Below are 92,952 nucleotides of genomic sequence, written 5' to 3' on the forward strand. Positions count from 1 at the left end.
AAACGGGTTCTTATGCCTCAGTTGTAAGTGTCTACCATGTCCCCGAACAAGTGTTCACTATGTCCCCGGACCGTACAGGGGGAGAGGGTCAGGATGAGGGGTTCAACCAAAAATCTCTTCCACCATTGCATCCACCAGCCGTTTTGCCGAACACAGCCTCGGCATACCCAGCGCGACAGTCTGCCAGTTTTGCGTCACCGACCAACTCACCGGGTGTATATCCGCCTGACACCAGTCGCCCAGCCAGCCCAGCATGTCTTTGTGATCGATTAAACCCGCCGAAGCGGGTGTGGTCAGCCATTGATGATAGAAATGGCGCGTTGTGGGAGACGCATTGATGCCCTGCGCGAGGTAGTTGGCGGCCATGCTGCGTAAATTATCCTTGAGCATTGCCGACACATCGTTGTTCGCCAGACGGCAGGCATCGCCAAATGCTCCCCAGCGCAGCTCTTCCAGAACAATGAAGCAGCGCCCGGCCAAAGACCAGCCATCATAGTGACCGGCTCGCCAGCGGGTGAAAATTTGTTCACTGTGCTCGCCCGCCTGTACCGTCAGTCCACGCTGGGTCAGCGCCTTTTCTTTATAGGCGGCACGTTGGGTAAAATGAGAGGAGAGCTCCGCATACTGTTCAAGCAGGCCGGGAGATGGCTGAGCGCGCAGGTGAGCCTGCTGGCACAGTGCAGTCAGTTTATCGGCCATCAGCGTCAGCGCAAGATGGCCCGGATCCAACATGCCGGCGAGTTTTTCCGCCAGCCCCAGGCGCAGGGCCGCGTTCTCGTTAAGCATTCCCGCCATCGCCCAAGGCCGTAGCCGGGTATGCGTCATGATCTCCTGAGTCAAACGTTCACGAAACTGCAGCTGCTGCGGCCCCAGATGGGGATGGCGCGCCGCGTCCACGCCCTGCACAAGATCGACCATAAACCTGGGATGAATACACTCCAGCGTCCGCCCGGGACCGTCCAGTAGCTGTGTTGTCATGGTTGCTCTGCTGCGAATAAAGTTTGAATGTCATCGCGTAACAGTCGGGTATCTTCCTGAATCCACGTCGCAGTCGTAATGCTTTGCTTCAACAGCTGGCTGAGCGCTCGGGTTGAATGCTCATTTTGTTGACGCACTGCGAGGCTATCACGCAAGCTTTCCTGTAACCCGGTCAGGCATAACGAAAATTCTGCAAAGAACGTCGCCATTCCGGCCGTAACAGAGACATCGACCTGCGCGGACAAAGCTTTACGTATTTGTTCACAAAACTGATCAATATGTTGCTTAAATTTGTCATGCAGTTGCGCAATGTCGATAACATAGTGCGTGCGCGTGACCACATACTCATCCCAGCCCCAGCCCGGATTATTGAGCCAACGCGAAACGGTTTCACGCATACTGCTCCCGGCGGAAAGTTGACCTGCCGGGCGGTTATCCTGTGCAATGGCATCGTTAAACAGTGCCCGCGTATTGAAGTCAAGCTGGTTTGCCTGAAAGGCCGGGAAGCTGATCCGCGCCCGGAAGCCGGCATGGCTCAGATGCTCTTTTATACGCGTTTCAATGGGGCGGATAGCGTCATTCAGCGAGCGCGCCAGCGTAGATTCCAGCTGATCGAAGCGTAACGCCAGCTCCCGGGCGATTTTTGCCTGCGCATCCAGCATGATGAGTTCACAGGAGGAGCGAATTTTACTCAGGACGATCTGCGCCTGACCTTCATCATCCAGAACCAGCGGTTCCCGCTCTTGCTGTTTGTCACTGCGGCGATTCAGCCGCTCAATACCTGCCAAATCAAGAATATTTTGAGGGCTGAACACATGGCCCACGGCCTGGTGAAGCGCCGATTTTTCGGCCTCCATAAAGTCCGCGGTCGCGTTCAGCGCCTGGTCAACTTCATGTTTCACCTCATCGCTCACCGCGCTCTGGCGCGTCTGCAGCAGCGCCATATCCTCTTCAAGACGCGCGATGTTCAGTTCCAGCCCCTCAAAGGCCACTGTCAGCCCCTGATAGCGGAAGTCGAGATACTCCCGGGCATTTTGCGCGTAGTTGAGCAGCTTATGCGAGGCCGAGCGCAGCGCGAATAGCGAGGCATTGGCATAGGCGGCGTAAATCAGTTTGCGTATCGGCTGTTCAAACAGCGAATCTTCCCAGAGCAAATCGGCTGCGTGACGGATATGGTTTATATCGTCCAGGTCCGCCGAACGCCAGCGGCGTCCGAGTGCGGCTTCGGCAAAATCCTGCACCCAGGGCTGCTCCTGATGCTCCGGCAGGCGTCCACGGGCATTCATCTCGTTGCGGGCGCGGTTTGCCAGATACGCCCACATAGAGGAAACAGGGTAGATCTGGCCAGGCGAAATAGTGCCTTTCATTAAGGTACCGGAGATCATCGCCCTGACCTGCTCTTCATCGTCGCTATTGCGATCCTTCTGGTCGAATTTATTCACCAGCGCATACAGAGGCACTGATTTCCCCGCAACCGAAATAGCCTGACGGACCTCTTCATCAGAAATAGATTTAAGCTGGGTATAATCCATCACCGCCAGCACCGCCGACGCGCGGGCTAGCTGTTCGCTAAGCATTTTTTGCAGATGCGGTTGTCCGGCCTCATTGGGGCCGGGAGTATCGAGCAGCGTCAGTTGCCCGAGGTGGGCATCAAGACCCGCAAGATGCACGAACTCCACTTCAATCACCGGAATATGTTCGATGGCCGCGTATTCAGAGAACGGAAACGCCACGCCCAGCGCCTGGGAGAGCCTTACCAGATCATTAAGACTTTTCAAGCAATGAAATATTGGCTGCGCCCCGAGATGATGCTTTTCAAAGGCCTCGCCTTTCTCAATACGCTCCAGCAGCGTATTCATGTCCTTATCAATTTCCAGTTGCAGAGCCAGCTTGCCGCGATCGTAATCGCCAAGCTTTTTCTGCAGCAGGTGAATCAAATCATCAATAGGAGAGACATGTGAGAAGTGGAGCACCGGCTCTTTCTGGCCTGGCGTATGACGTATCAGCGTAGGCAGCGCCGTCATTGGGCGGTTGCGGTTCGGCAACACTTCGGTACCCACAATGGCATTAATGGTGGTCGATTTCCCCGCTTTCATCGTGCCAACGATAGCCAGAACCATTTCCAGACGTGTTATTTTGCGTAATTCATTATTCAGCGTTGCCTGCTGCGCTTCGACGCCGCGCGCACTAAAATGCAAAGGCAGCACGTTGTTCTTTTCACCTGTAATAGCAGCCGTCGTGCTCTCCAGCTTCGCTGTCGGCATTGATTTCAGGGTATCGAGATTTTGCAGGGCAAGCTGTAACAAACGCTCAGCTTCCTGACTTAATTCAAAAATGGTCTGTGTGTGCATGATAAAAGCCTTTCCTTAACGCAAATTTATTACTTTTATTAAGCCACTTGTATTAATTATGATGTTCAGGCTTATATGATCACGTGTGGAAAACATGTTCACCAAAATATAACTAATTGAAGATAATCAGAAATAAATGGCTATCCCTGCATGGCGTGTAAAGCTCTCCTCAAGGCCTGAAAGCCAAAAGATAAAAAGCCTGGCCCATTTTAAGAAGCTTCAGGATATATCATCATTATTTACCCACCTAAAAAGAGAGGGATAGGCCGCCAACATAAGAAATGCATGGCAGTAAAGTTCGAAGATAAATAACAATGCGTTGCTTCACCTTATCCGAAATGAAGGTGCGTAGCAATTTGCCGCAATAAAATATTCGATATATTTAGCGACTTCTCTTTCCACCGTGTTAATGACGTTAGCATCGCTTAGCTGACTGACAGTAAGTGTCACTCGCAACACATTTTCTGCGTTTTTTAAATTCACAATAGCACCGACAAAAGTGTGGATTTGCGTTATACTTGCCGCCTTTTTCGGCACTCTGCCGTCATTTAGCTGGCACTTTCCAGCGCGTTAACACTTTTGAGGATACCGACATGCAACTCCCACACTGCCCAAAATGCAATTCTGAATACACATACGAAGATAATGGCATGTTCATCTGCCCGGAATGTGCACACGAATGGAATGATGCCGAGCCAGCGCAGGACGCTGATGCACTGATCGTCAAAGATGCCAACGGTAATCTGCTGGCGGATGGCGACAGCGTCACCGTGGTGAAAGATCTTAAGGTGAAAGGCAGCTCTTCCATGCTGAAGATCGGCACCAAAGTGAAGAATATCCGTCTGGTGGAAGGCGATCATAATATCGATTGCAAAATTGACGGCTTCGGTCCGATGAAACTGAAATCTGAGTTCGTGAAAAAGAACTGATTTAACCCGCCCGGTAGCGCTTCGCTTACTGGGCTTTCGGGAACTACACTTAACGGGCTTTTCTTACGTGAGGTAAAGATTATGCCGTTAAGTCCCTACATCTCTTTTGCCGGCAACTGTGCAGAGGCTACCGCCTTCTATCAGCAAGCCGTCGGCGCAGAACTCCTCTATAAAATCACCTTCGGCGAAATGCCAAAAAGCGATAACAGCGAAGAAGGCTGTCCGTCCGGCATGCAGTTTCCGGATTCGGCTATCGCTCACTCCAACGTTCGCATTGCGGGCAGCGATATCATGATGAGCGACGGGCTGCCGCCGGGCAGCAGCGCACAGTACGCGGGCTTCACGCTGGTGCTCGACACGCAGGATGTGTCAGAAGGCAAGCGCTGGTTCGACAACCTTGCCGATGGCGGGAATATCGACATGGCCTGGCAGGAAACCTTCTGGGCGCACGGCTTTGGTAAGGTCACCGACAAGTACGGCGTGCCGTGGATGATTAACGTCGTTAAGCAGCAGCACTAATTTTCGGGCGGTAGGCGGTCTGCCTCCGCCTGTCATCAAACTCCCCTCAACTCTTCAAACTCCCGCAACCTGCACTTAACCCAAATGTCATATTGATGCGCCAGCATGAGGCCACATTTATCGTGAGGCCCAGCACATGCACACTGTCATCCGCGTCGAGAAACTGAGCAAGACCTTCAATCACAACAAGGCGCTGCATGCCGTTGATCTGACCGTCCAGCAGGGCGAAATGGTGGCGCTGCTGGGGCCGTCCGGTTCAGGAAAATCCACCCTTCTGCGTCACTTAAGTGGCCTTATTACCTGCGATAAAGCGCCGGAAAGCCGCGTCGAGCTGCTGGGTAACACCGTGCAGCATGCGGGCCGTCTGGCGAGCGATATTCGCAAAAGCCGCGCCCGGACGGGCTACATCTTTCAGCAGTTCAACCTGGTGAACCGCCTGACGGTGCTGGAGAACGTGCTGATTGGCGCGCTCGGCAGCACCCCGTTCTGGCGCACCTGCCTGCGCTGGTTCTCCCCATCACAGAAGCAGGAAGCCTTACAGGCGCTGACCCGCGTCGGCATGGCGCACTTCGCCCACCAGCGCGTGTCCACGCTGTCCGGCGGGCAGCAGCAGCGCGTCGCTATCGCCCGCGCCCTGATGCAGAAAGCCAAAATCATTCTGGCCGATGAGCCCATCGCCTCGTTGGATCCGGAGTCGGCCCGCATCGTGATGGAAACCCTGCGCGACATCAACCAGAACGACGGCATCACCGTGGTGGTGACGCTGCATCAGGTGGATTACGCCTTGCGCTACTGCGAGCGCATCGTCGCCCTGCGTCAGGGCCACGTGTTCTTCGATGGCGCCAGCCACCAGTTTGATAACGAACGTTTTGACCATCTCTACCGCAGCGTAAACCGCGTCGAAGAACGCGCGCAGGCTGCTTAACGCCCCGATAACGAGGAATGGAAATGAACTACAAAGCCGTTGCCGCGCTGGCCTTCACCAGCATGTTCAGCATCAGCACCCTGTTAAGCCCGGCGTACGCCGAAGAGCAGGAAAAAGCGTTGAACTTTGGCATCATTTCAACGGAATCACAGCAAAACCTGAAGCCGCAGTGGGAACCGTTCCTGAAAGATATGGAAACCAAACTGGGGATCAAAGTGAACGCCTTCTTCGCCCCGGACTACGCGGGCATCATCCAGGGGATGCGCTTTAACAAAGTGGACATCGCCTGGTACGGCAACCTTTCAGCCATGGAAGCGGTGGACCGCGCCAACGGTCAGGTCTTTGCCCAGACCGTTGCGGCAGATGGTTCTCCAGGATACTGGAGCGTGCTGATCGTCAACAAAGACAGCCCGATCAACAACCTCAACGACATGATCGCCAAACGCAAAGATCTGACCTTTGGCAACGGCGATCCGAACTCCACCTCCGGCTTCCTCGTCCCTGGCTACTACGTCTTCGCGAAAAACAACATCTCCGCCAGCGACTTTAAGCGCACCGTAAACGCCAGCCACGAAACCAACGCGCTGGCCGTGGCGAACAAGCAGGTGGACGTTGCCACCAACAACACCGAAAACCTCGACAAGCTGAAAACCTCCGCGCCTGACAAGCTGAAAGCGCTGAAGGTCATCTGGAAATCCCCGCTGATCCCCGGCGATCCGATCGTCTGGCGCAAAAATCTCTCCGAAAGCACCAAGGACAAGGTCTACGACTTCTTTATGAACTACGGCAAAACGCCGGAAGAGAAAGCGGTTCTGGAACGTCTGGGCTGGGCACCGTTCCGCGCGTCCAGCGATCTGCAGCTGGTCCCGATTCGCCAGCTGGCGCTGTTTAAGCAGATGCAGGTCGTGAAGGACAACAAAGGGCTGAAGGAAGAGGAGAAGACCAGCAAAGTCTCTGAAATCCAGGCCCAGCTGGAAGACCTCGACCGCCTGACCGCCGCGCTGGGTGCGATGACGAGCGTGAATAAAGCGGTGCAGTAACACAAGTCCCCTCTCCCTTAGGGGAGAGGGAGAACAGATTAAGGAGCCAACATGCAAACCATTACTCTCCCGCCGCCGAAGCGCAGCTGGTTCTCGCTCATAAGCTGGGCCATCCTGCTGGCGGTACTCGTTATCTCCTGGAAGGGCGCGGAGATGGATCCGCTGCTGCTCTTCAAAGATTCCGGCAACATGGCGACCTTCGCCGCCGACTTCTTCCCGCCGGATTTCAGCCAGTGGCAGGACTACCTCAGCGAAATGGCGATCACCCTGCAAATCGCCGTCTGGGGCACCGCCCTCGCCGTCGTTCTCTCCATTCCGTTCGGCCTGATGAGCGCCGAGAACATCGTACCGTGGTGGGTTTACCAGCCGATGCGTCGCCTGATGGACGCCTGTCGTGCCATCAACGAAATGGTCTTTGCGATGCTGTTCGTGGTCGCCGTTGGCCTGGGTCCGTTCGCCGGCGTGATGGCACTGTTCATCCACACCACCGGCGTGCTCTCCAAGCTGCTCTCGGAAGCGGTTGAAGCCATCGAGCCCGGCCCGGTGGAAGGTATTCGCGCAACCGGCGCCAACAAAATCGAAGAGATCCTCTACGGCGTCCTGCCGCAGGTGATGCCGCTGCTGATCTCCTACTCGCTGTACCGCTTCGAGTCCAACGTTCGCTCCGCCACCGTGGTCGGTATGGTGGGCGCAGGCGGGATTGGCGTCACCCTGTGGGAAGCGATTCGCGGTTTCCAGTTCCAGCAAACCTGCGCCCTGATGGTGCTCATCATCGTCACCGTCAGCCTGCTGGATTTCCTCTCTCAACGCTTGCGTAAGCACTTCATCTGATTAGCGAGGCTTTGATTGGTATGCACTTATCCAGACATCCGACCAGTTACCCTACCCGCTGGCAAGAAATTGCGGCCAGGCTCGAAGTGGAGCTGCGCACGCATTACCGCTGCGGTGACTACCTGCCCGCCGAGCAGCAGCTTGCCGACCGCTACGAAGTGAACCGCCACACCCTGCGCCGCGCCATTGACCAGCTGGTGGAGCGCGGCTGGGTGCAGCGCCGTCAGGGCGTCGGCGTGCTGGTGCTGATGCGCCCGTTTGACTACCCGCTCAACGCCCAGGCGCGTTTTAGCCAGAATCTGCTGGATCAGGGTAGCCATCCAACCAGCGAAAAGCTGCTCTCGGTTCTGCGCCCGGCCTCCCATCACGTGGCGGATGCGCTCGGGATTCAGGAGGGTGACAACGTCGTACACCTGCGTACGTTGCGCCGGGTCAACGGCGTGGCGGTCTGCCAGATCGACCACTACTTCGCGGACCTCACCCTCTGGCCCGTGCTGCAACATTTCGCCAGCGGTTCCCTGCATGATTTCCTTCAGGACGCGACGGGTATCGCGCTCAAACGCACCCAGACGCGCATCAGCGCCCGCCGCGCGCAGGCGAAAGAGAGCAAGGTGCTGGAGATCCCCAATATGGCCCCGCTGCTCTGCGTGCGCACCCTCAACCACCGTGACGGCGAGATCAACGCGACGGAATACTCCGTCAGCCTGACCCGCGCCGACATGATTGAATTCACCATGGAGCACTGAATGCACTTCGACACCTCCACCCGACAGCGCTGGATGCGCGTGCTGGCCCATAGCCAGCCTGCTGCGCTGGCCGCCCGCATGAACGCACTCGGCCTGACGCCGGACTACGACACGATCCGCGCGCCGGAGATCGGCCTGGTGCAGATCCAGGCACGCATGGGCGGCACCGGCGAGCGCTTCTTCGCCGGCGATGCCACCCTCACCCGCGCGGCTATCCGCCTTAACAGCGGCACGCTGGGTTATAGCTACGTACTTGGGCGAGACAAAACGCACGCCGAGCGCTGCGCGGTGATCGACGCGCTTTTACAGGAACACCCGCATTTCCAGACGTTAATGGAAACCCTTATTGCCCCGCTGGAAGCCGACCGCGCCGCACGCCTTGCCGCGCGTCAGGCCGAAGTGAACACCAGCCGGGTCGACTTCTTTACGCTCGTTCGCGGAGACAACGCATGACGCTTCAACCTGCTTTTACCCTGGCCGTCCAGGATGCCCAACAGAGTTTCCGTCGCCTGCTGAAAGCCATGAGCGAGCCCGGCGTGATCGTCTCGCTGCACCAGCTCTCGCAGGGCTGGCTGCCGCTGAACCTCGCCTCCACCAGCGTGCTGCTGACGCTGGCGGACAACGACACCCCGGTATGGCTGTCAGGCGCATTGCTGAACGATATCGCCAGCCAGAACCTGCGCTTTCACACCAGCGCGCCGCTGGTCGAGCAGCCCCAGCAGGCGGTCTTTGCCGTGGCCGACGAACAGATCAGCCATGAACAGCTTAACGCCCTGAGCGAAGGCAGCGCCGTCGCACCGGAAACCAGCGCCACGCTGATTTTGCAGGTCTCCAGCCTGAGCGGTGGCCGCATGCTTCGCCTGACGGGCGCAGGCATCGCCGACGAGCGGATGGTCGCGCCCCAGCTACCGGAGTGCATCATCCATGAGCTGACCGAGCGCCCGCACCCGTTCCCGCTCGGCATTGACCTGATCCTGACCTGCGGGGAGCGCCTGCTGGCAATCCCGCGGACTACCCACGTGGAGGTGTGCTGATGTACGTAGCCGTCAAAGGAGGCGAAAAGGCGATCGCCGCCGCTCATGCCTTACAGGAGCACAGACGCCGGGGCGATGAACAGCTTCCCGAGCTGAGCGTCGCCCAAATTGAGCAACAGCTTAACCTCACGGTTGACCGCGTGATGACCGAGGGCGGCGTTGCTGACCGCGAGCTTGCAGCGCTGGCGCTCAAGCAGGCCAGCGGCGATAACGTGGAAGCCATCTTCCTGCTGCGCGCCTGGCGCACCACCGTTCCCCGTCTGGCAGTCAGCGAGCCGGTGAACACGGCGGAAATGCGCCTGGAGCGCCGAATCTCTGCCGTTTATAAAGACATTCCCGGCGGCCAGCTGCTTGGCCCGACTTACGACTACACCCATCGTCTACTGGACTTCACGCTGCTGGCGAACGGCGAAGCCCCAACGCTCAGCACTTCAGACGTCGAACAGGAACCGTCTCCGCACGTCTTCAGCCTGCTGGCAAACCAGGGGCTGGCGAAAGCGGAAGAAGACACTGGCGCCACGCCGGACGACGTCACCCGCACGCCGCCGGTCTACCCGTGCTCACGCTCGTCCCGCCTGCAACAGCTGATGCGCGGCGACGAAGGGTATCTGCTGGCGCTGGCCTACTCCACACAGCGCGGCTACGGGCGCAACCACCCGTTCGCGGCAGAGATCCGCAGCGGCTATCTCGACGTCGAAATCGTGCCGGAAGAGCTGGGTTTTGCGGTGAACGTCGGCGAACTGCTGATGACCGAGTGCGAAATGGTCAACGGTTTCGTCGCGCCAGAGAATGAAGACCCGCATTTTACCCGCGGCTACGGGCTGGTGTTTGGCCTCGGCGAGCGCAAGGCGATGGCGATGGCGCTGGTTGACCGCGCCCTGCAGGCGCCGGACTACGGCGAGCACATTGCCGGCCCGGCGCAGGACGAAGAGTTCGTGCTGGCCCACGCGGACAACGTCGAGGCCGCAGGCTTTGTCTCGCACCTCAAGCTGCCGCACTACGTCGATTTCCAGGCCGAACTGGAACTGCTGAAACGCCTGCAACGGGAGCGCGCCAATGGCTAACTTAAGCGGCTACAACTTTGCCTATCTGGATGAGCAAACTAAACGCATGATCCGCCGCGCCATTTTAAAAGCGGTGGCTATTCCGGGCTATCAGGTGCCGTTTGGTGGCCGTGAAATGCCGATGCCGTACGGCTGGGGCACAGGCGGCATTCAGATCACCGCCAGCGTGATTGGCGAAGCGGACGTGCTGAAGGTTATCGACCAGGGCGCGGACGATACCACCAACGCCGTGTCGATCCGCAACTTCTTTAAGCGCGTGACGGGCGTCAATACCACCGAAAAAACCGAAGACGCGACGCTGATCCAGACCCGCCACCGAATTCCGGAGACTCCGCTGACGGAAGATCAGATTCTGATTTTCCAGGTGCCGATCCCGGAGCCGCTGCGCTTTATCGAGCCGCGCGAAACCGAGACCCGCACCATGCACGCGCTGGAAGAGTACGGGATCATGCAGGTCAAACTGTATGAAGACATCGCCCGCTTCGGCCATATCGCCACCACCTACGCCTACCCGGTGAAGGTCAACGGGCGCTACGTCATGGACCCGTCGCCGATCCCAAAATTCGATAACCCGAAGATGGACATGATGCCTGCCCTGCAGCTCTTTGGTGCCGGACGTGAAAAACGCATCTACGCCGTACCGCCGTATACGCGTGTCGAAAGCCTGGATTTCGACGATCACCCGTTTACGGTGCAGGAGTGGGACGAGCCGTGCGCCATCTGCGGTTCAAAGCACAGTTATCTGGATGAAGTGGTGCTGGACGACACGGGCAAACGAATGTTTGTCTGCTCCGACACCGATTACTGCCGCCAACAGAGCGAGGCGAACGGCCAATGAAACCGCTGCTTTCGGTTAATAACCTGACCCACCTTTATGCGCCGGGAAAAGGCTTCAGCGACGTGTCGTTCGAGCTGTGGCCGGGCGAAGTGCTGGGCATTGTCGGCGAGTCCGGCTCCGGCAAAACCACCCTGCTGAAGTCCATCTCCGCGCGCCTGACGCCGCAACACGGCGAGATCCTGTATCAGGGACGCTCCCTCTACGACATAAGCGAGGCCGAGCGCCGTCGCCTGCTGCGCACCGAGTGGGGCGTGGTGCATCAGCACCCGATGGACGGCCTGCGCCGTCAGGTGTCGGCGGGAGGCAATATCGGCGAACGGCTGATGGCCACCGGCGCGCGCCACTACGGCAACATCCGCGCCACCGCACAGCACTGGCTGGAGGAGGTGGAGATCCCCGCCTCGCGCATTGACGACCTGCCAACCACCTTTTCCGGCGGTATGCAGCAGCGTTTGCAAATTGCCCGCAATCTGGTCACCCATCCAAAGCTGGTGTTTATGGATGAACCCACCGGCGGGCTGGACGTCTCCGTGCAGGCCCGCCTGCTCGACCTGCTGCGCGGCCTGGTGGTGGAACTGAACCTGGCGGTGGTGATTGTCACCCACGATCTGGGCGTTGCGCGCCTGCTGGCGGACCGCCTGCTGGTGATGAAGCAGGGTCAGGTGGTGGAAAGTGGGCTGACCGACCGCGTGCTCGACGACCCGCATCATCCGTACACCCAGCTGCTGGTGTCGTCGGTATTACAGAATTGAGAGGCCAACATGATCCACGTTGAAAATGTCAGTAAGACCTTTGTGCTCCACCAGCAAAATGGCGTGCGCCTGCCGGTGCTGCAAAACGCCTCGTTAGAGGTGAGTCAGGGTGAATGCGTGGTGCTGCACGGCCACTCCGGCAGCGGTAAATCGACCCTGCTGCGCTCCCTGTACGCCAACTATTTACCGGACGAAGGCCACATCCATATTCGCCATAACGAAGAGTGGGTAGATCTGGTTCAGGCCCCGGCGCGCAAGGTGCTGGAAGTGCGCCGCTCAACGATCGGCTGGGTCAGCCAGTTCCTGCGGGTGATCCCGCGGATCTCCGCCCTGGACGTGGTGATGCAGCCTCTGCTGGATCTCGGCGTGCCGCGCGAAACCTGCGCCGCCAGGGCCGCCAGCCTGCTGACGCGCCTCAACGTGCCGGAGCGCCTGTGGCACCTCGCCCCGTCGACCTTTTCCGGCGGCGAGCAGCAGCGCGTGAATATCGCGCGCGGGTTTATCGTCGACTATCCGATTTTACTGCTGGATGAACCCACCGCCTCGCTCGACGCTAAAAACAGCGCGGCGGTGATGGATCTGATCGAACAGGCCAAAGCGCGCGGCGCGGCGATCGTCGGGATCTTCCACGACGACGCCGTCCGCACCCGCGTGGCGGACAGGCTGCACCCGATGGGGACAAACGCATGATTATCAATAATGTCAGGCTGGTGCTGGAAAATGAGGTCGTGAAGGGTTCGGTTGAAATCCAGGACGGCGTCATCCGCGCCTTTGCCGAAACCCAAAGCCGTTCTCCTGAAGCGATGGACGGCGACGGCGGCTGGCTGCTGCCGGGGCTGATTGAGCTGCATACCGATAATCTGGATAAATTCTTCACCCCACGCCCGAAGGTGGACTGGCCCGCCCATTCGGCAATGAGCAGCCACGACGCGCTGATGGTCGCCAGCGGCATCACCACGGTGCTGGACGCGGTGGCGATCGGCGACGTGCGCGACGGCGGCGATCGTCTGGAAAATCTGGAAAAGATGATCAACGCCGTGGAGGAGACGCAAAAGCGCGGCCTCAACCGCGCCGAGCACCGCCTGCACCTGCGCTGCGAGCTGCCGCATCACACCACCCTGCCGCTGTTTGAAAAGCTGATCGGGCGCGAGCCGGTCTCGCTGGTCTCCCTGATGGATCACTCCCCGGGGCAGCGCCAGTTCGCCAACATTGAAAAGTACCGTGAATACTATCAGGGCAAATACTCGCTCAACGACGCGGAGATGGCGCGCTACGAAGAAGAGCAGCTGGCGCTTGCGGCACAATGGTCGCAGCCGAACCGTCTCTCCATTGCCGCGATGTGTCGGGACCGGAATATCGCGCTGGCCAGCCATGACGACGCCACGCACGATCACGTGCGCGAATCCCACCAGCTTGGCAGCGTGATCGCCGAATTTCCCACCACGTTCGAGGCGGCAGAGGCATCGCGCAAACACGGCATGAACGTGCTGATGGGCGCGCCGAACATCGTGCGCGGCGGATCGCACTCCGGCAACGTGGCGGCAAGCAAACTCGCTTCCCTCGGCCTGCTGGATATCCTCTCGTCTGACTACTACCCCGCCAGCCTGCTGGACGCGGCCTTCCGCGTCGCGGACGACGAGGACAACCGCTTTACGCTGCCGCAGGCGATTCGACTGGTGACGAAAAACCCGGCCAGCGCGCTCAACCTTCACGACCGCGGTGAGATTGCCGAAGGCAAACGGGCAGACCTGGTGCTGGCGCACCGCAAGGGCGAGCACGTTCATATCGACCACGTCTGGCGTCAGGGAAAAAGGGTGTTCTGATGGGAAGACTCATCTGGTTAATGGGCCCGTCCGGCTCGGGAAAAGACAGCCTGCTGTCGGCGTTACGGCAGCGGGAACATTCACAGCTGCTGGTGGCGCACCGCTACATTACCCGCGCGGCGAACGCTGGCAGTGAAAACCATATCGCCCTGAGCGAGCAGGAGTTTTTTACCCGCGCCGGGCAAAATCTGCTGGCGCTGAGCTGGCACGCGAACGGCTTTTATTACGGCGTCGGCATCGAGATCGACCTCTGGCTGCACGCGGGCTTCGACGTGCTGGTTAACGGCTCGCGCGCGCATCTGCCGCAGGCAAAAGCCCGGTACGAAGCGGCGCTGCTGCCGGTCTGCCTGCAGGTTTCTCCGGATATTCTGCGTAGCCGCCTGCAAAGCCGGGGGCGCGAAAATGCGCGTGAGATCGACCAGCGGCTGGAACGTGCGGCGCGCTACACCCCGTCGGGCTGTCACGTCCTCAATAACGACGGAAGTTTGCTACAGTCAGTCGAGACCTTTTTATCGCTTATTCGCCAGAAGGAGAGACAGCATGCCTGACTGCCAGCTTCGCCCCGCCACCGCCGACGACGCGCAAATTGTTTACGCCCTGATCTGTGAACTGAAGCAGGCAGAGTTCGATCACCAGGCGTTTCACGCCGGATTTCTGGCCAACCTTCAGGATCACAACATGCGCTACCAGCTTGCCGAGCTGGACGGACATGTCGTCGGCATGATCGGCCTGCACATGCAGTTTCACCTGCACCATGCCCGCTGGATCGGCGAGATCCAGGAGCTGGTGGTGATGCCGCAGGCGCGCGGGTTAAAGATTGGCAGCCAGTTGCTGGCATGGGCAGAAGACGTTGCGAGGCAGGCCGGCGCTGAACTGACCGAGCTCTCCACCAGCGTGAAGCGCACGGACGCACACCGTTTTTACGTTCGTGAGGGATATACGCAGAGCCATTTTCGATTCACCAAACCGCTGTAGAGGTGCGTTATGAGTCTGACCATCACGTTAACGGGAACCGGAAGCGCACAGCTGGTGCCGGTCTTTGGCTGCGACTGCGCGGCGTGTCGCAGGGCGCGTTTGCAGGACAACTATCGCCGTCGCCCCTGTAGCGCGGTGGTCAAATTCAACGATGCAGTCACCCTGCTGGATGCGGGCATTCCGCACCTGATGGACGACTGGCCGGCGGGGAGCTTCCAGCAGTTTTTGCTCACGCACTATCATATGGATCACGTCCAGGGGCTATTCCCCCTGCGCTGGGGCGTGGGCGCAACCATCCCGGTCTACGGCCCGCCGGATGACGCAGGCTGTGACGACCTGTTTAAACACCCCGGCATTCTGGATTTCAGCCACACGGTCGAGCCGTTCGTGATGTTTGAGCTGCAGGGGCTGCGGGTCACGCCGCTGCCGCTCAACCATTCAAAACTGACCTTCGGGTATCTGCTGGAATCGGCCCATAGCCGCGTGGCGTGGCTTTCTGATACCGCCGGACTGCCGGATAAAACGGTGACGTTTCTGCTCAACAATCAGCCACAGGCGATAATCATCGACTGCAGCCATGAACCGCGTCCGGAGACGCCGCGCAACCACAGTGATTTAAATACGGTGATTTCCCTGAACGAGGTGATTGGCTGTCCGCAGGTGATCCTGACGCACATTAGCCATCAGTTTGACGCATGGATGATGGATAACCCGCTGCCGGACGGCATTGAAGCGGGATATGACGGGATGGTACTTGTGCTGGATTAGGTTTTCTCCCTCTCCCGTGGGAGAGGGTTGGGGTGAGGGCAACAGGCCGCACTTAGCCGCGATCGTAATCGTCTTCCAACCTGCGCTCGTCCTCTTCTAACCGACGCCTGTCGTCGTCCAGCTGGCGCTGACGCTCGTCTAAGCGGCGGCGTCTGTCTTCGAGCTGCCGACGACGATCGTCGTACTGTCGGCTGTCGATTTGACGGCTGCGGTCGTAACGATCGTCGTCATCGTCATTACGGCTGCTGCTGGGGTTGTAGGCATCGTTGATCGCCTGCTGAATGTTGCCAATGGCGTCATCAATCACATCGGCATGCGCCAGTTGGCTGGTTAAAGTCAGCAGACCAAATAACAGGACGGTAGAGTAACGTTTCATAAGGCCAGTCTCGCAGGTTGACTGGCTTTACGGTAATGAACGGCTGGGAACCGGGGTAGCGGAGGAATCTCAAATTACCATCACCTTCCGCAGCGCCTGCGCCAGCTGCTGGCGGGTAAACGGCTTACGCAGTAACGGAACGTCCGGCAGTTGCGGGTTATGCGCCGGGCGCAAATCCTGCCCGCTGATCAGCAGCACCGGAAGCTGCGGATAATGGCTGCGCACATGGTTAATCACCTCGGCCCCGCTCAGGCTTCCGGGCAACATCAGATCGCTGATAAACATACCAATATCCGGCGACGCCGCCAGCATGTTCAGGGCCTGTTCGCCGCTGTCCGCTTCGAGCGTCAGGTAGCCAAGCTGATGCAGCTGTTCGCACAGGGTCTGGCGAACGTCCGCCTCATCTTCCAGCACCAGTACAAGCCGCTCGTGATCCACGGACGTTGTGGCAGCCAGCGCTTCATCCTCCGAGACGGCGGGCAGCGTCGAGCGCGGGAGGTGGAGCCGCACGGTCGTTCCTTGTCCCGGCGCGCTTTCGATCTCTACCCGCCCCCCGGACTGACGCACAAAACCGTACACCATCGACAGGCCCAGCCCGCTTCCGCTTCCGGTCTGCTTGGTGGTGAAGAACGGTTCAAAAACCCGGGATTTCACCTCCTGCGACATCCCGCTGCCGCGATCGATGACCTCCAGCGCTACCATATCCTGCCTGCGTCCGTCGCTGCGGGTCACGCGCTGGTTCCAGGTGCGAATTTTGATCGCCCCGCTCTGGCCTTCCATCGCATCCCGGGCGTTCATCACCAGGTTGATAATGGCGTTTTCCAGCTGGCTGACGTCAATCCACGCGGGCCATGCCGGGGTTTGCGCTTCAATCTCCAGGGTAAGCGTGGCGGGCAGCGAGTGGCGCATCAGTTCCCGAAGGTTTTCCAGCAGGGGCAGCATCTCTACTGCATGCGGCGTCAGGGACTGTTTGCGGGAAAACGCCAGCAGCCGCTGGGTCAGCAGCGCGCCGCGTTCGGCAGCCTTCAGCGCACGGGTAATGCGCGGCGCGTCGTTTGATTCGGGGTCTGTCAGCTCAAGGCTGCCGATAATTACCGCCAGCAGGTTGTTAAAATCATGCGCCAGCCCGCCGGTCAGCTGTCCGACGGCCTTCATCTTCTGGCTGTGCAGCAGCGCCTCTTCCAGCCCCTGACGCTCGATGCGGTCGATCTCCATCTGCGTGGTTTTCTCTTTCAGCAGACGCGTGGTGTGCTCAAGCGAGGCGGTGTTGCGGGCAAAAACGTTAAACGCGCGCGCCAGCTCGCCCAGCTCGTCGCGCCGCTGCAGCGCAGGAACAGAAACATCCTGTTCACCGTGGGCAAGTCGCGACATCGCCCGGGAGATGGCCGTCAGGTTGGAGCCCAGATTGCGGTAGATATACCAGCAGGCGCAGCCGGTGATGATCAGCGCCAGCACGGCGAAGATGCTGATAAACACGCTGATGGATTGCAACTCGTGATGGCTCTGGGCCGTGCGAAGCCGGGAAGCCTGCGCCACCTGCTCAACGTACTGATTAATATCGCTATTAAGGATCGCCACCAGCGCCTTAATGTGGAACATATACCAGCTGATGGACAGATCGCTCTCCTCCAGTTGCTTCGAGAGCGGGGCAAGCTTGCGCAGCTCGGCGTTAAAATCGGGCAGAACGCCCTCCACGACCGGCTGTATGGCGCTTAGGGGCAGCGTGGCGGTCACGGCGTCCAGCTGCTGAACGGTAGCACGCGGCGAAGGTGTATCAATCGCGGCCGCGATCAGCCGATCCATCTCCATCAGCTGCCGCGCGTCCGGCACGTTGCTGCCGAAGCGGCGGTTGATGTCCTGAAGATGGCGTAAATAGCTCTGGCTTTGATAGAGCGAGCTCAGCAGCGCGTTACGCTCAAGATGCCGCTTTTGCCCACGCTCCAGCATCCCCGTTACGCTTTGCTGTAATTCATTGCTTCTGCGAATAATCCGCGCCACCAGCGCCGGCTCCTGCTGCGCCAGCGGGGCATCCGCCAGCTGTTCCAGCGAGCGGCGCAGCGCCGTTTGCATCTGCTTCAACCGCTCGGCCTCGCCTTTGTACTCCAGCGCCCCCACTACCTGCGAAAGCCGCACCGCCGCCGTTGCCACGTTGGCCGTGTCGCGCGCGAGGTTCATGCTCCCGGTCATGTCGTCCAGGGTTTGCTGTTGGACCTGCTCCTGGATCTGGCTGGCATGACGAAAGCCGAGCACCGCCACGCCGCTCACCATCAGCGTGACGGCGACCACCAGCAGGTTAAATATCAGCAGGCGACCGCGGGCGCTGGAGAAGAACGGGGGGCGTGAAGACATGTTGACTCCGTAACTGTGATCCACATTCGCTATTCATAACTATGACAAATATGAACAGCTTCTGACATTTTGCATTTACGCACCTGTGATGAAGTGCAGATATCGACATTCACAGGAGATCCGCCATGAGCAGAACCCCGGTTTTAGAGATGCGCCACATTGCCAAAACCTTTGGCAATTTCCACGCGCTCAAGGGCGTGGATTTGACGGTCTTCCCCGGTGAGATCCACGCGCTGATGGGGGAAAACGGCGCGGGAAAAAGCACGCTGATGAAGATCCTCGCGGGGGCCTATACCGCCACCGGCGGCGAGATCCTGATCGACGGCCAGCCGTTTCACATCAAAGGGCCGAAGGACGCGCTGGCCGCAGGCATTACCCTGATTTACCAGGAGATGCAGCTCGCCCCCAATCTGACCGTCGCTGAAAATATCTTCCTCGGCAGCGAGCTGTCGCGCGGCGGGCTGGTGCAGCGCAAGGAGATGGCCGCCCAGGCGCAGGCGGTGATTGACCGTCTCGGCGCGCAGTTCAGCGCCACCGACCTGGTGATGAAGCTGACCATCGCTGAGCAGCAGCAGGTGGAAATCGCCCGCGCGCTGCACCGCAACAGCCGCATCCTGGTGATGGACGAACCCACCGCCGCCCTCTCCTCCCGCGAAACCCACCGCCTGTTTGAACTGATTTTGCGCCTGCGTGATGAAGGCATGGCGATTATCTATATCAGCCACCGCATGGCGGAGGTCTATGAACTCTCTGACCGCGTGAGCGTTCTGCGCGACGGGCAGTACGTCGGCAGCCTGACGCGCGACAAGCTGAACGCGTCTGAACTGGTGAAGATGATGGTGGGCCGCCCGCTCAGCGATCTGTTCAACAAAGAGCGCGATATCCCTCTCGGCAGCCCGCGTCTCAACGTGCACCACCTCACCGACGGTAAAAAAGTGCAGCCGTGCAGCCTGCAGGTGCGCTCCGGTGAAATCGTCGGGCTGGCGGGGCTGGTCGGGGCCGGACGCTCCGAGCTGGCGCAGTTGATTTTCGGCGTGCGCAAGGCCACCGGCGGGATGATTGAGGTGGACGGCGAGCCGGTGGTGATCCACTCCCCGCGCGCGGCCATTGAAAACGGGATTGGTTTTCTCACCGAGAACCGCAAGGAGCAGGGGCTGTTTCTGGAGCTGGCGGCGCAGGAGAACATCACCATGGCGACGCTGGAGCGCGACGCCACCTTCGGCATGCTTAACCGCAAAAAAGCCCAGTCCATTTCCGATGACGCTATCGCCCTGCTTAACATCCGCGTGCCCCATTCTCAGGTGCGCGCGGGCGGGCTTTCCGGCGGCAACCAGCAAAAGCTGCTGATCTCGCGCTGGGTGGCGATTGGCCCGCGCATTCTGATTCTCGACGAACCCACGCGCGGGGTGGACGTCGGTGCCAAAAGCGAGATCTACCGCATCATGAACCAGATGGCGCGCAAGGGCGTGGCGATTTTGATGATCTCCAGCGAGCTGCCGGAAGTGGTGGGGATGAGCGACCGGGTGTACGTAATGCGGGAAGGCAGCATTGCGGGTGAACTGCACGGGCGCGACATCTCTCAGGAAAATATTATGACGCTGGCAACCGGCGTGAACGACACACATCATCAGGCGGTGCAATCATGACAACTCCAACCCATCCGCAGCAGGTGGCGAAATCCGCCTCCGCCAAAAAAATGCTGATGAGCGATCTGATGCAAACGGTCGGCATTTTGCCGATTTTAATCCTGATTGTGGCGGTGTTTGGCTTTATCGCCCCGAACTTCTTTACCGAAAGTAACCTGCTCAACATTACCCGTCAGGCGTCGATCAACATCGTTCTGGCGGCGGGAATGACCTTCATCATCCTGACCGGCGGGATTGACCTCTCCGTGGGCTCGATTCTCGGCACCACGGCGGTGGCGGCGATGGTGGTCTCGCTTATTCCTGAATTCGCGATGCTCTCCATACCGGCGGCGCTGATGCTCGGCATGGTGCTGGGGCTGTTCAACGGCGCGCTGGTGGCCTTCGCCGGGCTGCCGCCGTTTATCGTCACGCTCGGCACCTATACGGCGCTGCGAGGCGCGGCGTATCTGCTGGCGGACGGCACCACGGTGATTAACTCCAGCATCAGCTTCGAGTGGATCGGCAATAACTATCTCGGCCCGATTCCGTGGCTCGTCGTCATTGCCCTGGCAGTCATCGCTATCTGCTGGTTCATCCTGCGCCGCACCACGCTCGGCGTTCATATCTACGCGGTCGGCGGCAACATGCAGGCGGCGCGCTTAACCGGCATCAAGGTCTGGCTGGTGCTGCTGTTTGTCTACGGCATGAGCGGCCTGCTCTCCGGCCTCGGCGGGGTGATGAGCGCCTCGCGCCTCTACAGCGCCAACGGCAACCTCGGCACGGGTTACGAGTTGGATGCGATTGCGGCGGTGATCCTCGGCGGCACCAGCTTCGTCGGCGGGATCGGCACGATCACCGGCACGCTGGTGGGGGCGCTGATCATCGCCACCCTCAACAACGGCATGACGCTGATGGGCGTCTCCTACTTCTGGCAGCTGGTGATCAAAGGGGCGGTGATCATCATAGCGGTGCTGATCGACAAATACCGTACCCGACATCATCAAAGTGCATAACAACAATACCCTACAAGCGAGGAAGACAAGATGCGTTTGAAACCCTTAGTGACCGCGCTCTGTGCTGGCGCGCTGCTGGCCGCAACGCCGTTTGCGCAGGCAAAAGATCTGAAGTCCATCGGCGTGACGGTGGGCGACCTGGCTAACCCGTTCTTCGTGCAGATCACCAAAGGTGCCGAGCTGGAAGCGCGCAAGCTGGCTGGCGATAACGTCAAGGTGACGCTGGTTTCCAGCGGGTACGATCTGGGCCAGCAGGTGTCGCAGATCGATAACTTCATCGCCGCGAAGGTGGACATGATCATCCTCAACGCTGCGGATTCCAAAGGGATCGGCCCGGCGGTGAAGCGAGCCAAAGAAGCGGGGATCGTGGTCGTGGCGGTGGACGTGGCGGCGGAAGGGGCCGATGCGACCATCACCTCCGATAATACCCAGGCGGGGGAAATGGCCTGTAAGTACATTACCGACCGCCTGAAAGGCAAAGGCAACGTGGTGATCATCAACGGACCGCCGGTCTCCGCGGTGCAGAACCGCGTGGAAGGCTGCCAGACGGAATTCAAAAAACATCCGGAGATCAAGGTGCTATCGGACAACCAGAATGCCAAAGGCAGTCGTGAAGGCGGGCTGGAAGTGATGACCTCCCTGCTGGCGGCCAATCCGAAGATCGACGGCGTATTCGCGATTAACGATCCGACCGCGATCGGCGCCGATCTGGCGGCGAAACAGGCCCAGCGCAATGAGTTCTTTATCGTCGGCGTGGACGGTTCCCCGGACGGTGAAGAGGCGCTGAAGCGCGAAAACTCCCTGTTTGTGGCGACCCCGGCGCAGGATCCGCAGGTGATGGCGGCGAAGGCGGTGGAGATCGGCTATGACATTCTGCAGGGCAAACCTGCGCCGAAAGAGCCTGTGCTGATCCCGGTGACGATGATCGATAAAAAGAACGTCGGCACGTATAAGGGGTGGACGGTTAAATGATCCTTTTCCCTCTCCCACAGGGAGAGGGAACTGTTTTCAAGGAGTCCCCATGAAACGCTCCGACATTAATGAAATCCTCGGCCACACGCGGCAGTTCTTTTCCATGCACGACGTGCATCTCCCGCCGTTTGCCAGCTTTCCACCCACAAAATGGCAGCAGCTTGATCGGGCCGAGTGGCAGGAAGTGTTTGACCTCAAGCTCGGCTGGGACGTGACCGCTTTCGGCGGCAACAGCTTTTCCGCACAGGGTCTGACGCTGTTTACCCTGCGCAACGGCTCCCCCAACGGCGTGCCGTATGAGAAATGCTACGCCGAAAAAATCATGCACGTGCGCGACGGCCAGGTGACGCCGATGCATTTTCACTGGCGCAAGCGGGAGGACATCATTAACCGGGGCGGCGGGAACCTGATTATTGAGTTATGGAATGCGGGAGCGCATGAAGAGACCGAAAACACCGACGTGACCGTCACGATTGACGGCTGTCGGCAAACCCACGCTCCCGGCAGCCAGCTGCGCCTCACACCAGGGGAAAGCATCTGTCTCACGCCCGGTCTGTATCACAGCTTCTGGGGCGAACGCGGCTTTGGGGACGTGCTGGTGGGCGAAGTGTCGTCGGTGAATGACGACGAGCACGACAACCACTTTTTGCAGCCCGTTGCCCGCTATAACAACATCGAAGAAGACGAACCGGCGGTGCTGGTGTTGTGCAACGAGTACAACCTGTTTCGGAGATAAGGAGTGAATGATGCCACTGATTTCTCTTGCCGACGGTCTTGAGCACGCCAGGAAACATCGCTACGCGCTGGGCGCGTTCAACGTGCTCGACTCCCATTTCCTGCGCGCGCTGTTTGCCGCCGCAAAGCAGGAACGCTCGCCGTTTATCATCAACATCGCCGAAGTGCACTTTAAGTATGTTTCCCTGGATTCGCTGGTCGAAGCGGTCAAGTTCGAAGCCGCCCGTCACGATATTCCCGTGGTGCTGAATCTCGACCACGGTCTGCATTTCGAGGCCGTCGTGCGCGCCCTGCGCCTGGGGTTTAGCTCGGTGATGTTCGACGGCTCGACGCTGAGCTACGAGGAGAACATTCGCCAGACCCGGGAAGTGGTGAAGATGTGCCACGCGGTGGGCGTCTCGGTGGAGGCGGAGCTGGGCGCGGTCGGCGGGGATGAAGGCGGCGCGCTGTACGGACATGCGGATGAAGCGTTCTTTACCGACCCGCAGCTGGCGCGGGAGTTTGTCGATAAGACCGGCATCGACGCGCTGGCGGTCGCCATCGGCAACGCGCACGGCAAATACAAAGGCGAACCGAAGCTCGATTTCCCGCGCCTGGACGCCATTCGTCAGCAGACGGGGCTGCCGCTGGTGCTGCACGGCGGCTCCGGGATTAGCGATGCCGACTTCCGCCGCGCCATCGAGCTGGGCATTCATAAAATCAACTTCTACACCGGCATGTCGCAGGCCGCGCTCGCCGCCGTTGAGCAGCGTATGGCGAACCGCCAGCCGCTGTACGATGAGTTTGCCGAACTGCTGCTGGGGATAGAAGAGGCGATAACCGATACGGTCGCCGAGCAGATGCGCATCTTCGGCAGCGCGGGGCAGGCATAATGGAACGCAAAGGCATCATCGCCGCAGGCAATATGCTGGTGGATCACGTTCACCAGATCGTGCAGTGGCCGGAGCGCGGCTGGCTGGCGGAAATCACCCACAGCGAACGCTCAACCGGCGGCGCGCCGCTCAACGTGCTGCTGACGCTGGCGAAAATGCACGCCGGCCTGCCGCTGCAGGCGGTGGGGCTGATCGGGGAAGACGGCGACGGGGATTACATTCTGGCGATGCTCGACCAGTACCACGTCAACCGCCAGCGCGTACAGCGCACCACCTTTGCGCCAACCTCCATGTCGCAGGTGATGACCGATCCCAGCGGGCAGCGCACCTTTTTCCACTCGCCGGGCGCCAACCGTCTGCTGGATCTTCCCGCCTTCGATCGTCTCGATGGATCGATGAAGATCTTCCATCTCGGCTACCTGCTGCTGCTCGACAGCCTGGATATGCCGGATGACGAGTTTGGCACCCGCAGCGCGCGGCTGCTGGCGCAGATGCGCGAGCAGGGGTATGAAACCTCCCTTGACCTGGTGTCCCGCAAGGGCGACCCGCGCTATCAGCCACTGGTACTCCCTGCCCTGCGCCATCTGGATTATCTGGTGATTAACGAGCTCGAGGCCGGTGAGTTTAGCGGGCTGACAATGCGTGACGAAAACGACGCCCCGCACATTGTCCATATCGCCGACGCCGCGGCGCAGCTGCTGGCGGCCGGGGTACGCCAGCGGGTGGTGATCCACTGTCCGGAAGGCGCATGGGGAGAAGCTCGCGGTGAAGCGGGTTGCTGGATCCCGTCATGGATGCTGGAGCAGGACGAGATTATCGGCAGCGTTGGCGCGGGCGATGCCTTTTGCGCCGGCTTTTTATACGGCTGCCATGAATCGCTGCCGCTGACAGAAAGTATTTATCTGGCGCACGCCTGCGCGCGAGCAAGCCTGCTGGCCGCCAATGCGATTGACGGCGCAAAAACGCTGGCCGAGCTGCAGGCGTTTATTCGCGAGAGCGCTTAGTTTAACAATAATTGCGATTTTTCATTACAGTTCTATGAATTTTATATTCCCGAACTACACTCTCTCCATCTGGCATATTCGGCGTGGGCAGCACTCTGTCCGCACGCTTTTCCGAAATGAGATAGAAAGAGGACAAGGGAAAAATGTTCGCAGCAATCATCATCGGTATTTTCATTATCAGCGTTATTTATGCGCATTCACGCGGCAAAGAAAAACAGACGCTTTCTCGTCAGCTCTTCGACCATTCGACGTTCATGGCCCCCATCAATATGTTTATGACGGCGTTTTCTTCCCTGCCCGCCAGGCAGCCTTTCTTTGAAACAGAGCGCTTCCCGGAATTAAATAAGCTGACGGAAAACTGGCTGGTTATTCGCGAAGAGGCGCTGCGTTTGCAGCATCATATTAAGGCGGCGGAAAATAATAACGACGCTGGCTTTAACACCTTTTTTAAACGCGGCTGGAAACGTTTTTACCTGAAATGGTATGCCGATGCCCATCCCTCCGCGCAGTCTTTATGCCCGGTGACGACCCGGCTGGTGAGTGAAATCCCCTCGGTGAAGGCGGCCATGTTTGCCGAGCTGCCGGCGGGTGCGAAGCTGGGTAAGCACCGGGATCCGTACGCGGGATCGGTTCGTTACCATCTGGGCTTATTCACACCGAATGACGATCGCTGCTTTATTGAAGTCGACAGGCAGCGCCACAGCTGGCGGGATGGCGAAGCCGTTATTTTTGATGAGACCTACGTCCACTGGGCAGAAAATAAATCGGATCAAACGCGCATTATTCTCTTCTGCGATATTGAACGTCCGATGAAGTGGCGCTGGGCGCAGGCGGTTAACCATTGGGTGGGGACCACGCTGATGTCTGCAGCCCGCTCACCGAATGACGAGAATGACAGCACCGGCGGCATTAACCGCATTTTTAAATACGTTCATGCGGGCCGCGAGCGGGGACAGCGTCTGAAAAAAAGAAACCGTAAGGCCTATTACGCCATCAAGTATCTGTGCATCGCTGCAATCTTTGCCGCCATCATTGTTCCGGCGATAACGTAAGCCTTATGCCGCCTGTTCGGGTCGGCTCACATCGGAGGCAAACACGTAACCCAGCCCGCGGATCGTTTTGATAAGCGCAGGCTGATGCGGGTTAGCCTCTATTTTCCGGCGCAGGCGCATGATCAGCACGTCAATCGTGCGATCGAACACGTCGGCGCTTTCGCTGTGGGTCAGCTCGAGCAGGCGATCGCGGCTCAGCACCCGGCGGGCATTCTGCGTGAGCGCCAGCAGCAGGCCGTACTCGCCCTGGGTTAAGGGCACGGTATTACGCTGCGGATCGCTCAGCTCGCAGCGGGAGGTATCCAGCGTCCATCCGTTAAACACAATGCCCGCGGCGGGAGCTTCCGCCGCCAGCACGCCCGTACGCCTCAGCACCGCCTTCACGCGGGCGACCACCACGCGCGGGTTGAACGGTTTGCCAATATAATCGTCGGCCCCCATCTCCAGCCCCACCACCACGTCTGACTCGCTGCCCAACCCGGTTAACATCACCACCGGTAGCGCCGGACGCTGCTTTTGCAGCTGCAGCAGAACCTGCAGGCCGTTAATATCCGGCAGCATCATATCCAGCAGCACAAGCGCGATACTCGGCTCCTGTTGTACCTGGCGCAGTGCGTCCTGACCGTTATGGCAGACAAGCACGCTAAAGACGTGCTCGCTCAGCACATCCTGCAGCAGTTCACACACTGCCATATCGTCATCAACCACCAGAATCGCCGGTTTCATCATATGCTTCCGTCAGGGGATTATGTTAAGTCTGAACCATTCTGCCGTCGGCTCCAGTGAAATGAATTTTTCCGTGACGGAAATTCAACCCATGTCACATCCGCCGCTCATTCGACACGTCAATTTTGACGATTGTCTGCTTTTCGTCAGGGATTTCGCCGGGAATGCAGCGTAAAGCCGGTGAGTAACCCCACTAAAAACATGGCATAGAAGCTGCATTAGTCGGTGCGAAAGATTTGATTAACTGGAGCAGACTGATGAAAAAAGTCGTCACGGTTTGCCCTTATTGTGCCTCAGGTTGCAAGATCCACCTGGTGGTCGATAACGGCAAAATCGTCCGGGCGGAGGCCGCGCAGGGGAAAACCAACCAGGGCACGCTGTGCCTGAAGGGGTATTACGGCTGGGATTTTATTAACGATACACAAATCCTCACCCCGCGCCTGAAAAACCCTATGATCCGCCGCGAGCGCGGCGGCAAGCTGGAAGCCGTCTCCTGGAACGAGGCGCTGGATTACGTCGCCACGCGCCTGAGTGCCATTAAGGCCAAGTATGGCCCGGATGCCATTCAGACCACCGGCTCCTCACGCGGGACCGGGAATGAAACCAACTACGTGATGCAAAAATTCGCGCGCGCCGTTATTGGTACCAATAACGTCGACTGCTGCGCTCGCGTCTGACACGGCCCATCGGTTGCAGGTCTGCACCAGTCGGTCGGTAACGGCGCAATGAGTAATGCTATCAACGAGATAGATAACACCGATCTGGTGTTTATCTTCGGTTATAATCCAGCGGATTCTCACCCTATCGTCGCGAACCACGTGATTCGCGCTAAACAGAACGGGGCGAAAATCATCGTCTGCGATCCGCGCAAAATCGAAACCGCGCGCATTGCGGATATGCACATTGCGCTGAAAAACGGCTCGAATATCGCGCTGTTGAATGCGATGGGGCACGTCATTATTGAGGAGAACCTGTACGACCAGGCGTTTGTCGCCACGCGTACGGAAGGGTTTGAAGAGTACCGGAAAATTGTCGAAGGCTACACGCCGGAGTCGGTAGAGGCGATAACCGGCGTGAGCGCGCAGGAGATCCGCCAGGCGGCACGGATGTATGCCGGAGCGAAAACCGCCGCCATCCTGTGGGGCATGGGCGTGACCCAGTTCTACCAGGGCGTGGAAACCGTGCGCTCCCTGACCAGCCTCGCGATGCTGACCGGGAATCTGGGCAAAGCGCACGTCGGCGTTAACCCGGTTCGCGGCCAGAATAACGTCCAGGGTGCCTGCGACATGGGCGCGCTGCCGGACACGTATCCGGGCTACCAGTACGTGAAGTACCCGGAAAACCGCGAGAAGTTCGCGAAGGCCTGGGGCGTGGAGAGCCTGCCGGCACACACCGGTTATCGCATCAGCGAGCTGCCGCACCGCGCGGCGCACGGTGAAGTGCGGGCGGCCTACATCATGGGTGAAGATCCGCTCCAGACCGACGCCGAGCTGTCTGCGGTGCGCAAAGGCTTTGAGGATCTGGAGCTGGTGATTGTCCAGGATATCTTCATGACCAAAACCGCGGCGGCGGCGGATGTGATTCTCCCGTCGACCTCCTGGGGCGAGCATGAAGGCGTCTATACGGCGGCGGACCGCGGCTTCCAGCGCTTCTTTAAGGCGGTCGAGCCGAAGTGGGATTTGAAAACGGACTGGCAGATCATCAGCGAAATCGCCACCCGCATGGGCTACCCGATGCACTACAACAACACCCAGGAGATCTGGGACGAGCTGCGGCATCTGTGCCCGGACTTTTATGGGGCAACCTATGAAAAAATGGGTGAGCTGGGCTACATCCAGTGGCCGTGCCGGGACGAGTCTGAGGCCGACCAGGGGACGTCGTATCTCTTTAAAGAGAAATTTGACACCCCGAACGGGCTGGCGCAGTTCTTCACCTGCGACTGGGTTGCGCCGATCGATAAACTCACCGACGAATACCCGATGGTGCTCTCTACCGTGCGTGAAGTAGGCCACTACTCCTGCCGTTCGATGACCGGCAACTGCGCCGCGCTGGCGGCGCTGGCGGACGAACCGGGCTACGCGCAGATCAACACCGCCGATGCGGAGCGCCTCGGCATTGAGGATGAAGCGCTGGTGTGGGTGAATTCGCGCAAAGGCCGCATCATTACCCGCGCGCAGGTCAGCGACCGTCCAAACAAAGGGGCGGTCTATATGACCTACCAGTGGTGGATTGGTGCCTGTAACGAGCTGGTGACGGAGAACCTCAGCCCGATAACCAAAACGCCGGAGTATAAATACTGCGCCGTCAACGTGGAGCCGATTGCGGATCAGCACGCGGCGGAACAGTATGTGATCGACGAATATAACAAGCTGAAAGCACGGCTGCGTGAAAGCGCAATGGGTTGAAGCCGTTAATTAATCGTTGAATAAAGGGAGTGAGTTATTCACTCCCTTTTTATTTCCGCTTAAAACATTAAAAATATCAATTATTATTCTGGAAAGCGGCTCGCAAAATAATGTAATTTGCTCAGAACAGAATTACATCTTTGCATTTTAATTCAGAAGGATAAGATGTGCGGCGGGTGCTTAAGACTTTCTGTCTTGAGCATTGTTGAGGGACAGAAAGTGGAAAGCCCCGGGAAATTTTCATTCACCCGAGGCTACCCCTCAACTACCAACAGGTTGAGAGTAGCCTCTTATTCTTTTTTTGACAAGGAGTAAAAGGCATGACGCCATTAAAAACTGCGTTAGGCATCGTCTTTATTACTCGCGGTAGACTGTGCGAGTTTTCAATAAAGAGTGAACATCAGGAGGTGGCGGCGAAATTAGCCTCCGTGGCAGGCTAACCTCTACGGGCGAAACCACGGTTTCGCCCGGCTTGTAGGATGTTGAGGTCTTAATGCACCCATTTTTTTCTTTTGCTACCGCGATTATACTGCGCGGCGTGTACCCAGATGATAAGAATCCATGAAAGCCATTTTTCTGTTGTTGTTATTTTTTACGTCGTTCGCCCGCGCGGATGAGATAGGCAGCCAGTATCAGAAGCAGGCGGAAGCCGGCGATGCCCGCGCCCAGTATTATCTCGCCGATACCTACTTCAGCTCCGGTGACAGAAAGCAGGCAGCGCTGTGGGCCGAGAAAGCCGCGAAAGGCGGTGATGTCGACGCCATGGGGTTACTCTCGCAGATCCTCTTTACGCAGGGGGATTACGCTCAGGCTAAAGCGCTGGCGCAGCAGGCCACCATCGCCGGCAGCAAGCGCGGCACGATTATGCTGGCGCGTATTATGGTGAACACGCAGGCGGGTAAAACCGACTATCCTCAGGCCATCAAGCTCCTGCAAACGGCGGCCGAAGATATCGACAACGACTCGGCGGTCGATGCGCAGCTGCTGCTGGGGCTGATTTATGCCAACGGCGTAGAGGTGCCGCAGGATGACGTACAGGCGGCGTCATGGTTTAAGCGCAGCTCGTCACTGTCACGTACGGGCTATGCGGAATACTGGGCAGGAATGCTGTTCCAGCAGGGTGAGAAAGGCTTTATCACGCCGAATAAGCAGAAAGCGCTCTACTGGCTAAACCTGAGCTGTACCGAAGGGTTTGATACGGGGTGTGAGGAGTTTGATGCGTTGAGCGGAGAATAACATGCCGGGTGGCGGCTTCGCCTTACCCGGCCTACAAAACCCGTAGGCCCGGTAAGCGCAGCGCCACCGGGCTTAGGATGTTACTGGTCAGCCGTCTTATCAAAACGACCCAGCACTTCGCGTTCATACGCCAGCGCTTTTTTACGGTCGAATTTGTGTTCCCACTTGGCGATAACCAGCACCGCCAGCGCGTTACCCACCACGTTAAGCGCCGTACGCGCCATATCGAGAATACGGTCCACACCGGCGATAAACGCCAGGCCTTCCAGCGGAATACCGACGCTGCCCAGCGTCGCCAGCAGCACCACGAAGGAGACGCCCGGCACGCCTGCGATGCCCTTTGAGGTCACCATCAGCGTCAGAACCAGTACGATCTCCTGCCACAGCGACAGGTCAATGCCGTACAGCTGCGCGATAAAGATCGCCGCAATACTCTGGTACAACGTCGAGCCATCCAGGTTAAAGGAGTAGCCGGTCGGCACCACGAAGCTCGTTATCGACGCTGGCGCACCGTACGCCTCCATCTTCTCGATAATGCGCGGCAGCACGCTCTCGGAGCTTGCGGTGGAGTACGCCAGAATCAGTTCATCCTTCAGGATACGGATCAGGATCCAGATGCTCAGCCCGCACAGGCGCGCCACAATCCCCAGCACCACCAGCGCGAAGAACAGAATGGCGAAGTGCACCAGGATCACCAGCTTCGCCAGCGGCCACAGGGAGGCAAAACCAAAGTTCGCCACGGTCACGGCGATAAGCGCGAACACCCCAACCGGCGCGTAGCGCATCACCATGTGGGTCACTTTGAACATGGTTTCGGAGATAGAGCGGAACACGGTCACCAGCGGCTCGCGGTGCGTCGCTGGCAACGAGGAGAGCCCCAGACCAAACAGCACCGAGAAGAAGATGATCGGCAGCATCTCGCCTTTCGCCATGGAAGCAATGATGTTGGTCGGCACCAGCGACAGGATAGTCCCCATCAGACCGTGGGAATGGCTCTGCACGTCAGCGGTGGTGCTTTGGTATTTCGAAATATCCACCGTCGCCAGCTGCGACATATCGATCCCGGAGCCTGGCTGGAATACGTTCGCCAGCGTTATGCCGAGGATAATCGCAACCGTGGTGATCACTTCGAAATAGAGAATAGTTTTCGCGCCAATGCGGCCTAACTGCTTCGCATCGCCGACGCCCGCGATACCGACCACCAGCGTCGAGATCACAATGGGCACCACAATCATCTTAATCAGATGAATAAAAATATCGCCTGCCGGAGAGAGCAGGTTCGCAATCAGCCACTCGCGGCTGTCGCTATGATAATGAAGATAACTGCCCAGCAAGATGCCCAGCACAAGGGCCAGCAGGATCTGCCAGGCCAGGCTGACTTTCAAATTTTTCATAGAAACTGACTTCCTCAATGAAATCTCCGCACCAGCAAAACTGCATGAATATGGAGACATACTGAAAGGGTATGAATTGTGTTGCGTTGGTTTATGGGATTTTTTAACGCGGCGTATGAGTATCATTTGCACGACCTGTTGCGCAAGCCTTAAAGAACGACGCATTTCACTATCAAAAGCGGTTATGACGCAAGTTTGTCATAATTCTGATAAATAACCTTTTGTTATAAAAACGCTTTTTTATAAAGAATTGTGAATAATCGGCATCGTGAATTATTTCCCTTCAAAGTTTCATTCGCTCAATTTTCAACCTGTTCAAACAATGCGTGATCTGTCGCCCAAATACTAAACAAAGCTTGTAAAGCCCCTACTATTAACGTTTTTGCGACATATTATTAACATCTTACAAGGAGAAAAAAAGCCATGAGCCAAATACACAAACACGACATTCCCGCAAACATTGCGGACCGTTGCCTGATCACCCCGGAGCAGTACCACGAGAAATATCAGCAATCTGTTACCAACCCGGACGCCTTCTGGGCCGAGCAGGGTCACATCCTTGACTGGATCAAACCTTATCAGAAGGTGAAGAATACCTCTTTCGCGCCAGGCAACGTCTCCATTAAATGGTATGAAGACGGCACGCTGAACCTGGCGGCGAACTGCCTGGACCGCCATCTTGCCGAACGCGGCAACGAAACGGCCATTATCTGGGAAGGCGACGATGCCTCTCAGAGCAAACACATCTCTTATAAAGAGCTGCACCGCGACGTCTGCCGCTTCGCTAACGTGCTGCTGGACCAGGGGATTAAAAAAGGCGACGTGGTGGCGATCTACATGCCGATGGTGCCGGAAGCGGCGGTAGCTATGCTCGCCTGCGCGCGTATTGGCGCGATCCACTCCGTCATCTTCGGCGGCTTCTCCCCTGAAGCGGTTGCCGGGCGCATCGTTGACTCGAACTCGAAGCTGGTGATCACCGCCGACGAGGGCGTACGCGCCGGGCGCGGTATTCCGCTGAAGAAAAACGTCGATGAAGCGCTGAAAAACCCGAACGTCAAATCCATCAATAACGTCATTGTCCTCAAGCGTACCGGCGGCAAGATCGACTGGCACGAGGGGCGTGACCTGTGGTGGAGCGACCTGATTGAAAAAGCGAGCGACCAGCATCAGCCGGAAGAGATGAACGCGGAAGATCCGCTGTTTATTCTTTACACCTCCGGCTCAACCGGTAAACCGAAAGGCGTACTGCACACCACCGGCGGCTATCTGGTCTATGCGGCCACCACCTTTAAATACGTCTTCGACTACCATCCGGGCGACATCTACTGGTGTACCGCCGACGTGGGTTGGGTCACCGGACACAGCTACCTGCTGTACGGCCCGCTGGCCTGCGGCGCAACGACGCTGATGTTTGAGGGCGTACCGAACTGGCCGACCCCGGCGCGCATGTGTCAGGTGGTCGATAAGCACCAGGTCAACATTCTTTACACCGCGCCAACGGCGATCCGCGCGTTAATGGCGGAAGGCGATAAGGCCATCGAGGGCACTGACCGCTCCTCATTGCGCATCCTCGGCTCCGTGGGCGAGCCCATCAACCCGGAAGCCTGGGAGTGGTACTGGAAGAAAATCGGTAACGAGAAGTGCCCGGTGATGGACACCTGGTGGCAGACCGAAACCGGCGGCTTCATGATCACCCCAATGCCGGGTGCCACGCAGCTGAAGGCCGGCTCGGCAACCCGTCCGTTCTTCGGCGTGCAGCCTGCGCTGGTGGATAACGAAGGCAATCCGCAGGAAGGCGCCACCGAGGGTAACCTGGTGATCACAGACTCCTGGCCGGGCCAGGCGCGCACGCTGTTTGGCGATCACGAGCGCTTCGAGCAGACCTACTTCTCGACCTTTAAAAACATGTACTTCAGCGGCGACGGCGCGCGCCGGGATGAAGACGGTTATTACTGGATCACCGGACGCGTGGACGACGTGCTGAACGTTTCCGGCCACCGTCTGGGTACGGCAGAAATTGAGTCCGCGCTGGTGTCGCATCCGAAGATTGCCGAAGCGGCGGTGGTCGGCATTCCTCACAACATCAAGGGCCAGGCGATCTACGCCTACGTCACCCTGAACCACGGTGAAGAGCCGTCGCCGGAGCTGTATACCGAGGTGCGCAACTGGGTACGTAAAGAGATTGGCCCGCTTGCCACGCCGGACGTACTGCACTGGACAGACTCGCTGCCGAAAACCCGTTCCGGCAAGATTATGCGCCGTATCCTGCGCAAAATCGCGGCAGGCGATACCAGCAACCTCGGCGATACCTCAACGCTTGCCGATCCTGGCGTGGTGGACAAACTGCTCGAAGAGAAGCAGGCCATCGCAATGCCTTCATAATTTTTTCCCCCTCTCCCCGTGGGAGAGGGCCGGGGTGAGGGCATCAGACCGCACCTTCCTCCCCTCACCCTCTCCCCATAGGGGAGAGGGGATAAAACAAACCAACCTTACCTCTGGAGATTTCTGTGATGAATAACGATATTTGTCAGCAGATAGAGAATAGTGCGCACTACAGGGAGCTCGTCGATAAGCGGCAACGGTTTGCCTTCACCCTTTCCATCATCATGCTGATTATCTATGTCGGCTTTATTCTGCTGATCGCCTTTGCGCCGCACTGGCTGGGCACCCCGTTACATGAGGGCACCAGCGTGACGCGCGGTATCCCCATTGGCATTGGCGTGATCGTGATTTCATTTGTGCTGACCGGCGTCTACGTCTGGCGTGCGAACGGTGAGTTCGATCGTCTTAATAAAGCGGTACTGCAAGAGGTAAAAGCATCATGAAGCGAGTCCTGACGGCGCTTGCGGCCACACTTCCCTTTGCCGCCCACGCGGCGGATGCCATTACCGGCGAGGTACAGCGCCAGCCAACCAACTGGCAGGCTATCGTCATGTTCCTGATTTTCGTGGTGCTGACGCTGTACATTACGTACTGGGCGTCGAAACGCGTTCGCTCCCGTAACGATTACTACACTGCGGGCGGCAACATTACCGGCTTCCAGAACGGCCTGGCGATTGCGGGTGACTTTATGTCCGCCGCCTCGTTCCTCGGGATCTCCGCGCTGGTGTACACCTCCGGCTATGACGGCCTGATCTACTCCCTCGGCTTCCTCGTCGGCTGGCCGATCATTCTGTTCCTGATTGCCGAACGCTTGCGCAACCTGGGACGTTACACCTTCGCTGACGTGGCATCCTATCGCCTGAAGCAGGGGCCGATTCGTACCCTCTCCGCCTGCGGCTCGCTGGTGGTGGTGGCGCTGTATCTGATCGCCCAGATGGTGGGCGCGGGCAAGCTTATCGAACTGCTGTTTGGCCTGAACTACCACGTCGCGGTGGTGCTGGTGGGCGTGCTGATGGTGATGTACGTTCTGTTCGGCGGCATGCTGGCCACCACCTGGGTGCAGATCATCAAAGCCGTACTGCTGCTGTTCGGCGCGAGCTTTATGGCCTTTATGGTGATGAAGCACGTCGGCTTCAGCTTCAATAACCTGTTCACCGAAGCGATGGCTGTCCACCCGAAAGGAGAAGCGATCATGAGCCCGGGCGGGCTGGTGAAAGATCCGATCTCCGCGCTCTCTCTTGGTCTCGGCCTGATGTTTGGTACCGCTGGCCTGCCGCACATTCTGATGCGTTTCTTCACGGTGTCAGACGCGCGTGAAGCGCGTAAGAGCGTCTTCTACGCCACCGGCTTTATGGGTTACTTCTACATCCTGACCTTTATCATCGGCTTCGGCGCGATCATGCTGGTGGGCGCGAACCCGGCGTTTAAAGACGCGGCGGGCGCGCTGATTGGCGGTAACAACATGGCGGCGGTGCACCTGGCCGACGCGGTGGGCGGCAACCTGTTCCTCGGCTTTATCTCCGCCGTGGCCTTCGCCACCATCCTTGCGGTGGTCGCCGGGCTGACGCTGGCGGGCGCGTCTGCGGTATCGCACGACCTCTACGCCAACGTCTTCCGTAAAGGCGCGAGCGAGCGCGACGAGCTGAAGGTTTCCAAAATCACCGTGCTGGTGCTGGGCGTGGTCGCTATTCTGCTGGGGATCCTGTTTGAGAAGCAGAACATCGCCTTTATGGTGGGACTGGCCTTCTCAATTGCGGCAAGCTGTAACTTCCCAATCATTCTGCTCTCCATGTACTGGTCCAAACTGACCACCCGTGGGGCGATGATAGGCGGCTGGCTCGGCCTGCTGACAGCGGTAATTCTGATGATCCTCGGCCCGACCATCTGGGTGCAGATCCTCGGTCACGAAAGCGCTATCTTCCCGTACGAGTACCCGGCGCTGTTCTCCATTGCCGTGGCGTTTATCGGTATCTGGGTCTTCTCGGCTACCGACAACTCGCCGGAGGGTAACCTGGAGCGTGAGAAATTCCGCGCCCAGTTTATCCGCTCACAAACCGGCCTCGGCGTTGAGCAGGGCCGCGCACACTAAGCCTTTCTCCCCGGTCATGCTGGCCGGGGAACTTAAAACATCACCCACGCCACCAGCGGCGCAATCAGCACCATCGTTACGCCCGAGAGCATCATCACCAGGCTTGCCACCACGCCCTCCTGCTGACCGAGTTCATACGAACGCGCCGTCCCCGCTCCGTGCGACGCCGCGCCAAAGCCCGCCCCTTTCGCCATCCCTTCCCGAATGGACAGCCGCAGGAACAGTACATCTCCCACCGCCATGCCAAAGACGCCCGTCACCACCACAAACAGCGCCACCAGATCCGGCTGCCCGCCGAGCGGTTTGGCGGCCGCCAGCGCAAACGGCGTGGTCACCGAGCGCACGGCCAGGCTGCGCTGAATTTCATCGGAGAGGGTAAACAGCCGCGCCAGCCAGACGGAGCTACAGACCGCCACCACCGTCGCGGTGACGACGCCCGCGCTGAGCGACATCCAGTGGCGTTTGATAATCGCCAGGTTGTCATACACCGGCACCGCAAAGGCGATAGTCGCCGGGCCGAGCAGCCACAGCAGCCAGTGGGATTCACCAATGTAGTTCTGCCAGGAGATATGGCCGAAGACCAGCATCAGCACCAGCAGGATCGGCGTGAAGACCAGCGGCATCAGCGGCAGCGTGCGAAAGCGGCGATACAGGCGCTTGTTGGCAAAGTAGATGGCGACCGTCACGATCAGGCACAACACGCTTATCTGAAAGTTAGTCATGCTTTTGCCTGCTGATTTCGAACCGGTACACCTTATCCACCACCCAGGCGGTGGCACCCAGCACCATCAGCGTGCTCAGGGCAATAACCGTGAAGATGCGCCAGCCGTCGACCATCAGCAGCTGCGCATAGTTCACCACCGCCACCACGGCCGGAACGAAGAACAGCAGCATCTCCGCCAGCAGCCAGCGCGCGCCGGCGCGCACCCAGCTGAGGGGCAACGCGCGGCAGAGGATCAGCACCAGCATCAGCACCATTCCCACCAGGTTGGCGGGTAAAGGCAGATGCAGCCAGTCGACAAGGTATTCCGCAAAAATAAACAGTCCCGCGTAGAGCAGTACCTGAACCGGGACCTGGAGTCGTTGCACAACGGCAGGCGTAACACGGCTTAACGCCACGGCCATGGGGGTTTTCCTCAGAAATGAGACGAGGCGCCAGTATAGTGAGCGTACGTCATCGACTGAAATGAATTAAAATCATCGAAGGTATAGTTTCGAGGAATAATCATGGACATAAGAACGCTGCGCTATTTTGTCGAGGTGGTTCGCCAGCAAAGTTTTACCCGCGCAGCGGAGAAGTTGTTCGTTACCCAGCCAACCATCAGCAAGATGCTGAAAAACCTCGAAGACGAGCTGAACTGTACCCTGCTGATCCGCGACGGACGCAAGCTGCTGCTGACCGATACCGGACGCGTGGTGTTCGAGCGCGGGCTGGCGATCCTGGCGGAGTTTCGCCAGCTTGAGGCCGAGCTTGCGGACATCAACCACCTGACGAAAGGTCTGCTGCGGCTCGGCATTCCGCCGATGGTCGGCATGATGATGGCCGGGCCGATAAGCCTGTTTCGCCAGCGTTACCCTGGCGTTGAGCTCAAAATTTCTGAATTTGGCGGCCTGACCGTGCAGCAGGCGGTGATCAACGGCGAGCTGGACGTGGCGATGACGGCCCTTCCCGTGGAGGAAGAGAGCGGGCTGGCAACGCTGCCGCTGTTCAGCCATCCGCTGTGCGTGCTGGTGCCCCGCTCCGGCGACTGGCTGAAGATAGACTCAGTGAAGCCCGATCTCCTCGGTGAACACCCGCTGCTGATCTACAACGAAGACTTCGCCTTAAGCCGCCAGCTGATGACCCTGTTTAACCACCATAACGTGAAGCCCCGCATTGCGGTGCGCAGCGGCCAGTGGGATTTCCTGGCGGCGATGGTGCAGGCGGGCGTGGGAATTGCCATTCTGCCGCAGCCGATCTGCGAGCGGCTGGATAAAAACACGCTGCGCTGGATCCCGCTGGAGAGTGACCTGCACTGGCAGTTGGGGATGATTTGGCGTGAAGGGGTGTATCTTTCGCACAGCGCACAGGCGTGGCTGCAATGTTGTGAGGGGTTTTGGGTGCGGTCTGAATAGTGCCGGGTGGCGGCTTCGCCTTACCCGGCCTACGGTTCAAACGTAGGCCCGGTAAGCGCAGCGCCACCGGGCAACAACGCGCTACTGATTCTCTATTAACAGCGCTTCTAACAGGTCCAGATCGTGCAGCAGCTTTTGCAGCGTCTCGTTGCTGATCTGACGCGTCGCGCGCAGGTGATACAGCTCGGCACGCTCGGAGCGCAGCGCCGCCAGGCGGAAACGACGCTCGAGGTTCTCTTCCTGCAGCGAGCTTTCCACGTCGTTACGTCCGTCAGCACGACGGCGCAAATTACCAATTACGCGTGAACTGACTTCCTTCAGCAGCTGGTTATCAATGTTCTCTTCGGCATCGGCAGCCAGACGCTCCTCCATCTTCTCAATGGCCACTATCGCCACTTCCGCCGTCGCCGCGCGGGCTATCCGCTCCTCTTTGTGCTGTTGGGTCGAGTCACCGGCATCAATGTGCTGGAGTAAAATCGGCAGCATAATCACGCCGACAAACAGCGAGAAGAGGATCACGCCCGCCGCCAGGAACACCAGCTCGTAGCGCGCCGGGAAGACGTCGCCCGTCGGCAGCAGCAGCGGAATAGAGAGCACACCGGCGAGGGTTATCGCCCCGCGTACGCCCGCGAAGGAGGCAATCAGCAGCTCGCGCGTGGTCCAGGAGCCGAACTCCATCGGCTTTTTGGTCAGGAAGCGGACGCTGAACTTTTTCATCGTCCACAGCCAGCCGAAACGCACCAGCATTAATGCCATGTAGATCAGCACTATATCGGTAAACAGCATCCAGACTTCAACGTTTGGATCCGCCTCCGCCGCGATCAGCGAGGATTCCATAATGCCCGGCAGCTGCAGGCCCAGCAGCAGGAAGACCATGCCGTTAAAGACAAATTCCAGCATCGCCCAGGTGCTGTTGGCGCGCAGGCGCATCGCCAGCGGCGCGCGGCGCATCACGCCGGAGCGGGTGATGGTCATCCCCGCCGCTACCGCCGCCAGAATGCCCGAGACGCCGATATGTTCAGCGATAAGGTAAGAGGCAAACGGCAGCAGGAACAGCAGAACGATTTGCGTCGCCGGTTCATCGCCGCCCCAGCGGCTGAGGAAGCGCAGCGAACGACCATACAGCCAGCTCACCACGAAACCCGCGAGAATACCGCCAATCGCCACCTTGAAGAATTCCAGGGTCGCGCCACCAATGGTAAAGACCATGGTGCCCATGGCTACCGCCACGGCAAACTTCAGGGCCACCAGGCCGGAAGCGTCGTTCATTAACGCCTCGCCCTGCAAAATGCCCATTATTTTCTTCGGAATGCGCCCTTCACCCACAATGCCGGAAAGGGCCACGGCGTCGGTCGGCGACAGCACGGCGGCCAGCGCAAAGGCGGGTATTAACGGGATACCCGGTACGGCCCAGTAGATCAGGAAACCAATCCCGACCACGGTAACGACCACCAGCGCCAGCGCCAGGCCGAAGATCTCTCGCCCATGCTCAAGAAATTCGCGCGTCGGCGTTTTCCACCCATCGGCAAACAGCAGCGGCGGGATAAACAGCACGAGGAACAGTTCCGGATCGAACTCCACGTGCAGACCGAACGTCGGCCACGCCAGCAGCGCACCGATGGCTATTTGCATTAAAGGCAGGGGGACCTGGAAGGGCAGTACGCGTGTAACCACCCCGGATAATGAGACCACAAGGGTCATGATGAGTATTGTGAAGAAAATTTCCATGCGTTCCCTGTTTGCTGTGTTTCTTTTTAAGCCAAACCTGAGGCGTCGTGCCTCTTATTCTATCCTCTCCAGAGTAACGCAAAAGGCAACGGGATGAGTCCTGAAAATAAAAACGGGCGGCCTGAGCCACCCGTTTTCGCATCAATGGATAACTCAGATTGCCCAGCCGCCCGCGTAGAAGGCGACCAACGCAACGGCGATCACCACGGTGCCGATGTTCAGCTTGCGCCACTCACCGGAGACCAGGCGGCCAATCACCAGCGAGGCAAAGCCGATCATAATGCCGGTCACGATGTTACAGGTCAGGACGATAAACACTGCGGTAATCAGGCCGGACATCGCATCCACGAAGTCCGCAAAATCGATTTTCGCCACGTTGCTCAGCATCAGCAGGCCGACGTACATCAGCGCTGGCGCGGTCGCATACGCAGGTACCAGGTAGGAGAGCGGAGAGAGGAACAGGATCAGCAGGAACAGCACGCCGACGGTGATGGCCGTCAGACCGGTTTTACCGCCTGCCGCCGTACCCGCTGCAGATTCGATATACACCGCCGCAGGCGCCGCACCCACCAGACCAGAGAAGACGCTGCTCAGGGAGTCGGTGGTCAGCGCTTTGCCGCCATCAATAATCTGACCGTCTTTATCCAGCAGGTTGGCCTGACCGGCCACCGCGCGAATGGTACCGGTGGCGTCAAATACCGCGGTCATCACCAGCGCCAGCACGCTTGGCAGGATCACCGGGTTCAGCGCGCCGACGATATCCAGGCTGCCGATCAGGGAGTTGCCTTTGTCATCGCTCAGCGACGGCATGGCGAAAATACCGGAGAAGTGAACGGTCGGATCGAAAATCAGGCCGACAATAGAAATGCCAATAATGGTCAGCAAAATGCCGCCCGGCACCTTCAGTTTTTCCAGGCCGATAATCACCGCCAGACCGATGAGCGACATAATGACCGGGAAGCTCGCGAAATGACCGAGCGCTACCGGCAGGCCGTCCAGCGGGTTCTTGATGACCAGACCCACGCCGTTGGCAGCGATCAGCAGCAGGAACAGGCCGATACCGATACCGGTGCCGTGCGCCACGCCCTGCGGCAGGTTGCGCAAAATCCAGCTACGGATGCCGGTGGCAGAAATAACGGTAAACAGTACGCCCATCAGGAACACGGCGCCGAGGGCAACCGGTACGCTGATCTGCTGGCCCAGCACCAGACTGAACGCGGTAAAGGCGGTCAAAGAGATGGCGCAACCAATCGCCAGCGGCAGGTTCGCCCACAGGCCCATTACGATGGAGCCCACGCCGGCCACCAGGCAGGTGGCGACAAAGACAGCCGCAGGCGGGAAGCCCGCCTTGCCCAGCATGCCCGGCACCACGATGACGGAGTAAACCATCGCCAGAAACGTGGTCAGACCGGCAACGACTTCCTGGCGCACGGTGCTGCCACGAGCCGAAATTTTAAACATGGCGTCAAGTGAACCGCCGGTACGCGCAGATGGCGTAGACATAGAAAACATCCCCTGAGAGTTTTTATAGAACGTCCATAAGCGTGGTGGAGACACCGCTGCCAGCTAAAACGTCAAATCCGTGTGTTGCGTTTGCGACGAAAGGGCGTCACAAAAAAAGCAAACGTTTAGCTCCGCGCTTATAAAACGGGTGGTCAAATTAAGGCAAACGATTATCCAGCCTAATACCCGCCCTTTTCAACTGAACTTTGTCGTTTTTCGCTAAAATTCACTTATGACGATGAAGAAATAAACAGAGGATGCGCAAACGTTATCGTCTATGCGCAATTTGTTTACATTTCAATCCTCGCCCGGGATCGTTAACGGGCCACCTTGTTGCAGGGTTCTTTGCCAGCCAGGACTAGTTTCCACTTTTTGCTTCCATGCCTGAATATGCGGAAGATTAGCAATGCCGCCGCGCGCCAGCAGGGCAAAGAGGGGGAAGCTCATCTGAATGTCGGCCATGCTTAACGTCTCTCCGGCAAACCAGCTGTTTTTAGCAAGATGTGAGTCAATAAAGCGCGCATGGGTCTCCAGCTGGGGGTTGAGATACGCTTTCTGTACCCCCTGCCCCAGCGCCTTGCCCAGCGTTCGGATGCCAAACGGCACGGGCGGTTTGCCCAGGCTGCTGAAGACCAGCTTCATGAGCAGCAGCGGCATCAGCGACCCTTCTGCGTAATGCAGCCAGAAGCGGTATTGCACCTTATGCGCGGGGTCTAAAGGCTTCAGCCGCGATTCGGCATCATAGGTTTCCTGCAGATATTCCAGAATGGCGCCTGACTCCGCAAGGATCAGCCCGTTATCTTCAATGACCGGCGATTTGCCCAACGGATGCACCTTTTTGAGGGACTCGGGTGCCAGCATGTTCTTTTCGCGCTGGTAGTGAACAATCTCATAAGGCAGGGCGAGCTCTTCCAGCGCCCAGATCACGCGGTGCGAGCGCGACTGGTTAAGGTGATGTACCGTGAGCATGATTTTCTCCTGTTATTCATACTTTTTAACTATAGAAAATCGAACAACACCGCGAAAAAATTTCGTCTAAAAAACGGCTAGCGCGGCTGGCGAAAAAACGGGTCTTGCATAGAATTAAAGTGTCAGCACAATCCGGAACCTCCCCAACCAGCTCGACACGAGGGGTGCTGATGTCGGGGGAAACCCTCCCGTGAACCAGCGGGATAGAGAGAAAGACAAAGACCGGGAAAAACTAAAGCGCCCTTAGTGGCGCTTTAGTTCTTTATTATGCTTTTTGCCGCAAGAACTTAATCCTCCTCCAGCAACCGCGCCCCGGTCCCCTGCTCGCCCAGCCTGTCGCCAGGGTTACGTAGCGGGCAGTCGCTACGGGACAGGCAGCCGCAGCCGATACAGCCGTCCAGCTCGTCACGCAGCGCCACCAGCGTGTGGATACGCCTGTCCAGCTCTTCACGCCACTGGGACGAAAGCTCTTTCCACTCTTTCGGGCTAAGCGTGTGCCCTTCCGGCAACACGCCGAATGCCTCACCGATCGTCGCCAGGGGAATGCCGATGCGTTGCGCAATTTTGATAATCGCCACGTAGCGGAGCACGTCACGGGTGTAGCGGCGCTGGTTTCCGCCGTTACGGATGCTTTTAATTAACCCTTTGCTTTCATAGAAGTGGAGCGCCGATACCGCAACACCGCTTCGCTTTGCCACTTCGCCGGGGGTTAAAAGCGCTTTAATGCGCGGCAATCTCTTTTCCATAAAACCTCTTTACCTCAAGTTAACTTGAGGAATTATACTCCCCCGCAGAGAAAACGACGAATCAACCGAGAAAGTTGTATCTACAGAGGGGCAACCTTATGTCGCATCAGCAAATTATTCAGACACTTATTGAATGGATTGACGATCATATCGACCAACCGTTGAACATTGATGTGGTCGCAAAAAAATCGGGCTATTCGAAATGGTATTTACAGAGAATGTTCCGTACGGTCATGCACCAGACGCTGGGGGAGTACATTCGCCAGCGCAGGCTCCTGCTGGCGGCGCAGGCGTTACGCTCAACGCAGCGGCCGATTTTTGATATCGCGATGGATCTTGGCTATGTTTCGCAACAAACCTTTTCCCGTGTGTTTCGCCGCGAGTTTGACCGTACGCCGAGCGATTATCGCCACCAGTTGAATTAATGCATATCAGTGCAAAGGTTGCTGCTGCCAGGTCATAAACTCCTGGGGCGGCATCGCTTTCGCGAAGTGCCATCCCTGACAGAACTCAACGCCGCGCTTCAACAGCCAGCTCACCTGCTCAGCCGTCTCAACCCCTTCCGCAATGGTTTTAAGCCGTAGGCTTTGCGCCATCTCGATAATATGCTCGGCGATCAGGTGGCTGGTACTGTTGGTGGTTAAGGTGTCGATAAACGATTTATCGATTTTCAGAATATCCACGTTCAACGAGTAGAGGTTGTGCAGGTTGGAATAACCGGTCCCGAAATCATCGATCGCCACTTCATAGCCCGCCTGACGGAAGGCCTGAATCACCGGCGTGGTTTTTGGCACATCGATAAAGCCGCGTTCCGTCACTTCGATTTTAATTTGCTGGGCGCGTACGGCGTAGTGCCGGGCCTTGTCAGAAATCATGGCGATCAGCCGCGAGGAGTGGAAGTCCGTGGCCGACAGGTTGATCGAAATATAGAGATGCGGATGCGCCGCCAGGAAATGGCCCAGATCGCTGAACACCTCCTCAACGACATAATCCGTAATCCGCTCGCTCATTCCCTCTTTTTCCGCAAGCGGAATAAACTCAGCCGGGCTCATTACCTGCCCATTGAAACCAGGCCAGCGCAACAGCGCCTCTGCCCCCACACACTGGTTGTTCTTGATATCAATAATCGGCTGATAGTGCACACAAAGCTGGCGCTTGTTTAGCGCCCGGTGCAGTAAGCGCCCCGGCGAATTAAGCTCACGATGGGTGCGGGACCACACCAGCAAAATAATAATGCTGCAGATCATTCCCAGCGGTAGCGTCAACGTCGCCTGGTGATAGAGCGTTTCATAAAAACGTTTATCTGACGTCGACACGATGGCGGCAATAGGCCGATTTGTCGATTTCACGACGGTATAGAAACGGTTATCTTTTTGAAATACCGATTCCTTATCCTGAATCATCGAATTTAATAAAGTCGCATTGGCTTTCTGGCTGACGGAAAAGAAGGCATTAGTTACCGTGTCGTATACCCCCCATGCGAGGGAATGATCGGTAGACATCACTTCACTGTAAGAAAGCGGATTGACCACCACGACATAATTTCCGCGCTGCATATATGTCATTTTATAGCCAGTATAAAATGGCGTATCGCGAAAATAATAGATAGCAACGTCAGGTTTACGCGTGTAATTAGCGACCGGAATGACGTAGGGTTGATCCGGTGTAAAAACGGTCGAACAAAGAAAATTCTGACCTTCTGCATAAATTAAATCGGCGACAAACAGGCGGCCACGAACAACGTTCAACATATATTGACGATGTTCCGGCGTACAACGTTCACCCTGATATTTTTCTGCCTCGCCCCTGGCCAGTTCAACTTGTTGAATTACCAGTTCTGTTTTGTCTAAAGCCAGTTCAGCAAATGTCCGTAGCTGAGCGCTCGTTTCCGACTCGGCTCGTAGCTGGGCAAACCATAGAGCAAGCATCACCGGCAGCATAACTACCATGATGATCCCTACCACTCTGAGCATTTTGCGCCGCGCGCTACGATTCATTTCCCGCCCTATATCCCTGCATGTTGTACGCCTGTAGTAATGAAGGCCGGATGCTTTGTTAAACAGGTGATTACGTTGCATGAATCATGCGAAGTTAGCAACTGACTTTTAGTATTAAAAATCTTAAATTTCGTTATGACGATAATATTTTCCCGTAAGCTAAACTGTAAGTATTCGTTCCGTTTTAATTAAGGAAAATAATTATCCATCGCGTACGGGAGGTTTGAAGAGAACACAACAGAGGATCGCTGATTAAGCAAAACTTCTGGCGGCATGAAAAAAGTACAACACCAACGTGACGTTTTATCCTATTTCTGCGGGTATATTTTGTTCGTTGTTTTATAAATAATCAGACATCACCACAATATTATCAGAAAATAATGCGCCCCCTAAAAACGGCACGGCTGGCCGTCTCTCTGCCTTCAGATGCTCTTCCCCACTTACCCGACGGGATTACCTCAGCGCGTTGTGGATCCGCCTCCCCCCCTGTCCGAAGGCGGTCCCGAACCGCATGCTCTTTTTTCGGGTAATAAAATCCCCTTTTTTGGCTACGCAGGCACTGGCGAATAAATCAACAAATGTGATATAGTTCACACATATTGTGTAACGAGAAACACTGTTTCATTCAGTTCGTCTGTTTTGTAGAGGATGGGTTTTATGGCAACCATTACTACCAGCATGGTTCTCCTGCGCTGGCCCTTGTTGAGCGCGGTTTTGATGTTTTTAGCCAGCACGCTGAACATTCAGTTTCGTAAATCCGACTACGCGGGTCTTGCCGTCATAAGTACCCTGTTAGGGCTTGGCGCGGCCTGCTGGTTCGCAACGGGCCTGCTGGGCATTACCCTGCTGGATATGGCCGCGGTCTGGGAAAATATAAAAGTGGTGATGGTTGAGGCGATGAACCACACCCCACCAGACTGGCCGATGGTGATTACCTGATCTCTTCAGCAATAAAAAAACCCAGACGATGTCTGGGTTTTTTTTAGCATCCGTTGATCAGAACGGGATATCGTCGTCGAAGTCCATTGGCGGTTCGTTAGACGGAGCAGGAGCAGACTGCTGCTGCGGACGAGACTGCGCGCCGCCGCTGAACTGGTTGCCGCCCTGCGGCTGCTGAGGCTGACCCCAACCACCCTGCTGCTGGTTCTGACCGCCACCTGCCGGTGCGCCACCGCCCTGACGGCCACCCAGCATTTGCATGGTGCCGCCCACGTTCACCACCACTTCCGTGGTGTATTTTTCCTGACCGGATTGGTCGGTCCATTTGCGGGTACGCAGCTGGCCTTCGATATAGACCTGAGAACCTTTACGCAGATACTCACCGGCTACTTCTGCCAGTTTGCCAAACAGCACAACGCGGTGCCATTCGGTCTGCTCTTTCATTTCACCGGTCGCTTTATCACGCCAGGATTCGGAAGTAGCCAGCGTAATGTTGGCAACTGCGCCACCACTCGGCATGTAGCGTACTTCCGGGTCCTGGCCCAGATTACCGACGAGAATCACCTTGTTTACGCCTCTGCTGGCCATGTTCGTGTCTCCTGAATACGTTTCTTAATAGTGTAAACGCGCGAGTGTACCATTTCCATGCTGCACTTTGATAGTTGCGTAGCACGTTCCAGAGTTCTCCCGTGAACTCAACATTGTTACACAGTGAATCAGAAAATGCATTCCAATACTGTATATTCAAACAGGTCATTTTGTGTCATAATTAGCCGTTTCTGACAGCCGTTTGTCCTTCAAACAAACCAGGCAATCCGTGTTCCAACCGGGAAAGGTGAATGGATAAGATCGAAGTTCGGGGCGCCCGCACCCATAATCTCAAGAATATCAACCTCATAATCCCTCGCGACAAACTCATCGTCGTGACCGGGCTTTCGGGGTCTGGCAAATCCTCACTGGCTTTCGACACTTTGTATGCCGAAGGACAGCGTCGTTACGTCGAATCTCTCTCGGCGTACGCGCGTCAGTTCCTGTCGCTGATGGAAAAACCGGATGTCGATCATATTGAAGGGTTATCGCCTGCTATCTCTATTGAGCAGAAGTCTACCTCGCATAACCCGCGTTCAACGGTCGGTACCATTACCGAAATTCACGACTACCTGCGTCTGCTGTATGCCCGCGTGGGTGAGCCGCGCTGCCCGGACCACGATGTCCCGCTGGCGGCACAGACCGTGAGCCAGATGGTGGATAACGTGCTGTCGCAGCCGGAAGGCAAACGCCTGATGCTGCTGGCACCGATCATCAAAGAGCGTAAAGGCGAGCACACCAAAACGCTGGAGAACCTGGCAAGCCAGGGCTATATCCGCGCCCGTATCGACGGCGAAGTGTGTGACCTGTCCGATCCGCCAAAGCTTGAGCTGCAAAAGAAACACACCATCGAAGTGGTGATTGACCGCTTTAAGGTGCGTGACGATCTCGCCACGCGTCTGGCTGAATCCTTTGAAACCGCGCTGGAACTCTCTGGCGGCACGGCCGTGGTCTCCGACATGGACGACCCGAAAGCGGAAGAGCTGCTCTTCTCCGCCAACTTCGCCTGCCCGATTTGCGGCTACAGCATGCGCGAGCTGGAGCCGCGCCTGTTCTCGTTCAACAACCCGGCGGGCGCGTGCCCGACCTGTGACGGTCTGGGCGTGCAGCAGTATTTCGATCCGGATCGCGTGATCCAGAACCCCGAGCTGTCGCTCGCGGGCGGTGCGATTCGCGGCTGGGATAAGCGTAACTTCTACTACTTCCAGATGCTGAAGTCGCTGGCGGAGCACTACAAATTCGACGTTGAAGCGCCGTGGGCGACCCTGAGCCCGAACGTGCACAAAGTGATCCTGTTCGGTTCCGGCAAAGAGAACATCGAGTTCAAATACATGAACGATCGCGGCGATACCTCCGTGCGTCGCCACCCGTTCGAAGGGGTGCTGCACAATATGGAGCGCCGCTACAAAGAGACCGAATCCAGCGCGGTGCGCGAGGAGCTGGCGAAGTTCATCAGCAACCGCTCCTGCGCCACCTGCGAGGGCACGCGTCTGCGTCGCGAAGCGCGCCACGTGTTTGTGGAAAACACGGCGCTGCCGACCATCTCAGACATGAGCATCGGCCACGCAATGGACTTCTTCAACAACCTGAAGCTTTCCGGCCAGCGTGCGAAAATCGCCGAAAAAGTGCTGAAAGAGATCGGCGATCGCCTCAAGTTCCTCGTGAACGTTGGCCTGAACTACCTGACGCTTTCCCGCTCGGCGGAAACGCTCTCCGGCGGTGAAGCCCAGCGTATCCGTCTGGCGAGCCAGATTGGCGCGGGCTTAGTCGGCGTGATGTACGTGCTGGATGAACCGTCCATCGGCCTGCACCAGCGCGACAACGAGCGTCTGCTCGGCACGCTGATCCACCTGCGCAATCTCGGCAACACGGTAATCGTGGTGGAGCACGACGAAGACGCAATTCGCGCCGCAGACCACGTGATCGACATCGGCCCGGGCGCGGGCGTGCACGGCGGCCAGGTGGTGGCGGAAGGTACGCTGAAGGACATTATGGCGGTGCCCGAGTCGCTGACCGGCCAGTACATGAGCGGCAAGCGCAAAATTGAAGTGCCAAAACAGCGCGTCGCGGCGAACCCGGAAAAAGTGCTGAAGCTCACAGGGGCGCGCGGCAACAATCTGAAGGACGTCACCCTGACGCTGCCGGTTGGCCTGTTTACCTGCATTACCGGCGTGTCCGGTTCCGGTAAATCGACGCTGATCAACGATACGCTGTTCCCGATTGCGCAGAGGGCGCTGAACGGCGCGACGCTGGCCGAGCCTGCACCGTACCGCGATATTCAGGGGCTGGAGCATTTCGACAAGGTTATCGACATCGACCAGAGCCCGATTGGCCGTACGCCGCGTTCCAACCCGGCGACCTATACCGGCGTCTTCACGCCCGTACGTGAACTCTTCGCTGGCGTACCGGAAGCGCGTTCGCGCGGGTATACGCCAGGACGTTTCAGCTTTAACGTGCGCGGCGGCCGCTGTGAAGCGTGCCAAGGCGACGGCGTGATCAAGGTTGAGATGCACTTCCTGCCGGATATCTACGTGCCGTGCGACCAGTGCAAAGGCAAGCGCTATAACCGCGAAACGCTGGAGATTAAGTACAAAGGCAAGACCATCCACGAAGTGCTGGACATGACCATCGAAGAGGCGCGCGAGTTCTTTGACGCCGTCCCTGCGCTGGCGCGTAAGCTGCAGACGCTGATGGACGTAGGCCTGACCTACATTCGCCTGGGGCAGTCAGCAACAACCCTGTCCGGCGGTGAGGCGCAGCGCGTGAAGCTGGCGCGCGAGCTGTCCAAGCGTGGTACCGGCCAGACGCTCTACATTCTGGATGAGCCGACCACCGGCCTGCACTTTGCGGATATCCAGCAGTTGCTTGAGGTGCTGCACCAGCTGCGCGATCAGGGCAACACGATTGTGGTCATCGAACATAATCTGGACGTGATTAAAACCGCGGACTGGATTGTCGATCTCGGCCCGGAAGGCGGCAGCGGCGGGGGTGAAATCCTCGTCTCCGGTACGCCAGAGACCGTTGCAGAGTGCGAAGCCTCGCACACCGCGCGCTTCCTTAAACCGTTGCTGTAATTGTTACACGGAGAGCTGCTGTCGGGTCGCTTCCGGCAGCAGCTCAACCGCCTGCTTGTAGGACGCATCCACCAGATAGTAAATTTGTGAGCCGGGCAGCGAGCCGTCCAGATAAACGGTACTCCAGTGCGCCTTATTGAGGTGCTGGCTCGGCCTCACATCATCATGCTGCTGACGTAATAGATCCGCCAGTTCCGGGCTGGTTTTCAGCGACGCCGCCGGGCGCCCTTCAACCTCTTTCACCATCGCAAACAGCACGTCTCCCACTTTGATCTGCGTGGCTTTCCAGTCGCTGTGAACGCTTTGTTCCGCGCCAGGCTTGCTCATGCAGTACTGAAGTATCTCCGAAATTGTCATCTTTATTCCCCTTGTAGCGTTGCGATAATTTTACGCGAACCACCGTGAATGCGATGTTCTCCCAGCCAGATCCCTTGCCACGTGCCCAGCATTAGCCGACCGTTATGAACCGGCAGCATCAGCGATACGCCCAGCAGAGAAGATTTGATATGCGAAGGCATGTCATCTGCGCCTTCATAATCGTGCTCGTAGGGGGCGTTGTCCGGAACCGTCTTCAGGAAATGGTGTTCCATATCAGACCGGACGGTAGGGTCGCAATTTTCATTAAGCGTGAGGGAGGCTGACGTGTGCTGAAGCAGCAGATGCAGTAAACCCGTTTTGACGCGCGACAGGTCGCGGAGTTGCCCGATGACTTCGTCCGTCACAAGGTGAAACCCGCGGGGTTTAGCGCTTAAGGTCAGGGTCTGTTGATACCACATGAGCTGCTCCGTTTTGAAAGATGAATCTTTCTAAGTGTGCAGCAAGAAGGCGAAAGGTAAAACCCGCAGCGGCGGATTTATTCAAAAAAGAATCAAACCCGCCGCTCAAGAACTAATACTCGGAGTTAACAATCACCTCCTCGCCAAACTTGCCTGCCATCGGCAGCGGTCGATAGGTCGAGTTAGAGGCACGCAGCACCCGGATCGCTCTGGCCCCCACATCCTGCGCCGCGGTAATGTCGTTATCCGAATCACCGTAGAACACTTTGATGTTTTTCTGCTCCAGCCACTGGGTTTTGGTGTTTTGTCCCTCTTTATCACCGGCAAAAATGACCGGATTCATGCTGGCCGCCGGGATCTGAAAATCGTCCTGCAGGGTTTTGGAGACGGTCTCCGTTTTGGTCTGGCTACGGCCGGTGACAAAGTAAATGCTGTCGCCGCGCTTAACGTGCATGGCGATCAGCGCGCGGGCCACCTCTTTCGGAATGCTGAACTCATCCCAGCCGTTATTCATTTTTTCCCAGAACTCCGGGTTCTTCAGATACGCTTCGCTGTCCGGAGAATACGTTTTCTTGCCACGCCAGAAGCCAGGGCTTGAGAACAGCACGGTATCGTCAATGTCGAAGCCCACGGCCATTGGCGGGCGGCCCATCAGGCCGTTTTCGATTTGGGCCACGGAAACCCAGTGAATGGGTGCCTGCTCGGCAAGGATGGCGGCGGTGGTGCCGGTGTAAAGCGGCGTCGGTGCTGAAGCTCGCGCGACGACGGCGCTATTAAGCGAGAACAATAAGCAGGCGGCGCTGAGCGCCAGTGTGATCTTGCGCATATTTTCCCCTGAATATTCAGTTTGTTATCTTTATATTTTGAGTGGATGGTCAAAAATCTATCCGACCATAACCCCGGCGGGAGGGGAAGGAAAGGAGTTTTTACTTATAAAGATGAATAAAAAGAAGACGATCACAAAGTACCGGGGGACGTGCTTATGCGGTCTGACGCCCTCACCCCAGCCCTCTCCCACGGGGAGAGGGCTGGGTTAGTGAGCATTTACATTACAGCAGCAAACGCCTGCGCCACGCGCTGGACGTTGCCGGCATTCAGGCCCGCCACGCACATACGGCCGCTGGCGATCAGGTAGACACCGAACTCGTCACGCAGGCGATCGACCTGTGCCGCGCTCAGTCCGGTATAGCTGAACATCCCGCGCTGCTTGAGCAGATAGTCGAAGTTATGCCCCGGCACCGCCTCTTTCAGCACGTTAACAAGTTCCTGACGCATCGACAGAATGCGCTTGCGCATCGCTTCCACTTCCGCAAGCCAGGTGGCTTTCAGCTGTTCGTCGCCCAGAACGGTCGCCACCACCTGCGCACCAAAGTTCGGCGGGCTGGAGTAAATACGGCGGACCGTCGCTTTCAGTTGGCCGAGAACGCGCCCCGCGGCTTCGGCGTCTTCACACACCACGGACAGACCGCCAACGCGCTCGCCGTAGAGAGAGAAGATTTTTGAGAAGGAGTTGCTGACCAGCGCTGGCAGCCCGGCGCTGGCAACGGCGCGGATGGCGTAAGCATCTTCTTCCATGCCCGCGCCAAAGCCCTGATAGGCGATGTCGAGGAACGGGATCAGGTTACGTGCCTTCAGCACCTCGATCACCGCATCCCACTGGGCATTGGTGAGGTCCGCCCCGGTCGGGTTATGGCAGCATGGGTGCAGCAGCACGATGCTGCGCGCCGGCAGGGTGTTCAGTTTTTCCAGCAGCGCTTCGACGCGCACGCCGTTGGTTTCGCTGTCGAACCACGGATAGGTCTCGACCTTAAAGCCCGCACCTTCAAAGATGGCCACGTGGTTTTCCCACGTCGGGTCGCTGACCCACACGCCGGAATCCGGGAAATATTTTTTCAGGAAATCTGCGCCTACCTTCAGCGCACCCGAGCCGCCCAGCGTCTGGATAGTCGCCACGCGCTTTTGCGCGAGCACCGCGTGGTCCGCACCAAACAGCAGCGGCGCAATCGTATTACGGTAGGTGTTTAACCCTTCCATCGGCAAATAAAGCGAAGCACCGTGCGGGGTTGCGTTAAGACGTGCTTCGGCTTCGGCAACGGCTTTCAGTTGAGGAATGATGCCGTCCTCGTTGTAATAAAGACCAATGCTGAGGTTCACTTTATCGCTGCGAGGATCTTCTTTGAAACGCTCCATCAAGGAGAGAATAGGGTCGCCGGCGTAGGCGTCTACTTTCTGAAACACGCGATGTTCTCCGGATTATTATGAGGCAGGGTTTTCAACAATAAACCGGAAGCGGAATAAGATCGAGGGGATGTTAACAGAAGCGGGATGCATCGCATCCCGTTAAAGCTCAGTCGATGTATTTCATCGCCACCCGCGACGTCAGACGCGTAATAAGTTCGTAAGCACTTACTTTTGTAATCTCAGCAATGCGTTCAACGGGCAGACCTTCACCCCACATCACCGCATCGTCGCCCGCTTTATCCTGCGCGCCGGGCCCAAGATCCACGCAAATCATGTCCATCGCCACGCGGCCGACAATTTTCACTTCACGATCATTGACCAGCACCGGCGTGCCCGTTGGTGCCGCGCGCGGATAGCCGTCGCCGTAGCCCATCGCCACCACGCCAAGCCGCGTGTCGCGCTCGCTGGTCCAGGTACCGCCGTAACCCACCGGCTCGCCCGCTTTGTGCTCCCGCACGGCAATCAGCTTTGATACCAGCGACATCACCGGCTTAAAGCCTAAGTCCGGCCCCCAGGGTTTATTCTCAAGCGGGGAAACGCCATACAGAATAATCCCCGGACGCGCCCAGTCGAAGTGGGATTGCGGCCACAGCAGAATGCCGCCGGATGCCGCAATGGAGCGCATTCCCGGCTTGCCTTCGCAGAAGGTGTTGAAGATATCAAGCTGCTGCTCGGTTGCGCCGCATTCGGGCTCATCGGCACGGGCAAAGTGGCTGACGATATTGACCGGCTGACGCACATTTTTGCACTGGCACAAACGCTGATAAAACGCCTCCGCGTTTTCCGGGCGCACGCCCAGCCTGTGCATGCCCGTATCGAGCTTCATCCAGACGGTGACCGGCTCGCTCAGTTCAGCCGTTTCCAGCGCGGCCAGTTGTTCTTCGTTGTGTACCGCCGTGTGCAGCTGCTGGTCTGCAATGGTCGGCAGATCCGAGGCTTCAAAAAAGCCTTCGAGGAGCAGAATCGGTTGCGTAATGCCGCCTGCGCGCAGGCGGAGAGCTTCTTCGAGACGGGCGACGCCAAAGGCGTCGGCATCGGGGAGCGTTCGCGCGGTCTCAAGAAGACCGTGTCCGTAAGCGTTCGCTTTCACGACTGCAACGAGCCTGCTGGCGGGCGCCAGTTCACGCAGACGTTGCAGGTTGTGTCGCAGAGCGCGGCGGTTAATCACAACAGTTGCCGCTTGCATTTGAATTCCTTAGAAATTACTCATCATCATATTGAGGACCGGCATAGTTGTCGAAACGCGACCACTGGCCGTTAAAGGTCAGACGTACCGTACCGATGGGGCCGTTACGTTGCTTACCAATAATAATTTCGGCGATCCCTTTCAGGTCGCTGTTCTCGTGATAGACCTCATCACGGTAGATGAACATGATTAAGTCGGCATCCTGCTCAATGGAGCCGGATTCACGCAGGTCGGAGTTGACCGGGCGTTTGTCTGCACGCTGTTCCAGGGAGCGGTTAAGCTGCGACAGCGCCACTACCGGCACGTGCAGCTCTTTAGCTAACGCCTTGAGCGAGCGGGAAATCTCTGCAATTTCCAGCGTACGGTTGTCTGAGAGCGACGGGACGCGCATCAGCTGAAGGTAGTCGATCATGATAAGGCCGATGCCGCCGTGTTCACGGGCGATGCGGCGCGCGCGGGAGCGCACTTCCGTCGGCGTCAGGCCGGAGGAGTCATCGATATAGATGTTCCGTTTTTCCAGCAGAATGCCCATGGTGCCGGAGATGCGCGCCCAGTCCTCGTCGTCGAGCTGGCCGGTACGGATGCGGGTCTGATCCACGCGCGACAGGGATGCCAGAGAACGCATCATAATCTGCTCCGAGGGCATTTCAAGGCTGAAAATAAGCACCGGCTTATCCTGCAACATCGCCGCATTTTCGACGAGGTTCATCGCAAATGTTGTTTTACCCATCGACGGACGCGCCGCGACGATAATTAAATCCGACGGCTGTAAACCGGCAGTTTTTTTGTTCAGATCGTCATAGCCTGTGTTCACCCCGGTCACGCCGTCGTGCGGCTGCTGGAAAAGCTGCTCTATACGCGCAACGGTGGCGTCGAGCACGTCGGCGATGTTTTTCGGGCCTTCATCTTTGTTGGCACGGCTTTCGGCGATTTTAAAGACGCGGGACTCGGCAAGGTCGAGCAGGTCTTCGCTGGTGCGGCCCTGCGGGTCGAATCCGGCTTCGGCGATTTCGTTCGCTACCGAGATCATCTCGCGGACGACGGCACGTTCGCGCACGATGTCGGCGTAAGCGCTGATGTTAGCCGCACTTGGCGTGTTTTTTGACAGTTCTGCCAGGTAGGCAAAGCCGCCGACGCTGTCCAGCTGCCCCTGACGCTCCAGCGATTCCGCGAGCGTGATCAGGTCAATCGGGCTGCCGGACTCCTGCAGGCGCGCCATTTCGGTAAAAATATGGCGGTGCGGACGGGTGTAGAAATCTTCAGACACTACGCGCTCGGCGACGTCGTCCCAGCGTTCGTTATCCAGCATTAAACCGCCCAACACCGACTGTTCCGCTTCAATCGAGTGCGGCGGGACTTTTAACCCTGCGACCTGGAAATCACGCTCGCGAGGTTCAGTCTGTTTGTTGAAGGGTTTGTTTCCTGCCATAGTGAATGGAGTTACCGAGATAAAGAGTGGGTCGAAAGATTACCATATTTTTCTTACGGAGGGAGCATGGCAACGCGCATTGAGTTCCAGAAACACGGCGGTCCTGAAGTGCTGAAAGCGGTGGAGTTTACCCCCGCTGCGCCTGGCGAGAACGAAATTCAGGTGGAAAACAGAGCTATCGGCATTAACTACATTGATACCTATATTCGCGGCGGTCTCTACCCGCCTCCGTCAATGCCGAGCGGCCTGGGCACTGAGGCGGCCGGCATCGTCAGCAAAGTGGGCAGTGCGGTTAAGCACATTAAAGAAGGCGATCGTGTGGTGTATGCACAGTCTGCCCTGGGCGCTTACAGCTCCGTCCACAACGTCCCGGCGGACAAAGCCGCCCTGCTGCCGAATGCCATCACCTTTGAGCAGGCGGCCGCCTCATTCCTGAAAGGGCTGACGGTCTATTACCTGCTGCGCAAAACCTACGAAATTAAGCCCGATGAGCAGTTCCTGTTCCATGCTGCCGCCGGTGGCGTGGGGCTGATTGCCTGCCAGTGGGCGAAAGCCTTAGGCGCGAAGCTGATCGGCACCACAGGCAGTGCGCAAAAAGCCCAGCGTGCGCTGGACGCGGGTGCATGGCAGGTGATCAACTACCGGGAAGAGAGCATCGTCGAGCGGCTAAAAGAGATCACCGGCGGCAAAAAAGTACGCGTCGTGTATGACTCGGTGGGGAAAGACACCTGGGAAGCGTCGCTGGACTGCCTGCAGCGTCGCGGGCTGATGGTGAGCTTTGGTAACGCCTCAGGCGCTGTCACCGGCGTCAATCTCGGCATTCTGAATCAGAAAGGGTCGCTGTACGTGACGCGCCCTTCTTTGCAGGGTTACATCACCAACCGGGAAGAACTGGAGGAAGCCAGCAACGAGCTGTTCTCGCTAATAGCCAGCGGCGTGATTAAGGTGGATGTGGCGGATGCGCAGAAATACCCGCTAACCGATGCGCAGCGCGCGCATGAGGTGCTGGAAAGCCGGGCGACGCAGGGTTCCAGTTTGCTAATTCCCTGACCCCCAAAAAGAAATTGGGCTTCCCGTGGGAAGCCCTTTCTTTTTTTAGTTCGGCTGTATGTAGGGTACAGCTCGATGAATTCTGTAGCGGCAGCCATAGTGACAGATTCGATAAGTAAATCCTATTCTGTTCTAAGCCATGCTGCCGGAAAAGTTACAAGTATGTGACGAACCCCTCAATACCTTAGTAACGGAAGCGGTTATTGCGCTGATAAGTCGGCAGTTTTGGCGCTTTAATCGCCCGTATTACCCACACCACGGCGATAGCCAGCAGCAGCCACGGCAGCAGTTTGATCGTCAGGGCAAATAATCCACCGATAAACATAACTACCGTAGCCACAACGAGCGCGGCCAGAATGCCGAGCAGCGACACGCCCGTGACCATCAGCATGACAAAAAAGCCAATCACAAAAAGTAGTTCAAGCATGGTGCTCTCCCACGAGTTCCCGAATGATGCTACAATCATTACAAGAATCATGCCAAAGCTAACATATTGTTCTTAAAGAAAAACGCCCCGCTAGGATCCGCAGGGCGTGGTGAATTTGACGATCTTTTAGCGAAATTATCGCTTATCCGCCACCAGCCGCAGCGCATGTTCCAGCACCTCAATATCGGCACCGGCTTTATGCGCGTTCTCACTGAGGTAGCGACGCCACTGGCGCGCGCCCGGAATACCCTGGAACAGGCCAAGCATATGGCGGGTGATGTGGCCAAGATAGGTGCCATTGCTCAACTCGCGCTCAATGTAAGGGTACATGGCACGCACGACGGCAACAGGATCGGTGTCTGCGCCTGCAACGCCAAAGATTTCGCGGTCGACGGTCGCCAGAATGCCCGGATTTTGATACGCCTCGCGCCCGACCATCACGCCATCCATATGCTCAAGGTGCGCTTTCGCCTCTTCCAGCGACGTAATACCGCCGTTGATTGACATCGTCAGGTGCGGGAAATCACGTTTCAGCTGGTACACGCGCGGGTAGTCCAGCGGCGGGATCTCACGGTTCTCTTTCGGGCTAAGGCCTGAAAGCCAGGCTTTGCGGGCGTGGATGATAAACATCTCACACTCGCCTTTCCCTGACACCGTATTGATGAAATCGCACAGGAATTCGTAGCTGTCCTGGTCGTCGATGCCGATACGGGTTTTGACCGTCACCGGAATGGAGACTACATCGCGCATCGCCTTGATACAGTCCGCCACCAGCTGTGCGTTGCCCATCAGACAGGCGCCGAACATGCCGTTTTGCACGCGGTCGGAAGGGCAGCCGACGTTCAGGTTGATCTCGTCGTAGCCGCGTTCTTCCGCCAGCTTTGCGCACTGGGCCAGCGCGACCGGATCGCTGCCCCCCAGCTGCAGCGCAACCGGATGCTCTTCTTCACTGTATGCCAGGTAGTCGCCCTTCCCGTGGATGATTGCGCCCGTGGTCACCATTTCGGTGTACAGCAGCGTATGGCGGGAGAGCTGGCGCAGGAAGTAGCGGCAGTGTCTGTCCGTCCAGTCGAGCATCGGCGCAATGGAGAAACGGTGTGCAGGAAAAGCGGTCTGGTGTTCTGACGACATGGCGAAGTTTTAAGCATCTGGTGGAAAAGGGGCGCTACTATAGCACAAAGAAAAGCCGGAGGCGCAGCGCCTCCGGTGTACTTTAGAACGTCATGCTCAGCTGAGCCCCTGCGCCCCAGGTTTCGTCCTCGCCATACAGACCCATCAGGTCAACATGAACGGTATTAAACGGCGCGAAACCGACACCGCCGGTAAAGACGTTGCTGTCGTTCCCTTTCATATCCGCACGATAACCGGCACGCACCGCCAGCCAGCTCAGCGGAGTCACTTCAGCACCGACCCCAACATACTGCGACGTATCTTCGCTCTTAAATCCTTTGGTTTCGGTCAGATCGCCATCGGCGGTCAGGGTCACCAGATCGTTGTGCCAGGCAGCGCCCGCGGTCACCAGCGGACGGATCTGGTAGGTGTCTTTATAGCTCACCACTTCCCCCGTACGCCCGTTGCGGATGCGGATATCTTTGGTGTCGATATCGCGCGACATCAGGTTTTGCCCGCTCACGCCGACCGTCCAGTTTTCGCCAAAATCAGCGGCAATACCGGCATCGACGTTAAAGCCGGTATCGTCTGTACGGTAGCGGCTATCGTTCCACTTATTACTGTCGTAATCGTAGATCGAGGTGGTGTAGTTATAGATCCAGCTTTTTTGCAGTTTTGGCGTCACGCCCACGGAAACCGGAACGCCGCCAAGGTCAAACTGGCGGGCAACGGCAATACCGTAGTCGGAGATAATCGCCGCCCGACCGGACGCCGTTGAGTTGAGGTTTTTAGTGATCTGGTCCGTGCCGTTCAGCGCAGCGTCCAGGGCAACGCCGGCAGCCACCAGATTGCTTCTTTGAATACCGCGCAGATAATCAATATCCTGCTGGTCGATAGACGAACTTACCCGGCCATGGGCGTACCCTTTCGCCATAAAGGCCACGGAAAGCACATCGTTAGGGATACTCACGGCAAGGCCTGCTCCTGCCGTCGCGCGAGCGGTTTTGCCCTTGAGATAGTCCAGCTCATCGGCCAGATCTTTGGCCGCGCCCTGGAACTGGTTGATGGAGCCTAACGGATTAGTAATAACCTCGATTGGCGTAAGGTTATCAACCACATCCTTATAGTGATTGATTTTGTCGTTGATGGTATCAATCTCATCCTGAAGATTATCCTCATCCGTTACCTGCACCCCAACGGACGGCAAAATGACCGTCACGTCATCGTCCGGTTTTGCCTTTGCCAGCAGCGCGGGGTTAATTAACGCCCCGCTACCATAATTGCCCGAAGCAACGCCGGTGCCCCCCATCGCGTCGCTACGTGATTCTGTCCAGGTATTGGCTGCTCCCGCCTGATTTGCCATAAACAAGGAGACAGCGATGCTAACCACCGAAAATTTAAAATGTTTTTTCACAGTATGCCCGTCTTATAGTCTGTTATGAAATAACCCCTGTCTGTTATCCCCCAAACAGGCGCGAACTATTGCTGTGAATAAAGATAAAAAGACCCGCTAATTCATTCCCTAAGTAAAACTTCCTTACGGCCTGTTGTAATTTGTGACGGCCCTCAATATTTATAGAAGAGGAAATTATTTTTTCCCAGGTTTTCCATCGTGCGGCCCAAAAAACTGTGGCGGATGGTCTACCCAGCGATCTTCCCGCGTGGCGGCATAAACCGGGTTAAGCGGATAGTAGATGCGGTTGTGCTTCTTGTTGGCCTCCCCCACCACCAGTAGCCGAACCTCTTCCTCTGTGTTGTTGATAAAGGTGTGGCACACCCCCGTTCCGGCGGGAAAGCCCACGCTGTCTCCGGGTTCGAGTTTCCACAAATAGCCATTAATCCAGGCTTCAGGATAGCCCTCAAGCACGTAGATAAACTCTTCTTCGTCACTTTCCGCATGGGGATAGGACGTCCGACGCCCCGGCGGTAAACGTTCATGATGAATGCCTATACGCCTGAGGCCCAGGCTGCGCGCCAGCGGCGATCCGATGGAAAAAAGCTCGTTACTGTCGGGGTAGGTGGCGTCATCTGGCCCTTCTACGTCGCGCCAGTGCTTGATACAGTCTGGTTTTTTCATTGTTACATTCCCGGTTTGCGATGCGTCAGGTATAGCACAGCCTGGCGGATATCGGTGTTTTTGCCAGAACATGATAAAGTGAGGGTTTTATCTCCCAGAACATCCGAGGTGCTAAATGGATAAGTCCACAAAAGAGCTGTTAGCGCAGGCCGAAAAGCTGTGCGCGCAACGCAATGTGCGCCTGACCCCGCAGCGCCTTGAAGTCTTGCGCCTGATGAGCCTGCAACAGGGGGCGATCAGCGCCTACGATCTACTCGACCTGCTCCGCGAAAGCGAGCCGCAGGCTAAACCGCCCACGGTATATCGCGCGCTGGATTTCCTGCTGGAACAAGGGTTTGTGCATAAAGTCGAATCCACAAACAGCTATGTCCTGTGCCATCTTTTCGATCAGCCAACGCATACATCGGCCATGTTTATCTGCGATCGTTGCGGCGTAGTGAAAGAAGAGGGAGCGGAAGGCGTAGAGGACATTATGCACACGCTGGCGGCAAAAATGGGTTTTGCCCTGCGTCATAACGTGATTGAAGCGCACGGGCTGTGTTCTGCATGCGTTGAGGTGGAAGCCTGTCGACATCAGGATGCGTGTCAGCACGACCACTCAATTCTGATAAAGAAAAAGCCGCGTTAGCAGCAAAATAAAGGCGGCTCTTAAGCCGCCTCTGTGGGTTATTCAGCGCTACCAGCGGTAGTCGTTACGCGTTTCCCAGTCTTTGACTTCGTTTTCCGCCTGATCTTTCGCGTAGCCGTAACGTTCCTGAATTTTACCGACAAGCTGATCGCGCTTGCCTTCAATGACGGTCATATCGTCATCAGTCAGCTTACCCCACTGTTCTTTCGCTTTACCTTTGAACTGCTTCCAGTTGCCGCCGATTTCGTCTTTATTCATCATCGTGTCCTCTTAGTTAAGCGTCGGGTCGTAACGTCCGTTACGTTCTTTTCTGCTGGACGTGATAATAATTGTAGTTGAGGATTCGGCAGTTGATTTCATATTCGGAATCTTTAACCGTCACGATATATCGTGACGGGAAGGAAGCCAGGTATTATTTTGCCAGTGGTGATGCCAGATAAAGGCAAGCGAGAGGCCGCGCAGGGAGAGAAAGACCGCAAGCGCCAGCCACAAACCGTGATTACCCAGCCACGGAAGCGTCAGCAGCGTCAAACCAAACCCCGCCGCCGCAACCGCCATACTGTTGCGCATTTCCGCTCCGCGCGTCGCACCGATAAACATGCCGTCCAGCAGATAACACCACACCCCCACCACCGGCAAGATCACCTGCCAGACGATGTAGTGGTCCGCCAGTTCACGTAAAGCCGGGATCGAAGTGAGTAATGCAATAATGTCACGGCCAAAACAGGCATAAATGAGTGCAAACGCCAGTGCCACCAGTCCCGCTTGTCGACAGGCTGCCCGCCAGACATCCCTAAGCTGGCCACTTTCCCGCGCGCCGTACGCCTGCCCGGAATGCGCCTCAACGGCGTAGGCGAAGCCGTCCAGCGCGTAGGCGGTAAACGTCAGCAATGTCATCAGGACCGCATTCACCGCGACGATCTCAGGCCCAAGACGGGCACCAAAAACCGTCAATGCGCCAAAACAGAGTTGTAGCAGAAGCGAGCGCAGCATGATGTCACGGTTGAGCGCCAGCAGTTTACGGATATTGCCGCGCCATGCGGTTTTCAGCATTACGAGGGATATCCCGCGCAGGGCCAGCACGCGCCAGACCATCCACAGCCCAATGAGTAAGGTTCCGTATTCGGCAATCGCCGTTGCCAGTGCCGCCCCGCGCACGTCCATATGCAGGCCCATCACCAGCCAGAGATCGAGCACAATGTTGAGAAGGTTTCCCACGACCAGCAAAATCACTGGCGCACGGGCGTATTGCACACCCAGTAACCAACCCAGCAGAACCAGGTTTGCCAGCGAAGCGGGCGCGCTGAGCCAGCGGATTTCCAGGAAGCGACGCGCCTGCTCCAGTACCGCCTCGCTGCCACCAACAACATGGAGCGCAAGGTCTATCAGGTGCGTGCGCAGTAAAACAATGAGTACCCCCGCGCCAAGCGCCAGGATCAGCGGCTGCACCAGCGCACGCGCCAGACGTAACGGATCTTTCGCACCATACGCCTGTGCGGTGAGCCCGGTGGTGCTCATACGCAAAAAGAGCAGCAGCATAAACAGAAAGCTGGTTGCCGTCGCGCCAATCGCCACGCCGCCAAGATAAACAGGGGAATCGAGATGACCAATAACGGCCGTATCGACCAGACCCAGCAAGGGCACGGTGATATTGGAGAAAATCATCGGCAGGGCAAGACGCCACAATGCCTTATCAGATGCCGTCAGCAGTGACATGAGAGATACCGGGAAGGGTAAATGAAGCAGGCTACAGCGGAAGCGTAGCCTGTCAGGAAGAGATTACAGCCATTCGCCGTTACGAATCACGCCAACAGCCAGACCTTCAATAGAGAAGCTCTGTTCGCGGAGGTCGACCACAATCGGGGTGAACTCGTTGTTTTCGGGCAACAGCTGAACGGTGTTACCCTGTTTTTTCAGGCGCTTAACGGTCACTTCGTCATCAATGCGCGCAACCACCACCTGGCCGTTTCGCACATCCTGCGTTTTGTGAACGGCCAGAAGGTCGCCATCAAGAATGCCGATGTCTTTCATCGACATCCCGCTAACGCGCAGCAGAAAATCAGCGCTCGGCTTGAACATACCAGGATCGACCTGGTAGTGACCTTCAATATGCTGTTGTGCCAGCAGCGGTTCACCTGCAGCAACGCGGCCTATCAGCGGAATGCCCGTCTCTTCTTCCACCAGCAGGCGGATACCACGCGACGCGCCTGACACAATCTCAATCACACCCTTACGCGCCAGCGCTTTCAGGTGTTCCTCGGCAGCATTCGGAGAACGGAAACCCAGACGCTGCGCGATTTCCGCACGCGTGGGTGGCATACCCGTCTGGCCGATATGATCCCGAATGAGATCAAACACCTCTTGCTGCCTGGTCGTTAATGCTTTCATTCCGCCCCCTGGGTGTATATACAGTTATGCTGTGAGTATATACAGTCAAAGGCGATTTTGGAACCAAAAACTGCACAAAAAACCAGGGACTTAATTATTCCTCGAGCATCATCGGAAATGTGACCAAAGCAGCGTGACCCAGGTAATGGCTGCGGTGATAATCGCCAGCAGGACAGCGGCGGAGCCCATATCTTTCGCGCGGCCAGAGAGCTCGTGAAAATCAGAGCCGATCCGGTCGACCACGGCCTCAATAGCGCTATTGAGAATTTCCACTATCATCACCAGAAGTACGGAACCGATGAGAAGCACGCGGGTAATGGCATCTACATCAAGGAAACAGGCGATGATAACCGCGACGATAGCGGCGACACCTTCCTGGCGAAAAGCAGCTTCATTGACCCACGCGGCACGGAAACCTTTCCATGAATAGCCGGCGGCTTTGATGATACGCGTCAACCCAGTGGTATTATTGGCCATTAAAAGAACCTTTTTTAAAAAAGAGCGTCAGTAACAGGAGCTGCAGCGCGTTTCGCTGCCGCCTGAAGTATGACGGGTAACAACAGAAATTTTGCGCGCTTTCTGTTATCCTTGCGCCGCAATTGCATTATTAACCAGAGGCTTTACATCGTTTATGTCCGGCTGGCCACGAATTTACTACAAATTACTTAATTTACCATTAAGCATACTGGTAAAAAGCAAGTCTATCCCAGCAGAACCCGCGCTGGAACTGGGGCTCGATACGTCGCGCCCTATTATGTACGTTTTGCCTTATAACTCTAAGGCAGACCTGCTAACGCTCCGTGCCCAGTGTCTGGCGCATGATTTACCCGATCCGCTTGAACCACTGGAAGTTGACGGCACTTTGCTGCCGCGCTACGTGTTCATTCACGGCGGGCCGCGCGTGTTTACCTATTACACACCGAAAGAAGAGTCCATCAAGCTGTTCCACGACTATCTCGACCTGCACCGCAGCAATCCTGACCTGGATGTGCAGATGGTGCCGGTATCGGTGATGTTTGGTCGCCGTCCGGGCCGCGAAAAAGGCGAAGAGAACCCGCCGCTGCGCATGCTTAACGGCATTCAGAAGTTCTTCGCGGTCTCCTGGCTGGGACGCGACAGCTTTGTGCGCTTCTCCCCTTCCGTCTCCCTTCGCCGAATGGCGGACGAGCACGGCACTGACAAGATCATCGCGCAAAAACTGGCGCGCGTGGCACGTATGCACTTCGCCCGTCAGCGCCTGGCGGCCGTAGGGCCACGTCTTCCGGCGCGTCAGGACCTGTTCAACAAGCTGCTGGCCTCCAAAGCGATCGCCCGCGCCGTTGAAGACGAAGCGCGCAGCAAGAAAATTTCCCATGAGAAAGCCCAGCAGAACGCCATTGCGCTGATGGAAGAGATCGCAGCGAACTTCTCCTACGAGATGATTCGCCTGTCCGATCGTATTCTCGGCTTTACCTGGAACCGCCTGTATCAGGGCATCAACGTGCATAACGCTGAGCGTGTTCGTCAGCTGGCGCACGATGGTCATGAGATTGTCTATGTCCCCTGCCACCGCAGCCACATGGACTACCTGCTTCTCTCCTACGTGCTCTATCACCAGGGACTGGTACCGCCGCACATTGCCGCCGGTATTAACCTGAACTTCTGGCCAGCAGGCCCGATTTTCCGCCGCCTGGGCGCGTTCTTTATTCGTCGTACCTTCAAGGGCAACAAGCTCTACTCCACCGTGTTCCGCGAGTATCTCGGCGAGCTGTTCAGCCGCGGCTACTCCGTAGAGTACTTCGTTGAGGGCGGGCGCTCCCGTACCGGTCGTCTGCTCGATCCGAAGACCGGCACGCTGTCGATGACCATTCAGGCGATGCTGCGCGGCGGTACGCGTCCAATCACGCTCGTGCCAATTTACATTGGCTATGAGCACGTAATGGAAGTGGGCACGTATGCCAAAGAACTGCGCGGTGCGACCAAAGAGAAAGAGAGCCTGCCGCAGATGCTGCGCGGCCTGAGCAAGTTACGCAACCTGGGTCAGGGCTACGTAAACTTTGGCGAGCCGATGCCGCTGATGACGTATCTGAACCATCATGTTCCGGATTGGCGCGAGTCTATCGACCCTATCGAAGCGGTGCGTCCGGCCTGGCTGACGCCAACGGTGAACGGTATCGCGTCCGAGCTGATGGTGCGCATTAACAACGCCGGTGCGGCCAATGCGATGAACCTGTGTTGTACGGCGCTGCTGGCTTCACGTCAACGTTCCCTGACCCGTGAACAGCTCACTGAGCAGCTGGACTGCTATCTGGACATGATGCGCAACGTGCCGTACTCGGTTGATTCGACAGCCCCTTCTGCTACCGCCAGCGAGCTTATCGATCACGCGCTGCAGATGAACAAGTTCGAAGTCGAGAAAGATACGATCGGCGATATTATCATTCTGCCGCGCGAGCAGGCTGTACTGATGACGTACTACCGCAACAACATCGCTCATATGCTGATGCTTCCATCGCTCATGGCGGCCATTATCACCCAGCATCGCCGTATTTCACGTCAGGAGCTGTTGCGCCACGTTGAGACGCTCTACCCGATGCTTAAAGCGGAGCTATTCCTGCGCTGGAGCAAGGAAGAGCTGGCCGTTGAGCTGGAAAAACTGACGGAAGAGCTGCGCCGTCAGGGGCTGATCACCGTTGCGAACGACGAGCTGCACATCAATCCGTCACGCTCCCGTACCCTGCAACTGCTGGCGGCCGGTGCGCGCGAAACGCTGCAGCGCTACGCCATTACGTTCTGGCTGCTGAGCGCGAACCCGTCGATCAACCGCGGCACGCTGGAGAAAGAGAGCCGGACGCTGGCGCAGCGCCTGTCCGTTCTGCACGGCATTAACGCCCCGGAATTCTTCGACAAGGCGGTATTCAGCTCGCTGGTGCTGACGCTGCGTGACGAAGGCTTCATCAGCGATACGGGCGATGCCGAGCCGGAAGAGACGCTGAAGGTTTACCAGATGCTGGCTGAACTGATTACGTCAGACGTGCGTTTGACGATTGAGAGCGCGACGCAGGGCGAGTAACACAATGCCGGGTTATGGCCCGGCCTGATGCCCTGGATAATAAAAAAGGCCCGGTAAGCGCTGACGCTACCGGGCCTTTTTTTGCCTTGTTAAATCATTGCATTTAGCTGAGCAGCGTAAAGGCAATCATCCCGACAATCGCACCCGTCGTGCCGAGGATGGTTTCCATCAGCGTCCAGGTTTTCAGCGTTTGCGCTTCGGTCGCGCCAGTAAACTTGCCGAACAGCCAGAAGCCAGCGTCGTTAACGTGCGAGACGACAATCGAACCGCCCGCGATGCAGATAGACAGCGCGGCCATCTGGGCACCGGAGTAGTTCAGCTGTTCAATCACCGGCATCACCAGACCCACGGCGGTTAAGCATGCCACGGTGGCGGAACCCTGAATGATACGCACCGCCGCAGCCAGCACGAAGCAGGTTACCGCAATCGGCAGGCCCATCCCGGTCAGCGCTTCACCCAGAGCCGGGCCCACGCCGGAATCCACCAGCACCTGCTTGAACACGCCGCCGGCACCGATCACCAGCAGGATAATACCCGCAGGCTGCAGCGCGGCACCGCAGATCTCCATCACGCGGTCTTTCGGCATGCCCTGACGCATCGCCAGGCCGTAAATCGCCACCAGGCACGCCACCAGGATCGCCGTGAACGGGTGACCGATGAACTCAAACCATTCGTAGGCGGTAGAACCGACCGGCACAAAGCGCGCGGCGATGGTTTTCAGGCCCACCAGCACCAGCGGCAGCAGGATGAGCGACAGGCTGAAGGCGAAGGATGGCATTTTGCCCTCGCCCAGGTGCGGCTCGGTGATGTCGTCCGGGATGTGCAGCTCAACGTAACGGCTGATGAAATTGCCCCACAGCGGACCGGCGATAATCATCCCCGGGATGGCCGCACACAGGCCAATCAGGATCATCCAGCCAAAGTCGGCGTGCATCTGGGAGGCCAGCAGCATCGGCGCCGGCCCTGGCAGCAGAAACGCCGCAGCCGCCGCCACGCCCGCAAACAGCGGAATGACCAGCTTCACGAGGTTAGTGCCGGTATGGCGCGCCATGGAGAAGGCGACGCTGATGAGCAGCACCACCGCCACTTCGAAGAACAGCGGCAGTGCGCAAATAAGACCGGCCAGGCCAATCGCGTAGTGCGCGCGGCTGTGCCCGAAGGATTTGAGCATTTTGACGGCAATCTGGTCGACCGCGCCCGTCTCATGCAGAATCTTGCCAAACATCGCGCCCAGCGCGACCACAATCGCCAGGAAGCCCAGCGTGCCTCCCATCCCTTTTTCCATCGTCGCGGCGATCTTGTCGAGCGGCATACCGGAAAAGAGACCTGCACCAATAGAAACCACCATCAAAGCAACGAAGGCGTGCATACGCGCCTTCATCACTAAAAACAGCAGCAGCAATACCGAACCCACTGCTGTCAAAACTAGCGTTAATGTACTCAAAACTTACTGCCTTTTGTTAATGACCTCGATGGTGCTGGCTACAACACCTTCCAGCGGCTGATCGATATCAACCACTAAGACGTCTTTTTCATCTTCACCCGGCTCCTGAAGCGCTTCGAACTGCGTCACCAGCATCTGGGTTTTAAAGAAGTGGCCTTTACGCGCTTTCAGACGGCTTTCAATCACCCCGAAATCGCCTTTCAGGTAGATGAACGATAGGTTCGGATTGCCGTCGCGCAGCAGGTCGCGGTAGGTTTTTTTCAGCGCGGAGCAGACGATCAGGGAAACTTTGTTGGTGCGCTGCATCGCGAACGCGGCGTCATTCAGCGCCTGCAACCACGGTTTGCGGTCGTCATCGTTCAGCGGTTCGCCGGAGGCCATTTTCATGATGTTGCTGCGCGGATGGAGGAAGTCACCATCAAGAAACGCAGCCTGAAGTTGATGCGCCACTTCGCTCGCCACGGCAGATTTACCGCTACCGGACACGCCCATCAGGACGTAAACGTGGTGATCGTGATTAGTCGTGCTCAAAGGGTGTCCCTCAGTCAATTGTTACGGGTAACAGTTATCGGTAACATTGTCCTGCTGGGGCAAAAGAGAAGCAATATCCAAACGTGCGCGAAGTGAATAAGTGTGAGCTACTTCAAATTTGTCAGTTCAAATAGATCCACCCGGTGACAAGGTGAAACCTAAATCTAACATTTTTGGGGTAACCGTCTCTCCACGAATGCGCGCCAGCAGGCGTTCTGCGCCAATGCGGCCCATGCGTTCACGCGGTGTCAGAACGCTCGCCAGACGCGGCTCCATCACCTGACCAATATCGTGGCCGTGGAAGCCGGCAATCGCCATATCCTCAGGGATCTTCAACCCCAGACGCTGGCATTCGAACGCTGCACCGACCGCAAGGTCATCGTTGGTACAGAAAATACCGTCCAGTTGCGGATACTCGCGTCGTGCCTGACGCATCAGCTCAATACCCGAGGTGTAAGATGAGGACTGCTCCACCATCACGCTGTACGGGGTTAAATTTGCGTCGAGCATCGCCTGCTCGTATCCCTTCTGTTTGATGATAGTACGTTCATCAAGACGCGCACCCAGATAGGCAATATGACGATGACCGCGGGCGATGATCGCCGCTGTCATCTGACGAGCCGCTTCAAAGTTATCGAACCCAACGGCGATGTCGAGGCATGGCGACTGGCTGTCCATGAGCTCCACCACCGGAATACCGGCGACTTCAATCATTTTGAGCGTGCGGGCAGTGTGGGTACGCTCGGTTAAAATCAGGCCGTCAATGTTCCAGGAAAGCATCGATTCAAGACGTTCCTCTTCCAGTTCCGGCTTGTACCCATAGTGAGCGAGCATGGTCTGGTAGCCAAACGCATCGGTGACGCTTTCAATGCCGCGCAGAACTTCAGCGAAAACCTGGTTGGTCAGGGAAGGAAGCAGAACGCCCACCGCACGGCTGGTCGCATTGGAGAGAATATCGGGGGCGCGGTTGGGAATATAACCCAGTTCATCAAGGGCGGCGGCAATCTTGCCACGCAACGCCACGGAAACCTGTTCCGGGTTACGTAAAAAACGGCTGACCGTCATTTTGGTCACACCGACGCGATCGGCGACATCCTGAAGTACGGGGCGTTTCTTTTTCATCGTCCTGAGAAATCTTGAAGTGAGAGATTTGCTCAGTTTATCACGGACAAAGCTCAACCTTCCCCGTTTAAAGGGAAGGTTGAGAAATTATTTAGACCGGAGGCAGGTCAAACAGCAGGATTTCGCTTTCGCTGTCGGCGTGCACGGAGAGCGCCTGCTCATCCCAGACGGCCAGACCATCGGCGGTGGTGGCTTTGGTGCCGTTGATAGACACTTCCCCTTTCACCACCTGGATCCAGACGCGGCGGTTGGCGGCAATCTGATGCACGGACTGCTCGTCTTTCGCCAGCGCCCAGCGGTACAGCTCCATATCCTGATGCACTTTCAGGGAGCCTTCACGCGCGTCCGGTGACAGCACCAGCTGTTTGCCCTGTTTCGCGTCGAAGCGGCGCTGCTCGTAGCGCGGCGTGATGCCGGTCTCTTCTGGAATGATCCAGATTTGATACAGGTGCAGTTTTTCCGTTTTGCTCGGGTTGTACTCGGAGTGACGCACCCCGGTCCCCGCGCTCATAATCTGGAACTCGCCCGCTGGAACCTGCTCTTTGTTGCCCATGCTGTCCTGGTGCTCGACCGCCCCCTCCAGCACGTAGGTCAGGATTTCCATGTCCTTGTGCGGGTGGGTACCGAAGCCCTGGCCTGCATCAATCACGTCGTCGTTAATCACGCGCAGTGCGGAGAAGCCCATGAAGTTAGGGTCGTAGTAGTCGGCAAACGAGAATGAATGCCATGAGTCCAGCCAGCCATGATTTGCGTGACCGCGTTCGTTTGCTTTGCGTAAGTAGATCATTGTTTTCACCCTCAGTTCGTTTCGATGGAGTAAGTGTGGACTCAAACGGTCAGGGATCATAGAGGGTGAAAATTGACTCCTCTGTTCAAAAATTATGAACAAGCCCAGAGGAGCCGTTTTTGCTTATTTCGCGAGGGTTACCGTGGCAGGAGAAGCCTGTTCGAAGGCCCGTTCAAGGATTTCCAGGTTGGTCAGAACGTCAGATTCCTTGACGTAATTCGGCGCGCCGTTGATTAGGGTTTCATATAGCGCATCGTAGACGCGGCCATAGTCGCCGGTTTCCGGTTTCAGCTCTTCTTTGACCGTTACGCCCTCATCGTTCACGTACTCCAGCACGCCTACGGAATCGTCCGCCGCAAAGCCCGGTTCGCCCGGCATGATGTTGGCCTTCAGGCTGGTCTCCTGCTGGTCAATGCCGTACTTAATGAACGAGCCTTTGGTGCCATGAACGATAAATTTTGGGTAGTCGATTTTCACCAGGTGACTGGTTTTAACGATAGCCTTAAGGTCGCCGTAGAACAGCTGCGCCTCGAAGGTATCGTCCGGGTTGGCTTTATTGCGCAGGCTGCGGATGTCGTAAGCCACGTGGTCCGGGCGGCCAAACAGGGAGATGATCTGGTCCATGGTGTGTACGCCCAGACCATAGAACGAGCCGTCCTGCGGCAGGCCGGGCTGGGTTTCCGCCACCGGGCGGTAGTAATCGAAGTGGCTTTCGATTTCCACAATGTCGCCAAGCTTGCCGCTCTCAATCGCCTTTTTCGCCGCCAGGAAACAGCTGTCAAAGCGACGGTTCTGATACGGTGTGACGGTCAGCCCTTTGCTTTTCGCCAGCGTAAACAGCGCTTTCGCTTCGGCAATGGTCGGGGTGAACGGCTTTTCCACCAGCACGTTCTTGCCCGCTTCGAGCGCGCGTTTCGCATAGTCAAAATGGCTGTCGGCGTGGGTGCAGACAACCACCAGCTTTACCTGCGGGTCATTCAATACTTCATCGAGATCGCTGGTGAAGTGAATGTGGGAGTACTGCGCAGACTGCTCTTCCGGCTTCGCGCGGCGGCGGTAGATATGGGCCACATGCCAGGTGTCTTTACGGTGGAGGACATACGGAAGGTGGTAACGCGTGGTGCTTTTGCCAAATCCAATAAATGCGCAATGTAGTGTCATGGCTCAGTCCTTTTAGAAGGTTACTGAGTTTAACCATAACAAAAAAAAAGCCAGCGAGAAGCTGGCTAAAGTAATACTGGAAGCAATGTGAGCAATGTCGTGCTTTCAGGTTCCCGTAGGGGTCCTCCTGAATGCAAAGCAATAATAATCATTCTCATTCGCACTTGTCCAATACTTTTTGCAAAAAATAGCGGTTGACTCAAATTTTAAAGTCATTGATGTTGGAGGGGACTTTTAACCGACTGAGGAACAAGGAATGAGTGAGATAGTGATACGCCACGCGGAACCGAGAGATTACGATGCCATTCGTCAGATCCACGCCCAGCCGGAGGTGTACCACAACACGCTACAGGTTCCTCATCCCTCAGAGCAGATGTGGCATGACCGGCTAACCGATCAGCCCGGCATTAAACAGCTGGTGGCTTGTATCGACGGGACCGTCGCCGGGCACCTGTGCATTGCCGTCGCACAACGCCCGCGTCGCAGCCACGTTGCCGATTTCGGTATTTGTGTGGGTGCGCAATGGCAAAATCGGGGCGTTGCCAGCGCGCTGATGCGAACCATGATTGATATGTGCGACAACTGGCTGCGCGTCGATCGCATTGAGTTAACGGTATTTGTTGATAACGAACCGGCAATCGCGGTGTACAAAAAGCACGGGTTCGAAATTGAAGGCACCGGCAAGCGCTACGCCCTGCGCAACGGCGAATATGTGGACGCGTACTTCATGGCGAGAATGAAGTGACACACTCCCCTCTCCCCTTTGGGGAGAGGGTTAGAGTGAGGGGTATAATCAGTACCCCGCCGTCAAATCATCCACCGAACGCGGATCCGACGCGCCAAACAGCGCGCCGTCTGGCCCCACCATAATGCTCTGGGTGCTGCCCATCGCCTCTTTCACCGCAACCTTCTGTCCGCGCTGCTCCAGAAGCTTGATGGTGTCCGGGCTAAAGCCCTTCTCCACGCGCAGTTCATCCGGCAGCCACTGATGATGGAAACGCGGCGCATTGGTCGCCTCGGCGACGTTCATGCCAAAGTCGATGCTGTTCACCACCATCTGTAGCACGGTAGTTATGATGCGGCTCCCGCCAGGGCTGCCGGTCACCAGCCAGGTTTTCCCGTCTTTCACCACGATGGTTGGCGACATGGACGACAGCGGACGCTTCTTCGGCCCCACCGCATTCGCATCGCCGCCGACCAGCCCGTAGACGTTTGGCACGCCCGGCTTGGCGGAGAAGTCATCCATCTCGTTGTTCAGCAGAATACCGCTGTTGCCCGCCACAATCCCGGTGCCAAAGGTGGTGTTGAGCGTGTAGGTCACCGCCACCGCATTGCCGTCTTTATCCACCACCGAGAAGTGCGTGGTCTGGTTGCTTTCATACGGCGCCAGCTTGCCGGGGCGGATCTCGCTCGACGGCTTAGCCTTGTTGATGTCGATCTGATCGGCAATGGATTTTGCATACGCCTTGTTGGTCAGCGCCTGCCACGGCACCTTCACGAAGTCCGGATCGCCGAGGTATTCCGAGCGGTCGGCATAGGCGCGTTTTTCCGCCTCCGCCATCACCTGCATGGCATCCGCGCTGCCGAAGCCGAACTTGTGCATATCAAAGTTTTCAAGAATATTGAGGATCTGCACGATGTGAATGCCCCCGGAAGACGGCGGCGGCATGGAGAACACCTCGTAGCCGCGGTAGGTGCCGCTAATCGGCTCGCGCTCCACCGCCCTGTATTCCGCCAGATCCGCTTTGGTGATAAGCCCCCCGTTCTTCTGCATCTCTTCGGCAATCTGGTCGGCAATCGCCCCTTTGTAGAACGCGTCCGGGCCGTGCTCCGCAATCAGCTCCAGGCTTTTGGCGAGATTCTTCTGCACCAGCTTATCGCCCTTCTTCAGCGGCTCGCCGTCCTTCCAGAAGATCGCCTTGCTGTTTTCGTGATTGGGAATGACTTCACTGCCGTAGGTCTTGAGGTCGTCCGCCAGGGCGTCATTGACCACAAATCCCTCCCGCGCCAGCCTGATGGCAGGCTGCACCACCTTGTTCAGCGGCATCGTGCCGTATTTTTCCAGCGCCAGCGAGAAGCCCGCAACGGTGCCCGGCGTGCCGGAGGCGAGGTGCGAGGTCAGAGATTTTTTACTGTCCGGGTTCCCCTGGTCGTCGAGGAACATATCGCGGGACGCCTGAGAAGGCGCCATTTCGCGGAAGTCGATGGCCGTGGTTTTGCCGTCTTTGGTGCGCAGCATCATAAAGCCGCCGCCGCCCAGATTCCCCGCCTGCGGATGCGTTACCGCCAGCGCATAGCCGACGGCGACCGCTGCATCCACCGCGTTACCGCCCTGCTTAAGAATATCGACGCCCACTTGGGTCGCCAGCGCGTCAACCGAGGCCACCATGCCGTGCGTGGCCCGCACGGGGTGAAAAACATCCTCCTCCACGCCGTAAGAGACGGGAGGAGCGGCGGGCGGGTTGGCCGCCACGGTAAATGTGCCGCCTGCCATCAGCGCGGCGATGGCGACCCAGCGCAAGAAGGTTGGTTTCATCATTATTGTTCTCCAGGTGAAGGGATCCATATTCCCCGCTTAAGCCTGGTTCACAACTCCTAAAAAATCATCGTCATGGTGAAATCAGGGTAAACTTAAGAGAGGCCTCAAGAGGAGGAAATGGCAATGAAACGCTTGATGATTATTGCGGCGCTGATCCCGTTTGCCGCGCTCGCACAGCCACTCAACACCATGAACAATCCGAACCAGCAGGGTTACGTTATCCCGAGCCAGCAGCGTATGCAGACCGAGATGATGAGCCAGCAACAGCAGCAGAAAGGGATGCTCAATCAGCAGCTGAGAACGCAGACCCAGATGCAGCAGCAGAGCCTGCAAAACCAGATGAACGCCAACACCCAGCGCGTGCAGCAGGGACAGGTGCGCGAGCAGCCGCTGCCAAATAAAAACGGCGGGATGTTAGGGGGCGGGATGTCGCAAAGCAGCGGTCAGCAGCATATGCTGCCGACCCAGCAGAACGGCAGTATGCTCAATAAATAAATTTCGGGCCGATCTGGTCAATCGCATCGGTACAGATACTGTCCACGCCCCAGCGCAGCAGCTCGGCTGCGCGCTGGGGTTTGTTAACGGTGTAGACCAGAATATGCAGACCCGCGTCTTTCAGCATTTTCACCCGCGCCTCATCCAGCAGCTTGTGGTTCAGATGGATAGAGACGCAGCCTAAGCGGCCCGTCAGTTCACGCCAGTCCTCACGCCACTCGTCCAGCAGCAGCCCGCGCGGCAGCTCAGGTACAGCTGCCTGTGCGGCCTCCAGCGCGTCGATGTCAAACGACGACAGCAGCGGCGCGGTCATGCCTTCCCACAGCTCGCGCGCGGCAAGGGCAATCACTTTGCCCGTCAGCGGCCCGGTGCCGGTGGTCGGTTTGATTTCGATGTTCGCCATCATGTCGTGCTGGCGACAGCGATCGGCCACTTCCGCCAGCAGGGGCAGCGGTTCGCCTTTGAACTCGCCGCTGTACCAGCTTCCGGCGTCCACCTTCAGCAGATCGCGCCACGGCAGTTCACCCGCCACGCCCCAGCCGTTGCTGGTGCGTTCAAGATTGTCGTCATGCAGCAGGAAAATTTCGCCGTCCTTCGACAGCTTGGCGTCGAACTCGATCATCGTGTGGCCGTAGCGCGCGCCGACATCGATCGCCGCCAGGGTGTTTTCCGGGGCCAGCTTACCGCCGCCGCGGTGGGCGACGACGTGGGGATAAGGCCAGTTGCTCATACTCGTTGTCCTGTTTCACCGTCAAAAAGGTGCAGATGGTTTTCCGGCAGGTGGAGCCACAGCGTGCTGCCCGCTTTCGGGCGCTCCTGATGCGCCAGGCGCACCACCATTTTTTGCTCGCCCCAGCGCCCATGCGCCAGGTTATCTGCACCCAACATCTCCAGCGTGTCCATCACCAGCGGCACGCCGCCGTCCGCCTGTGAGGTTAAACCAATATGCTCGGGGCGGATACCGAGCGTCATCTTACGCCCGGCGTAGCCACGATAGTACCAGTTGATCGGCAGCGCCATCCCGCTTTCCAGTTCAAAGTGGGTGCCCGCGCTGCTGATGCGCCCTTCCAGCAGGTTCATCGCCGGGCTGCCGATAAAGCTCGCCACAAAGCGGGTGGCCGGTTTTTCGTACACTTCCACCGGGGTGCCAATCTGCTCGGCAACGCCTTTGTTCATCACCATTACGCGCTGGGCGAGAGTCATGGCTTCGACCTGATCGTGGGTCACGTACAGAGACGTTGTTTTCAGACGACGGTGCAGCTGCTGCAGCTCAAGGCGCATCTGCACGCGCAGCTTGGCGTCGAGGTTAGACAGCGGCTCGTCGAACAGGAATACCGCCGGGTCACGCACGATGGCGCGCCCCATTGCCACGCGCTGGCGCTGGCCGCCGGAGAGCTCGCGCGGGCGGCGCTTCAGCAGGCCGTCGAGTTCCAGAATGCGGGCGGCTTCTTTCACGCGCTCCTCGATATGGCCTTTGCCCATGCCGCGAATTTTCAGCCCCCAGGCCATGTTCTCCTCCACGCTCATGTGCGGATAGAGGGCGTAGTTCTGGAACACCATCGCGATGCCCCTGTCTTTCGGCTCCATCTCGGTGACGCGCTGGCGGTCAATCCAGATGTCCCCAGATGTGACGCGCTCCAGCCCCGCCACCATGCGCAGCAGCGTGGACTTCCCGCAGCCGGACGGGCCGACCATCACGATAAATTCGCCGTCCGCCACGTCGAGCGTCAGCGGCTGAATGACCTGGGTTTTACCGTCCCAGCTTTTGGTAACTGCCTGAAGTTTTAAACCTGCCATCTTATTTCTCGCTATCGACCAGGCCGCGGACAAACGCGCGCTGCATGGCTAAAACAATGACTACGGGTGGGATTAGGGTGAGCAGCATCGCCGCCATCACCTGGTTCCAGAGGGTGGTGCCTTCACCGGTGGCAATCATGCCTTTGATGCCCGCCACGGCGGTGCCGAGGTTGACGTCCTGAATAATCAGCAGCGGCCACAGGTACTGGTTCCAGCCGTAGATAAAGGTGATCACAAACAGCGCCGCAAGGTTGGTTTTCGACAGCGGCAGCACGATGTCGCGGAAGAAGCGCATCGGGGAGGCGCCGTCGATGCGCGCGGCCTCAATCAGCTCGTCCGGCAGGGTCATAAAGAACTGGCGGAACAGGAAGGTGGCGGTCGCCGAGGCCATCAGCGGCAGGGTTAAGCCCGCGTAGCTGTCCAGCATCTTCAGGTTGGCAATCACCTCCACCGTCGGGAAGATACGCACCTCCACCGGCAGCATCAGGGTGATGAAAATCATCCAGAAGAACAGGTTACGCAGCGGAAAGCGAAACCAGACGATGGCGAAGGCCGAGAGCATCGACACCGTAATTTTGCCAACCGTAATGCCGAACGCCATGATGAAGCTGTTGAGCATCATCAGCCAGAACGGCGCGCTGTTGGCGCCCACGCCCTGGGTCCAGATGGTTTTCATGTTCTCGAAAAGATGCCCGCCCGGGATCAGCGTCATCGGCGTGTCGAACACCGCTTTAGTGTCCAGCGTGGCGGCGACAAAGGCCACGTACAGCGGGAACAGGATGACGATAATCCCTAAAATCAGCATGGTGTGGCTGAAAATCGTCAGCCCGCGACGGTTCTCAATCATTGGTAGCGCACCTTACTTTCAACATAGCGGAACTGCACCACCGTGAGGATGATGACGAGGAACATCAGCACCACCGACTGCGCGGCGGAGGCCGAGAGATCCAGCCCGGCGAAGCCTTCACGGTAGATTTTGTAAATCAGCGTGGTGGTCGCCTGGACCGGGCCGCCTGCAGTGGCGGCGTCAATCACCGGGAAGGTGTCGAAGAAGGCGTAGACGAGGTTAACCACCAGCAGGAAGAAGCTCACCGGGGCGATCAGCGGCAGCGACAGCCTGAAGAAGCGCCGAATCGGCCCTGCGCCGTCAATCGCGGCGGCCTCCACCAGCGAGCGCGGGATGGACTGCAGCGCGGCAAAGAAGAACAGGAAGTTATAGCTGATCTGCTTCCACACCGAGGCGAACACCACCAGGAACATCGCCTGACCGCTGTTCTGGGCGTGGTTCCAGTCGTAGCCGAACTCTGCCAGGAAGTGAGTAATCAGCCCGCGTCCGGGGTTAAACAGGAAGATCCACAGCACAGCGGCAACGGCGGGGGCCACGGCGTAAGGCAGCAGCATCAGGGTCTGATACAGGCGGCTGCCGCGCACCACGTAGTCCACCAGCGCGGCGAAAAACAGCGAGGTAACAAGGCCGCTGACGGTCACCAGCGCGCTGAACCTGATCGTCGTCCAGAAGGAGTCCAGGTAGTAGCTGTCATGGAATAGCGCGGTAAAGTTGTCCAGCCCGACGAACTGGCTGGAGAGCCCGAACGGATCGACGCTTTGTACCGAGTACCACAGCGCTTCGCCCGCAGGCCAGATAAAGAAGATAACGGTGATGACCAGCTGAGGCGCGACCAACAGGTACGGCAGCCAGCGGGAGCGAAACACCGGACGGGATGAGGACATGGAGATTGGGTTCCTGAACAATGCCGGGTGGCGGCTGCGCCTTACCCGGCCTGGATGGGGCACGTCGTAGGCCCGGTAAGCGCAGCGCCACCGGGCGAATCACAAATTACGATTTCGTCGACTGCTCAAAGCGGCGCAGCAGCTGATTCCCGCGCTCTACTGCGGAATCCAGCGCCTGCTGTGGCGTTTTCTTCCCGGTCCACACGCTTTCCAGCTCTTCATCCACGATGGTGCGGATCTGCGGCATGTTGCCCAGACGGAGGCCTTTAGTGAACGGCAACGGCGGCTTGTTCAGCATCTGACGCGTCGCGATGTCCGCACCCGGGTTTTTGCTGTAGAAGCCCTGCTCGCGGGTCAGATCGTACGCGGCTTTGGTGATCGGCAGGTAGCCGGTCTTCTGGTGCCACTCGGCGGCATTTTCCGGCTTCGCCAGGAAGTCGAGGAACTCGGCGACGCCTTTGTAGGTGCCCTTATCTTTACCCTGCATCACCCACAGGCTCGCCCCGCCGATGATGGCGTTCTGCGGCGCGCCTTTTACGTCGGCGTCGTACGGCATCATGCCCACGCCGTAGTTGAATTTGGCGTAGTGGCGGATATCCGCCAGCGAGCCGGACGAGGCGGTGGTAATGGCGCAGTCGCCGTTGTAGAACTTCTCGGTGGATTCGTCTTTACGCCCGAAGTAGCTGAAGTCGCCCTTCTTGTTCAGATCGGCAAGCAGCGCAATGTGCTTCACCTGCTCCGGTTTGTTGAACTCGAGTACCGCATCGGTGCCATCGAAGCCGTTGTTTTTGGTGGCAACCGGCAGGCCGTGCCAGGCGCTGAAGTTCTCAATCTGGATCCAGCCCTGCCAGCCGCTGGCGTAGCCGCACTTCATGCCCGCCGCTTTCAGCTTCGCGGTGTATTCGGCCAGGTCCTGCCAGGTTTTTGGCGGCTGCTCCGGATCTAAACCGGCTTTTTTGAAGGCGTCTTTGTTGTAGTACAGCACTGGCGTGGAGCTGTTAAACGGCTGGGACAGCAGGTGACCGGTTTTGGAATCGGTGTAGTAACCCGCTACGGTCGGCACGAACTGGGATTCATCGAAGTTGATACCCGCCTCTTTGAACACTTCATACACCGGCTTGATAGCTTTCGAGGCCATCATGGTGGCGGTGCCCACTTCATACACCTGTAACAGCGCAGGCGCGTTGCCGGTACGGAAGGCGGCGATGCCCGCGCTCAGGCTCTGCTCGTAGTTACCTTTGTACACCGGCACAATTTTGTAATCCGGGTGGGTGTCGTTGAAACGCTGCGCCAGGGAGTCAACCTCTTTACCCAACTCCCCTTCCATGGAATGCCAGAACGGAATGGTGGTCACAGCCATTGCGTTCGTCGCAAAAGCCAGACCCAGTGCCAGACCCAAAGCTGTGTGTCGTAACGATGTCATTGTCATCTCTCTCATTGTGCCGGATGCGCGATATCACGCGTTTTATGCTCGCGAGGTAACATGACATGCTCGAATGACAGAAAAATAACTGTTTGTTTACAGATAAGTGACAGTAAAGGGTCAGGGGGATGATGGTTGTGTGAAGGGAATTAGGTGCTTCATTGGGTGCGGTCTGGTGCCCTCACCCCGGCCCTCTCCCACAGGGAGAGGGAGAAAACACTAAAAAAGGCAACTTGCGTTGCCTTTTTGCTTTTATCTAACCGCCTAAATACGCGCTCCGCACCGCTTCGTTCGCCAGCAGCGCGTCGCCGGTGTCTTCTAGCACCACGCGGCCGTTCTCCAGCACGTAGCCACGGTCAGCGAGCTTCAGCGCCTGGTTGGCGTTCTGCTCGACGAGGAAGATGGTCATCCCCTCTTTGCGCAGCTGCTCGATGGTGTCGAATATCTGCTGGATGATGATCGGTGCAAGACCGAGCGACGGCTCGTCCAGAAGCAGCAGACGCGGCTGGCTCATCAGCGCTCGGCCAATCGCCAGCATCTGCTGTTCACCGCCGGACATGGTGCCCGCACGCTGAATGCGGCGCTCCCACAGGCGCGGGAAGAGTTCGTACACCCACTTGATGCGGGTCTGGTATTCATCGCGGTGAGCGAAGAACCCGCCCATCGCCAGGTTCTCTTCCACCGTCATGCGGGAGAAGACGCGGCGCCCTTCCGGGACAATCGCCACCGCCTCACGCATGATTCTGGCGGTCTGCCAGTCGGTAATGTCTTTACCATCGAACACAATCCGACCGCTGGTGGCGCGCGGGTCGCCGCACAGGGTGCCGAGCAGCGTGGTTTTGCCCGCGCCGTTGGCGCCAATCAGGGTGACGATTTCACCCTGATTGATGTGCAGGCTGACGTCGTGCAGCGCCTGGATCTTGCCGTAGTGCGCATTGACCTTGTCGAACGTTAACATCGCTTTTTCCATCTTATGCCTCACCAAGGTATGCGCGGATCACGTCCGGGTTGTTGCGGATCTCTTCCGGCGTGCCGTTTGCCAGCGGCGTGCCCTGGTTAACCACGTAGATACGGTCCGAAATACCCATCACCAGCTTCATGTCGTGCTCAATCAGCAGGATGGTGGTGTCGTGATGATCGCGCAGCTCGGCAATCAGCTCGTCCAGCTCTTTGGTCTCTTTCGGGTTGAGGCCCGCCGCCGGTTCGTCGAGCATCAGGATCTCCGGCTGGGTCACCATGCAGCGCACAATCTCCAGTCGACGCTGGTCGCCGTAGGCCAGGTTGCTCGCCTGACGGTTGGCGTGCTGCAGCAGGCCGATGCGGTCGAGCCAGGTGGCGGCACGATCGAGCGCCTCCTCCTGCGCGCGGCGGAAGGCCGGGGTTTTCAGCAGGCCGGAGAACAGGCCGGTTTTCAGCTGCTGATGCTGTGCCACCAGCAGGTTCTCAATCACCGTCATCTCGCGGAACAAACGCACGTGCTGGAAGGTACGTACCACGCCCATGCGGGCAATCTGCTGGCCCGGCAGCCCTTCCAGGTGCTGGTCGCGCAGCATGATGGTGCCGCCCGTCGGCTTGTAGAAGCCGGTCAGACAGTTAAAGACCGTGGTTTTCCCCGCGCCGTTCGGGCCAATCAGGGAGACGATCTCTTTTTTATGCAGGTCCAGGTTCACGTTGTTGACCGCCAGCAGGCCGCCAAAACGCATCATCAGACCGTTTACGGATAATAATGGCTGACTCATGCCTGCTCTCCTTTCGCTTCCACATTCTTAAGCTTCAGCTGTGGACGCGTCATCGGCAGCAGACCCTGCGGACGCCAGATCATCATCAGCACCATCAAACCACCCAGCATCAGCATGCTGTATTCGTTAAAGTCGCGCATCAGCTCGCGAGAGACCACCAGCAGGATGGCCGCGAGGATAACGGCGAACTGCGAGCCCATCCCGCCGAGTACCACAATCGCCAGCACAAAGGCCGATTCGGCAAAGGTGAACGACTCGGGGCTGACGAAGCCCTGACGCGCGGCGAACAGCGTGCCGGCGAAACCGGCAAACGCGGCGCTGATGGTGAACGCGGTCAGCTTGATGCGGGTCGGGTTCAGGCCCAGAGAGCGGCAGGCGATCTCATCTTCGCGCAACGCTTCCCACGCGCGGCCCAGCGGCATGCGCAGCAGGCGGTTGATCACGAACAGGGTGATGACCACCAGCAGCAGCGCCACCAGGTAGAGCCAGATCACGCGGTCAGATGGGTCATATTTGATGCCGAAGAAGTTGCTGAAGGTATCCCAGCCGCCTTCGCGGGCGGTACGGCTGAACTCCAGGCCAAAGAAGGTCGGTTTTGGGATCTGGCTGATGCCGTTCGGGCCACCGGTCACTTCGGTGTTGTTGAGCAGCAGGATACGGACAATTTCACCGAAGCCTAAGGTCACAATCGCCAGGTAGTCACCGCGCAGGCGCAGTACCGGGAAGCCGAGCAGGAAGCCTGCGGCGGCAGAGACCAGCCCCGCCAGCGGCAGGCAGGTCCAGAAGCCGAGGCCGTAATAGTGGTTCAGCAGCGCAAAGGTGTACGCGCCGATGGCGTAGAAGCCGCCGTAGCCCAGCACCAGCAGACCTGAGAGCCCCACCACCACGTTCAGACCGAGACCGAGGATCACGTAGATCATGGTCAGGGTGGCGATGTCCACCGTGCCGCGCGACACCATAAACGGCCACGCCACGGCAGCCACCAGCAGCGCCACGAGGAACAGCTTCTGTTTTACCGTTGTACCGTCGATCGCCGGCAGGACGAATTTCGGTCCGGAGACATTTTTCAGCGTTTTCTGGAACAGCGGGCGCAGCAGCTGGAACAGGAACACCACGGCGGTGCCGATAAAGACCCACTGCCAGCGAATATCAGCTGCAGTATCGACAACGAGTTTGGTGCCATTCAGCTCAAGCTGGACGCCCATAAAGACGCTGGCCAGCACGAAGAACATGGCGGCAGAGAGCAGCGCCATTGCAAAATGCATCGGTTTCATACTTTCTCTACCTCCGGACGGCCCAGAATACCGGTAGGCATCACCAGCAGAACCAGAATCAGCAGGGCAAACGACACCACGTCTTTATATTCGGTGCTCAGATACGCCGAGGAGAGCGCTTCCGCCACGCCCAGGATCAGGCCGCCAATCATCGCGCCCGGAATGCTGCCGATGCCGCCCAGTACCGCCGCGGTGAAGGCTTTCATCCCGGCCATAAAGCCGATGTACGGGTTAATTACGCCGTAGAACTGGCCGAGCAGCACGCCAGCCACCGCCGCCATCGCCGCGCCAATCACGAAGGTCAGGGCGATTACGCGGTCGGTGTTAATGCCGAGCAGGCTCGCCATCTTCAGGTCTTCCGCGCACGCGCGGCAGGCGCGTCCCATGCGGGAGTAGCGGATGAACAGGGTCAGGGCGAGCATGGCGACAAAGGTCACGACCCAGATCACCAGCTGCATCGTGGTAATAGAGGCAGAGAAGTTTTCGCTGGCCCCCACAATCCACTGGCCGTTAAACAGGCTTGGCAGCGCCACGTCGCGCGAACCTTCGGTCAGGCTGACGTAGTTTTGCAGGAAGATCGACATCCCGATCGCGGAAATCAGCGCAATAAGACGCTTGGAGCTGCGCACCGGCCGGTAGGCCACGCGTTCGATGCTCCAGCCGTAGGCGCTGGCGATCACGATCGCGCCAACAAACCCGGCGGCGACCAGCAGCCAGCTGCTGTCGATGCCCATCATCATCAGCGCGGCGATAATCATAAAGGAGACGTAGCTACCGATCATGTACACCTCGCCGTGGGCAAAGTTGATCATGCCGATAATGCCGTAAACCATCGTATAGCCGATGGCGATCAGCGCGTAGGTGCTTCCCAGCGTGACGCCGTTAAACATCTGCTGCAAAAAGTAGAGAAACTGCTCGGACATATGCAAACCTTTTTATACCCGCCCGGTGAGCCGGGCGGTGGGATAATTATTTGGCGACCGAGGACGAACCGTCGGCGTGCCACTTAAAGACACCAAACTCAAATCCCTTCAGATCGCCTTTCTCATCCCAGTTCAGCGGCCCAATCACGGTGTTCGCCCCGTGTGCTTTTAAATCTTTCACCAGATCCAGCGGCTCTTTGCTGCCGGTACGCTCCAATGCGGTTGCCAGAGACTGCACGGCAGCGTAGGTGATCCAGACGTATGGTCCACTCGGATCTTTCTTCTGCGCCTTGAGCGCATCCACGATAGCCTTGTTGGCCGGATCCTGGTCATAGCGTTTTGGCATCGTCACCAGCATGCCTTCGGCAGAATCCCCTGCGATGTTTGACAGGGAGGCGTTGCCCACGCCCTCTGGCCCCATAAACTGGGTTTTCAGACCGGTGGCGCGCGCCTGGCGCAGCATCTGGCCCATTTCCGGGTAGTAGCCACCGTAGTAGACGAAGTCGATGTTCTCTTTTTGCAGACGGGCGATCAGCGCGGAGAAGTCTTTTTCGCCTGCGGTAATGCCGTCGAAGAAGACGATGTTCGCGCCGCCTTTTTTCAGGCCGTCCTGCACGGAGCGCGCCAGGCCTTCGCCGTACTGCTGCTTGTCATGAATGATGGCGATACGCTGTGGCTTAACGGTCTCGAGGATGTATTTGGCCGCGGTTGGCCCCTGAGAGGAGTCCAGACCGGCGGTACGCATGATGTGCTGGTAACCGCGCTGGGTCAGCTCCGGGTTGGTGGCGCCCGGAGTGATCATCAAAATACCTTCGTCTTCGTAGATATCGGACGCGGGCTGGGTGGAGGATGAGCACAGGTGGCCGATGACGTACTGAATCCCGTCGTTGACGATTTTGTTGGCGACCGCAACGGCCTGTTTCGGATCGCAGGCGTCGTCATACTCCACGCCTACCAGCTTGTCGCCCTTGATGCCGCCTTTGGCGTTGATGTCTTTGATGGCCTGACGCGCGCCGTTAAACTCCATGTCACCCCACTGGGCAACAGGGCCGGACATCGCACCGACTACCGCAACTTTAATCTCTTCCGCCATGGCCGCATGCGAGATCGCCAGTGCAACCATTCCCGCGATAAATGTCTTCGCGTTCCTTTTCATCTCAGAATCCCCATTCGTGATGTCGTGTTTATATTTTGTTTTATTATGGTTAAAAAGCATTCTGTACTTTTAATGAACAACGCTATTTTTACCAGTGCCTTTAATGGTTTAGCGCAGTTTTTTGTCAAAAACCAGACTAAAATCTCTATTTTTCAGGCGATTAAGGAAAGATAATATTCTGAAATCAGGCAGAGATAAACAAATAAAAGTGCAGTTTGCAGCATAAAATAACGGTACAAAGCGCCGAATAAATCGCTGCCATTCAGGTTAAAATTCTGCTTATTTTTCGATCCATGTGTTTTCACACTGCCCATTGCATTGCTAAAAAACTAATCACCTGGTTAATGAGAATAAAAAGAGGAAGCCGCTGAGTGAATAAATTGAGTACACTGCCTCTACTCAATTTGCTTTGGACAAGCTGCTAATGAAACTGACTATCGTGCGTCTGGTGACCTTTAGCGACCAGGATCATATCGACCTGGGCAAGATCTGGCCGGAATATTCCCCTTCGTCGCTGCATGTCGACGAGAACCATCGCATTTATGCCGCGCGCTTCAACGAGCGCCTGCTGGCCGCGGTTCGCGTGACCCTGAGCGGCACGGAGGGAGCGCTGGACTCGCTGCGCGTGCGTGACGTGACCCGTCGTCGCGGTGTGGGACAGTATTTAATTGAAGAAGTGATCCGCGAAAACCCGAACGTAAACTCATGGTGGATGGCCGACGTGGGCGTGGAAGACCGCGGCGTGATGGCAGCGTTTATGCAGGCGTTAGGGTTTACGGCGCAGGAGAGCGGGTGGGAGAAGCGTTTGGGATGAATTGTGCGGTGCGGCATGATGCCCTCACCCCGGCCCTCTCCCACGGGGAGAGGGTGCAAACACTAAAATGGCAACCTTACGGTTGCCATTTGCGTTTATTTGGCGTCTGTCGCCGTTCCGTTAGCATGCCAGTCAAACACGCCGAACTCGAAGCCCTTCAGATCGCCCTTTGCGTCCCAGGAGAGCGGCCCCATCACGGTTTCCACCGTGTTGGCTTTCAGCCAGGTGGCAATCTCAGCCGGATCGGCTGACTGGTTCAGACCCGCCTGCAGAGACTGCAGCGCTGCGTAGGTGGTCCAGACGAACGCGCCGCTTGGATCCTGCTTCTTCGCCTTGATGGCATCTACGATAGGTTTGTTCGCTGGCACCTGGTCGTAGTTCTTCGGCTTGGTCACCAGCAGACCTTCGGCAGATTCACCCGCGATGTTAGACAGGGAAACGTTCGCCACGCCTTCCGGGCCCATGAACTGGGTTTTCAGACCCGCCGCGCGCGCCTGGCGCAGGATCTGGCCCATTTCCGGGTGGTAGCCGCCGTAGTAAACGAAATCGATATTCTCTTTCTTCAGACGCGCCACCAGGGTGGAGAAGTCTTTCTCGCCGGCGGTGATCCCATCAAAGAAGACCACGTTGGCATTGCCTTTTTTAAGACCGTCCTGCACCGCACGGGCCAGACCTTCACCATACTGCTGTTTGTCGTGAACAATCGCGATACGCTGCGGCTTCACTTTTTCAAGTATGTACTTAGCCGCCGTTGGGCCCTGATCGGAGTCCAGACCGGTGGTACGCAGGGTCAGCTTGTAGCCGCGCGCGGTCAGCTCCGGTGCGGTCGCAGCCGGGGTGATCATCAGAATACCTTCGTCTTCGTAGATGTCAGACGCGGGCTGAGTAGAAGAGGAGCACAGGTGACCGATAACGTATTTGATGCCGTCGTTGACCACTTTGTTCGCCACCGCGACCGCTTGCTTCGGGTCACAGGCATCGTCGTATTTTACGATCTGCAGTTTTTCGCCCTTGATGCCACCCTTAGCATTAATGTCTGCAACCGCCTGTTCTGCGCCCGTAAATTCCTGGTCGCCGTACTGTGCTACCGGACCGGACATTGCGCCCACCACGGCCACTTTAATATCTGCCTGCGCCATGGTGCTGAATGCCAACGCGATACATCCTGCCAGTAACGCTTTACCCTTCATGTTCATCCTGAGATTCCCCATTATTATGGTTATTACGATTGTTGTGATGTTGTTGTGCAGCGCTTTATTTCAGTTATTGGTGTGCTGTTCGCGCTTTTTCAGCATACTCTGCTAAAACATACCCCATTTTTATGATTTTGGAATAGCTAATTTGAAATGAATATATGATAAGCCCGACAGGATTTACCGCCGGGCTGGTGGCTTTAACGTGTCAGCGACGCGGAGATAATGTCCAGCGCTTTACGGAACTGCGCTTCGGGGATGGTAAGCGGATAGAGGAAGCGGATCACGTTGCCGTAAACGCCGCAGCTCAGGAGCAGCAGCCCTTCGTTCAACGCGCGCTCCTGCACCTGCCGGGTGAATTCCGGCGACGGTTGCCCGGATTGCGGATCGTTAAACTCTACCGCGACCATCGAGCCCTGGGCACGGATGTCGGCGATGAACGGGCAGTTTTCCTTCGCTTTGTTGAGCACTTCTACCAGATGATGGCCGAGGTGCGCCGAGCGCGTGCAGAGATCTTCCTCATCAATCACGTCCAGCACCGCGTGCGCCGCGGCAATCGCCAGCGGGTTACCTGCGTAGGTACCGCCCAGACCGCCAGGTGCAGGCGCGTCCATCACCTCGGCGCGGCCCGATACCGCTGAGAGCGGCATCCCGCCCGCGAGGCTTTTTGCCATGGTGATCAGGTCCGGCTTCACGCAGTGGTGTTCCATCGAGAACAGCTTGCCGGTGCGGGCGAAGCCGCTTTGCACCTCGTCGGCAATCAGCAAAATTCCGTGGGTATCGCACAGGGCGCGCAGCGCCTGCATAAAATCAGCGGGCGCAATGTTGAACCCGCCCTCTCCCTGAACCGGTTCGAGAATAATGGCCGCCACCTGGTCTGGGGCGATATCCGCCTTAAAGATGCGCTCCAGGCTTTTTAATGCTTCCGCCGTGCTGATGCCGTGCAGACCGTCAGGGAATTGAGCGTGGTATACCGAACCGGGGAACGGGCCGAAACCCAGCTTGTACGGCGCGACCTTACCGGTCAGCGCCATGGTCATAAAGGTGCGACCGTGGAACGCGCCGCCGAAGGTGATAAGGCCGGGGCGTCTGGTATACGCGCGGGCAATTTTGACCGCGTTTTCGACCGCTTCAGCACCCGTCGAGAAGAAGGCGGTTTTGGCCGGGCCGTTAATCGGCACGCGCTGGTTGATGCGCTCGGCAAGCGCCACATAGCCCTCATACGGCACAATCTGGTAGGCCGTGTGGGTAAAAGCGTGGAGTTGTTTTTCGATAGCGGAGATAACTTTGGGATGGCGATGGCCGGTATTCAGCACCGCGATCCCGGCGGCGAAGTCGATGTACTCATTGCCTTCCACGTCCCACACCGTGGCGTTTTCGGCTTTATCAGCATAGAAGTTACACATCACGCCGATGCCGCGCGGCGTCGCCTGTAAACGCCGGTCATTCAGTTCGTTATTTTTCACCCTGACCCCCTGAGAAAATCGCCTGCTTAGCGCATCAGTAAGTGTTTGCCAGGGGGGAGAAATTCGCCAGAGCGGGCGCTAAAAAAACAAAACCCCCGAATTTGCATTCGAGGGCTCTCGGTGTACTTCGCGGTAATTACGCTTCGATAGCAGCGCGAAGTTTTTTCATGGCGTTCTTTTCAAGCTGACGGACACGTTCCGCAGAAACGCCGTAGCGGTCAGCCAGCTCCTGCAGCGTGGACTTGTTGTCTTCGTCCAGCCAGCGGGCGCGGATAATGTCCTGGCTACGCTCGTCGAGGCCTTCCATCGCATGGGTCAGCTTGTTCGCGGCCTGATCTTCCCAGTTGTCCTCTTCAATGCCGTCGGCAAAGTTAGAGGTTTTATCCTGCAGATACAGAACCGGTGCCATCGGCTGGCTGTCAGATGCGTCGTCGTCGGAGGACATATCAAAGGTCATGTCCTGTGCGGCCATACGGGATTCCATCTCACGGACGTCTTTGCTGGATACACCCAGCTCGCGCGCCACCATTTCCACTTCATCCTGATTGAACCAGCCCAGACGCTGCTTAGTTTTACGCAGGTTGAAGAACAGCTTACGTTGCGCTTTTGTCGTGGCGACTTTCACGATACGCCAGTTGCGCAGCACGTATTCATGAATTTCTGCTTTGATCCAGTGTACGGCGAAGGAGACCAGTCGCACGCCCACTTCCGGGTTAAAGCGACGTACAGCCTTCATCAGGCCGATGTTACCTTCCTGAATCAAGTCCGCCTGCGGCAGGCCATAGCCCGCATAGTTACGAGCAATGTGAACAACAAAGCGCAGGTGAGACAGGATCAGCTTTTTCGCTGCTTCCAGATCGCCCTGGTAATGCAGCTTTTCAGCAAGCTCCTTTTCTTCCTCGGCCGTTAACATCGGCCAGGTGTTCGCAGCCCGGATGTAAGATTCCAGGTTACCAACAGGGGCTAAAGCTAAAGTTTGCATTTCTTTGGTCATTCATTCCTCTCAATGTTTCTTCTGGTCCAGGCTGTCCCCGTCAGGCAACAACCATGCCAAAGCGTTTGAGCAACGAGATTAGCATCCACTCTTTTATCAGACAGTGATTTTATCCACAAGTTCCAGGTGCAACGGTGAATAAATTACGCACAAAATGTGACATGGAGATGATAACAGGGGAAGAGACAACAGGGACGCTTTCCCTGCAGAGCGAACATCTCGGTGCAGGGAAAGATTATATCACGCTTTTATTAGTCGGGAGTAAAGTGGCGTAAATGTTGAACCGTTGCCAGCCATGCGGCAATCCAGCCGATCATGGAGCACACCAGCAGCAACAGCAGGCACTCATCAAAGCCTAAGCCACTGATATCAAACTTAGTTCCGAAAACCTGCGCCACTTCTGTGACGGCAGACGAAAGCCGCATCACCAAAATTTCTGACAATATCAGTGAAAGAAATGCGCCGGAGAAACCGAGCAGTGCGCCACCGTAGAGGAACGGACGCAGGATGAAACCATCCGTTGCGCCAATCAGTTTTTGCACGTTGATGGTATCGCGACGCGCAAAGATGCTCAGACGCACGCTGTTACCGATGACGAGGAACACCGCCGCCACCATCAGCACGCCGATCATCGCCGACACGCGCCCCACCAGCCCGGTCAGCGCCGCAAGACGGGCAAACCAGCTGTCGTCCATGCGCACTTCATCAATCCCGTTGATGCGTGTGATGCGGTCACGCAGGGTATTCAGAGAATCGGTACCCTGGAAATCCAGCTTCGGGATCACCACCGCCACGGCGGGCAGCGGGTTCTCTTCCAGCATGTCCAGCGCGCCGCCAAAGCCTGACCAGTTACGGAACTCGCCCAACGCTTCTTCACGGGAGAGATAATTCACCTTCTCCACGCCCTGTTCGGCCTGGATTTGCCCGACCACCTGCGCCGCCGCGTTATCGTCGAGCGCTTTATCCAGATAAACGGTGATCTGCGGTGACGGGTAATACTGCGAAGCCGCCTGGTTGACGTTCTTATAGACCATGTAGCAGACGCTTGGCAGCGTCAGGGAGATGGCAATCACCATCACCGTCAGGAACGTCGCCAGCGGTTTGCTTTTCAGGTCCTGCAGCGCGCCGTGGAAGGCGTAGCGCACCTGTTCGTTAAACACGTTGGTCTTGCGGGAGGCCGGTTTCGGCGCCGCTTTCTGGCGCTTAGGCGCATTACGATTGCCGTCACCGCCGCCCTGCGGCTTACGGAAACGGTCGAACCGGTTGCCGAACTGCCGAATCTGGTTCATTGCATCACGCTTGTTCACCGTGGCCTCCGTGCAAATGCCCGTCGCTCAGGGTCAGCATGCGGTACGAACGACGGGAAATCAGCCCCATGTCGTGCGTCGCCATCAGTACCGTTACCCCTACGCGGTTGAATTCCTCAAACAGACGCAAAATCCCTTCGGACAGGGCATCGTCCAGGTTACCGGTCGGTTCATCCGCCAGCAGTACGGCAGGCTTGTTCACCACCGCGCGGGCGATGCCCACGCGCTGCTGTTCACCGCCGGAAAGCTGGATCGGGAAGTTCTTCGCTTTGTCCAGCAGCCCGACCTTGTCCAGCGCCGCAGAGACGCGACGGCGGATATCGTCATAGCTGGCGCCGGCAATAATCAGCGGGATCGCCACGTTATCGAAAACGGTGCGATCCATCAGCAGGTGGTGATCCTGGAAAATCATGCCGATCTGACGACGCAGAAACGGCACTTCGCGGTTTTTCAGACGGCTAATTTCGTGGCCGCTGAACCAGATTTTCCCGGCGCTTGGCCGTTCGATCCCACAGATAAGCTTGAGCAGGGTACTTTTCCCCGCGCCGGAATGGCCGGTCAGGAATGCCATCTCGCCTGGCTGCAGGTGGAACGTCACCCCCTGCAGCGCTTGTCTCCCACCGAGATAGGCCTTGCTGACGTGTTCAAAGCGAATCATTGTTAGTCCTCTCGGGCAAATAATGCCTCAATAAAGTCGTCCGCCTTAAACGGACGTAAATCCTCAATACGCTCGCCCACACCGATGTAGCGGATAGGAATGCCGAACTGGTCGGCCACGGAGAAGATCACCCCGCCTTTCGCGGTGCCGTCCAGTTTGGTCAGCGTGATCCCCGTCAGTCCTACCGCTTCATGGAACAGCTTCGCCTGGCTAATGGCGTTCTGCCCGGTGCTGGCGTCGATAGTCAGCATAATTTCATGCGGTGCATCTTCGTCCAGCTTCTTCATGACGCGAACGATTTTCTTCAGCTCTTCCATCAGGTGCGATTTGTTTTGCAAACGCCCTGCGGTGTCAGCAATCAGCACGTCCACGTTGCGCGACTTCGCCGCCTGGATGGCATCGAAAATCACGGATGCGGAATCCGCGCCGGTGTGCTGGGCAATCACCGGAATGTTGTTGCGCTGGCCCCACACCTGGAGCTGCTCAACCGCTGCCGCACGGAAGGTATCGCCCGCCGCCAGCATCACCGATTTGCCCTGCTGCTCAAACTGGCGCGCCAGCTTGCCGATGGTGGTGGTTTTACCCACGCCGTTAACGCCAACCATCAGAATAACAAATGGCGTTTTGCCTTCAATATTAAGCGGTTCGTCAACTTTTGCGAGAATTTCACCCATCTCGTCTTTCAGCAGGCCGTACAGCGCCTCGGCGTCGCGCAGCTGTTTGCGGCTCGCCCCTTCGGTCAGGTTGGCGATGATCTTACGGGTAGTTTCCACGCCCACGTCCGCAATCAGCAGCTGCTCTTCCAGCTCTTCAAACAGATCGTCGTCGATCTTCTTGCCGCGGAAAAGACTGATAAATCCGGAACCTAAGTTTTCTTTGGTTTTGAGCAGGCTGCGCTTCAGGCGCGCGAAGAAACCTTCTTTGGTCGGTTTTTCCTGCTCCTGAACGATCTCTTCTTCGGCCTGCTCTTCCACCGGCACGACGATTACCGCTTCTTCAGCCGCTTCCGCCGCCAGCGCCTGAGCTTCCAGCTCTTCGTCGGTCAGCTCTGGCTCAAGTGCCGCCTCTTCTTCCACCGCCTCAACGATTTCAACGGTTTCCGCTTCGGCCTGCCACTCTTCGGCAGAAACCTCTTCAGCTTTAACCTCTTCGGGCAGCGGCAGCGCTTCGTGTTCGATAGCGGCCTGCGGCGCTTCGGTAAGGGTTTCTACGATAACCGGCTCTGGCTTCTCGCTCTCCTGAACCTGCTCAGTGACCTCAACCACCTCTTCAGCAAAGGATTCAATCTCTTCTTTGCTGTGCGCTGGTTCTTCCGCTTCGACAATCGCAGCGGTTTCGACAGGCGTTTCAGGCTGTGACTGCTCTTCTATAACCTGTTGCTCTTCGGTTTTCTGTTCTGTTTCTTGCTCTTTTTCACCGAAACCCAACCAGGAAAAGAAGCCACGTTTTTTTTGTTTTGCCATCTGCGACTACACTCCTCGCGGCGCTATATACAGGGAAGCTAAAAAAATGATGAAATAGTCTAACACTTTACTTAATTGACATCACCGCCCGCAATCGCAGGGCTATGGTTAACAGAGCTTTCCAGAGATGAAGAAACCCACCCGCGCCCCGGCCGGTCAAATTCGCATTATCGGCGGCCAGTGGCGAGGCCGGAAATTACCGGTGCCGGACAGCCCCGGTTTACGCCCTACAACCGACCGCGTTCGCGAGACGCTGTTTAACTGGCTTGCCCCATCAATGGTAGACGCCCACTGCCTGGACTGCTTCGCCGGAAGCGGTGCCTTAGGGCTGGAGGCGCTGTCGCGCTACGCCGCCAGCGCCACGCTGCTGGAGATGGAGCGCGGCGTTGCGCAGACGCTGCAGCAAAATCTGGCGACGCTGAAGGCGACGAACGCGAAAGTGGTCAACACCAATACGCTGAGCTTCCTCGCGCAGCAGGGTACGCCGCATAATGTGGTCTTTGTCGACCCGCCGTTCCGCAAGGGGTTGCTGGAAGAGACGTTATCCCTGCTGGAGCACAATGGCTGGCTGGCGGATGACGCGCTGATTTATGTAGAAAGCGAAGTGGAAAACGGCCTGCCACCCGTTCCCGTTCACTGGGATCTGCACCGCGAGAAGGTCGCAGGCCAGGTGGCTTATCGTCTGTATCACCGTCAGGCACAAGGAGGATCCGATGCCGGTACTGATTAACCTGGGACGCTTGCTGATGCTGGGCGTCTGGGCATTTTTGATTTTGAATCTGGTGCACCCGTTCCCGCGCCCGTTGAACATCTTTGTTAACGTGGCGCTGATTTTCACCTCGTTCATGCACGCCCTGCAGATGGTGATGCTGAAAAACGGCCTGCCGAAAGATGGCCCGCCGATGACCGGCTGGCAGCAGCTGCGGGTGTTTATTTTCGGCGTGTTTGAACTGCTGGTGTGGATGAAGAAGTTTAAGGCGCAGGTGAAGAAGTAAGGTGCGGTGTGATGCCCTCACCCTAACCCTCTCCCACTGTACGGTCCGGGGACATAGTGAACACTTGTTCGGGGACATGGTAGACACTTACAACTGAGGCATAAGAACCCGTTT

Annotated in this window: 91 protein-coding genes and 1 pseudogene; 41 read left to right on the top strand and 51 right to left on the bottom strand. The window is 57.5% G+C overall.

The genetic code is table 11. The features are described 5' to 3' along the window. Positions 1–102: 102 nt before the first annotated feature. Together IM291_RS19910 and crfC are read right to left on the bottom strand one after the other, a co-directional pair. A complete protein-coding gene (locus tag IM291_RS19910) occupies positions 103–978 on the bottom strand; it encodes a diguanylate cyclase regulator RdcB family protein (RefSeq protein ID WP_028015219.1) in 876 nt (291 codons plus the stop codon). Beyond that, complete coding sequence (gene crfC / locus IM291_RS19915; protein WP_028015218.1) at positions 975–3,329, bottom strand: clamp-binding protein CrfC; 2,355 nt, start codon at positions 3,327–3,329, stop codon at positions 975–977. Before crfC ends, IM291_RS19910 begins: the two co-directional genes overlap by 4 nt. Positions 3,330–3,922: 593 nt before the next feature. Between crfC and IM291_RS19920 the strand changes: the two genes are divergently transcribed. From IM291_RS19920 to phnP, 16 genes are all read left to right on the top strand, one after another. Further along, positions 3,923–4,258, top strand: coding sequence for a zinc ribbon domain-containing protein YjdM (locus IM291_RS19920; RefSeq protein WP_047366881.1), 336 nt, complete (start codon positions 3,923–3,925; stop codon positions 4,256–4,258). An 81-nt stretch (positions 4,259–4,339) separates the two neighbouring features. Next, the gene (yjdN, locus tag IM291_RS19925) at positions 4,340–4,777 is read left to right on the top strand and encodes a VOC family metalloprotein YjdN (RefSeq protein WP_028015216.1); all 438 of its coding nucleotides are present in this window, start codon (positions 4,340–4,342) and stop codon (positions 4,775–4,777) included. Positions 4,778–4,913: 136 nt separating this feature from the next. Next, positions 4,914–5,702, top strand: coding sequence for a phosphonate ABC transporter ATP-binding protein (phnC, locus tag IM291_RS19930; protein ID WP_028015215.1), 789 nt, complete (start codon positions 4,914–4,916; stop codon positions 5,700–5,702). A 23-nt stretch (positions 5,703–5,725) separates the two neighbouring features. Continuing rightward, entirely contained in the window at positions 5,726–6,742 is a 1,017-nt protein-coding gene (gene phnD, locus IM291_RS19935; protein WP_192972033.1) for a phosphonate ABC transporter substrate-binding protein, read from the top strand. Positions 6,743–6,793: 51 nt separating this feature from the next. Next, positions 6,794–7,573, top strand: coding sequence for a phosphonate ABC transporter, permease protein PhnE (phnE, locus tag IM291_RS19940; RefSeq protein ID WP_028015213.1), 780 nt, complete (start codon positions 6,794–6,796; stop codon positions 7,571–7,573). Positions 7,574–7,593: 20 nt separating this feature from the next. After that, complete coding sequence (gene phnF, locus IM291_RS19945) at positions 7,594–8,319, top strand: phosphonate metabolism transcriptional regulator PhnF (RefSeq protein ID WP_028015212.1); 726 nt, start codon at positions 7,594–7,596, stop codon at positions 8,317–8,319. Then, positions 8,320–8,772, top strand: coding sequence for a phosphonate C-P lyase system protein PhnG (phnG, locus tag IM291_RS19950; protein WP_028015211.1), 453 nt, complete (start codon positions 8,320–8,322; stop codon positions 8,770–8,772). After that, positions 8,769–9,353 carry a phosphonate C-P lyase system protein PhnH gene (phnH, locus tag IM291_RS19955; RefSeq protein WP_028015210.1) on the top strand — a complete coding sequence of 195 codons (585 nt, stop codon included), beginning with the start codon at positions 8,769–8,771 and terminating at the stop codon, positions 9,351–9,353. Before phnG ends, phnH begins: the two co-directional genes overlap by 4 nt. Continuing rightward, complete coding sequence (locus IM291_RS19960; protein WP_192972034.1) at positions 9,353–10,417, top strand: carbon-phosphorus lyase complex subunit PhnI; 1,065 nt, start codon at positions 9,353–9,355, stop codon at positions 10,415–10,417. The genes phnH and IM291_RS19960 overlap by 1 nt, the downstream gene beginning before the upstream one ends. After that, positions 10,410–11,255: an alpha-D-ribose 1-methylphosphonate 5-phosphate C-P-lyase PhnJ gene (gene phnJ / locus IM291_RS19965; RefSeq protein ID WP_041911512.1), complete on the top strand. Its 846-nt coding sequence runs from the start codon at positions 10,410–10,412 to the stop codon at positions 11,253–11,255. The genes IM291_RS19960 and phnJ overlap by 8 nt, the downstream gene beginning before the upstream one ends. Next, positions 11,252–12,007 (top strand): phosphonate C-P lyase system protein PhnK, encoded by a 756-nt coding sequence (gene phnK, locus IM291_RS19970; protein ID WP_045261067.1) that lies wholly within the window; start codon positions 11,252–11,254, stop codon positions 12,005–12,007. Before phnJ ends, phnK begins: the two co-directional genes overlap by 4 nt. 9 nt (positions 12,008–12,016) lie before the next feature. Next, positions 12,017–12,697: a phosphonate C-P lyase system protein PhnL gene (phnL, locus tag IM291_RS19975; RefSeq protein WP_192972035.1), complete on the top strand. Its 681-nt coding sequence runs from the start codon at positions 12,017–12,019 to the stop codon at positions 12,695–12,697. Then, a complete protein-coding gene (phnM, locus tag IM291_RS19980) occupies positions 12,694–13,830 on the top strand; it encodes an alpha-D-ribose 1-methylphosphonate 5-triphosphate diphosphatase (protein ID WP_192972036.1) in 1,137 nt (378 codons plus the stop codon). The genes phnL and phnM overlap by 4 nt, the downstream gene beginning before the upstream one ends. Further along, positions 13,827–14,378, top strand: coding sequence for a ribose 1,5-bisphosphokinase (gene phnN / locus IM291_RS19985; protein WP_028015204.1), 552 nt, complete (start codon positions 13,827–13,829; stop codon positions 14,376–14,378). The genes phnM and phnN overlap by 4 nt, the downstream gene beginning before the upstream one ends. Then, positions 14,371–14,805, top strand: a complete 435-nt coding sequence (phnO, locus tag IM291_RS19990) for an aminoalkylphosphonate N-acetyltransferase (RefSeq protein ID WP_028015203.1) — start codon at positions 14,371–14,373, stop codon at positions 14,803–14,805. The genes phnN and phnO overlap by 8 nt, the downstream gene beginning before the upstream one ends. A gap of 9 nt (positions 14,806–14,814) precedes the next feature. Then, positions 14,815–15,573 (top strand): phosphonate metabolism protein PhnP, encoded by a 759-nt coding sequence (gene phnP, locus IM291_RS19995; protein WP_028015202.1) that lies wholly within the window; start codon positions 14,815–14,817, stop codon positions 15,571–15,573. A 52-nt stretch (positions 15,574–15,625) separates the two neighbouring features. Here phnP and yjdP read toward each other — a convergent pair whose 3' ends face one another. Both yjdP and IM291_RS20005 read right to left on the bottom strand, forming a co-directional pair. Continuing rightward, positions 15,626–15,949 carry a DDRRRQL repeat protein YjdP gene (yjdP, locus tag IM291_RS20000; protein ID WP_028015201.1) on the bottom strand — a complete coding sequence of 108 codons (324 nt, stop codon included), beginning with the start codon at positions 15,947–15,949 and terminating at the stop codon, positions 15,626–15,628. 69 nt (positions 15,950–16,018) lie between these two features. Further along, a complete protein-coding gene (locus tag IM291_RS20005) occupies positions 16,019–18,298 on the bottom strand; it encodes an ATP-binding protein (RefSeq protein WP_192987551.1) in 2,280 nt (759 codons plus the stop codon). A gap of 125 nt (positions 18,299–18,423) precedes the next feature. Between IM291_RS20005 and IM291_RS20010 the strand changes: the two genes are divergently transcribed. The 7 genes from IM291_RS20010 (at position 18,424) to lpxO (ending at position 25,571) form a co-directional block, all read left to right on the top strand. Beyond that, the gene (locus tag IM291_RS20010; protein WP_028015199.1) at positions 18,424–19,944 is read left to right on the top strand and encodes a sugar ABC transporter ATP-binding protein; all 1,521 of its coding nucleotides are present in this window, start codon (positions 18,424–18,426) and stop codon (positions 19,942–19,944) included. Next, entirely contained in the window at positions 19,941–20,936 is a 996-nt protein-coding gene (locus IM291_RS20015; RefSeq protein WP_028015198.1) for a ribose ABC transporter permease, read from the top strand. Before IM291_RS20010 ends, IM291_RS20015 begins: the two co-directional genes overlap by 4 nt. 30 nt (positions 20,937–20,966) lie before the next feature. Next, on the top strand, positions 20,967–21,908 hold the full coding sequence (locus IM291_RS20020) for an ABC transporter substrate-binding protein (protein WP_047366869.1): 942 nt from the start codon (positions 20,967–20,969) through the stop codon (positions 21,906–21,908). A gap of 49 nt (positions 21,909–21,957) precedes the next feature. After that, positions 21,958–22,644 carry a D-lyxose/D-mannose family sugar isomerase gene (locus IM291_RS20025; RefSeq protein ID WP_048999403.1) on the top strand — a complete coding sequence of 229 codons (687 nt, stop codon included), beginning with the start codon at positions 21,958–21,960 and terminating at the stop codon, positions 22,642–22,644. A 10-nt stretch (positions 22,645–22,654) separates the two neighbouring features. Beyond that, a complete protein-coding gene (locus IM291_RS20030) occupies positions 22,655–23,515 on the top strand; it encodes a ketose 1,6-bisphosphate aldolase (RefSeq protein ID WP_028015195.1) in 861 nt (286 codons plus the stop codon). Beyond that, positions 23,515–24,519, top strand: a complete 1,005-nt coding sequence (locus IM291_RS20035; RefSeq protein WP_048999402.1) for a carbohydrate kinase family protein — start codon at positions 23,515–23,517, stop codon at positions 24,517–24,519. Before IM291_RS20030 ends, IM291_RS20035 begins: the two co-directional genes overlap by 1 nt. 143 nt (positions 24,520–24,662) lie before the next feature. Beyond that, a complete protein-coding gene (lpxO, locus tag IM291_RS20040) occupies positions 24,663–25,571 on the top strand; it encodes a lipid A hydroxylase LpxO (protein WP_028015193.1) in 909 nt (302 codons plus the stop codon). A gap of 3 nt (positions 25,572–25,574) precedes the next feature. Here the strand turns inward: lpxO and IM291_RS20045 are convergent, their stop codons facing one another. Beyond that, positions 25,575–26,297, bottom strand: a complete 723-nt coding sequence (locus IM291_RS20045) for a response regulator (RefSeq protein ID WP_048999405.1) — start codon at positions 26,295–26,297, stop codon at positions 25,575–25,577. Between the two features lie 257 nt (positions 26,298–26,554). Between IM291_RS20045 and fdhF the strand changes: the two genes are divergently transcribed. The 3 genes from fdhF (at position 26,555) to IM291_RS20060 (ending at position 29,938) form a co-directional block, all read left to right on the top strand. Continuing rightward, positions 26,555–28,702, top strand: coding sequence for a formate dehydrogenase subunit alpha (fdhF, locus tag IM291_RS20050; RefSeq protein WP_080350978.1), 2,148 nt, complete (start codon positions 26,555–26,557; stop codon positions 28,700–28,702). A 320-nt stretch (positions 28,703–29,022) separates the two neighbouring features. Next, on the top strand, positions 29,023–29,142 hold the full coding sequence (locus IM291_RS20055) for a Hok/Gef family protein (RefSeq protein ID WP_048999401.1): 120 nt from the start codon (positions 29,023–29,025) through the stop codon (positions 29,140–29,142). A gap of 121 nt (positions 29,143–29,263) precedes the next feature. Beyond that, positions 29,264–29,938, top strand: a complete 675-nt coding sequence (locus IM291_RS20060) for a tetratricopeptide repeat protein (protein ID WP_045261055.1) — start codon at positions 29,264–29,266, stop codon at positions 29,936–29,938. A gap of 80 nt (positions 29,939–30,018) precedes the next feature. Here IM291_RS20060 and gltP read toward each other — a convergent pair whose 3' ends face one another. Further along, on the bottom strand, positions 30,019–31,332 hold the full coding sequence (gene gltP / locus IM291_RS20065; RefSeq protein WP_028015187.1) for a glutamate/aspartate:proton symporter GltP: 1,314 nt from the start codon (positions 31,330–31,332) through the stop codon (positions 30,019–30,021). Positions 31,333–31,755: 423 nt separating this feature from the next. Here gltP and acs point away from each other — a divergent pair, with 423 nt between their 5' ends. From acs to actP, 3 genes are all read left to right on the top strand, one after another. Beyond that, the gene (gene acs, locus IM291_RS20070) at positions 31,756–33,714 is read left to right on the top strand and encodes an acetate--CoA ligase (RefSeq protein WP_192987552.1); all 1,959 of its coding nucleotides are present in this window, start codon (positions 31,756–31,758) and stop codon (positions 33,712–33,714) included. Positions 33,715–33,842: 128 nt separating this feature from the next. Next, positions 33,843–34,157: a DUF485 domain-containing protein gene (locus IM291_RS20075; protein ID WP_028015185.1), complete on the top strand. Its 315-nt coding sequence runs from the start codon at positions 33,843–33,845 to the stop codon at positions 34,155–34,157. Continuing rightward, the gene (gene actP, locus IM291_RS20080) at positions 34,154–35,803 is read left to right on the top strand and encodes a cation/acetate symporter ActP (protein WP_192987553.1); all 1,650 of its coding nucleotides are present in this window, start codon (positions 34,154–34,156) and stop codon (positions 35,801–35,803) included. Before IM291_RS20075 ends, actP begins: the two co-directional genes overlap by 4 nt. A gap of 32 nt (positions 35,804–35,835) precedes the next feature. Here the strand turns inward: actP and IM291_RS20085 are convergent, their stop codons facing one another. Beyond that, entirely contained in the window at positions 35,836–36,525 is a 690-nt protein-coding gene (locus IM291_RS20085; RefSeq protein WP_045630755.1) for an LrgB family protein, read from the bottom strand. Next, positions 36,518–36,928, bottom strand: a complete 411-nt coding sequence (locus IM291_RS20090; RefSeq protein ID WP_048959362.1) for a CidA/LrgA family protein — start codon at positions 36,926–36,928, stop codon at positions 36,518–36,520. Before IM291_RS20090 ends, IM291_RS20085 begins: the two co-directional genes overlap by 8 nt. 102 nt (positions 36,929–37,030) lie before the next feature. On the opposite strand from IM291_RS20090, the gene IM291_RS20095 reads away from it, so the two are divergent. Next, the gene (locus tag IM291_RS20095; protein ID WP_041911529.1) at positions 37,031–37,918 is read left to right on the top strand and encodes a LysR family transcriptional regulator; all 888 of its coding nucleotides are present in this window, start codon (positions 37,031–37,033) and stop codon (positions 37,916–37,918) included. An 81-nt stretch (positions 37,919–37,999) separates the two neighbouring features. Here the strand turns inward: IM291_RS20095 and IM291_RS20100 are convergent, their stop codons facing one another. From IM291_RS20100 to soxR, 4 genes are all read right to left on the bottom strand, one after another. Beyond that, on the bottom strand, positions 38,000–39,646 hold the full coding sequence (locus IM291_RS20100) for a Na+/H+ antiporter (RefSeq protein ID WP_028015180.1): 1,647 nt from the start codon (positions 39,644–39,646) through the stop codon (positions 38,000–38,002). Between the two features lie 153 nt (positions 39,647–39,799). Continuing rightward, the gene (gene ghxP, locus IM291_RS20105) at positions 39,800–41,149 is read right to left on the bottom strand and encodes a guanine/hypoxanthine transporter GhxP (protein WP_028015179.1); all 1,350 of its coding nucleotides are present in this window, start codon (positions 41,147–41,149) and stop codon (positions 39,800–39,802) included. Positions 41,150–41,446: 297 nt separating this feature from the next. After that, on the bottom strand, positions 41,447–42,118 hold the full coding sequence (locus tag IM291_RS20110; RefSeq protein ID WP_028015178.1) for a glutathione S-transferase family protein: 672 nt from the start codon (positions 42,116–42,118) through the stop codon (positions 41,447–41,449). 287 nt (positions 42,119–42,405) lie between these two features. Then, entirely contained in the window at positions 42,406–42,864 is a 459-nt protein-coding gene (soxR, locus tag IM291_RS20115; RefSeq protein WP_023331806.1) for a redox-sensitive transcriptional activator SoxR, read from the bottom strand. A 98-nt stretch (positions 42,865–42,962) separates the two neighbouring features. Between soxR and soxS the strand changes: the two genes are divergently transcribed. Beyond that, on the top strand, positions 42,963–43,289 hold the full coding sequence (soxS, locus tag IM291_RS20120) for a superoxide response transcriptional regulator SoxS (RefSeq protein ID WP_008503387.1): 327 nt from the start codon (positions 42,963–42,965) through the stop codon (positions 43,287–43,289). A gap of 6 nt (positions 43,290–43,295) precedes the next feature. On the opposite strand, the gene IM291_RS20125 is transcribed toward soxS, so the two are convergent. Further along, entirely contained in the window at positions 43,296–44,861 is a 1,566-nt protein-coding gene (locus IM291_RS20125) for an EAL domain-containing protein (protein WP_192987566.1), read from the bottom strand. Positions 44,862–45,518: 657 nt separating this feature from the next. Here IM291_RS20125 and IM291_RS20130 point away from each other — a divergent pair. Further along, the gene (locus IM291_RS20130; protein ID WP_028015176.1) at positions 45,519–45,800 is read left to right on the top strand and encodes a YjcB family protein; all 282 of its coding nucleotides are present in this window, start codon (positions 45,519–45,521) and stop codon (positions 45,798–45,800) included. 57 nt (positions 45,801–45,857) lie between these two features. Here the strand turns inward: IM291_RS20130 and ssb1 are convergent, their stop codons facing one another. Beyond that, positions 45,858–46,388, bottom strand: coding sequence for a single-stranded DNA-binding protein SSB1 (gene ssb1 / locus IM291_RS20135; protein ID WP_006810470.1), 531 nt, complete (start codon positions 46,386–46,388; stop codon positions 45,858–45,860). A 251-nt stretch (positions 46,389–46,639) separates the two neighbouring features. On the opposite strand from ssb1, the gene uvrA reads away from it, so the two are divergent. Further along, complete coding sequence (gene uvrA / locus IM291_RS20140) at positions 46,640–49,462, top strand: excinuclease ABC subunit UvrA (protein ID WP_192987555.1); 2,823 nt, start codon at positions 46,640–46,642, stop codon at positions 49,460–49,462. 3 nt (positions 49,463–49,465) lie between these two features. On the opposite strand, the gene IM291_RS20145 is transcribed toward uvrA, so the two are convergent. The 6 genes from IM291_RS20145 to dnaB all read right to left on the bottom strand — a co-directional run bounded on the left by IM291_RS20145 (position 49,466) and on the right by dnaB (position 55,094). Continuing rightward, on the bottom strand, positions 49,466–49,819 hold the full coding sequence (locus tag IM291_RS20145) for an MmcQ/YjbR family DNA-binding protein (RefSeq protein ID WP_028015174.1): 354 nt from the start codon (positions 49,817–49,819) through the stop codon (positions 49,466–49,468). A gap of 2 nt (positions 49,820–49,821) precedes the next feature. Continuing rightward, entirely contained in the window at positions 49,822–50,238 is a 417-nt protein-coding gene (locus IM291_RS20150) for a secondary thiamine-phosphate synthase enzyme YjbQ (protein WP_041911536.1), read from the bottom strand. Positions 50,239–50,350: 112 nt separating this feature from the next. Next, a complete protein-coding gene (gene aphA / locus IM291_RS20155) occupies positions 50,351–51,064 on the bottom strand; it encodes an acid phosphatase AphA (protein ID WP_192987557.1) in 714 nt (237 codons plus the stop codon). A 218-nt stretch (positions 51,065–51,282) separates the two neighbouring features. Then, on the bottom strand, positions 51,283–52,476 hold the full coding sequence (gene tyrB / locus IM291_RS20160; protein ID WP_045260940.1) for an aromatic amino acid transaminase: 1,194 nt from the start codon (positions 52,474–52,476) through the stop codon (positions 51,283–51,285). A 109-nt stretch (positions 52,477–52,585) separates the two neighbouring features. Then, the gene (gene alr, locus IM291_RS20165; RefSeq protein WP_048998280.1) at positions 52,586–53,665 is read right to left on the bottom strand and encodes an alanine racemase; all 1,080 of its coding nucleotides are present in this window, start codon (positions 53,663–53,665) and stop codon (positions 52,586–52,588) included. Between the two features lie 16 nt (positions 53,666–53,681). Continuing rightward, a complete protein-coding gene (gene dnaB / locus IM291_RS20170; RefSeq protein WP_008503375.1) occupies positions 53,682–55,094 on the bottom strand; it encodes a replicative DNA helicase in 1,413 nt (470 codons plus the stop codon). A gap of 66 nt (positions 55,095–55,160) precedes the next feature. Between dnaB and IM291_RS20175 the strand changes: the two genes are divergently transcribed. Further along, complete coding sequence (locus IM291_RS20175) at positions 55,161–56,144, top strand: quinone oxidoreductase (protein WP_192987559.1); 984 nt, start codon at positions 55,161–55,163, stop codon at positions 56,142–56,144. A 184-nt stretch (positions 56,145–56,328) separates the two neighbouring features. On the opposite strand, the gene pspG is transcribed toward IM291_RS20175, so the two are convergent. The 4 genes from pspG to IM291_RS20195 all read right to left on the bottom strand — a co-directional run bounded on the left by pspG (position 56,329) and on the right by IM291_RS20195 (position 59,758). Continuing rightward, the gene (pspG, locus tag IM291_RS20180) at positions 56,329–56,571 is read right to left on the bottom strand and encodes an envelope stress response protein PspG (RefSeq protein WP_028015168.1); all 243 of its coding nucleotides are present in this window, start codon (positions 56,569–56,571) and stop codon (positions 56,329–56,331) included. 135 nt (positions 56,572–56,706) lie between these two features. Next, on the bottom strand, positions 56,707–57,702 hold the full coding sequence (gene dusA / locus IM291_RS20185) for a tRNA dihydrouridine(20/20a) synthase DusA (RefSeq protein WP_045631373.1): 996 nt from the start codon (positions 57,700–57,702) through the stop codon (positions 56,707–56,709). Between the two features lie 82 nt (positions 57,703–57,784). Then, positions 57,785–59,044, bottom strand: coding sequence for a conjugal transfer protein TraF (traF, locus tag IM291_RS20190; RefSeq protein WP_153657273.1), 1,260 nt, complete (start codon positions 59,042–59,044; stop codon positions 57,785–57,787). A gap of 225 nt (positions 59,045–59,269) precedes the next feature. Next, positions 59,270–59,758: a cupin domain-containing protein gene (locus IM291_RS20195; protein WP_045260944.1), complete on the bottom strand. Its 489-nt coding sequence runs from the start codon at positions 59,756–59,758 to the stop codon at positions 59,270–59,272. Between the two features lie 115 nt (positions 59,759–59,873). Here IM291_RS20195 and zur point away from each other — a divergent pair, with 115 nt between their 5' ends. Beyond that, positions 59,874–60,386, top strand: coding sequence for a zinc uptake transcriptional repressor Zur (zur, locus tag IM291_RS20200; protein ID WP_028015164.1), 513 nt, complete (start codon positions 59,874–59,876; stop codon positions 60,384–60,386). 48 nt (positions 60,387–60,434) lie between these two features. Here zur and IM291_RS20205 read toward each other — a convergent pair whose 3' ends face one another. From IM291_RS20205 to IM291_RS20220, 5 genes and pseudogenes are all read right to left on the bottom strand, one after another. Beyond that, on the bottom strand, positions 60,435–60,644 hold the full coding sequence (locus tag IM291_RS20205) for a CsbD family protein (protein ID WP_014882139.1): 210 nt from the start codon (positions 60,642–60,644) through the stop codon (positions 60,435–60,437). 49 nt (positions 60,645–60,693) lie between these two features. Next, positions 60,694–60,768: pseudogene (locus tag IM291_RS22135) on the bottom strand (hypothetical protein); the annotation flags it as partial. Continuing rightward, on the bottom strand, positions 60,765–62,102 hold the full coding sequence (dinF, locus tag IM291_RS20210) for an MATE family efflux transporter DinF (protein WP_192987560.1): 1,338 nt from the start codon (positions 62,100–62,102) through the stop codon (positions 60,765–60,767). The pseudogene IM291_RS22135 and the gene dinF, both read right to left, overlap by 4 nt. 63 nt (positions 62,103–62,165) lie before the next feature. Beyond that, complete coding sequence (gene lexA, locus IM291_RS20215) at positions 62,166–62,774, bottom strand: transcriptional repressor LexA (protein WP_028015162.1); 609 nt, start codon at positions 62,772–62,774, stop codon at positions 62,166–62,168. A 108-nt stretch (positions 62,775–62,882) separates the two neighbouring features. Next, positions 62,883–63,251 (bottom strand): diacylglycerol kinase, encoded by a 369-nt coding sequence (locus IM291_RS20220; RefSeq protein ID WP_014830281.1) that lies wholly within the window; start codon positions 63,249–63,251, stop codon positions 62,883–62,885. A gap of 154 nt (positions 63,252–63,405) precedes the next feature. Here IM291_RS20220 and plsB point away from each other — a divergent pair, with 154 nt between their 5' ends. Then, positions 63,406–65,826, top strand: coding sequence for a glycerol-3-phosphate 1-O-acyltransferase PlsB (plsB, locus tag IM291_RS20225; protein ID WP_119916554.1), 2,421 nt, complete (start codon positions 63,406–63,408; stop codon positions 65,824–65,826). A 103-nt stretch (positions 65,827–65,929) separates the two neighbouring features. On the opposite strand, the gene gntU is transcribed toward plsB, so the two are convergent. The 5 genes from gntU to IM291_RS20250 form a co-directional block, all read right to left on the bottom strand. Continuing rightward, positions 65,930–67,270 (bottom strand): gluconate transporter, encoded by a 1,341-nt coding sequence (gntU, locus tag IM291_RS20230; RefSeq protein ID WP_045260946.1) that lies wholly within the window; start codon positions 67,268–67,270, stop codon positions 65,930–65,932. A gap of 3 nt (positions 67,271–67,273) precedes the next feature. Beyond that, positions 67,274–67,801, bottom strand: a complete 528-nt coding sequence (gene gntK, locus IM291_RS20235; protein ID WP_045260947.1) for a gluconokinase — start codon at positions 67,799–67,801, stop codon at positions 67,274–67,276. A 126-nt stretch (positions 67,802–67,927) separates the two neighbouring features. Then, complete coding sequence (gene gntR, locus IM291_RS20240; RefSeq protein WP_014882133.1) at positions 67,928–68,923, bottom strand: gluconate operon transcriptional repressor GntR; 996 nt, start codon at positions 68,921–68,923, stop codon at positions 67,928–67,930. Positions 68,924–69,014: 91 nt separating this feature from the next. Then, a complete protein-coding gene (locus tag IM291_RS20245) occupies positions 69,015–69,710 on the bottom strand; it encodes a pirin family protein (protein ID WP_003861565.1) in 696 nt (231 codons plus the stop codon). A gap of 123 nt (positions 69,711–69,833) precedes the next feature. Beyond that, positions 69,834–70,871 carry an oxidoreductase gene (locus IM291_RS20250; RefSeq protein ID WP_048998291.1) on the bottom strand — a complete coding sequence of 346 codons (1,038 nt, stop codon included), beginning with the start codon at positions 70,869–70,871 and terminating at the stop codon, positions 69,834–69,836. 256 nt (positions 70,872–71,127) lie between these two features. On the opposite strand from IM291_RS20250, the gene yhhY reads away from it, so the two are divergent. Further along, complete coding sequence (gene yhhY / locus IM291_RS20255; protein WP_028015158.1) at positions 71,128–71,616, top strand: N-acetyltransferase; 489 nt, start codon at positions 71,128–71,130, stop codon at positions 71,614–71,616. A 48-nt stretch (positions 71,617–71,664) separates the two neighbouring features. Here yhhY and ggt read toward each other — a convergent pair whose 3' ends face one another. Continuing rightward, a complete protein-coding gene (ggt, locus tag IM291_RS20260) occupies positions 71,665–73,410 on the bottom strand; it encodes a gamma-glutamyltransferase (protein ID WP_074171895.1) in 1,746 nt (581 codons plus the stop codon). 123 nt (positions 73,411–73,533) lie between these two features. On the opposite strand from ggt, the gene IM291_RS20265 reads away from it, so the two are divergent. After that, a complete protein-coding gene (locus tag IM291_RS20265) occupies positions 73,534–73,905 on the top strand; it encodes a DUF2756 family protein (RefSeq protein ID WP_045260950.1) in 372 nt (123 codons plus the stop codon). Here IM291_RS20265 and ugpQ read toward each other — a convergent pair. The 10 genes from ugpQ to livK form a co-directional block, all read right to left on the bottom strand. Next, positions 73,895–74,635 carry a glycerophosphodiester phosphodiesterase gene (gene ugpQ, locus IM291_RS20270; RefSeq protein WP_192987562.1) on the bottom strand — a complete coding sequence of 247 codons (741 nt, stop codon included), beginning with the start codon at positions 74,633–74,635 and terminating at the stop codon, positions 73,895–73,897. The genes IM291_RS20265 and ugpQ overlap by 11 nt on opposite strands. Continuing rightward, positions 74,632–75,702, bottom strand: a complete 1,071-nt coding sequence (locus IM291_RS20275) for a sn-glycerol-3-phosphate import ATP-binding protein UgpC (RefSeq protein WP_028015154.1) — start codon at positions 75,700–75,702, stop codon at positions 74,632–74,634. The genes ugpQ and IM291_RS20275 overlap by 4 nt, the downstream gene beginning before the upstream one ends. 1 nt (position 75,703) lies before the next feature. Further along, entirely contained in the window at positions 75,704–76,549 is an 846-nt protein-coding gene (gene ugpE / locus IM291_RS20280; protein ID WP_028015153.1) for a sn-glycerol-3-phosphate ABC transporter permease UgpE, read from the bottom strand. Beyond that, on the bottom strand, positions 76,546–77,433 hold the full coding sequence (gene ugpA, locus IM291_RS20285) for a sn-glycerol-3-phosphate ABC transporter permease UgpA (protein WP_192987564.1): 888 nt from the start codon (positions 77,431–77,433) through the stop codon (positions 76,546–76,548). Before ugpA ends, ugpE begins: the two co-directional genes overlap by 4 nt. A gap of 106 nt (positions 77,434–77,539) precedes the next feature. Further along, positions 77,540–78,856, bottom strand: coding sequence for a sn-glycerol-3-phosphate ABC transporter substrate-binding protein UgpB (ugpB, locus tag IM291_RS20290; protein ID WP_023310025.1), 1,317 nt, complete (start codon positions 78,854–78,856; stop codon positions 77,540–77,542). A 256-nt stretch (positions 78,857–79,112) separates the two neighbouring features. Next, complete coding sequence (gene livF, locus IM291_RS20295; RefSeq protein WP_008500102.1) at positions 79,113–79,826, bottom strand: high-affinity branched-chain amino acid ABC transporter ATP-binding protein LivF; 714 nt, start codon at positions 79,824–79,826, stop codon at positions 79,113–79,115. A 1-nt stretch (position 79,827) separates the two neighbouring features. Further along, on the bottom strand, positions 79,828–80,595 hold the full coding sequence (gene livG, locus IM291_RS20300) for a high-affinity branched-chain amino acid ABC transporter ATP-binding protein LivG (protein ID WP_028015149.1): 768 nt from the start codon (positions 80,593–80,595) through the stop codon (positions 79,828–79,830). Continuing rightward, positions 80,592–81,869 carry a high-affinity branched-chain amino acid ABC transporter permease LivM gene (locus tag IM291_RS20305; RefSeq protein ID WP_045631383.1) on the bottom strand — a complete coding sequence of 426 codons (1,278 nt, stop codon included), beginning with the start codon at positions 81,867–81,869 and terminating at the stop codon, positions 80,592–80,594. Before IM291_RS20305 ends, livG begins: the two co-directional genes overlap by 4 nt. Beyond that, a complete protein-coding gene (livH, locus tag IM291_RS20310; RefSeq protein ID WP_028015147.1) occupies positions 81,866–82,792 on the bottom strand; it encodes a high-affinity branched-chain amino acid ABC transporter permease LivH in 927 nt (308 codons plus the stop codon). The genes IM291_RS20305 and livH overlap by 4 nt, the downstream gene beginning before the upstream one ends. A gap of 46 nt (positions 82,793–82,838) precedes the next feature. Then, positions 82,839–83,948: a high-affinity branched-chain amino acid ABC transporter substrate-binding protein LivK gene (gene livK / locus IM291_RS20315; RefSeq protein ID WP_028015146.1), complete on the bottom strand. Its 1,110-nt coding sequence runs from the start codon at positions 83,946–83,948 to the stop codon at positions 82,839–82,841. A 424-nt stretch (positions 83,949–84,372) separates the two neighbouring features. Between livK and panM the strand changes: the two genes are divergently transcribed. Continuing rightward, positions 84,373–84,762: an aspartate 1-decarboxylase autocleavage activator PanM gene (gene panM / locus IM291_RS20320; protein ID WP_028015145.1), complete on the top strand. Its 390-nt coding sequence runs from the start codon at positions 84,373–84,375 to the stop codon at positions 84,760–84,762. Between the two features lie 95 nt (positions 84,763–84,857). Here panM and livJ read toward each other — a convergent pair whose 3' ends face one another. The 6 genes from livJ to ftsY all read right to left on the bottom strand — a co-directional run bounded on the left by livJ (position 84,858) and on the right by ftsY (position 91,843). Further along, on the bottom strand, positions 84,858–85,958 hold the full coding sequence (gene livJ / locus IM291_RS20325) for a branched chain amino acid ABC transporter substrate-binding protein LivJ (RefSeq protein WP_072201786.1): 1,101 nt from the start codon (positions 85,956–85,958) through the stop codon (positions 84,858–84,860). 197 nt (positions 85,959–86,155) lie between these two features. Further along, positions 86,156–87,421, bottom strand: coding sequence for a 4-aminobutyrate--2-oxoglutarate transaminase (locus tag IM291_RS20330; protein WP_047366848.1), 1,266 nt, complete (start codon positions 87,419–87,421; stop codon positions 86,156–86,158). Positions 87,422–87,557: 136 nt separating this feature from the next. Further along, a complete protein-coding gene (gene rpoH / locus IM291_RS20335) occupies positions 87,558–88,415 on the bottom strand; it encodes an RNA polymerase sigma factor RpoH (protein ID WP_028015143.1) in 858 nt (285 codons plus the stop codon). 251 nt (positions 88,416–88,666) lie between these two features. After that, complete coding sequence (gene ftsX / locus IM291_RS20340; protein WP_028015142.1) at positions 88,667–89,722, bottom strand: permease-like cell division protein FtsX; 1,056 nt, start codon at positions 89,720–89,722, stop codon at positions 88,667–88,669. Then, on the bottom strand, positions 89,709–90,380 hold the full coding sequence (gene ftsE / locus IM291_RS20345; RefSeq protein ID WP_003861525.1) for a cell division ATP-binding protein FtsE: 672 nt from the start codon (positions 90,378–90,380) through the stop codon (positions 89,709–89,711). The genes ftsX and ftsE overlap by 14 nt, the downstream gene beginning before the upstream one ends. A gap of 2 nt (positions 90,381–90,382) precedes the next feature. Beyond that, on the bottom strand, positions 90,383–91,843 hold the full coding sequence (gene ftsY, locus IM291_RS20350; RefSeq protein WP_192987565.1) for a signal recognition particle-docking protein FtsY: 1,461 nt from the start codon (positions 91,841–91,843) through the stop codon (positions 90,383–90,385). A gap of 127 nt (positions 91,844–91,970) precedes the next feature. Between ftsY and rsmD the strand changes: the two genes are divergently transcribed. Together rsmD and IM291_RS20360 are read left to right on the top strand one after the other, a co-directional pair. Then, a complete protein-coding gene (gene rsmD / locus IM291_RS20355) occupies positions 91,971–92,573 on the top strand; it encodes a 16S rRNA (guanine(966)-N(2))-methyltransferase (RefSeq protein ID WP_028015140.1) in 603 nt (200 codons plus the stop codon). Beyond that, on the top strand, positions 92,557–92,838 hold the full coding sequence (locus IM291_RS20360) for a DUF1145 family protein (RefSeq protein WP_014882110.1): 282 nt from the start codon (positions 92,557–92,559) through the stop codon (positions 92,836–92,838). Before rsmD ends, IM291_RS20360 begins: the two co-directional genes overlap by 17 nt. Positions 92,839–92,952: the final 114 nt, after the last annotated feature.

Origin of the sequence: Enterobacter cloacae complex sp. P27C, from assembly GCF_014895705.1 — a bacterium.
In the GTDB taxonomy this organism is placed as follows: domain Bacteria; phylum Pseudomonadota; class Gammaproteobacteria; order Enterobacterales; family Enterobacteriaceae; genus Enterobacter; species Enterobacter bugandensis.

Coding starts and splice junctions, on each gene's coding strand:
- phnF (WP_028015212.1), top strand. CDS start 7,594: ATGCACTTATCCAGACATCCGACCAGTTACCCTACCCGCTGGCAAGAA.
- gltP (WP_028015187.1), bottom strand. CDS start 31,332: ATGAAAAATTTGAAAGTCAGCCTGGCCTGGCAGATCCTGCTGGCCCTT.
- IM291_RS20275 (WP_028015154.1), bottom strand. CDS start 75,702: ATGGCAGGTTTAAAACTTCAGGCAGTTACCAAAAGCTGGGACGGTAAA.
- IM291_RS20020 (WP_047366869.1), top strand. CDS start 20,967: ATGCGTTTGAAACCCTTAGTGACCGCGCTCTGTGCTGGCGCGCTGCTG.
- phnO (WP_028015203.1), top strand. CDS start 14,371: ATGCCTGACTGCCAGCTTCGCCCCGCCACCGCCGACGACGCGCAAATT.
- dusA (WP_045631373.1), bottom strand. CDS start 57,702: ATGTCGTCAGAACACCAGACCGCTTTTCCTGCACACCGTTTCTCCATT.
- IM291_RS20095 (WP_041911529.1), top strand. CDS start 37,031: ATGGACATAAGAACGCTGCGCTATTTTGTCGAGGTGGTTCGCCAGCAA.
- ugpA (WP_192987564.1), bottom strand. CDS start 77,433: ATGTCCTCATCCCGTCCGGTGTTTCGCTCCCGCTGGCTGCCGTACCTG.
- phnD (WP_192972033.1), top strand. CDS start 5,726: ATGAACTACAAAGCCGTTGCCGCGCTGGCCTTCACCAGCATGTTCAGC.
- IM291_RS20195 (WP_045260944.1), bottom strand. CDS start 59,758: ATGAAAAAACCAGACTGTATCAAGCACTGGCGCGACGTAGAAGGGCCA.
- ggt (WP_074171895.1), bottom strand. CDS start 73,410: ATGATGAAACCAACCTTCTTGCGCTGGGTCGCCATCGCCGCGCTGATG.
- IM291_RS20045 (WP_048999405.1), bottom strand. CDS start 26,297: ATGAAACCGGCGATTCTGGTGGTTGATGACGATATGGCAGTGTGTGAA.
- ftsE (WP_003861525.1), bottom strand. CDS start 90,380: ATGATTCGCTTTGAACACGTCAGCAAGGCCTATCTCGGTGGGAGACAA.
- IM291_RS20150 (WP_041911536.1), bottom strand. CDS start 50,238: ATGTGGTATCAACAGACCCTGACCTTAAGCGCTAAACCCCGCGGGTTT.
- phnE (WP_028015213.1), top strand. CDS start 6,794: ATGCAAACCATTACTCTCCCGCCGCCGAAGCGCAGCTGGTTCTCGCTC.
- IM291_RS20060 (WP_045261055.1), top strand. CDS start 29,264: ATGAAAGCCATTTTTCTGTTGTTGTTATTTTTTACGTCGTTCGCCCGC.
- ghxP (WP_028015179.1), bottom strand. CDS start 41,149: ATGTCTACGCCATCTGCGCGTACCGGCGGTTCACTTGACGCCATGTTT.
- IM291_RS19960 (WP_192972034.1), top strand. CDS start 9,353: ATGTACGTAGCCGTCAAAGGAGGCGAAAAGGCGATCGCCGCCGCTCAT.
- phnM (WP_192972036.1), top strand. CDS start 12,694: ATGATTATCAATAATGTCAGGCTGGTGCTGGAAAATGAGGTCGTGAAG.
- ssb1 (WP_006810470.1), bottom strand. CDS start 46,388: ATGGCCAGCAGAGGCGTAAACAAGGTGATTCTCGTCGGTAATCTGGGC.
- livF (WP_008500102.1), bottom strand. CDS start 79,826: ATGGAAAAAGCGATGTTAACGTTCGACAAGGTCAATGCGCACTACGGC.
- IM291_RS20145 (WP_028015174.1), bottom strand. CDS start 49,819: ATGACAATTTCGGAGATACTTCAGTACTGCATGAGCAAGCCTGGCGCG.
- livK (WP_028015146.1), bottom strand. CDS start 83,948: ATGAAAAGGAACGCGAAGACATTTATCGCGGGAATGGTTGCACTGGCG.
- phnJ (WP_041911512.1), top strand. CDS start 10,410: ATGGCTAACTTAAGCGGCTACAACTTTGCCTATCTGGATGAGCAAACT.
- phnG (WP_028015211.1), top strand. CDS start 8,320: ATGCACTTCGACACCTCCACCCGACAGCGCTGGATGCGCGTGCTGGCC.
- lexA (WP_028015162.1), bottom strand. CDS start 62,774: ATGAAAGCATTAACGACCAGGCAGCAAGAGGTGTTTGATCTCATTCGG.
- dinF (WP_192987560.1), bottom strand. CDS start 62,102: ATGTCACTGCTGACGGCATCTGATAAGGCATTGTGGCGTCTTGCCCTG.
- IM291_RS20305 (WP_045631383.1), bottom strand. CDS start 81,869: ATGAAACCGATGCATTTTGCAATGGCGCTGCTCTCTGCCGCCATGTTC.
- IM291_RS20250 (WP_048998291.1), bottom strand. CDS start 70,871: ATGACACTACATTGCGCATTTATTGGATTTGGCAAAAGCACCACGCGT.
- livJ (WP_072201786.1), bottom strand. CDS start 85,958: ATGAACATGAAGGGTAAAGCGTTACTGGCAGGATGTATCGCGTTGGCA.
- IM291_RS20055 (WP_048999401.1), top strand. CDS start 29,023: ATGACGCCATTAAAAACTGCGTTAGGCATCGTCTTTATTACTCGCGGT.
- rsmD (WP_028015140.1), top strand. CDS start 91,971: ATGAAGAAACCCACCCGCGCCCCGGCCGGTCAAATTCGCATTATCGGC.
- ftsY (WP_192987565.1), bottom strand. CDS start 91,843: ATGGCAAAACAAAAAAAACGTGGCTTCTTTTCCTGGTTGGGTTTCGGT.
- IM291_RS20100 (WP_028015180.1), bottom strand. CDS start 39,646: ATGGAAATTTTCTTCACAATACTCATCATGACCCTTGTGGTCTCATTA.
- IM291_RS20090 (WP_048959362.1), bottom strand. CDS start 36,928: ATGGCCGTGGCGTTAAGCCGTGTTACGCCTGCCGTTGTGCAACGACTC.
- ugpE (WP_028015153.1), bottom strand. CDS start 76,549: ATGATTGAGAACCGTCGCGGGCTGACGATTTTCAGCCACACCATGCTG.
- lpxO (WP_028015193.1), top strand. CDS start 24,663: ATGTTCGCAGCAATCATCATCGGTATTTTCATTATCAGCGTTATTTAT.
- pspG (WP_028015168.1), bottom strand. CDS start 56,571: ATGCTTGAACTACTTTTTGTGATTGGCTTTTTTGTCATGCTGATGGTC.
- IM291_RS20075 (WP_028015185.1), top strand. CDS start 33,843: ATGAATAACGATATTTGTCAGCAGATAGAGAATAGTGCGCACTACAGG.
- IM291_RS20360 (WP_014882110.1), top strand. CDS start 92,557: ATGCCGGTACTGATTAACCTGGGACGCTTGCTGATGCTGGGCGTCTGG.
- phnP (WP_028015202.1), top strand. CDS start 14,815: ATGAGTCTGACCATCACGTTAACGGGAACCGGAAGCGCACAGCTGGTG.
- IM291_RS19920 (WP_047366881.1), top strand. CDS start 3,923: ATGCAACTCCCACACTGCCCAAAATGCAATTCTGAATACACATACGAA.
- ugpQ (WP_192987562.1), bottom strand. CDS start 74,635: ATGAGCAACTGGCCTTATCCCCACGTCGTCGCCCACCGCGGCGGCGGT.
- aphA (WP_192987557.1), bottom strand. CDS start 51,064: ATGCGCAAGATCACACTGGCGCTCAGCGCCGCCTGCTTATTGTTCTCG.
- traF (WP_153657273.1), bottom strand. CDS start 59,044: ATGGCAAATCAGGCGGGAGCAGCCAATACCTGGACAGAATCACGTAGC.
- yjdP (WP_028015201.1), bottom strand. CDS start 15,949: ATGAAACGTTACTCTACCGTCCTGTTATTTGGTCTGCTGACTTTAACC.
- phnL (WP_192972035.1), top strand. CDS start 12,017: ATGATCCACGTTGAAAATGTCAGTAAGACCTTTGTGCTCCACCAGCAA.
- IM291_RS20015 (WP_028015198.1), top strand. CDS start 19,941: ATGACAACTCCAACCCATCCGCAGCAGGTGGCGAAATCCGCCTCCGCC.
- dnaB (WP_008503375.1), bottom strand. CDS start 55,094: ATGGCAGGAAACAAACCCTTCAACAAACAGACTGAACCTCGCGAGCGT.
- IM291_RS20085 (WP_045630755.1), bottom strand. CDS start 36,525: ATGACTAACTTTCAGATAAGCGTGTTGTGCCTGATCGTGACGGTCGCC.
- IM291_RS20130 (WP_028015176.1), top strand. CDS start 45,519: ATGGCAACCATTACTACCAGCATGGTTCTCCTGCGCTGGCCCTTGTTG.
- livH (WP_028015147.1), bottom strand. CDS start 82,792: ATGTCCGAGCAGTTTCTCTACTTTTTGCAGCAGATGTTTAACGGCGTC.
- rpoH (WP_028015143.1), bottom strand. CDS start 88,415: ATGACCAAAGAAATGCAAACTTTAGCTTTAGCCCCTGTTGGTAACCTG.
- livG (WP_028015149.1), bottom strand. CDS start 80,595: ATGAGTCAGCCATTATTATCCGTAAACGGTCTGATGATGCGTTTTGGC.
- alr (WP_048998280.1), bottom strand. CDS start 53,665: ATGCAAGCGGCAACTGTTGTGATTAACCGCCGCGCTCTGCGACACAAC.
- IM291_RS20125 (WP_192987566.1), bottom strand. CDS start 44,861: ATGAATCGTAGCGCGCGGCGCAAAATGCTCAGAGTGGTAGGGATCATC.
- soxR (WP_023331806.1), bottom strand. CDS start 42,864: ATGGAAAAGAGATTGCCGCGCATTAAAGCGCTTTTAACCCCCGGCGAA.
- IM291_RS20175 (WP_192987559.1), top strand. CDS start 55,161: ATGGCAACGCGCATTGAGTTCCAGAAACACGGCGGTCCTGAAGTGCTG.
- IM291_RS20035 (WP_048999402.1), top strand. CDS start 23,515: ATGGAACGCAAAGGCATCATCGCCGCAGGCAATATGCTGGTGGATCAC.
- zur (WP_028015164.1), top strand. CDS start 59,874: ATGGATAAGTCCACAAAAGAGCTGTTAGCGCAGGCCGAAAAGCTGTGC.
- phnC (WP_028015215.1), top strand. CDS start 4,914: ATGCACACTGTCATCCGCGTCGAGAAACTGAGCAAGACCTTCAATCAC.
- panM (WP_028015145.1), top strand. CDS start 84,373: ATGAAACTGACTATCGTGCGTCTGGTGACCTTTAGCGACCAGGATCAT.
- IM291_RS20005 (WP_192987551.1), bottom strand. CDS start 18,298: ATGTCTTCACGCCCCCCGTTCTTCTCCAGCGCCCGCGGTCGCCTGCTG.
- IM291_RS20265 (WP_045260950.1), top strand. CDS start 73,534: ATGAAACGCTTGATGATTATTGCGGCGCTGATCCCGTTTGCCGCGCTC.
- gntR (WP_014882133.1), bottom strand. CDS start 68,923: ATGAAAAAGAAACGCCCCGTACTTCAGGATGTCGCCGATCGCGTCGGT.
- phnK (WP_045261067.1), top strand. CDS start 11,252: ATGAAACCGCTGCTTTCGGTTAATAACCTGACCCACCTTTATGCGCCG.
- IM291_RS20030 (WP_028015195.1), top strand. CDS start 22,655: ATGCCACTGATTTCTCTTGCCGACGGTCTTGAGCACGCCAGGAAACAT.
- uvrA (WP_192987555.1), top strand. CDS start 46,640: ATGGATAAGATCGAAGTTCGGGGCGCCCGCACCCATAATCTCAAGAAT.
- ugpB (WP_023310025.1), bottom strand. CDS start 78,856: ATGACATCGTTACGACACACAGCTTTGGGTCTGGCACTGGGTCTGGCT.
- phnH (WP_028015210.1), top strand. CDS start 8,769: ATGACGCTTCAACCTGCTTTTACCCTGGCCGTCCAGGATGCCCAACAG.
- acs (WP_192987552.1), top strand. CDS start 31,756: ATGAGCCAAATACACAAACACGACATTCCCGCAAACATTGCGGACCGT.
- plsB (WP_119916554.1), top strand. CDS start 63,406: ATGTCCGGCTGGCCACGAATTTACTACAAATTACTTAATTTACCATTA.
- IM291_RS20245 (WP_003861565.1), bottom strand. CDS start 69,710: ATGATCTACTTACGCAAAGCAAACGAACGCGGTCACGCAAATCATGGC.
- soxS (WP_008503387.1), top strand. CDS start 42,963: ATGTCGCATCAGCAAATTATTCAGACACTTATTGAATGGATTGACGAT.
- IM291_RS19910 (WP_028015219.1), bottom strand. CDS start 978: ATGACAACACAGCTACTGGACGGTCCCGGGCGGACGCTGGAGTGTATT.
- yhhY (WP_028015158.1), top strand. CDS start 71,128: ATGAGTGAGATAGTGATACGCCACGCGGAACCGAGAGATTACGATGCC.
- IM291_RS20220 (WP_014830281.1), bottom strand. CDS start 63,251: ATGGCCAATAATACCACTGGGTTGACGCGTATCATCAAAGCCGCCGGC.
- crfC (WP_028015218.1), bottom strand. CDS start 3,329: ATGCACACACAGACCATTTTTGAATTAAGTCAGGAAGCTGAGCGTTTG.
- IM291_RS20110 (WP_028015178.1), bottom strand. CDS start 42,118: ATGCTCACGGTACATCACCTTAACCAGTCGCGCTCGCACCGCGTGATC.
- actP (WP_192987553.1), top strand. CDS start 34,154: ATGAAGCGAGTCCTGACGGCGCTTGCGGCCACACTTCCCTTTGCCGCC.
- yjdN (WP_028015216.1), top strand. CDS start 4,340: ATGCCGTTAAGTCCCTACATCTCTTTTGCCGGCAACTGTGCAGAGGCT.
- IM291_RS20025 (WP_048999403.1), top strand. CDS start 21,958: ATGAAACGCTCCGACATTAATGAAATCCTCGGCCACACGCGGCAGTTC.
- IM291_RS20205 (WP_014882139.1), bottom strand. CDS start 60,644: ATGAATAAAGACGAAATCGGCGGCAACTGGAAGCAGTTCAAAGGTAAA.
- IM291_RS20010 (WP_028015199.1), top strand. CDS start 18,424: ATGAGCAGAACCCCGGTTTTAGAGATGCGCCACATTGCCAAAACCTTT.